A 114,014-nucleotide genomic window follows, 5' to 3' on the forward strand; every position below is an offset into this window, starting at 1 on the left:
TGTCAAGCCCCGGATGTCCGATCGGCTGGCGAAGTCAGTAGAGTGTCGGCGTCGGTCAGGACCTGTTGCACAGCACGGGGTTCGTTGATCAACTCGGCGCCGCTCGCCCGCGCGTCGGTGACGATCCGGTAGCTATCTATGATCGCGGCTTGGCTCGGTGTCCTTCCAGCACCGGCAACACCGGGCTCGGCATGCTCGATCGCGGCGCTTGGCGGCTTGGCGAGCGAGTGCGTCGGCTTCATTGGAGCCTTGATTCTGGCACCTATTCGCCGGAGTAATGGTTCGGTCAATTGGATGACGTTATATTCACCGCAACAGCTCTCTATCCAATTTGAGGTTCACCGTGTTCATCGACCCGACCGCGCCACAGGACAAGCCGGAGACCCAGCAGATGCTGGTGATCCACAAGGTGATGCGCCGCGAGTTCGACGTACTGCCAAAGCTGGTGGCCGCCGTCCCGCCCGGTGACGTACGGCAAGCCAAGCGGGTCGCGGGCCACGCCAACCTGCTGTTGATGTTCCTGCATCACCACCACGACAGCGAGGACCGGATGCTGTGGCCCGCGATGCTGGCCAGGGCGCCGATGGACGCGGCGACCGTGGAAAAAGCGGAGAAGCAGCACGAGGTCGTGGCCGGACTGATCGAGACCGTCCAGGCGACCGTGAATCGCTGGCAGACCGGGGCAAGCGAGAGCGTCCGTGACCACCTGGTCGGCGAGTTGCGCCAGTTGTACGACGCCCTGATCGAGCACCTCGACGACGAGGAAGCCGACATCCTGCCACTGGTCCACGAGCACGTGACGGTCGCCGAATGGGACGCGACCACACGTGACGCGGCCGAGGGCATGCCGAAGAACCCCAAGATCGGCCTGCTGATGGCCGGGATGGTCCTCGAAGACGCCACCCCAGCCGAGCGCGTCTGGTTCTTGGGCGAACTGCCGCCGCCCGTCCGGCTGGTCTGGCGAGCGGTCGGCGAGCGTATGTATAACCGCTACGTGCACAGCGTGCGGCAGGACCGATGACCCGTAGTTACCACTCGCCTCGCCGGGAACTGGCCGCGTCGGCCACCAGAAACGCGATCCTCGACGCGGCCGAGGCCCTGTTCGCCGAACTGGGCTACCCGCGGACAACGATCGCGAAGATCGCCGCGGCCGCCCAGGTCTCGTCAAACACCGTCTACCAGAGCATCGGCGGGAAACCACAGCTGGTCAGCGCGATCGCGGACCGGTCTGCTGACGACCCGCTGATCCATCACAGCCTCAAGACGATCGAAGAGGCGACCACCGGCCACGCGGTGATCAACGAACTGGGCTTGTCCGGTGGCCGCCTCGTACGCACCCAACTGCGTGCCATCTCGGTGGTCTGGGACAACGCGGTCGTCGATCCCCTGGTCGCAGCCGTGGCCGAGCGCACGAAGGAACTGTTCATGGTCCGGCTGCACCAAATCGTCGCGCGCCTGCGGTCACTGGACGCGCTGCGCGAGGGCATCGACGACGATCAGGCGGCGCAAATCCTGTACTTCCACTTCACCCCAGACGCATGGCGCAGACTCCGTGACTTCGGCTGGACATGGGAGCACGCCACGGATTGGCTTGTGGCACAAGCGGAAAAGGCATTGCTCGCCGACTAAACCTCGTGAGTGGTTAGACGCGTTAGAGCGCGTCTAACCACTCACGAGGTGCTAGCAGGGGTTTTGGTGCGGCAGCTCTGGCACGAACTGGGCCCATTCCTCCTCGGTGAAAGTCCGCGCGATCGTGTCGCAGATGCCGCTGGCGACACGTTCAGGATCGGTCTCCCACATGATGATCGTGCCGTCAGCGCCCGCGGTCGCCAGGGTTTTGCCGTCTGGGCTGAACGTGACCGCTCGCACCCCGGCCAAATGCCCGGTCAATCGGGCCGACACCGCACCACGTTCGACGTCCCACAGCAGCACAGTGTTGTCCGCGCTGGTGTACGCGATCGTCTTGCCGTCCGGGCTGAACGCCAGCCCGTGGAAGTACGCCTCCTTGTGCCCGGTCAACCGGTTGATCTGCTTTCCCGTGGCGACATCCCACAGGATCACGGTCTGGTCCGCGCTCGTCGAGGCGAGAATCTGCCCGTCTGGACTGAACGCGACACTCCGTGCCCAGCCGCTGTGACCGCTCAGTTGCGCCTTGCGGGACCGCGTCGCCACGTCCCACACAGTGATGAAGTTGTCGTGATCGGCAATGGCAACCAGCCGTCCGTCCGGGCTGAAGGCGATTCCGGTCGCCACCGCGCCAACGTCCAGAGTGGCCAGTTTGCGGCGATTCGGGACGTCCCACAGGATCGCGGTCTCGTCTTTGCTCATCGACGCGGCCGTCCGCCCGTCGGGACTCAGTGCCACATCCATGATCCCGCCGGTGTGGCCGGCCAAGCTCGTCGGTGGTTCGGATGTTGTGGGGTCCCATATCTCCAGGTCGTTGCCGGGTTGCCCGATCGGTATCCGTGGATCCTCCAGCCCGGTCACGATTGTGCGGCCGTCCGGGCTGATCGCCACGCCGTTCACCATCACACCGCTGGGGTTCAGGATCTTCTGGGGCGTGCGACTCTTGACGTCCCAGAGCGTGCGGTGGCCGTCGCCGACACTGACCAGGGTGCGGCCGTCCGGGGTGAACTCGAGGTCGTGCACCAGTCTGCCCGGCGGGCTGGTCAACGCGGCTGCCCGCGGGTCCCAGACGATGATCTTGCCTTCTTCGCCCGCGGACGCGAGCTTGATTCCGTCCGGGCTGAAGGCCAGTGTGTAGACGTTGGCCTGGTGACCGGCGAGCACGGCCCTTGGCACGCGATTGGGAAGGTCCCACAGGCGCACGACGAGGTCGTTTCCGGCACTGGCGATCGTTCTGCCGTCCGGGCTGAACTTCAGGGAGATCACCGCTTCGCCGGAGTGCCCGGTGAAGGTCGCGATCTCGGTGCGGGTTCGCACATCCCATACGTGTACTTCCGCGCCCCTGCCAGCGGACGCGAGCATCGTGCCGTCCGGGCTGAAGTCCAAGGTCCTGACTTCGCCCATGTGCCCAGCGAGGGTCGCCAGCCGTGTCCGGCTCGGAATGTCCCACAGGACAAGGGTTTTGGCTTCGTCGCCGGTGGCGAGTGTCTTGCCGTCCGGGCTGATCGCGAGGCCGCCGATCGCGGCCGTGAAGTCGGTGAACGTGGCTACGTTCGCGCGTTGTGCCACGTCCCAGAGGCGCACTGTCTTGTCACTGCTCGTCGACACGACCATCCGGCCGTCCGGGGTGAAATCGACTTCCCTGATGATGTCCGTGTGCCCAGTCAACGAGCCGATGGACTCACGCTTCTCCAAGTCCCACAGCATGATCCGGTTGTCGTCGCCGCCGGTCGCCGCGAGCTTGCCGTCCTGGCTGACTCCGATCGCCTTGATCCACTCGTTGTGCCCGGTCATCGCCGCGATGCGGGTGCGGCGCACCGGATCCCACCGCGCGAGGGTCCGGTCCTTGCCTGCGCTGAGGAGCGTTCCGTTCGGCAGAAACGCGAGTTCGGACACGGGACCCTCGTGTCCTTGGATCTCGGTGCGGTACTCGCGGTGCCCGGACATGCTCATCAGGGCACTGCGCGCTTCGAGTGTCGGCGCGGTGCGGTACGCGTGCAGGCTGAGCAGTTTCGCCCGGCCTGGATCGGATTCCGCGATCGTCAACGCCTGTGTGGCCAGTTGCCGGGAGACCGCGACCCGTTGTGCTTGTTCGGCGTCGTCCCGCTCACGTATCGCGATCACCGAGATCGCGGTGACGACGATCAATAACACAGCCAGACCGGCCGCGAGATAACGCAATTGCCGCGCTCTGCGCCGGTCCTTCGCGGTTTCCCGTTCCTCTTGATCAACACTCGCGGTCAGAAATGCGCGCTCGACCGGATTGAGTGAGGCGTTCTCCTTGCCTGCCCATTCTTTGGCGACGACGAGCCGGGAGCCACGATAAAGCGCGCCCGGATCCTGTTTGAGCGTGGACCATTCCTGCGCGGCCTCGGTCAGATGCCGATGTGTCCGCAGTCCTTCCCGGTCGACCGCCAGCCATTGCCGCAACCGTGGCCACGCGCGGATCAACGCTTCGTGCGCGATTTCCACGGCATTGTCGGCAATCGTGATCAGACGTGCCTCGGCGAGGACATCGACGACGTCGGCCATGTCGTCGTCCACTTCGGATCCGGTGATCCTACGTTTGGTGTCCTCTGTGCCTTCGCCGAGCGCGGTCAGACGCAGGAAAAGGTCTCGTACCAGCAGTTTCCGCTCATCACTCAGGCCTGAGTAGACAGTCTCGGCGGTGTGTGCGAGCGCACCGTCGATACCTCCGGCTGCTTGGAAACCGGCGAGGGTGAGCGTGTTTCCCTTACGCCGAAGCCACGTCTCTCGTAGTGCATGCGACAACAGTGGCAGCACACCGGCATTCCCTGAGGCCTGTGCGACAAGTTCGGCCAACAACGCGCCTTCGACCGCGCAGCCAGCCCGGACCGCGGGCTGAACAATGGCGCGCCGCAACTCATCCGTGGTCATCGGGCCGACCGCGACCTGTGCGTCCGCCATGGCGGCAACGAGATGCGGGTGCTGCGTGCAGTGGCCGTAGAAGTCGGCACGCACGCCGAGAACCACGCGCGCACGGCTGTTCGGGCTGTTCACGGCGGTGAGCAACAGATCGATGAACCTGGTGCGCTCGGCCTCGTCACGGCAGAGCGTGAACGCCTCCTCGAACTGGTCGACGACGATCAGCAGGTCCTCGTCCACCGCCATCCGCACGGCTCGGTGGAGATTTGCGCGTCTGCCATGAGATCGGTGTACAGCTGACCGGGAGCGGTACCAGCCAGACGCGCGATGTGGACTGCCGTCTCCTCAACCGGGTGCGGGCCAGGAGTGAACAACACCACCGGTCCCGGCCACCGGGGAACCAAACCGGCGCGCATCAGCGACGACTTGCCCGCGCCCGACGCGCCGAAGACAGCCACGAACCGCTGGCGCGTCATGCGTTCGGCGAGTTCGTCGACGAGTCGCTCGCGGCCGTGGAACCACTCCGCGTCCTCCGGCTGGAACGCCGCGAGGCCGACGTACGGCGACTGAGTGTCCGATTCGCCTGGTACCGCTTCAAGTTCGGCGATCGCCGTCTCGGCCGCGACCTCGTGCCACCGCTGCTCCCACTCGGCCTCGTCCCCGCCACACACCCGCACGTAGGCCAGGGCCACGTTCAGACTCGGCAGTTGACGGCCGTTGGCGGCACTGGACAGCGTCGTCACCGAGAAATGCGCCTGTCTGGCGAGCTCCCGGTACGTCGGATTGCCGGCTTTCTGTCGCAACAACCGCAGGTCGGCGGCGAATCGCAACAGTGCCGAATCGCCCGTTGCCAGCGGACGCTCAGCTCTCGGCATGGTGTTCCTCCAGCAAGCGATACCGGCGCGCGTTGTTCCCGGTTTGTTTGTTCGGTGCGCGACGGTCGATACGGAACAACCTATCCACGATTAGATCAAGCAACGGCAGTCGGGGTCACCCGGTAACCGTGAGAGATCGAAGAGTGGCACAAGGAGAGGCGCGAATGCACCGCAAGCACGACGATCGGGAGTGGCACCACCGCGAGGTGGCGCCGCAGACGGTCTGATCGACGTCAGCCGAACGCACCCGAGGGCATCTGGGGGTTCTCGGGTGCGGCTCATCGTCGCGTCGAAGTTTTCACAGCCATTCGAAAGGCAAATGGTCAACGGGCTTGGGAACGCCGGTCTTGGCGAACGACAGCCAGGAAGCGCGGATCTGCTGGCCGAGCCGGTCCACCTCGTCCCACGGGACGTCGCCGAGCATTGGCGAACCGGCCCACGCTGCGGCCGATCCGAGCAGTAGCGGCAGCTCCACGCAGTGTGTCGACCCGAACGGGGAACCGGCTGGCCGCCAGGAGAGGTGGTACGGGAAGACCTGGGCGCCGCGTTCTTTCAGCGAGGCCGCGAAGCTCAGTTCGGGATCGGCGAAGAACCCGCTGTCGAGGGGTCCGCCGAACGCGGCAAGCTCGTCGGAATTCCACCCGTATATGACGTCGATCCCGGTCAAATCCCGTGCTTCCCACCCGGTCGAAACCGGCCGGAATGGTAGTGGGATATTCGCGCCCTTGGTTGCCGGATTCTCCGAATTAACCCGGTGCAACCCGTTCAGGATTTCATCTGGCGACGCTGAAATCGGGTCGCCTTCGAGATAGCCGAGGAATGTCTTGCTGACTTCGGTGGCGTCTTGGAAAGAGAGCGGATTCACGATTCGTGGGTCACTCTGGATGATGGCTCGGCGGAACAGTCGCTCGGGATGGTCCAGCAACCAACGAATGGACATCGCGCCCGCGGATTGCCCGAAAACTGTCACCTGTGACGGGTCGCCGCCATAGTGGGAAATGTTCTCCATTACCCATTGAGGTGATCTCAGCGACTTTCACGCGATCTTGCCGTGTTCGAAATGCGTGAGGACAAGGGCGGCTTTGATGATGTCGCCGATCTTGCTGGGGTTGGCGGTGAGATGCCGCAGGCTGCGCCAGCGTTCGGTGAGTAGGGCGAAACCACGTTCGCCCAGACACCGTAGGCCACGCAGCAGAGCGTTGCGTGTGCGGGTGTCCACGTCGAGGACCTGGCCATCGGCAGGCTGTTTGACCGGGGTGTGCACGCCGATGCCGGCACCGTCGTAGCCGCCATCGGCCAGCGTCGGCAGATCAAGGTGCGAGGCGGCCCAGTACAGCGCACCCAGCACATGCTCGCGCGCCACGGTCAAGTCATGGAGTGAACCGGGCTCGACATCCGAGACCCACCACGGAAAACCGTCCGGCGCGCACAGCGCTTGGATGTTGCCGCCGTGCTCGCGGGCTTTGCCGGAGTACCACAGGTCGATCGGCTCGCCTTTCACGCTCAACGTTTTCTCGCTACAGCGATCGGCGGAGAAGACCTTTCCATCGAGGATCACGTAGGCCGTGCCCTCATCCTTGGCCCGCTGCAGGGCCTCATGCAGGTCCGGCGCCTGCTCGGCGAGCACGATGACGACCTCATCCAAGTAGCGGTAGCCGGTGGCGCGGGAGATGCCGTGATCGCGAGCCAGGGCGGGGACGTCGGTGTTCTGCCGGAACCAGCGCAGGCCCAGCACCGCGTGGCGAAAGCAGGTCAACGCCCTGCTGTTCTTGCGGGTGCCGCGTCGGCGGCGTTCGGCGTGCAGCAGCCGGCTGAGGTAGAGGGCCAGTTCACGCGGGACATCGAGCATGGCACGATACGCAATCACGGGGAGCCTTCTGGTCCGGACTTGATCTTCGCAAATCCAGTTCTACCAAGGGCTCCCCGCCCATCTTTCCCCGGGTCTCACCACTCCCCAGCACATCGACCAGCGCTCGTCCGAGCAGCTTCGCGGCTCAACAAACGAACCAGAATCTTGGTGAGATTACCTCATTGCAGGGCTGCCACTTGGTCGTGCAGGCCGAGGTTGCCTGGGCTGACTCCGTCGGCGAAGAGGTAGCCGAAGACACCGAGCCGGTAGTTGATGCTGACGACCACGACGTTGCCCTCGGCGGACAACGTGGAGCCGTCGTACCAGTCGAACAGCCCGCCGCCGCCCAAGAATCCGCCGCCGTGCAGGAACACCATCACCGGACGCTGCCCGGCGTCCAAGGCAGGAGTGGTGATCGACAGGTTCAGGCAGTCTTCGCCCTGTGGGTGGGCGTCGTGTGGCGGGCCCATGACGTGTTCGAGGCGTGACCGTGCCTGCGGGCAGATCTGGCCGCTTGACTGACTGGAGTCCACCCGTTCTGGCAAACCGAAGCGTTTCGCCTCGGCATACCGGATCGGACCGGTGCGGACAACCACGATCCACTCCACTCGGGACTATTGTCGTGCCATGAAAACGCCACGCCTGCTGGACGGACGCTTGAAACTGCGGCACCTCGTGCTGTTGGACGCGTTGCTGCGCCAGGGAAGCGTGGTCGGCGCCGCGGTGCAACTGCATGTCACCCAACCGGTGGCAACGCGCGGCCTGCACGAGCTCGAAGAGATCCTTGGCGTTACGCTGTTCGACCGCGGCCCTCGCGGCATCACCCCGACGGTCTACGGCGCCGCGTTCGCCGAACATGCCAGGGCCGTCCTCGCGCAGTTGACCGAAGCTGGCAGGCACATCGTCGAACTGGCCGACGCGGTCAGGGGGACCGTGGTGGTCGGCATTCACCTCGCGGGCTCGAACATGTTGCTGCCAAGGGCAATCACCAAGATCAAGGCTGACCATCCATATCTGACAGTCGTCGTCCGGGAGGCCGCGCCCGAGCCGCTGCTGGTCGAGCTGGTCGCTGGACGGGTCGACATGATCGTCGGGCGGCTCACCGCGCCGTCGGACGAGCAGATCGAGCGCCGCAAGCTTTACGACGAGTTCGTCGACCTGATCGTCCGGCCGACGCATCCGCTGGCCGGACGGACCGGGATCGCGCCTGCCGAGCTCGGCGAGTACCCGTGGATCCTGCCTGGCCAGGAGACCGTGCTGCGCCGCGAGCTGGAGGAGTTCTTCGCTCGCAACGGGATTCCGTTGCCCGCCAACCGGGTCGAGGCGACGTCGTTCCTGACTGTCCGGGAACTGTTGCTGGCCAACGACGTCATCGCCGCCCTGCCAAGTCTGATCGCGCGCGGCGAGCCGAAATTCGCCCGGCTGGACGTCTCGCTCGACCAGATCGGCCACAGTGTCGGGTTGACGCTGCCCACCATCACGCTGTCCGCGCCGACGGTGTCGACCAGAAGGCGCAGCGCGCGTTCGTCGAACACCACCGAGTCCACTGCGAACCGTCCAATGTAGTGCGACGGCGGGAACTCGGACGTGCCGATCACGTCGTGCCGGTGGTGCCAGGCGTTCTCGAACCGGCCGAGCCAGAACGCGAACGACCCGCCGCCGTGCGCGAAGCAGATCTTCAGCCGGTCGTCGATCCGGTCGAACACGCCACCGAGGATCAACGCCAGGATCGACAGGTGCGTCTCGGCGGGCATGCCCGTCAACCACTGCGCCATCCACCGGTCCGACCGCGGCGAGCTCACCATGTCCCACGGGTGCACGAACACCGGCACGTCCAGCGAAGCACAGTGCTGCAGGAACGTGACAACGCCTTCGCTGTCCAAGTCCAGATCGCCGATGTGGTTGCCGATCTCCACGCCACGGTGTCCATTCGCGACACAGCGGTCCAGCTCGCGGCACGCGGCATCGGTGTCCTGCAAGGGAACCTGACAGAACGGCAGGAGGCGGCCGGTTGCCGGTAACACGATCTCCAGCGCGCGGTCGTTGAAGATCCGGGAGATCTTCGTGGCTTCCTCGGCCGAGCGGCCGTAGTTGAAGAACGCGGGAGTGGGGGAGACCACCTGGATGTCCACGCCGTCCGCGTCCATATCGGCCAGCCGCAGATCCGCGTCCCAGCAGTTGGCCTGGATCCGGCGGAACTCCTTGGACCCCAGCATGATCATGGCGTCCGATTCGGACTCCATTCTCAGCCACGGTGAATCGGGACCGAGGTCGAGCGCCTGCCAGCCGTTGGGCACGTAGTGTGTGTGGATGTCGATCATGTCAGCCCTTGCCTGGGTGTAGTGCGCCGCACTTCGGGCAGGTCCGCGCCGCCTCGGACTTGTAGAACTGTTCGAACACCGGCGGCAGGTCGGCGACGATGTCACGCACCTGCAGTTCGACCTCGTGGATCATCGCGTCGCAGTCCATGCAGTACCACTGGAACCGTTCGCGCTTGCCTTCCTCGCGGACCCGTTCGATGACAAGGCCGACGGAGTTCGGATCGGGGCGCTGCGGGGAATGCGGGGTGTTGCCTGGCAGCAGCCAGGTTTCGCCTTCGCGGATGTGCACGGTCCGTGGGCCGTCATCGGTCATCACGTCGACGTGCATGTCGCCCTTGATCTGGAAGAACCACTCCTCGTACGGCTCGTGGTGGAAGTCCGTGCGCTTGTTCGGGCCGCCGACGATCTGCACGATGAAGTCGTCACCCAATGCCATGGTCTTGTTGTTCACGGGCGGTTTGAGCAGGTGCCCGTGCTCGTCGATCCAGCCGTGGAAGTTGATCACTGGCGGGAGTTCTGCCATGGTGATTCACCTCGTTTTCCGTGCGATAGCCTGTATCTCGATCAACAGATGCGGATGCGGCAGCTGATGGACCGCCACTGTCGTGCGCGCTGGTCCGTTCTCGTCGAAGTACTCGGCGTACACTTCGTTGTAGCCACCGAAGTCGTTCATCGACACCAGAAACGTCGTGATCTGAACGACGTCGGCGAGACTGGCGTCCACTTCGGACAGGATCCGGCCGATGTTCTCGATAACGGCACGGGTCTGCGTCCGGATGTCCAAATTGGTCGTACCGAGTTCGTCGACTTCCACGCCCGCGAACGAGTTGTCCGGCAGCCGCGAGCTCGTCCCCGATACGAAGATCATGTCGCCGGACACCTTGACGTGCGGGAACCGGCCGCGTGGCTTGGCTAGGCCCTGGATCGTCCGTGCGTCGGTCATGATTCTCCAATGAACGAAACCGCGCCAAGGCCATCGATCCGGCACTCGACCGGGCCAGGAGTCAACGGGATCGCCGCGGTCGCGGCACCAGCCAGGATGACGTACCCGGCCCGCAGTTCGATTCCCCTGCGCTTGGCGACCTCCTCCAACGCGGTCAGTGCCCGGGCGGGGTCGCCGAGGATCGCACTGGTCGAGCCCGTGACCTCGGCCGAGCCAACCTCCAGGCGGACGGACCGGTTGTTCACGTCACCGAACTCCTGCCAAGGCCCGATCACATATCCGGCCGCCGAGGTGTTGTCCGCGACGACATCGGTGTAGGTGAACCGGAAGTCCCGGTAGCGCGAGTCGATGATCTCGACCGCGGCCGCTACGGCGTCCACACAGGACTCGATGGGCACGCTGCCGTCGACGTCGCGTGCCAGCCGGTAGGCGATCTCCGGCTCGACCTTCGGATGAATGTACCGGCTGATGTCGATCAGGCTGTCCTGAACGTGCGCCATCCCGTCGGTGATCCGGCCGACGATCACCTCGGACACGCCCATCTGGGCCATCTTGGCCTCGCTGGTGAATCCGAGTTTGACCCCGGTCAGCGTCTCTCCCCGGGCCAGCCGCCGGTCGACCACGGCCTGCTGGATCTCGTACGCTTGGTCGATGTCGATCTCGTGGGTGTCGGCAAGGCTCGGGGTGTCTTCGGCGTTCAGCTGTGCGCCGTCAAGGCGCTCGGCGAGTTCCTCGATCATGCTGCTCACAATGCCACGCATATGTTCGTCGGCTCGGTGTAGAACTCCATCGCGGACATTCCTCCCTCACGCCCGATACCGGACATCCCCATCCCGCCGAAGGGAGACCGCAGGTCACGCAGGAACCAGGTGTTCACCCACGACATGCCCACGTTCATCGCCTGCGCGACCCGGTGCCCGCGCCGCAGGTCGTTCGTCCACACCGAGGCGGCAAGGCCATAGTCGGTGTCGTTGGCCAGATCGATGGCTTGTTCCTCGCTGTCGAACGGGATCAGTGCGGCCACCGGCCCGAAGATCTCCTCACGCAGCGTCCGGTCCGAATTGGACAGACCCGTCCACAGCGTCGGCTCGATCCAGGAGCCACCGTCCAGATCCGCGCCCAGCTCAGGCACGCCGCCGCCGGTCAGCACCTTCGCGCCTTCCTGCTCGGCGAGCGCGAGGTAACTGCGGACCTTGTCCCGGTGCTGCTGGGAGATCAGCGGCCCGGTCGTGGTGCTCTCGTCGGTCGGGTTGCCGAGTTTGAGGGCTTTGGCTCGTTCGACCAGTCCGGCGGCGATGTCCTCGAAGATCGGGCGCTGGACGTACACCCGTTCGGTGCACAGACAGACCTGCCCGGTGTTGGTGAAGATCGCCCGGCTCAGGCCGGTCACTGCCTCGTCCAAGTCGACGTCGTCGAACACCACGGCGGCGTTCTTGCCGCCGAGTTCGAACGACACCGGCCGCACACGCGGCGCGACCGTCTGCATGACACGCGTTCCGGTAGCCGTGGACCCGGTGAACGTCACGCCATCGATCCCGCGATGTCCGGCCAGCGCGGCGCCCGTGGCACCAAAGCCGTGCACGACGTTGTACGCGCCTGCGGGCAACCCGGCGTCAGCCAGGACCTCGGCGAGCAGCGTCGCGGTCGACGGGGTGAACTCGCTCGGCTTGACCACCACGGTGTTGCCGCACGCCAGCGCCGCTGAGACCTTCCAGGTCAGCAGGAGCAACGGGAGATCCCACGGCACGATCACCGCGACCACGCCCAACGGTTTCCGCACCGCGTAGTTCAATGCCTGCTTGCCGCCGGGAAGGTCCGTGAGAAACGATTCTTGCCCGGCCGCGGAAACGACATCGGCGTATGTCCGGAAATTTGCCGACGCCCTGGCGACATCCAGTTCTCTGGCCAGAACGACCGGTTTTCCGGTATCCGCGACCTCGGCCGCGACGAACTCGTCGAAGCGGGCTTCGATCCCGTCGGCGGCTCGGCGCAGCACCGCGGCCCGCTCACGGACCGGGGTCCGGCCCCATCCGGCGGCCGCGGCCCGTGCCGCGGCGACCGCCTGGTCGACGACATCGGCGTCGGCCTCGTGCACGGTCGCGAAGATTTGGCCGGTCGCGGGGTTGGTCTTGTCGAAGGAGTGGCCGGGTTCCGGATCGATGAACCGCCCGCCGACGAAGGTGCGGATCGCTGTCATAGTTCCACTCTTGCGCGCCTGGTCATGCCCCACAAATGCGTATCCAGGCTGGCGGTATACCCACATGGCTATGGCTCGATATACCATGCGGGCATGGCTACGCCGGTGTTGGGTATTTGTGCGGGAATGTCATCCGGGTCACGCTCTTCGCCATTACCGCAAATCGACCCGGGTAGGCGACTATGGGCGAATTAGCCACCGCATCGCGACGAAAGGTCGCACTGGCGACTCTGACCGGCGCGACATTGGAATGGTACGACTTCTTCCTTTACGGCACCGCGTCGGCACTGATCTTCAACCGGGCCTTCTTCCCATCGTTGTCGCCCGCCGCTGGCACACTGGCCGCCTTCTCCACGTTCGCCGTCGGGTTCATCGCCCGGCCGCTCGGTGGGCTGGTCTTCGGCCACTTCGGTGACCGGATCGGCCGCAAGATGACCCTGGTGGTGTCCCTGATGCTGATGGGCATCGGGTCGACGCTGATCGGCGTGCTGCCCGGCTTCGCGACGATCGGGGTGTGGGCGCCGATCCTCTTGGTGGCGCTGCGGGTGGTGCAGGGCGTCGGCCTCGGTGGCGAGAACGCGGGCGCGAACCTGATAGCCCTCGAGCACGCGCCGGACGACAAACGCAACCGGTACGCGGGTTTCCCGCAGATGGGCACGCCAGCAGGTCTCGTCTTGGCCAACACGGTCTTCCTGATCACCAGCGCGACGATGTCCCCCGCGGCCTTCACCTCGTGGGGCTGGCGGATCCCGTTCCTGCTCAGTGGCGCGCTCGTGATCGTCGGCCTGATCATCCGGCTGCGCGTGACCGAGACCCCGTCGTTCGCCAAGGCCGTTGCGGACAAGGCGATCGTACGTTTCCCGTTGAAGGAAGCGCTGTCCGTCGGCGTCGGCAGGCTCGTACTGACGTTGCTGCTGCTGATCGCCAGCTCCGCGGTCGCCTACCTGTTCATGGTGTTCAGCCTGTCCTACGGCACCACCCAGCTCGGCCTGAACCGGCAGTTCCTGGTTTTGACCGTGACCGGGGCGTCGGTGTTGTGGTTCCTCACCATTCCACTGTGGACATGGCTGGCCGACCGCAACGGCAGGCGCGGCCTGTTCCTGTGGGGCTCGCTGGTGACCGTGGTGTGGGCGGCGGCGTACTTCCCGATGATCAACACTGGCAACACCGCGGTCGTGGTCACCGCGATGCTCGGCATGGGAATCATCATCTCGATCACGCACTGTTTGCAGGGCGCGATCGTGGCCGATACGTTCCCCGCCCACGTCCGCTACTCGGGTTCGTCGCTGTTGCTGCAGCTTGCCGCGTTGCTCGGCGGCGGCCTGGCGCCGGTGATCTCGACCGCGATCCTGACCTCGACCGGCGGCACAGCCGGTGTGAGCGTGTACATCGCGGGCGTGTGCACGGTGAGCCTGCTCGCGGCCATCGCCGTTTTCCGCCTCAACCCCTTGCCCGCCAAGGCAGTCGTGAGCCCGGCAGTCGCATAGAGCTCCCGGTGGGGTTGGCGCCGCCAACCCCACCGATGCCATCAGGCGTCCAGCGCGAGACCGCGTGCACCGAACTCGGCTTCGAGAATCCGGTCGAAGACGGGAAAGCCGGAATAATCATTGGCGATATGGGCAGCCACGGTGTGTTTGCGGTCCGGGGTGCCCATCACGAAGGTGTTGGTTCCCATGCTCGCACCGGAAACGTCACGCAGCACCTGCCCGTCGGCCAGCGTCAGATCGTAGAGCCCCAGCCCGTAACGGGTGTTGGCCAGCCAATTCGAGCCCGCGGTCGACACGGTGTTCCACATGTCCTCATGCTGGGCCTGGGGAGCAGGGTGCCGGTGGTGATCGCGGTGAAGAACTGGATCAACTCGTCCAGCGGTGCCACGGCATTGGCCGCACCCCAGCCCCACGACGTGTTCACTTCGGTGGTGTCCAACGGTTCCAGCGCCGGGTCCTCCATCATGGACGGCCAGTTCTCCGGCGTGACATCCTCAGGGCGCACGCCTTCGGCGAGGAACACCTTGGAGAACAGCCTCGGGTGCCTGCCGCGGTATCCGGTTTGCTCGCGGTGCCGCATGAAAGTGTTGGTCAGGCCGAGCGGTTCGGTCACCGCCCGGTCCACTTCGGACTCGAAGGCGTTGCCGGTGACCTTCTCCACGATCGCCGCGGCGAACGCGAAACCGCCGTTCGAGTAGCGGAACTTCTCGCCGGGAGCGCCGATCGGAGGTTGTGAGGTGGCGAGTTCGAGCACATCCGAGGGCTGCCACACGTCAAACCGGTGCTTGGCGAAGGCGGACCTGATCGTGTACCGGCGCTGCACCTCGAGTGCGATCCCGGTGGCGAACAGGCCACTGGTGTTGGACAGCAGCTGCCGAATGGTGACCTTGCTGCCGTCGTAACCGTTGTCCGTCATCGCGCCGGGGAGCCATTGTTCGACGGTGTCGTCGATGTCCGACCGGCCTTCCGCCGCCAGCTTCGGCACGGTCGCGGCGGTGTAGGCCTTAGAGGGCATCTGATCTTGGTTGGGGCGATATGTCTGTGTCGGGTGACGGCTGATACCTTGATCAACTTGTGGGGTCCCGGCGTGCGTACCGCAGCGACTTGTCCGATGCTCGCTGGGCGTTGATCGAGCCAACGCTGACGGCGTGGCGTGCTGCCCGGCGTGGGCCGGGAACCGTGATGCGCGTGCATGACTTGCGGGAGATCGTGAACGCGATCCTGTACGTGTGCCGGACCGGGATCGCCTGGGAGTATCTGCCGCACGACTTCCCGCCCTGCAAGACGGTTTATGACTACTACGCCAAGTGGGAAGCCGATGGCACAACGGAAACGCTGCATGACCTGTTGCGTGACCAAGTCCGCGTCGCGAAAGGCCGCGCTGCTGCCCCGACGGCGGCGATCATCGACTCGCAGAGCGTGAAAACCTCCTGCAATGTCAGCGAATCCAGTCAGGGTATCGACGCGGGCAAGAAGATCAAGGGCCGCAAACGGCACATCGCCACCGATGTGCTCGGCCTGCTGCTGGCGGTAATCGTGACCGCGGCGTCGGTGCAGGATTCCGCTGGCGGGCAACAGGTTCTCGATCATCTCGCCGCTGCGCATCCGACCGTGTCGGCGGCATGGGTGGACGGCGGCTACAACAACACAGTCATCCGTCATGGAGCCCAGCGGGGTATCCGGGTTGAGGTCGTCAAACGCCCTTCTGCCAAGGGATTCCACGTGTTGCCCCGGCGGTGGGTAGTGGAGCGCAGTCTGGGCTGGCTGATGCAACACCGCCGACTCGCGCGCGACTACGAAGCCCTGCCCCAGCGGTCGCGCACGATGGTCCACTGGGCGATGACTAACATAATGAGCCGCACCCTGACCGGGGAATCCACCCAAACCTGGCGAAACGATCCACCCAAAGCAGACATTCTTGCCTAACTAAGATCAGATGCCCTCTTAGAGGCGCTACCGGTGTGCAACTGCTCGCCTGGTACCCGTGTCGCGCCGGTCGTCGGGTCGGCGTGGCCCGCGGGATCCGAACCATGTGCCGTTCTCGTCCTTGATCTGCACGGCGACGCTCGGCGCACCGGCCTCGGTCACTGCCCAGTCAAGAACCTCGCGTACTTTTTCGTAGCTCGTCATGGCGTCCATCGTGCTGAGCGGCGATGACAGGCCTCTGACAGCGCGCTTACAGCCGCTCGTCAGACATGACTCTCGTCACTCTTGCAGACGATAATTCCGGCGCGGCATCGTGATCCGATTTCAGGAGTCCACAAGGGACATTCATGTTGATGTGATCTCGGCCGCGTGATGTGCGAATGTGTACGGTATGAGAGCCGTGATCCGGTCCTGGCCGCTGAGTGTCCCGCTGTTCGCGTTGGTCGTTCTCGCACTGACATGGGGCGTTTTCCTGCCCGTCATCCTGGTGATCATCGTGGCTGCGGCGCTCGCGGGAGCCGTGTCCACGGCGGTGCATCACGCGGAGGTGGTCGCGCACAGGATCGGGGAGCCGTTCGGCTCCCTCGTGCTCGCGGTGGCGGTGACTGTCATCGAGGTCGCTTTGATCGTCACCTTGATGGTCTCGGGTGGTCCGGCGACCGCATCGTTGGCCAGGGATACGGTCTTCGCGGCCGTCATGATCACGTGCAACGGGATCGTCGGTATCGCTTTGCTGATCGGTGCGACGCGGCATCGCGTGATGGTCTTCAATGCCGAAGGGGCAGGCGCCGCACTGGCGACTGTCGTGACGCTGGCGACGCTGAGTTTGGTGCTGCCGACGTTCACGACGAGCAAACCGGGACCGGAGTTCTCAACAGGTCAGCTCGTGTTCGCGGCAGCCGCGTCGCTGGCTTTGTACATCCTGTTCGTGTTCACGCAGACCAAGGAGCACCGCGACTTCTTCCTGCCGGTCGGTGTGTCCGCTGAGGAGGACCACGCGCCGCCGCCGACCGCCAAAGCCGCGTGGATCAGTCTTGGGATGCTGCTGCTGTCGCTGGTCGCGGTCGTCGGGCTGGCCAAGGTGGAGTCGCCCGCGATCGAGGCCGGGGTGGCGGCGGCCGGGTTCCCGCAGTCCTTCGTGGGTGTGGTGATCGCGTTGCTGGTCTTGCTGCCGGAGACGTTCGCTGCGGTTCGCGCCGCCAGGCGGGACCGGATGCAGACGAGCCTCAACCTGTCGTTCGGATCGGCGATGGCGAGCATCGGGTTGACGATCCCCGCCATCGCCGTCGCGACGATCTGGCTGGACGGCCCGTTGGTGCTTGGGCTCGGACCGACTCAGATGGTGTTGCTGGCGTTGACTTTCGTCGTCGCGATCCTGACCGTCGTGCCAGGCCGGGCAACACGGTTGCAGGGCGGGGTGCACCTCGCCCTGCTCGCCGCGTTCCTGTTCCTGGCAATAAACCCCTGATAGACCCTCGTGAGTGGTTAGACGTGTTCTAACCCTGCTAACCACTCACGAGGGATTTTCAGCCCCAGGTGCTGTTGTTCAGGCCCGTGCCGAGGTAGACCTGGTCGTACGTGTTGCCGTCGGCGTCATCGGTGTAGGTCATGAAGATCTGGCCCCACGCGTTGACGCCGACTGCGGGTTCTTCCTGGCGGAGGGCCAGGTTGGTGTTCGCGGTGATCCGGGGCTGGCGGCCGGCCGTCGAGCCGTCCGGGTTGAGGCCTTGGACGAAGATGTCCTGGCCTGCCGTCCAGTTCACCACGGCTGCCCGCTGGTCGTCGATGCCCACCTGCGGGTCGGTACCGGGCACGTAAGTGTCCTCTGTGGATGATGCCGCACCGGTCGCGGAGAACGAGCGGACACCGATCTGCCCGGTGCCGGTGTGGTTGGTCTCCCAGCCGACCACATAGTCACCGTTGAAGTTGGCAGCGATCGACGGGCGCCGCTGCTGGCCATCAGTCGTCGCGTTGACCACCGCCTGTGCCAGTTTGACTGTGCCAGTCGGTGTGAAAGCCTTGCGTGCCACGTTGAATGCGCCGTCAGCGTCCGTGTCCTCATCCCACGCCACGATCGCGTTCTGGGCCGCGCCCATCGCCACGTCCGGACGCTGATGCGTACCGCCAGTCGCGTTCACCGGGACCTCGTAGCCCTTGGCTGTGATCGAGTTGAAGCCGGACAATCGGACAGTCGGTGCCGCTGTGCCCTGCTTGTCCTCGAACGCGACCGCGAATCCGGGGCCGTCTGGGTCGGCAGCCACCGATGGGTTGATCTGCTGCCCGTCGGAGACGGCGTTCGCCACCGCCGAACCCGTGACCGTGCCCGCGGTGTTCAACGTGCGCACGGCGATCTGGTAATACCCGTTGCCATCCTTGTCATCAGCCCACACCACGACCGCCGTGCCGTCATCGTGCAGCGAGACATCGGGATGTACGTGGCTCCAGTTGCCTTCGCCGCTGTCGGACAGCTTCTTCTCGTACAGCGAGGCGCCATCCCGGTACACGCGGACCCAAACATCGCTGTGTACAGGGTTTTCCGGCGCCGAGGTGTCGCGGTCGTCCTCCCAGACCACTGCGACGTAACCGTTTCGCACGGCCGAGATCGCCGAGTTGTCCTGGTCGCCGGTGGAGGCGCTGTTGGCCGCCGCCCACGTGATCGTGCCGTCAGCGAAGGCCGTGCCGGTCAACCCGAGCATGGCGATCGCGGTGATTGTCAGTACGCGCTTCATGTTCATCCCCATCACGGCGCCTGCAGACCGGGGTTTCCGGCCTCGATCACGTAGCTCTGCACGGTCTTGATCGGCATGTCCCGGACCGTGATCTTGTCGACGCACCGGAAGTCCACGTTCATCTGGGTCGGGCTCACCCTTGTCCGGACGTACCCGCGCAGGTTCTTGAAGAACTTCACATGCGGGTTCGTCGGGGTCACACCGGTCTGCGACGCGTCGCCGTCACCGTCGGAGGAGACGGAAGTGGTGACCAGCTCGGTACCGATGATCTTGTCCTGAGTGGAGTAATTGTTCATCAGGTTCGACGCCCACGAGCGGTGCACGTCACCAGTCAGCACGACAGTGCTCGTGTTGCCACGCGCCTGCCAGCCGTCCTGGATCCGCTTGCGGTTGGCCGTGTAGCCATCCCACGCGTCCATGCTGCGCTTGCCGTCCGCAGCCAGCTTCTGCGCGAAGAACACCTGCTGGCCGATGATGTCCCACGTGCCAAGCTTCTGGCCCATACCGTCAAGCAGCCACTGTTCCTGTGCGTTGCCGGTCAGCGAACGGTTCGGCGCGTCGGCGTCCGGGCAGATCTGCGAGCCGTCACCGCACGCCTGGTCGCTGCGGTACTGACGCGTGTCGAGCATGTGGAAGGTCGCCAGGCCACCCCAGTTCACCCGGCGGAACAGCTGCATGTTCTCGCGCACCGGCGCCTGCGCGGCACGCAGCGGCATGTGCTCGTAATACGCGCGATACGCAGCCTCACGGCGTGCACGGAAGTCACCCGCTGGTCCTTGACCCTCTTGGCGCACAAGGTTTGCGTAGTTGTTCTCGACCTCATGGTCGTCCCACACCACAACCCATGGCGCGGCCGCGTGCGCCGCCTGTAGGTCGACGTCCATCTTGTACAGGGCGTGCCGGACGCGGTAGTCGGCCAGGTCGGTGATCTCGGTGGACGGGTTGTGTGCACGCACGCGGTCAGCCGTGGCGCCGCTTTCGTAGATGTAGTCGCCCAAGTGCAGGATCAGATCGGGGCGCTCTTCGGCCATCCGGCGGTAGGCCGTGTAGTAGCCCATCTCGTAGTGCGCGCAGGACGCGAAGAGCATCGTCAGCGCGGAACCCGAGCCTGCCGCGGGCGCCGTGCGGGCGCGTCCGACCTGCGAGATGTGGCCGTCGGCGCGGAATCGGTACCAGTACTCACGATCCGGCTGCAGACCGGCTGCCTCGACGTGCACGGTGTGCGCGGAGGCCTGCGTGGTCGTGACCGATCCGGAGGCAGCGAGCTGGCTGAAGGCCTGGTCGAGGCCAACCTGCCACTCCACGGTGACCGGGGTGTTCGGCATGCCGCCGAGGCCGTCGGCGTTCAACGGTCTTGGCGCAAGACGTGTCCATAAAACGAAGCCGTTCGCGGTGGGCTCGCCGGACGCAACCCCGAGGGTGAAGGGGTAGGCCAACGCGCTCGCGGGGCTCGCGCCGATCAGCGGAGCACCCGCGGCGGCAAGGCCACCGACGAGGAACGTCCTTCGATGCAGTCGGGTCATGGGGCTCTTATTACCGGCGCTCAACCAGCGGTGGAAGCGTCGATGTGACTATTTGCAGGAGGTTGTTCTCACGTCTGGCCGCTCGTCCCGGAGTGGCCATATAGCGATATTCGTACACGTTGACAGCCTTCACGGTACGTAGGCGGCGTTAGCCCTGTCAGGTCACACCGGGTGACCGGAGTCGGTGATATCCGGTGTGGACACTCGGAAATCGCAGGCCACAGGCGTTACCGTGCCGGATATGAGCCACCAGCCCCACGTCCACACCGGTGAAGACCGCGCGATGGGTCATGCCAGGGTCGAATTCGCCGAGATGCTGTTCGCGGAAGCTTCGGATGTCGGTGCGGCGCCGCAACCGGCCACGGAGCTGACCGCGCAGGTCCAGGCGTCGGCGATGCTGGCCGTCTACTACGAGATGCGGCATGGCAACGACCTACGCGCCGCGCACATCCGTGCATTGGAGCAGCACAGGCTTGCCTTGGAGGAATACGCCGACAGGGTGTCCGAGGGGCCCGCGTTGCTCACGTCGGTCTCCGGCGGAGAGCCGGGATTGCCGCCCGCTCGTGAACCGATGGACTGAGCCTGTCTACCGCTTCCGCGATCGTTTCTTCACTGGCTTGAACGGCAAGGCTTCGACGAGTTCGTCCGGCGCGGTCAACCGCCACGCCTCGTAGACCAATTCGGACAGCTCGTCGGCCTCGATGCGGTCCAGGTACACCACGACCCAGCCGAAGCCGCCGGAGGTGAACTGCTCCTCGAACACGTCTGGCCGTTCCGCGACCAACGCCAGTTGTTCGGACACGGTCTGCTTCAACCCGACGGTCTGCGTGCGCGGCCAGAAGTATCCGAACTTCTTGCCGTGCACGCTGAAAGACGTCCACTTGCTCGCCTCGGACCGTTCGACATCGGTCAGCCCGTCGACGATCCGGTGGAACTCATCACTGTGCACTGCCACGCCCAACCCCCAAAGTCCGCCGGGAGGAGTTTAGGCGGGGACCCCTCCCGGCTTCTCGTGGGTACGGTCGCGGGGCGACAGGGGAGTGGGTGATCGGGTGACCAGGCGGCCGCGGTGCTCAGGCGCGGCCGCTGTCGCGTGGCTTAGTGCGGCGTCACCAACGGCTTCGAGGCGTCGATGCAGTACGTGGACAGCATCATCGTCTGCACGGTGCCCACGTTCCGGGCGTTGTGGACGACTCCAGTCGGGATCAGGAACGGGTCGCCGGACTTCAGCCGCAACACAGGGCGGTCTTCGAACTCCATCAGCACGTCGCCTTGGATGATGTAGCCGACCTCCTTTCCGCCGTCGTGGGAATGCCTGCCGGACTGCTGGCCGACCGGGATCTCGAATCGGGTCTGGATGATCTCGAAACCGGCGAACGGTGCCTCGGTGCGTTGCAGTTCCACTCGGATCACGCCGGTGGCGGCGGCTGCGGATGTGGTGGTTGGCGCCGGATTCCGTGCTCCGGCGGGTGATGAACAGGCACACGTGGCAATGCCGAACGCGCCAAGCGCGACAGTGCCGCCGGTGCGCAGCAACGAGCGACGGTCAATCATGAACCTAGTGTGGCGCTAGCGTGTGAATGATTTGTTCACGCGTTGTTGCCGGGCCATCCGTCGATCAGCGTGCCGAGCGCCTCGGCTGGGGCGTCGGGGATGTTCGCGGCCTGGGTGGCCGTCGCGCGCAGTTTCGACCGTTCGGCGAGGAGCCATGTTCGTGCGGCCGCGGCTGAGGTGAATGTCAGTCCGCCTGTTTCCGTTGAATTCTCGCGAGTTGTGGCTCGCTGCAAGGCATTGCGTGCTGTGGCGGCGTAGAACTTCACGACCCTGGTCAACACTTCGTGGCACGCGCGCTGGCCGTCGATGGCGTGCGCGCGGCTGCGAGCGAAGTCTCTGATCGGTGTGAGCAGGCGATAGTGGTCGCCGGGGCCGGAGTCGACAAAGTGACTGTCCGCCAATGCTTCCAGCAGGTCCTCGGTTTCGTCGACGGGGAGGTCGAGCGCTGCCGCCGCTGCCGCCAACGAGATGTCCGGGCCGACCGGGATCGCGAGCAGTCGCAAAGCGCGTGCTTGTTTGGTTGGTAGGTCGTGCAAGGCGGATTCGTAGGCCTCCATGCCGATGTCGACCGTACGAAGCCGTTTCAGTGCGGTCCGCAGACTCCATTCCGGACGCGCGGCGACGCGCGCGGCGACTGTGTGGATGAGGTGCGGCAGTCCAGCGGTTCGGCGCGCGAGCAGCCTGGCTTCTTCTGGCTCGGTTCGTGTCCGCTCTTCGCCGACGATGTGGCTGAACAGCGTGAGGGAGTCCTCTTCGGACAGTTCAGTCAACTTGTGCCATGCCGCGCAGGTCAGACCGTCCAGCCTGGACCTGCTGGTGATGACCACGGCAGGCCCGTTGCTGCCGGGGAGCAACGAATAGACCTGTTCGATGTCCGTGGCGTTGTCCAGAATCAGCAGGATTCTGCGTCCGGTCGTCATCGAACGCCACAGTGCGACACGCTCCGCACGAGAGTCTGGGACGGTCGCCAATGAGCTACGAAGCAGCACAGCCAACGGATCGTCGGTCGACTGCAGGTTCACAAAGTACTGTCCATCCGGGAAACACCCGGCAACTTTGTGTCCGATGTGGATGGCGGTGGTGGTCTTGCCGACTCCGGCGAGTCCCGTGAGGCCGACGATCGGAATGGTCGCGCTCGTGTTGGTCAGGGTGGTCGCCAACTGATGGACCATGCGGTCGCGTCCGGTGAATGTGTGCATGCCTGGCGGGAGCTGGGCTGGACGGCGGACCGGCTCGGACACCGTCAGGTCCGGATCGGACTGCAGGATCCGCTGGTGCATCCGCTGCAGCTCCGGGCCGGGATCGATGCCGAGTTCCTCGGCGAAGAGGCGCTGTGACTCCTGGTAGAGCGCGAGCGCCTCGGCCTGCCTGCCGGACCGGTACAGGGCAAGCATGAGCAGCTCACGCGGGCGTTCCCTGAGCGGGTGTTCCTTGATCAACGGCATCAGGCCGGCCATCGTCTCGGCGTGCTTGCCCAGTTTGAGGTCGGCTTCGGCGAGGTCTTCGGTCACCGCGAGCTTGATCTGGGCTAACCGGACGCGTTCGGCTTCGACGTACTCGCCATGGATCCCGGTGAGGGGAGTGCCCTGCCACAGCGAAAGCGCGGTCCGCAGTTCCAGCGACTGCACCTCGATGTCCCCGCTTCGCTTGGCCTCCCTGGCGACGTTGATCCGCCGTTGAAACGCGGCGAGGTCGAGGTTGTCCGGGTCGGATGACAGCACGTAACCGCCGCCGACGGTCTTGAGGGTCGTCGCTGGACGGCCGTCACCAAAGGCGCGCCTCAGCCGTGAAACGTACGAGCGCACCATCCCGGAGACGCCGGGTGGCGCCGCGTTGCCCCAAATGGCCGCGACGAGGTCGTCCTGCGTGGCCACGGCACCGTCACGCAACAAGAGCAAGCCGAGGACCGCACGCTGCCGTGGCGTTCCGAGGTCTACCTCGGTTTTGTCCATCCACGCCCGCAGCGGTCCAAGCACCTCGAACCGCAGTTCACCCCGCACCGCGCGTCGCCCTCCCGTAACCTTTTGTCTCCCTGAACGCGAGACTAGGCGGGCGTTCAACGAAGTGCCCAGGTCGAGCCTTACGGTTGCCTGACGAGTTGACCAAGTCTCGCCACGACTCTCACCGAACCGACCGACGTCTGATACGCAGAGTAACCGTTTGACCGTGCTCGCTAATGTCCATGGCTGATGGAAGAGCTGCTCGCTGGCGGGAACATGAACGCCGGCGTTGTGAAGATCGGTGACACCGTGCGCCGCCCAGCAGGCCCCTGGACACCGTCGGTGCACGCTTTGCTGGAGCACCTGCAGTCGGTCGGCTACCCGGCGCCGAAGCCGCTGGGTTTGGACTCGCTGGGCCGCGAAGTGCTGGAGTTCGTGCCCGGCGCAGTCCGCGACGCAATGGAACCCGACCACGCGCTGGTGCGAGTCGCATGGTTGATCAGGGACTTCCACGACGCGGTCGCCAGCTTCGTACCGCCCGCGGACGCGACGTGGCAGGTGTTGATCCCCGCTGACGGTGCCGAGATCATCGCCCACCACGACCTGGCGCCCTGGAATCTGGTGGTCGGCGAACAGCGATGGGCCTTCATCGACTGGGACGTCGCGGCACCCGGGACGCGCCTATGGGACCTCGCTTTGTCTGCACAGTCGTTCGCGCCGCTCGCTGACCACGTGCCTACCGCGACGTCAGCGCGTCGGTTGCGCTTGTTCGTCAACGCCTATGGCCTGGACGAGGCAGAGCGTCACGCGCTTCTCGGCCTGCTCGCGCCACGTTGCTGGGCGATGCATGACTTCCTCGCCGCGCAGGCCGCTCTCGGCACGCAGCCTTGGACGCGGCTATGGCACGAGGGGCACGGCGTGAGCTGGCGTGGCTTTGCCGAGCACATCACACGCCACGAGTCGGTATGGGCACGGGCGTTGCTCGACTGACGCCGTGACAGGATGCGGCTATGTCTCGTCGTACGTCGATTTTCCTGACGGCCTTCGGTGTGTGGTCGTGGGTCATCTGGATCACTTTCGCCAAGAACCTCTGGGACTCCGACCGGGCATGGGCGGCTGACGGATCGCCGACGGGATATTTCATCGTGCACGCGGTGCTGACCGTGGTTTCGTTCGTGCTCGGCACGGTCATCGGCGTCATTGGTTGGCGCGGGCTGCGGACGCGCCGTCGGGAATCCGCGTGACGGCTGGTTGATGGTGGGCCATCATGTAGCGCTGTGGAGTCCACCCGAGTGGATCGCTGGTTGTGGGCGGTCCGGCTGACGAAAACCCGAACGGATGCCGCGGCCGCGTGCCGTGGCGGACACGTGCGCGTCAACGGTCGGCCCGCGAAAGCCGCCACCAGCGTCACCCCAGGTGACGAGGTCCGCGCCCGCGTCGGCGCCACCACGCGAGTCGTCGAGGTCGTCCGGGTCATCCAGAAACGCGTCGGCGCACCCGACGCCGTGACCTGCTACATCGACCGCACACCCAAGCCGCCACCGACCGCGAGCGCACCCGTGGCCATCCGAGACCGCGGCGCGGGCAGGCCAACCAAACGCGATCGCCGCGTCCTTGACAAGTTCAGATCTGGATTTTGATGCTTCACCGAGAAATACGCGCGCTTTATACGGACACGACAATCACGGTCTACCAGGCCTACCGGCCATCTATCGGCCTGCGAGCGGCCCGGGACGGCCGCTTCCCAGCTGAGTGGAAACGCGACCGGATGACGTGGATAAAGCCATCGTTCCTATGGATGATGTACCGCTGCGGCTGGGCGGAGAAAGAAGGCCAGGAAACGGTACTGGCGATCGAGATCACCCGTACCGGCTTCGAATGGGCGCTGCGCAACGCATGCCTCTCGCACTACGTCCCGGACAAGCACGCGGACGAGAAGACATGGAAACGCCAACTGGCGACGGCACCGACCAGGGTGCAGTGGGACCCTGAGCGCAACCTGCGTTTGAACCCGTTGTCGTATCGCTCCCTCCAGTTGGGCTTGGCAGGCGAAGCCGCGCACAAATTTGCCGACTCGTGGATCGTGTCCATCGCGGACAGGACTGCGCTCGCGCGGGAGATTCACGAATTGGTTCGGGCTGGGGATCTCGATGCTGCTGAGGACCTTTTGCCTCGCGAGCAGCCGTATCCGATCGAGGACGAGGTCGTGGCCCACCTCCGCTGAGGTTTTGCGCTTGCAGGAACCTTGCACCAGCTTGATTGAAGATGGCTTCGATTCGTTGGAAGGCAATGGCTGGTGAAGCCCTCGGCCTGCCCGAGGGGTTCACCGTGCTGAGCTGGGGCGCCAAGCCGGGGCGTGGCAGGGCTGGCTGGGCATGCCAACCAAGTCGGGCAGGGCCTGGGCGGGCTGGGCATGTGGAATCAGGTGCCATGCCGGGTCAGGCGCCATGCGAGGTGGGCTGTGACTGGGTTGTGGCAGGGCACGCCGGGTCAGGCGCCGTGCTGGGTTGGGTTGCCGTGCAGAGGTGGGCTGTGGCGTGCCGTGGCGGGTTGAGCTATGACTGGGCTTTGACGTGGCATGGCGGGCTAGGTGCCGGGCCGAATTCGCGTAGTGGTTCTGGTGGGCGGCTTGGCAGGGCGGGCGTGACGAGCATGGTTGTTCGTCGCGCCCGCCTTGGATTGCGTGCCAATGCCAGGAACTTAAGGTTCGGGGTTCGGTCGAGACTGTGGACGGGTGCGGGCTGTTGACCTGCGGTGATCTGTGGCTGGCGCGGGTGGGACTGGCCGCCCGGGCGAGGAGTGCGGGCATGACGTGACGTTCAGGGGTGCGAAGGCCGAGTCTGGTGCGTTGAGTGCAGTCAAGGTGGCCTTCACTGCGTTGCGTTCCGTGGTAGGTGGGGCTGGTGTGGCATGTGTGGCTGACGAGGCGATTTTTTGTCCTTAGTGGACCTTGAGGTGCTCGGAAGCGGCCAGCCCGCGGACTTGGTTAAGTTCCTGGCATTGGGATTGCGCGCGGAGTTGGTGGGCGCGCAGGTCTGACCGATCGCGGAGGGTTCCGGGATGGGCTTAGTCGGTGCGTCCGCGGTTGTCGAGGAGTAGTGGCGCGCGGCCGTTGATGCTGTATCGGACGTGCATGACATCCCGCGTGCTCACGACCCGGGTTGTTGTCAGCTCAATTCCTTCCTTTTCGCCGAGTTCCAGCTCGGCATCTAGTAGCCGCATGCCCGTTCCGAGGATGACGGGTGCGATGTGCAGGTCGAGTTCGTCGAGCAGTCCTGCGGCCAGTACCTGCCGGACCAGGGTGCCGCCGCCGGCAACAGCCACGTTCTTTCCATCGGCGACGGCTTTGGCCTGTTCAATGGCGCTGGCGACGCCCTCGGTGACGTACGTGAAGCTTGTTCCTCCCTTGCGTTGCAGGACTGGTCGTGGGCGGTGGGTTACGACGAACACCGGGGCGCGGAACGGTGGCTCCTCGCCCCAGGGGACCTCGCCGCCGTCTGCCATGCGGCGTCCCATTACGTATGCGCCGGCGGCCTCGAAGTTCTCGGCGATGATGTCCGAACTGACGTCCGACTCACCGCCTGCGAAGCCCTGCCGTTCCCGCCACGCCATCGCATTGGTCGCCCAGCGCGTGATGCGGTAGAACCCCGCGCACTCGGCGGACTGCATCCAGTCGTCACCGTCGTAGCGCGGACCGGCGTAGAAGCCGTCCAGTGACACCGACATCTGCGCGGTTACCTTGGTCATCGCGCTGCCTGCCTTCCTTCCGGCGATGCCCAGCGGGCATCACTCGGTAGGGAGTCGGAGCTGATCGGCCGGCTTCTACATCGCCGTGAAGAATTTGTGTAAGACCGGTCCGAGCACCGATGGGTCGGCGACGTGTGTCTGGTTGGCGATGACCTGACGTTCGGCGACCGGTAATGCGGCGGCCAACACCTCAGCGGCCGCATCGAAGAAGCCGGGTTGCAGACCGCCCATGTGGGGATCCGGAACACCGCCCGTGGCAACAAGGACGGGTTGCGTGACCGACGCCAACCGCGACGCGGGGACGGGCCCGTCTCCAATACAGGCAGCGTCGTACGCGAGCGTGGGAGCGAGGGCCTCCAAACCGGGCCAGAACGGTGATTCACGCGCGCCAGCGATGTCTTCGGGTGACGAACCGGCCAAACCCATGAAGAGTTCGACAGCTTCGCCACGTCTGCCCGCGGACAAGGCCGCGATGAGTTGATCAACGTAGTGTGACCAGACGTTCACCATGTTTTCGTCCGCCATGTAAGGAACTTCATACACCGCAAGGCTGGCTATGGGCAGGCCGGACGCGGCCGCTTCCAGTGCGAGCGCTCCGCCGGAGGACGCGCCGAACACATGCGCCGGGCCGTCGACGACTGACATCACCGCGGCGAGGTCTTCTACCTCGCGCGACAGGAAATAGGGGAGTGTGTCGCCGCTGTCACCGCGCCCTCTTCGGGCGTAGTTGAGCACCGTGAACCATTGCGCCAGGGCTTCTGCCAGTGGCGCGTTTTCCGTGCCGTCGTCGAGACCGCCGCCGACGAGCACCACCGCTGGGCCTGAGCCGCGCGTGGTGTACGCGATCTGGGTGCTGTCTTGGGACTTCAGGTAGTTCATGGGTGACTCCTCTCTGTGTTTCTTCACGCTAGCCGAGGGGTCTGACAATCCGGCGAGAAGACGCCGATGGCCCGTCAGCCCGGCAATCGTTAGCTAGGCTCACAGTGCGCACTCGCAGGCGCCTCAGGAGTCCGTTGTGGACATTGTGAACCTGGGATATACGAGGAGATTCTCCATGACTGACGGTTCGAACATTCCTCGGCGCAGCCTGATCGCCGGCGGAATGGCCGCTGTGGCCGGTACCGGCCTCGCCGCGCAGGCAGAGGCGACCACGCTGCCACCGAACGAACTGAAGGGGTACAGCCTTCCCTTGAGTGCCAAGGGTGAGGCCAACATCGTCGGCGCGCCGCCGTGGAACTACGTCGGCGATCTGGTCGGTGTGGAGTTCTGGACGACCCCAGAGGCCGCACAGGCCGCGCTGCCAGCGGGATTGACGCCGGACCCGGTCACGAACGGGCACGGCTACGCCCTTTTCATCGACTGGCAGTTCACCACGGGTGACCGGCAGGACTACTTGGACCCGGTGCGCAGCCAGTACTCGGAGTTCCTTGTCCTGCTTGACGCCCGGTTCCAGACCACGAACGTGGCATGGTGCCCGTTCATCTGGGTGGACAACGACGCATCCCTTGCCAGGGGCTGGTTCCAGGGCTTCCCGAAGAAGATCGGCCAGGTCCACCAGACCCGCGCCTACTCGGTGCCAAGCAAGGCCGCCCCGGTCCTCGGCCCTGGCGGAACGTTCGCTGGCACCCTGTCGGCAGCCGGGCGCCGCCTGGCGGAAGGCCAGGTCACGCTGCAGAACACGATCCCGAACCTGCCTGCGCTGTCCCGGTCGATCGTCAACCTCCGGCACTTCCCGCAGCTGCGGGCCGGGCAGTACAACAACCCGGCGGTGCACGAGCTGACTCTGTCCATTTTGGATGGTGTGCAGCTCGGGACGACCTGGGCGGGTTCCGGCAAGCTCCAGTTCTTCCCCGCCCCGGGTGAGGAACTCGCGGACCTGCGAATTGTCCGGACCGGACAAGGTTTCCGCAGCACGCTGGCCTACTCGGTGTCCGATTTGCGGATTCTGACCGGGCCGAACGCGGGCTGACCAAGAAGGTGGGGACTCGCCGGTCCCCGCCTTTCTCTTGACCCAGTCAGTCCAAATAAGCAACTATGCAGGTAGACGACATGGAGGGCGGTACGGCGGTGCGAACGGCGACGACCGTCGAGGCCTCGAGCGGCTGGCGGGAGGTGTCGGACTTCGTCGTCGAGGCCGAGAAACTGGGCCTCGACGTGTGCTTCGTGGCCGAGGCGTGGGGCTCGGACGGCCCATCAGCGTTGGGGTACTACGCCGCCCGTACCGAACGAATCCTGCTGGGCTCGGGCATCATCCAAGTTGGCACACGCACCCCCGTCGCGATCGCCCAGACTGCCATCACGTTGTCGAACCTCTCGGAAGGCCGGTTCCTGCTTGGACTTGGCGCCTCTGGACCGCAAGTGATCGAAGGCCTGCACGGCGTACCGTTCGCCCGGCCACTGGCCCGCACCCGCGAAACCGTCGAGATCATCCAGCGAGTGCTGGACGGCGGCAAAATCCAGTACCAAGGCGACATCTTCCAGATTCCGCTGCCCGGCGGGGAAGCCAAGCCGATGCGCCTTTCCGCGCGGCCACAGCATGAAATCCCGATATACCTCGCCACGCTGTCGCCCGCGATGCTGCGGCTGACCGGAGAGATCGCGAACGGCTGGCTCGGCACCAGTTTCGTGCCGGAAGGCGCCGCTGACGCGTACTTCAAACACCTGGACGACGGACTGGCCAAAGCCGGACGCACCCGCGAAGACCTGGATATCTGCCAGGGCGCGGAAGTGGCGTTCGCACAAGACGAAGACGCGCTGAAAGTCATGATCGCCGGGCGGAAGAAAGAGTTGGCGTTCAGCATCGGTGGAATGGGCTCGGCGAGCACGAACTACTACAACCAGGCCTACAGCAGGCAAGGCTGGGCGGACGTCGCCGCCGAAATCCGGGAACGCTGGCAGGCAGGCGACCGCGACGGCGCCGCCGCGTTGGTGACCGACGAAATGGTGCTGGGAACCACTTTGATCGGCACGGAACCCATGGTTCGCGAGCGGCTGCGGGTATGGCGTGACGCGGGAGTGGACACAGTCAGGCTGTATCCGGCGGGTGAGACGTTGGACGACAGGCTTGCCACGTTGGCCAGAGCGATCGAGATCGCCGAGGAGATCGAGTGAAGCGGAGTTCGCTGGCGCGATGGCCGTGCTCGATCGCTCGAACCATGGATCTGTTGGGCGACTGGTGGACGCCATTGGTTTTGCGCGAGGCGTTCTACGGTATCCGCAGGTTCGACGATTTCCAGCGTACGCTTGGGATCGCGCGCAACACGTTGACCGAAAGGCTGAGCCGCCTGGTCACCGAAGGATTGCTGGAAAAGCAGGCGTACCAGGAAAAACCCGTCAGATACGACTACGTGCTCACCGAAAAGGGACGGGACTTCTTCGGCGTCCTGCTGGCGATGACCCGATGGGGTGACCGGTGGCTGTCCGGTGTGGACGGACCACCGGTTGCCATGCGGCACGACGCGTGCGGACATGAAGCGCACGCCGAGGTCGTGTGTTCCGCGTGTGGCGAACACCTTTCATCGGATGACGTGACGATGCGATTCGGGCCTGGCTATCCCGAACGACTGAAGAAACTGCCGGAGGTCCGGCGGCGGTTCGCAGGACAGTGACATTGATGGGAGGCAGATCGACAATGGAGTGGACCGGCGCGCGGTACGCGGACAAGCCAACCGTCGAGGTGTCGACGTGGATCCAGGCATCGGCCGATCGGGTGTGGTCGATCGTGTCCGACATCGGGCGGATGCCTGAGATGAGCACCGAACTGCAATCGGTTGAGTGGCTTGACGGCGCGACCGGGCCGCGGCTCGGCGGCAAGTTCGTCGGCAGGAGCAGGCACGAGTCCCTCGGCGAGTGGTCGACCACCTCCCAGGTGGTGGAATTCGAGCCGCAGCGGGTCTTCGCTTGGGCGGTCGGCGACGTCACGCATCCATCGGCGATCTGGCGATTCCGCTTGAGCCCCAAGGATGGCGGCACCGAGCTGGCCGAGTGGATGCAGATGGGACCCGGCCGCTCCGGGCTGTCGGAGGCGATCGACCGGATGCCGGACAAGGAACAGAAGATCGTGTTCGTCCGGCTGCGTGAGTTCGAGCGCAACATCGCCCAAACGCTGGCACAGATCAAGAAAATGGCCGAGGCCTGAGCCCCCGATCAGGCGAACGTACGCCGGTCGGCGAAACGGAAAATCCCAGGACACGAAGATCACGTGTGGACAGTTCACTTACGGGCGGTCCACTGTGAACCACCCGAACGTGCGCCGCGGGCCCCCAGGTGGCCGATACTCGTCCCGCCAAACGGCTGCAAGGCTCGATCCTGTCGAGCCCCACGACTGAGCCTTGCAGAGGAGTCACCCGGATGGCCACTGTCCAGTCCAAGCCCGGACCGGTCCTGCGTAGCGACTACCAGCGATCCATTGCCGCTTACTGGAACAAGGAGAAGGACCCGGTCAACATCAGGCTCGGCGAGGTCGATGGTCTGTACCACCACCACTACGGCATCGGTGACTACGACGAATCCGTGCTCGGCGCGGGGGACCAGGCGATCATCGAGGAGATGCACCGGCTGGAGACGGCACAGGCGGACGTGCTGCTCGACCACCTCGGTGACATCGCGCCGTCGGAACGGTTGATGGACGCCGGTTCCGGCCGCGGCGGGACGAGTTTCATGGCGAATCAACGGTTCGGCTGCCAGGTCGACGGCGTGAGCATCTCCGAGCAGCAGGTCGATTTCGCCAATGATCAAGCGCGCCAGCGCAATGTCGCCGACCAGGTGCGCTTCCACTTCCGCAACATGCTCGACACCGGGTTCGAAACCGGTGCGATGAGCGGGATCTGGACCAACGAGACGACCATGTACGTCGATCTGCAAGAGCTGTTCGGTGAGTTCTCCCGCCTCTTGCGGTACGGCGGCAGGTACGTTTGCATCACAGGGTGCTACAACGACGTGACCGGCGGCCGTTCGCGTGCCGTGAGCCAGATCGACCAGCACTACATCTGCAACATCCACCCGCGCAGTGCGTACTTCAAAGCCTTGGCGGACAACGGGTTCGTCCCGATCAACGTGGTCGACCTGACCGCGGCGACCATTCCGTACTGGGAACTGCGGGCGCGGTCCTCGGTCGCGACCGGCATCGAGGACCCGTTCCTGACCGCGTACAAGGAGGGCAGCTTCCACTACCTGCTGATCGCGGCAGACCGAATCTGACCACTGGGGACACCAGATGACGGACATCCTGTTCGGACCGTCGGGGCTTGGGACGTCGGCAGCGCGCGTGACCTCCCAGCTCACCCATGATCCGGCATACGTGGAGCGCGAATGGGGCGACGGAACCGCCCCGCCGCTCTACACACCGGTGGTGGAACGAAACAACGAGGTGCTCGCGAAGGAGGTGAACCGGCGGCTGGTGGTCTGGGCGGGGGAGTGCGGTTTCGAGGGTGAGAACCTCGAACTGATGGGCAAAGCAGGGTTCGGCAAACTGGCGATGCTGACCCATCCCGACTCCGACGACCCAGACCACCTGCTGATCGCCGCTCAGATGAACGCGGCATGGTGGGCCGCGGACGACTTGTACGCCGACGACAGCGAAATGGGCGCGACGCCGACAGCGTTGCCGCCTCGCCTGGCGTTGGTGATGGCGGCTATGGATCCGGTGGCACCGGCAGGCGAATTCACTGCGCCCTTGGAGGAAGCGCTCCGGTCCGACCCGATCCTGGTGGCGTTGCGTTCCGGCATGGAACACATCTCCCAGTACGGATCGGCGGCGCAGCTGCAACGGGTCAACTACTCGACGTTCGCGATGTTCGTGAGCTGGAACGCTTATGCCGCTTGGCGATACACCGGTGAGTACCCACCGGCGTGGGAATATCTGGCGGCACGTCAACACGACAGTTTCTATACGTCGATGACGTTGATCGATGTTGTAGGCGGGTACGAGTTGCCAGCCGCGATCTTCTACGACCCGAAGGTGCGTCAGGCGGCGTTCCAGGCCGGAACGGCAACGGTGCTGGTGAACGACCTGTACTCAGTGGAGAAGGACGCGGCCGACGAGAAACCCGTGTGCAACATGGTTTTGCAGATAGCGGCTGACCGGGACTGCTCGATTCAGGAGGCGACCGAGGCGACGGTTGAGTTGCACAACACTGTCGTGCGTGAATTCGAAGCGGGCCACCGTAACCTCCAGGCGGTGCCTTCGTTGGAACTACAACGGTTCCTACGAGGTCTGCGGTCGTGGATGGGCGGCGGCTTCGAATGGCATGCGACGAATCCGCGCTATCGGAGCAGGCCAGCTGAGGAACGGCCCGCGGCGGCGGACTGACCGACGTGGTGCCATGGCGTGCAGGGGACGGCGTGGCACCAACGTCAACCGTGTCGCTGTGAGAAACCCTGACAGCGGATGACAGGGTTTGCCGGGATAGTGGTGACTGACCCACCGACCGGCAAGGAAGTTGATGCGCGAAACACCAGAAGAACTCGCCTCGCTCCAGGACCTACTGGACGCTTCGCTGTCCCGCTCGACGTCGCACCTGCGTTCGATCATCAATACCGAACGGACCTTGACGGCCGTGCAGGCCACACAGGTCCTGACCGGTATGTGCACCGTCGCGCTGTCCACCGTGACGGCAAAGGGCGAACCAAGGATCAGCGGTGTCGACGGCCATTTCCTGCATGGGACGTGGGTGTTCGGCACCGCTCGCGATGCCGCCAAGGCCCGCCATCTCGCTGCCCGGCCCGCGGCCAGTGTCGCGTACATCCGGGGTGAGGAGGTTGGCGTGTTCACGCATGGGACGGCAGAGCTTCTCAACCCCGTGGATTCCGAGGCACCCGCGGAATGGCCGGAGGTGCTGGCGTACCTCAAGGATTTCTATGGGGATAACGGGTTCGATTGGGTGAATGACGTCGTGTACTTCCGGCTGCGACCGCACTGGATGGCGGCATACGCGCCGGACGTCGAGAAGCTGATGAGCTCGCAGTGAGCTGAGGATGATGAGCCTGAGCTGATCAGCTCTGGGTGAGCTGTTTGTGACTGAACCTCAAGCCGATCAGCGTCATGCTGATCGGCTTGAGGCGGATCACCTTGACCGGTACGGATCGATCGTCTCTGGTGCGAATACTTACCACGTGGTAGAAATTTGTGAGAGCGCTTCCACGAGCAAGAGCACCAGGGGGTCGGCGTGACCAACGTTTCCGTGCAGCTGTACTCCGTCCGTGACCACTTCACCGAGAATCCCGACGAGGTCCTCGCCAAGCTGGCCGCCATCGGGTTCACCCAGGTCGAGCCCTATGGCCTCGGTGAACACGCGGCCAAGCTGGTCGACGGCCTGACGCGGAACGGCCTGACCGCGCCGACCGCGCACGCCCGCCTGATCGACCAGGACCAGCGGGACATCTTCGCCAAGGCCGCCGAGTGCGGTGTCGGCGTGGTGGTCGATCCCTTCGTTCCGGCCGAGAAGTGGCAGAACAAGGCCGATATCGCGGCCACCGCTGATGCCTTGAACGCCGCCGCGCGCATCGCGCCGGAGTTCGGGGTCCGGGTCGGCTACCACAACCACTGGTGGGAGCTGGAGTCCCGGATCGACGGCCGTAGCGCGTTCGAGGGCTTCGCTGAGCTGCTCGATCCCGAGATCGTCCTGGAAGTCGACACCTACTGGGCGGCCGCCGGTGGCGAGAATCCCACAGAGCTCCTCCAGCGCCTCGGCGAGCGGGTCTACGCCATCCACGTGAAGGACGGCGGCCTGGCGACCGACGCATCCGGGCAGGTTCCGGCAGGTCAGGGCAGCATTGCGGTGACGGACGTGCTCAGCGCCGCGCCCAAAGCCCTGAGGGTGGTCGAGTTCGACAAGTACGACGGCGACATCTACGAAGGCATCTCGGCGAGTTTCGCCTACTTGAAGGGTGTCGAGGGATGAGCATTGGCGTCGGCGTCATCGGTGCGGGTGTCATCAGCGACACCTATCTGACCAATCTCACCAGCTTCCCCGACGTCAAAGTCGTGCACGTGGCCGACATCGATGTGGCACGAGCCCAGGCGCAGGCCGAGAAACACGGCGTGCCCAGGGCGAGCACGGTCGCCGATCTCCTCGACGACCCCGAGGTCGAGCTGGTCATCAACCTGACGATCCCGGCCGCGCACGTCGAGATCGGCCTGGCCGCACTGGACGCGGGCAAGCACGTCTGGTCAGAAAAGCCACTCGCCATGGACCGGGAGACCGGCCGCAAACTGCTCGACCGGGCCAAGGAGAAGGGGTTACGAGTCGCGTGCGCGCCGGACACCCTGCTTGGCGCCGGTTTGCAGACCGCGCGACGCGCCATTGACGAGGGCCGGATCGGCAATCCGATGATGGCGCTCGCGTTGTTCCAGGCACCGGGCCCGGAGAGCTGGCATCCAGCGCCGGAGTTCCTGTTCCAGGCTGGCGGCGGCCCGCTGCTGGACATGGGCCCGTACTACCTGACGTCCCTTGTCTCCCTGTTCGGCCCGATCCGCAAGGTCACGGGCACTGGCGCGCAGGCACGGGCGACGCGGGTGATCGGGAGCGGGCCACGGGCGGGAACGGAGTTCGCGGTCACCGTGCCGACCACGGTCACCGCGTTGATCGAGTTTTCGAGGGGAGGATCGGCGCAGATCGTGATGAGTTTCGATTCTGGTCTGCGCCGGTCCGGGTTCCTCGAGGTGACCGGGACCGGCGGTACCGCCGTGCTGCCGGACCCGAACCGCTTCGACGGCACGACCTTGCTGCACATCGCGGGCAAGGAGGAGCCGGAAGAGCTGGAGCCGCAAGGCCATTCGGCGTCACGGGGGACCGGCGCGCTCGAGCTCGCCCGCGCCATCCACGCGGGCGTGCCGGAACGGGCGCCGGGGGAGTTGGCGTATCACGTCCTTGACGCCATGCTGGCAATCGAGGAATCCATAGCGGCGGGCCGGTCGGTCGACGTCGAGAGCACGACAGGGATCCCGCAGGCATTGCCTGGGGACTGGGATCCGTACGCCAGCACCTTCTAGCCGAGTGGGACGGTCAGCAGGTTTTGCAGGAAGAAACGCAGAGACCCGACGAGATCGACCTTGTCGGGTTCGGTCAGCCATTGCACCTGCAGGCCGTCCTCCATCGCGATGAACGCGACCGCCGCGGCCTCCGGGTCGATGCCCGGCCGCAGCTCACCGGTCTTCGCGAGCGCCCGGAACGTGGACAGGGCGGACTCACGAGCGATCCGGTAGTGCCGGATGAAGTAGTCGTGCGCGGGATGGTCGGGCGCGACTGCCTCGGCCGCGAGCCGGGCGTAGACCTCGACGATGCCCCGATGCGCGACGTTGAACTCGGCCAGCGCGATCAAGTGCCGCAACAGTTCCATGCCGGGCTCGATGTCGAGCTTCTCGCGTTCGGCGTCCTCGGCGTCCCGGCGTTCGAGGACCGCGGCGAGCAGCGCTTCCTTCGTGGGGAAGTAGTAGAGGAGACCGGCATGCGTGATCCCGGCTCGTTTGGCTACCTCACGAAGGGACGACCCGTGGTAGCCGAACTCGCGGTAGACCTCGATCGCGGCCGAGATGATGTCCTCACGGCGCAACCGGCCCTTCTGGTATCCCCCGGCGGCGGCGGTCACGGCGTCACGGCAGACAAGGCGGCGGCTGGCACGGCGAACATCATGCCGCAAGCTGCCATGATCATGGCTATGAGGAGTGCCAGCTGATGACTCAGCCGAGCAAGCGCACCCGCGCTGCCCGCGTCGCGACCTGGATCTATTTCACTCTCAACGGGTTCGGCGTCGGCCTGTGGGTCGTGCATATCCCAAACGTCGAACGGGCGACCGGGATCACTCACAGCACGCTTGGCCTGCTGTTGTTGTTGCTTGGCGTGGCGGCGTTCACCGGCATGCAAGTCGGCGGCGCCCTCGCCGACCGGCTTGGCCAGCGCAAACTCGTGCCCGCGGCAGGCGTGCTGATGGGATGCGCGATGTTCGGGCCCGGCCTGGCCGACTCCTGGTGGACGCTCGGACTGGCGCTGATGGTGTTGGGCTTCTCCAACGGCCTGATCGACGTCGGGATGAACGCCCAGGCTGTGGTGGTCGAGCGGGGGTATCCGAGGCCGATCATGGCCGCGTTCCACGCGATGTGGTCGATCGGTGGCGCGCTGGCCGCGTTGATCGGGGCCGGATTGCTTGGCGCGGGCGTGGCGACCGAAGTGTCTCTCGGCACGGCCGGAGTGCTGATCGTGATCATCTCGCTGGGTACGGCGCGGTTCCTGCTTGAGCCGGACCACCACGCGGCTCCGGTCGACGACGGCCCGAAACCGAAGGTCAAAGCAGGCAAGCTGGTGTGGTTCCTTGGCGCGCTGGCGTTCGCGATGATGCTGGCTGAGGGCGTCGCCGCGGACTGGGCCGCGCTGCACTTCAAGGACATCCTCAACACGTCAGCCAGCACGGCGGCCTTCGCCTATGGCACGTTCTCCGTGGCCATGACGATCGGCCGATTCGCCACCGACCGGGTGGCCGCGATCGTCGGCCCGAAGGCGATCCTGCGCTGGGGCGCCGCGCTGGCCGCGGCCGGATTGACGATCGCAGCCGCTTCGCCGTGGGTTGCGTTGGCTCTCGTCGGCTGGATGCTGTGTGGCCTTGGCCTCTCCGGCGGCGTGCCGCAGCTGTTCACCGCCGCGGGCAACCTGGACACCAGGTCGGCTGGCACGTTGATGGCCAGGGTCGTCGGGCTCGGTTACGTCGGTATTCTTGCTGGTCCCGCCCTGGTTGGCGGCCTGACGCACTGGATGCCGCTGAACGTGGCGTTCGCCCTGCCGGTCGTGCTGTGCGCGCTGGCCGCGGTCTTCGCGTACGTCATGCCCCAGCCAGGAACAAAACCGGCGGGCGATTCGCTTGAATTGAGCGAGAGCGGACGAGAGGAGCGTTGACGTGACCGAGGTTGCGGTGCTTGCGGGTGGCTGCTTCTGGGGGATGCAGGATCTGATCCGGCGCCAGCCAGGCGTGGTCTCGACGCGAGTCGGCTACACAGGTGGTGACGTGCCCAACGCCACCTACATGAACCACCACGGCCACGCCGAGGCGATCGAGATCTCCTACGACCCAGCGGTGACGTCCTACCGGCAGATCCTGGAGTTCTTCTTCCAGATCCACGACCCGACAACGAAAAACCGGCAGGGCAACGACGTTGGCACCAGCTACCGGTCGGCGATCTTCTATGCCAACGAGGATCAGAAGCAGGTCGCCGAGCAGACCATCGCCGATGTGGACGCGTCCGGCCAGTGGCCGGCCAAGGTCGTGACCGAGGTCAGCCAGTTGGGTGACTTCTGGGAGGCCGAGCCGGAGCACCAGGACTACCTTGAGCGGTTCCCGAACGGGTACACCTGCCACTACATCCGGCCGAACTGGAAGTTGTCGGCCAGCAAGTGATCGATGTGGACATCGTCGCGTTGCACGCCTCGCGCGTGCACGCGTACGAGGGCCGTCCAGCAGATGGACCTCGGCCAGACCCCGCGCCGGTGGCGCAGGACAAGGTCGAGGTTCGTGCCGGTAAAGGCATTGTGGGGGACAGGTACTACAACCATCCGGCGCACCAGAAAGCCGCGGTGACATTCTTCGCCGCAGAATCCCTTGACGCTTTGGGCATCACCGCGTCGCCACTGCTGACCCGGCGCAACGTGATTCTGCGCGGGTTCCCGATCGACGATCTCGCGGCCCGGCGCGGCACACCAGGTTCGGTGTTCAGCATCGACGGCGTCCGGTTCCAGGCCTATCGGCCCGCGAATCCCTGTGCGTGGATGGATGTGGTGTTCGGCGAAGGCGCGTTCCGCGGTCTTCGCGGCCATGGCGGCGTACGGTGCGTTCCGCTCGATGACGGAGTGTTGCAGGTCGGTCCCGCTCAGCTAGAAATCTGGACGCCGACCTTGCTTTGATTACGTTTCAACCGAAATTCGAGCACTGTCCGGTTGCACCGGTTAATGTGGACAGTCCGGTTTCGACGTTCCCTGCATGATCAGTCGACTCGTTGCCGTGGCACTGCTCAGTGTCACGTTGCTTACGCCCGGTGGCGTCGCGACGGCCGATCCGGACTCGCCGTCCTGTGTCCAAGCAGATGTTCCGGTGCACACGTTGACCGTGAGCGGAGCCATGCACGGCACGCTCTGCCAGCCGGCCGGCCCCGCATCCGACACCGTGATGGTGTTGGTGCCTGGCGCCACGTACAACTCGGTGTACTGGGACTTCCCGTACCAGCTGAACACGTACTCGTTCACCAAGGCGATGACCGCGGGAGGTTACGCCACCTTCGCCCTCGACCGGCTCGGCACGGGACAAAGCACCCGGCCGCTCAGCGTCCAGCTGACGACGCTGACCCAAGCTGACGCCGTGCACGACGTGATCCAGGCGTTGCGCGCGGGCGCGGTCGGCGGAACCGCCTTCAGCAAGGTGATTCTCGGCGGCCATTCCTTGGGTTCTGTGATCGCCGCGGTGGAGGCGGCGACCTTCCATGACGTGGACGCGGTGCTGATCACCGGCGCCTCGCATCAGCCCAACGCGATCAACGCGGCCGCGTTGCTGACGGTCCACACGGCTTCGGTGGCGCTGCTTCCCGGCTTCCCGAACCACGACGCCGGGTATTTCACCACCGTACCGGGACACCGCAAACCGGCCTTCCACGATCCGGATTTCGTGGATCCTGCCGCGCTCGCCCTGGATGAGGCGACGAAGGACGTGGTGTCCTACACCGAGGCGCCCGATGGGTTCGCGCTCGGTGTGTTCACGCCGTACTCGGCGTTGATCAATGTGCCGGTGCTGGTGGCCAACGGTCAGCGGGATTCACAGTTCTGCGGCGCGCTCGCGCAGTGCAACGGGCTGTGGCAGCTGCAGGAGAGCTTGTACTACTTGGGCTCGCCCGCGTTGAGCTTCTACCTCCTGCCGACCGCGGGTCACTCGATCAACTACAACCCGGACGCGCCACTGCTGCACGCGGCCGTCCTGAACTGGGCAAACTCCCTATAAAAGACCCTCGTGAGTGGTTATCCATGTTCTAACACGGATAACCACTCACGAGGGTGGATCAGTTGCCGCCGCCGGGTGTGCAGGCCTTGGTGAGTGCCGAGACCTGGTCGGCTTTGGTTTTCACCCAGTTCGCCGGGCCGTTCACCAGATCGGTGACCGTGGTCTCTTTCATCGTGGTGGACAGCTCGGTCAGCGCCTGGTTCACCGTGGTGTCGGTCGCCTTGCCTGCCAGGTCCTGCAGTTTCTGGCCGGCGTCCTGTGCGCCCTGCGCAGCGGCTTCCGGGTTGGCGGTGTCGGGGTTGAACGCGGCGATCTTGAGCGCCTCGACACACACCTGTGCCGTTGAGGCCGCGTTGCTGACGTTGTCGGCAGTGTTCTTCGCATCCTGGATGGCTTCGCATCCGGTCAGCGCGACGATCAACGCACCGCCGCCGAGTACTCCGGCCAGCAGCCGCTTGGTAGAACGCATTCGAATCCCTTCCGGTTCTTTTCACGAACCGAAGGTCTCCCCAACCACAACCGCTGTGGCGCCGAGACCGGGTCGCCACTGGGGACGCCGTACTGACGAATCTCGGCCGGGTGGGTACTCCCCTCCGTAAAGTTCACATTACCAAAGCTAACCAGCTGTGCTCTCCCTGACCTCAAGCGTGAACGGGATCTGCACGTCCTGAACAGGACTGGGATCCCCGTTCGCTCGTTCGTGCAGGAGCTGCACGGCGGCTTTCGCCAACGCGGCCTTGTCCGGCGCGATGGTGGTCAACGACGGCAAGCTATACGCGCTGTGCTCGGTGTTGTCGAACCCGGCAACCGCGATGTCTTGTGGCACATGGTAACCGCGCTCGGCGGCAGCGCGAACGGCGCCGTGGGCAAGCATGTCGTTGAAGCAGAACACCGCATCGGGCGGTTCGGGCAACGTGAGCAGACGTGCCATCGCTTCGGCTCCGTCACGGTGGTGGTAGCGCGTCGCCGGTGCGATGTAATCCGAAGGAGAGGGCAAGCCCGCGTCGGTCAACGCAGAGTGATATCCGGCGAGTCGCTGTGCGGCCGTGCCACGGGTCGGGTTCTGGCCGATGACCGCGATTCGCTTGCGTCCTATCGAGATCAGGTGATGCACGGCGATCCGCGCGGCCTGCACGTTGTCGATCCCGACGTGGTCGATCGGCGCATCGAGCACATGCTCGCCGAGCAGGACCATCGGCACGTCGGTCGGATTCTGGGTGTAGTCCTCCGTGTGCAGTGCTTCCGGGCTGATGATCGCGCCGTCGACCATGTGCGGCCCGAGCGACGCGAGCGTCGAGACCTCGGGATCGCGCAAGCCCTGGGTCTGCTCGATCAGCACGCTCCAGTCGTGTGCGTGCGCCGCGGTGATCACGCCGCCCGCGAGCTCGCCGAAGTACGGGATGCTCAGCTCGGGGACCATCAGCGCGATGAAGCCGGTCCGGCCGCGCCGCAGATTGCGGGCGCCGACGTTCGGCTTGTAGCCGGTCGCGGCCAACGCCTCACGGACTTTGCGCTCGTTTTCCGGTTTCACAAAGGAATAACCGTTCACGACGTTGGACACCGTCTTGACCGAGACTCCGGCGAGTTCGGCCACGTCCTTCAGCGTTGCCACCGGGTGAGGGTATCAAGAACCCGCATATTTACAACGTTGTACCAACGATGTAACGTGCTCGCCGAGCGTGTTCACCCTGTCTCAATGAGGAGTCAGCACATGACCGCCGCCAGTTTTTCCCGTCCCGTCCACTTAGGTCGTGGAGCTTCGTTCCGCGGCCTGCGCCGGATCGTTGGTGCGAGCCTCTGCGGTGTTGCGCTGCTTCTGGCCGGATGTGCCAAATCCGAGGAATCCGCCGCGCCGCCGACGCAGGCAACCGGGGGCGCGCAGGCACCCCTCGCGCCCGCATCGGACGGCCCGACCTGCACACTTGCCCAATACGGTGGCTCGAAGGTCGACCTGAAGGACGCCATCGTCGGTTTCTCCCAGTCCGAGAAGGAAGCCAACCCGTTCCGGATCGCCGAGACACAGTCGATCAAGGACGAAGCCGCGAAGATCGGCGTCAAGCAGCTGCTGACGACGAACGCCAATTCGCAGCTGAGCAAACAGATCTCGGACATCCAAGACATGATCAACAAGGGTGCGCATGCGTTGATCGTCGCGCCGCTGAACTCCGACGGCCTCGAACCGGCGCTGTCAGCCGCACGGGCCAAGAACATTCCGGTACTGACTGTCGACCGGAAGGTGAACTCCGTGGGCTGCAAGGATTACGTGGCCTTCCTCGGCTCGAACTTCGTCGAGCAGGGCAAGCGAGCGGCGCAGCAGATGGCCAAAGCCCTTGGCAACAAGGGCACAGTGGCGGTCCTGCTCGGCATGTCCGGTAACAACGTCACCACGGATCGGACCAACGGGTTCGTCGACGAGATCAAGGCATCCTCGCCGGACATCCACGTGGTCGCCCAGCAAACCGGCGAATTCGCCAGGGAGAAGGGCCAGCAGGTGATGGAGCAGATCATCCAGGCCCAGCCAGACATCAACGGCGTCTACGCCGAAAACGACGAGATGGCTCTCGGCGCGTTGGTCGCCTTGCGCAGCGCCGGAAAGAAAGCAGGCACGGACATCCACGTCGTGTCGATCGACGGCACCCGCAACGCGGTCCAGAAGGTCACGGACGGCGAGCTGTACGCGGTCGTCGAGTCCAACCCACGGTTCGGGCCACTGGCATTCCAGACGCTGCAGACATTCATGGACGGCCAGCCGGTCCAGCAAAACGTTGTGGTCAGCGACAAGCTGTACAGCAAGGACAACGCCGCAGCCGAACTGGGCAACGCGTACTGATGAGCGTCGTACTGGACGCTCGCGCGGTCGGCAAGCGGTTCCCCGGCGTGGTCGCTTTGTCCTCAGTGGACCTGACGCTCGTTGCTGGCGAAGCGCACGCCTTGGTCGGCGAGAACGGCGCGGGCAAGTCGACGCTGATCAAGGTGCTGACCGGGGTGTACCCGCCGGACAGCGGCTCGTTGTTCTACCAGGGTTCGCCGGTGCGGTTCGGCCGACCGCTCGACGCGCAGCGAGCCGGGATCAGCACGGTGTACCAGGAGATCAACCTGGTTTCGCTGATGACTGTTGCCGGCAACCTGTTTCTTGGCCGTGAGCCGCGTAACCGGTTCGGGCTGTTGGACTTCAAGGCGATGAACACGGCCGCGGCAAAGCTGCTTTCGGACTATGGCGTGGATATCGATGTCACGTTGCCGTTGCGGACGTTGGGGGCAGGTGTCCGGCAGATGGTGGCCGTTGCTCGGGCGGCGGCCACCAACGCCCGAGTGGTGATTTTGGACGAGCCGACTTCTTCTTTGGAACCAAGGGAAGTCGATACGTTGTTCGAGATCATCAACCGGGTGCGGGCTTCCGGTGCGGCGGTGCTGTACGTCAGTCACCGGCTCGACGAGCTGTACCGGATCTGCGACTCGGTGACGGTTCTGCGTGATGGCCGGAAGGTCCACAATGGTCCGTTGGCTGCACTGTCCAGGTTGGAACTGGTCGCGTTGATGCTCGGCCGTGACCTCGAGCAGATTGAACGGGAGGGCACGACCAAGTTCGACTCTCCGCCTCCCGAGGCTCTGGAGACTCCTGTCCTCGCGGCTCGGGGCTTGACGAGCCAGCATCGGTTGCATGGTGTCGATGTGACCGTCAGGCCCGGGGAGATCGTGGGTTTGGGCGGTCTGCTTGGGGCTGGACGTAGTGAGACGGTCCGGGCGATGGCGGGTTCGTTGGCTGTTGACTCGGGGACTGTCACGGTTGCTGGGAAGAAGGTGCGTACGGGATCGGTCGCTGCGGCAATGCGCTCGGGCGTGGTGATGTTGCCGGAGGACCGTAAGTCGGACGGCGTTCTGCCGGACCTTTCGGTGCGGGAGAACATTGTGCTGGCGGCCTTGCCCCGGCTTTCGGCCGGTGGCTCGGTTTCCCGTCGACGGCAAGACGCAATTGTGGACACCTTCATGAAACGGCTGCGCATCAAGGCTTCGAGTCCCGATCAGAAGGTGGGCGAGCTGTCCGGCGGCAACCAACAGAAGGTGCTACTGGCCAGGTTGCTGTGCCGTGAGCCGAAGGTGCTGCTGCTGGACGAGCCGACGCGCGGGATAGATGTTGGCGCGAAGGCGGAAGTTCAGGCCCTGGTGGGGGAATTGGCCGCGGAAGGTCTCGGGGTTGTGCTGATTTCCTCGGACTTCGAAGAGGTCGTCGAGGGCTCGGACTCGATCGTGGTGCTCAGGGAAGGCCGGGTGGTGTCTGAACTGAGAGGCGCGGACGTAACGGAACAGAAGTTGATTGCTGCGTTGGCGGAGGGAGCCGGTGATGGCTGAAACTACCGTCACATCCATCTCCACAACTCAACCACCTGCTGCTCGCAGACTCCGCGACTATGGCGTTTACGCCGCCCTGGGCATTCTGATCCTCTACAACCTCATCTTCACCGAGAACTTCGCCACCCTGGCCAACCTCAACACCCAACTGGTCCAAGTCACCCCGATCCTCATCGCGGCCCTGGGCATGGCGTTGGTCATCGGGACTGAAGGCGTCGACCTCTCGGTCGGCTCGGTGATGGCCCTCGCGGCCGCACTCCTTCCGCTCTACCTCGGCTACGGACTGATGCCCGCCATCGCCGTGGCCCTGATCGGTGGAGCCCTCTGCGGCCTCTTCAGTGGAACCCTCGTCGCGGTCGTCGGAATCCAGCCGATCGTGGCCACCCTTGCCCTTCTGGTCGGCGGACGAGGCCTAGGGCCTGTTTCACAAGTTGATCAAGGTTTGAGATGATCTTGATTCGTGGGGCGTGGTGATCTGACCAACGAGCAGTGGGCGAAGCTGGAACCCTTGCTGCCCAGGGGCAAGAAGCCTGGCAGGCCGCCGAAGCATGCGAAGCGGAAGCTTATTGACGGGATCCGGTTTCGGGTTCGAACCGGTGTGCCGTGGCGGGATCTGCCGGAGCGTTACGGCCCGTGGGAGACGGTGTATGGCTTGTTCCGGCGGTGGCAACGGGATGGCACGTGGAAGAGGATTCTGGTCGCGTTGCAGGCGGACGCGGACGCTGCGGGCCTGATCACCTGGGATGTCAGCGTGGACTCCACGGTGGCTCGTGCGCACCAGCACGCGGCTGGTGCGCGTCAAAAGGGGATCTCCAGAAGGAGTCTCCGGGCGGGGTCGAGGTCGAACCGGCCGATCACGGGCTGGGGCGCTCCCGAGGCGGGTTGACGACCAAGACTCACCTGGCGGTCGAGCAGGGACAAAAGCCCTTATCAATCGTGATCACCGCTGGCCAGCGAGGTGACTCGCCCCAGTTTCAGGTGGTGCTCGACCGTATCCGGGTACCCCGGCGGGATCGCGGTCGGCCGCGCTGCCGCCCGAATCGGGTGCTCGGCGACAAAGCCTACGGGTCCCGCGCCAACCGCGCCTACCTGCGCAGGCGCGGTATCCGCTGCACCATCCCGGACAAGGCCGACCAGGTCCGCAACCGCAAGAACAAGGGCTCACACGGAGGACGACCACCCGCATTCGACAAGGAGATCTACAAGCAACGGCACGCTGTCGAGTGCGGGATCAACCGTCTCAAACGAAACCGAGCCGTCGCCACCAGATACGACAAGCTCGCCGTTCGCTACGAAACCACGGTCACCATCGCAGCGATCAACGAGTGGCTCCCATGACTTTCGAAACAGACCCTAGCACTCGTCCTGGCCGACGGGAGGCTCAAAGACATCCGCAACCCTGTCCTGCTGGACATGGGCTCTGGGGAGGTGCTTGGGATTCCGATCGTGGTGCTGATCGCCGCCTGTCTCACGTTGGTGGTCGGTTTCCTGGTCCGGTACACCACGTTCGGGCGGCAGTTGGTCGCCGTCGGCGGCAACCGGTCGGCCAGTGTGCTTGCCGGTCTGCCGGTCCGGCGGATCCTCATCACCACCTACGTCATCAGCGGCGTTCTTGCGGCGATCGCCGGGATTGTCGCGACAGCAAGGCTTACGGCATCCGACCCGTCGGCCATTGGGCAACTGGCAGAGCTGTCCGCGATCACGGCTGTCGTTGTCGGTGGGACGCCGTTGAACGGCGGGCGGGTCAGGATTCTTGGCACGGTCGCTGGCGCGTTGCTGATGCAGTTGATCTCGGCGACTTTGATCAAGAACAACCTGCCGACCTCGGTCGGGCTCATTGTGCAGGCGGCGATCATCGTGGTCGCGGTGTTGTTGCAGCGGCCGCGGGGAGGTGCGGGGTGACTACCGTGACTGAACAAGCGGCCGTGCAAGGAAAAGAAAAGGTGCTGACCAAGCGGCGGTGGATCGCGGGACTCGTGCAGCGGCGGGGATCGTTGGTCGTGCTTGCGTTGATCGTGCTGGTGTCGACGTTCGCGTTCGATTCGTTCGCGACCGTCGACAATGCCAGGAACGTCGCGACGCAGAGCTCCTTCCTCGCCATCGTCGCGCTCGGGATGACGTTCGTGATCATCTCTGGCGGGATCGACCTGTCGGTCGGCTCGGTGTACGCGCTGGGCGGAGTGCTGGCCGCACTGGGGATCCAGTGGGGGAGTCTCGCCGGAATCCTGCTGCCGTTGGTGGTTTGCGGCGGGATTGGGCTTTTGAACGGCGTTTTGGTCGCGTATGGACGGTTGGCGCCGTTTATCGTTACGCTGGCGACACTTCTTGGTGCACGTGGGCTCTTGCTGGCGATCACCGATGAAGGAGCCAACACCCGCCTCATGCCGAGGGACGCTTTTCTGACCCACCTTGGGCAAGGGACGTTTCTGGGTTTCGGGTATCCGGTGTGGATCGTGATCCTCCTCTTTGGAGCAGGGGTACTGGTGTTGCAGCGCACCAGGTTCGGCCACTCCGTGCTGGCGATCGGCGGGAGTGTCGAAGCCGCGCGGTTGATGGGCTTGCCTGTCGCCCGGCGCACGATGTGGCTCTACACCGGAAGCGGCCTGCTGGCCGGACTGTCCGGTGCGTTGGCAGCGGCTTATTCGGCGTCCGGGGTGACCATTGTGGGCGTTGGGTTCGAGCTCGATGCCATTGCTGCCGTGGTGATCGGTGGAACGCTGCTCACCGGTGGCGCTGGGACTGTCGGTGGAACGCTCGCGGGAGTGTTGCTGCTGATGGTCATTCAGAACGTGATCAATCAGATCGGTACGTTGTCGTCGCATTACCAGTCGGTGGTCAGCGGGGCGTTCCTGGCCATCGTCGTCGCCATCCAAGCGTACCTGAGCCGTGCCCATCTCGGCCGGGAGCGAAATACGTGAGATAAAAGGAGGTTTGCCGCCAGTGTTGAGAACCTCGATCCTGCTCACCGCTTTGGTCCTTAGTGCCACGACGGTGCCCGCGTCGGCCGAGCCGACGTGGCAACCGGGAAAACCGCCACTGACCACACCGTGGACCAGTCAAGTCGGTCCCAAGAACGCACTACCTGAGTATCCACGTCCACAGTTGACCAGGGAGCGTTGGCGAAACCTCAACGGTGTCTGGGAATTCGCCGGTGCGAAAGAGGGAGACGCACCGCCGATCGGGAAACCCTTGGCCGAACGGGTACTTGTGCCTTACCCGATCGAGTCCGCCCTGTCCGGGATTCAGCGTCGCGAGGACCGGATGTGGTACCGGCGCACGTTCGACGTACCGCAGAACTGGCGTGGCGACCGCGTCAAGCTGAACTTCGGCGCCGTCGACTACGACAGCACGATCTGGGTGAACGGCCGCAAGGTCGGCACGCACCGAGGCGGCTACGACTCGTTCAGTCTCGACATCACCGATGCCCTGACCGCACGTGGCCCGCAGGAAGTCGTGGTCGGCGTGACCGACCTGACCGACGCGACCTGGCAACCCGTTGGCAAGCAGCGAAACGTGCCCGACCGAGGCATCTTCTACACGTCCAGTTCCGGGATCTGGCAAACGGTCTGGCTGGAACCCGTGGCAGCCAGCAACATCACGCAACTCGACCAGACACCGAACCTCAGCGACTCCACACTCCGGGTCACCCCGCGGATCGACGGTGACACCCGAGGCATGATGGTGGAAGCCGTCGCGTACGACCAGAACAGGCCGGTCGGGCGAACGGTTGGTACTCCCGGCGAGGAGCTGAAGCTGCCCGTGCCTGACGCGAAGCTGTGGTCCCCGGACTCACCATTCCTCTACGACCTCAAAGTCAGACTGGTCAAGGGGTATGGTGCGGTCGACGAGGTCCGGTCATACTTCGGGATGCGCCAGATCGGTATGGCGCCGGGCGCCGACGGCAAAATGCGGATGATCCTCAACGGCAAGATCCTGTTCCAGATGTCCACACTGGACCAGGGATTCTGGCCGGACGGCATCCACACCGCGCCGACGGACGCGGCACTGCGATTCGACCTGGAACAGCACAAGGTTCTCGGGTTCAACACGGTCCGCAAGCACATCAAGGTCGAGCCGGACCGGTGGTTCTACCACGCCGACAAGCTCGGATTGCTGGTGTGGCAGGACATGCCGTCGATGAAGACGTCGAACCAGCTGCCACCGGTGGACGCGCAGCAGCAGTTCGAACGCGAGATGCACACAATGATCGACAAGCACAAGAGCTTCACGTCGGTCGTGGCGTGGGTGCCGTTCAACGAAGGCTGGGGCGAGTGGGACCGTACAGCGACCGGACGGATCGCCGATGACGTCAAGAAGCAGGACCCAAGCAGGCTGGTGAACGCGCACAGCGGCGTGAACTGCTGTGCGTCCAAAGGCGACTCGGGCCGAGGTGACATCCTCGACCATCATGCCTACGTCGGCCCGGCAACGCCTTCGCCAAGCGCGACGAGGGTTGCCGCCGACGGTGAACACGGTGGATTCGGCCTGGAAGTCGAAGGCCACATGTGGTTCGGCGGGGGTCACGCGTATGAAATGACGCCTGACTCAGCGACCTTGACCCGTCGCTACGTCGAGAACCAGCGGGACGTCCTGGCAGCGGCGCAGAAGTGCGGGATCAGCGCGGCGATCTACACCCAGATCACCGATGTCGAGCACGAGGTGAACGGATTCTTCACCTACGACCGGCAAGTCCGAAAGATGGACTTCGGCCAGGTGAAGGCGATCAACGACGAGATCATCAAGAAAGCCGACGGCACCGGAAGCGGCCCGAACCCAGGCCCAGGAACACCTGGCCTTGACGGCATCACCTACTATCCCTTCAACGAAGGAACAGGCACAACGACCGCGGACGAGGTCGGCACGAAGGACGCCACCCTCAACAACGCGACGTGGACCGTGGGCCATCCAGGCCAGGCTGTCCAGTTCAACGGTAGCAACTCCACAGTGGACATCGGTGCCAGCATCCTTGACACCACTGGCAACTACAGCGCGGCGGCGTGGGTCAAACTGGACAGTCTCGGTGGGTTCGCCACGGCGGTCAGCCAAGACGGGCCGACCAACAGCGCCTTCTTCCTGCAATACTCGGGCGCGGACAACCGGTTCGCGTTCAGTTTCGCGGGCGTGCGGGCTCTTGCTCCGGTCGCGCCGGAGCCTGGGCGTTGGTACCACATCGTCGGTGTCCGTGACGTCAGAGCAGGCTCGCTGACCCTCTATGTCGACGGCCAGCCAGCCGGGACGGCGTACTCCTGCGACGGCGGACCGGGCGCGGGCAACACAGTGATCGGGCGCGCGAAGTTCAACGGTGGTCCGGTGGACTACTGGCGCGGGCCGATCGATCAGGTGCACCTCTACGACCGGGCGCTGCCCGCCGCCGAGGTCGCGCGGCTCTACGCGTCAGGCCGGTAGGAGATCCTGACCGTTCCAGGTGAAGCGGGCGGTGGTGACGGCTTCGTCGCCGTCACCACCGCCTGTCACCAGTTGGTGGATGCCGACACCGGCAAGTTCGCTGTAGGTGCACCACTCGTGGTCGGATGTGAGCATCAGGTCCAAGTCGAGTTCGGACAACAAGCCGAAGACCTGGCCACGGTTGGTGGTGTCCACGCCGACGAACACCTCGTCGAGCAGGATGATCCTTGGAGCCTCGGCGACCGCCTGGTAGTGCGCGGCCACGGCAGCGAACAAGGGAAGGTGCAACGCGATGGCCTTTTCCCCGCCGGACAGCGCACCGTGCAGCTTCTTGGTCAGCAGCTGCCAGCCTTGGCCGTTCGCCCGGTCCACTTTGACCACGAACCGGTGCCACGCGGTGTAGTCGAAGACTTGGGCCAGTTGTTGTTCCCAGCTGGTGGCGGTGTCGTCTGCCTTCGCCTGCTCAATCCGGTCACGGAAGAACCGGTGCAACGAGTCACGGTCGTCGTCGGTGAGCCTGGCGGGATCCTTCAACAACAGGTCACGGGCGGTCTTGGTCCCTGGCGGGAGCTCAGGAGCGACCTGCCACACGAGTCGCACGGCCACTTTGGACGCGGTGCGCACCCGTTCAAGCCGGGCGTTCATCCCGTCGACGAGTTCGTTGGCCTGCCGGATCCGGGCGGCGAGGTGCCTGCGGGTATCGCCGGTCAGCGTCTGGTCGAACAGCTCCCGCTCGTGCTCGGTGATCTCCGACTGCGCCTGATCGGCTTCCGCACGAAGGATGTGGAGCAGTTCCGCCGCACCGACTCGCAATCCGTCCACCACCGCGGTGAAGACCTGCACGTCCTCGTCGATGGTCAGATCGAGGTCCGCACGGGAACTCAGCCCGGTGCGGCTGGTGTGCACCGACTCCAGCAACCGGCCAAGCGCGTCGCTGAGGTTTCCGGCCGTGTGGGGGATGTTCGGCCACGCGTGCGCGACGAACCGTGCCGCGTCCAGTGCCGCCCGAATGCCTTCCGAGCCTGCGAGGATCTCGGTGAACCGCGACAGGTCAGGCAGTTCGCTGTCGGCGGGGAACACGCTCGCGGCCAGGTGCCGGAACCGGTGTGCGGCGGCGTCTCGCTTGGCGCTGGCCTCGTCACGCACGTTCGCGTCAGTTTGGCGCTGCGCGTCGAGCGAACCCAACTGCTGGGCCAACGCCGTGACTTGGGTTCTTGTCATGGTCTGTTCGGAGTTCAACGTGCGTACGGCCACGCCCAGCCGTTCGATTTCCTGCAGAATCTCGCGGTAGTCCACGTCGAGCGTGCTGTCGATGGCGTCAAGCTTCGCGGCAAGCGCGGCATGGTGGCGTTCGGCCCGCGTCGCCTCGTCTTCGCGCTCGCGCGCGGTCGCGTCGGAGCGCTGGGCTTGTCCGGCAAGGGTTTCGGCCGTCCGCTGGAGAGATATCAGCGTGTTGCGTTCATACAGCCATGTTTCGGCTAGGTCGGCGAATGCGCTGATCTCGGTTTCCAGTGCGGTCAACGCTGCTCGGTCGGTAGGGACGTTGTTCTCGGCAGCTGTGCCGGTGAGCCGGTGCAACGCTTGGCTGGCGTCCCGTTCGCGGGCGGACACGATGCCGACTCGATGGCGCACCACCGACTCAGCCGCACCGACATCCGCTTGTGCCGCGGTCAGTTCTTGGCTGGCAGCGATCAGTGGGGCATGCGATGGCCTCGCATCTCGTTCCTGGCTGATGAGAGAACGCCTTGTGTTCAAAGTGGAGAGTTGGTCGCGCAGATCGATGATCGCCGTGTCGAGGTCCGCGATCTGGGAGCGCAGCACTTCGATCCGGCGTTCCCTGGCGCGCTGGCGCGTCCTCGCGCCGATGTGACCGGCGTGATCTTTGTGCCACGCGCCTGTCAGCGCGCCCATCCGCCACGTGCCGTCGGCACTGATGGCCGCGGGTCCGGCCGGAAGACGATCGTCGAAAGCCACCGCCGCCAGCACCTGCTGGATGATCGCGCGATCGATCTCGGAATCGGGCTCGGCGACAAGGACGTCCGCCAGCGATCGGCCGATGGCCGGGGACAGCGATGAGACGTCGGTGAACGTGTCGAGTCCCTGGATCTCGCCGCTCGGCCTGATCCAGGCGTCCAGCAGGCCGGATGCTTCGAGCGCGGCCTCGATGCCGGCATATGCCTTCTCGGGCACCGAAGCGGCGAAGTCCACCAATCGCCACAGCGGCGCACCGGACATGCGAGCGCGGTCGGCAGTCCGGAACGGTGGTGGCAACGGCGGAATGTCCTCGTGTGCGGCCAGCCGTCGCACCTCGTCGGACACAAGTGCTCGTTCGTGTTCCACGTCAGCGAGTCGAGGTTCGGTGATCGCCTCCTGCCGGGTGATCTTGCCAAGCGCGTCCTCCGCTGCCGAGTTGATCACCGCGAGGACGGCGGGCTCGGAGTCGATGCCGGCCATGAGAACTTCGCCATCTGTGATGCGAAGTTCCCTGCATGCGGCCATCCAGGCGATGAACTGGCTGGTCAGCTCGCTCAGTTCGGCTTCACGGTGCTGAGCCGTTGCCTCAAGGTGCCGGGTGGCGGTGGTGAGGCCGGACCTTGCTGTGTCGAGGTCCTCCTCGGCATGCAGGCGACGCTCGATCGCGCGCTCATGCTTGTCGACTGCCTCGCGGACAGTGCGGATCTGACCCTGCCTGCTCTGCACCGCGGCACGAAGGAACCGCCGATCCGGGTTGCCGGCGAGTTCGGTGTGGACACTGGAAAGTCCAGCTCTGGCGGCAGAGTGCCGGATTTCCGTCTCCACCACTGCGAGGATTGCCACTTGCCCGGCTGCCGCGTCAGCGGCCTGGTCCGCGTGTGCCCGATCCGCGTCGGCTTCGACTCGCCGGGTCGTCGCGCTGGCGCGCAGTCTGGCCGCCTGTTCAGCGGCCGCTGTTGTTTGTTCACGCAACCGGGCCAGTTCAAGGCCCTGCTTGTACGCTTCGCTCTCGGTCAGCCCGGTCTTGCGGGCTTCGGCCTCGATGATCCGCTCGTCGAGTTCCGCCACCCGCGTCTCGGCCGATTCCTTCTGTGCGGCGACCTGCTCGTACTGCTCGGCTGAACGGCGGGCAGCCCGCGTGAGATTGTCCAATTCGGTCGTCGCGGAGATCACGGTCGCCGAACCCGCTCGCAGTACCCGCTGGGCGTAAGTCTTCTGACGTCCGGCCAACGCACGAGTCGCTGTGACCTCCTCCTGGAGGGTTGCCAGCCGTTCCCGTTGCGCATCCAACCGCTCGAACCCCTCGGCGAGATCCGAGATCTCCTGCTGACCCAACGGCGGAAGGGCGCGGGACAGCAAAGTGGACAACAGCGCCGGATCCAGCCGCTGGGACAGTTTCGGTGTCCGCAGCTGCAACAGAGCCGTGATCAGCGCGTCGTACCGCTGCTCGCTCAAGCCAGGAAACAGCACGGCCCGGACTTCCGTGCGATAGTCGCTCGCATTGGCATGCACGACACCGTCGTCGCCGAGCCGCTCAGCCAAGGCGTTCTTGGTCAGCGGCTGGTTGGCTTCGTTGACCAGCGTGATGCCGTCCGGTGTACCGATTCGCAGGCTCGTCGTGAAGTAGTCCGGGTGGACTGTGGTGGTGTGCGTGCTGGCTTGCAGCCGCGCACCGCAACAGAACCACTCGCCCTGCCGCTGGAACTCCAGCCACACGTAGCCGACACGAGTGGTCCCGCTGGCACCTTCCCCCATCAGGTTCCAGTGCATGGTCCGTTCGCTGGTGCCGAACGTGGACAGCCGGTTGGCCCGCAGGCTCGCGTCGAACAAGAACGGCAACAGCAGTTCGAGGGCCTTGGATTTGCCGCTGCCGTTCGGGCCGCGCAGCAGCAGGCGTCCACTGTGGAACTCGAACACCTCGTCGTAGTACCGCCAGACGTTGAGAATGCCGGCACGAGAAGGAGTCCACCGTTCGGTCATGAGTCCGTCACCCGCGCGGCTGTGACCGAATACCGCGCTGCGGCTGGCAGCGGCCGGATGAGCGTCGCGGTGATCTCGACCAGCCCGAACCCGGTCAACACAGCCAGCGCGTCGGACACGAGTTGTACCGCACCATCCTCACCGCGATAGCTCTTGGCCCACTTGGGAAACTTGTCCAGCAGGTCGATCGCGGTGCGCCGCAACTGCTCGACCGTGACCGGACCGTCGACAAAATCCAGCAGCAGCAAGGCAGCGACCTTGGCGGTGCCCGCGTCGTCAGGAAACCGAGTATCCGTGGCGACTGCGTCGACGTCCACGAACATCATGCCCTCGGCACGTTCCTCCAACACGAAACCGCCCTGCTCGGCTGCTTGGCGAACGAGCCGTTTGCCGGTTGGCGAGCTGATGTACGCGTGCTCGTCAGCGGACAGATCGGCGAAGTACAGCACCGGATCGTCCACCAGCCGTCGAAAGACCGAATGCCGCAGCCACAGGTTGCGCTGCACGTCGGTGGACTCGACGGAACCGTAACGCCGCTCGCGGGAGACATCGGCAAGCACCTGCTCGAAGCGCAGCGGGACTTCGTCGAGCGGAATGTCCGACTGCGACGGACCAACCGGCGCGGCGAGCAGTCTGAGCAGGAGCGTGGAGTCCACTCGATACAGCACCTTGGCCGAAGCGGAATCGACAAACGTCTCGGTGGTGCCGTCGACGACTTCGAGCACGCCGAACGACTCCAGCAATCGCAGCACGTCGACGAACGCCATGCGCTCGGTGCGGCTGGCGGTCTCGAACGTGACCAGCGCCTCGTCGGCATTCGTCGCACTGGTCACCCGGTCGGCGAGCAGGCCGATCGTCGTCACCGGCACTGTGAGCAACTCGGCCGCGGTCACACAAAGCAGGACGTATCGCCGTCGGTCGAAGGACGCGCGACCTGAACGCAACCGGCGGGCGGGGCGGCTGGGGTCGATCGCCGCCCGCACTTTCATCAACCTCGCGTACCCCAGGCGTGGTTCGACAGTCAGTGACCAGCCGCAGTAGTAGTCGAACCACTGTTTGATCGGCTCGCGGCGCCTGCGGACCAGGTCGAACGCCTCGGGCGTCGCGTGTTCCGAGAGCAACGGCGTGGCCAGCAGTTGCCTGATGCCGAGCGCGACTTCCTCACGCTCGGCGATGACCAGTTGGTTGGCCAGCTGACTCATCTGGTTTTGATCTCGATCTCGTAGTCGGGTCCGTGGAACACACCACGCGGCGTGACCAGGGATGTGGTGGCTCCGTTCGGTGGCTGCCGCAGGAGGATCTCGACCCGGCCGTCCGATGTGGTGCCGTGGCAAAGCCCGTCGTCGCCGACGGCGTTGCCCAGCGCCCGGCCAAGCAGATCGAGCAGCCGCTCGAACACCGAGTGGTCGAGCCGGCCGAATGACGACAGCCGAACGACACCACCTGTGTCGAGCATGCTCCACGCGGCTTCGAGCTCAGCCCTTTCGGCAAGTGCCCGCTGCGCGCGTGCCGCTTTGATCACCGCGACATCTCGTACGCGCCCGGTACGGGTGAACCGTTCCGTGCGACCGGCAGATCGCAATAGGGGAGACACTTCGACCGTGGGAGCGGTACGCCATGACGTGCCCGAGGGAACGAGTTCGGGATCCTGGTGTGCGAGGTGGGCGTGCCGGGCCGAGCTCATCCCGAACATCGTCGACCACAATCGGTGCAGGTCGTCCTGTCCGGGCACGACCGCGAACCACCGTGCCAGCGTACGGAAGTCCGCCACCGCGCTGCTGGCTCGCCGCCGGGACTCGGTGATCCTGTCGAGCACCTGCAACAGGGTGATGATGGCCCGCCGGGCAACGGCGTGTAGCTGTTCCACGCGTGGAACTGACCCGTCCAGTGGCAGGAACCACGCTCGCAGCCCGTCCCATCTGGCGGTGCGGTGCTCAAGCCAGGCTGGCGCTGGATCCGCTTCGGACAGCTGAGGCAGTTCCGCGCCACGCAGCGCCCGGTGATGCATGGCTTCGACACCAAGCTGCTCGACTGCCTTGATCCGGGTGGCGATCGTGTGCGAGCGCAGGTCGAGATTGGTGACGAACTCCTGCAGGTAGGCCACTGTGGACGCTTTGACTTCGTGGAACGTCGCCATGGTCGCGCCATCGGCCCGCAGCAGCCGCTGCAGTTCGCCGTTGAACTGCTTGGTGTTGCCGCGCAACGCTTCCAGGTGCGTCTCCAGCTCGCTCAGCGTGGTGAACACCCTGCGGTCGGAACCGCTTTCGAGCTCGGTGACGAGGTCGCGGAGCCGGTCGGCGATGGCGTCGAGAACGGCGGTCTGCAACGCGCCTGCCGATGCCAGCACGTCCAATGCGCGCACGACACCGGCGAACGCGGCCTCGCCTTGCCTGGTCAGCGAGTACTGCAGGTTGCGCCGCTCGTACTCGGCCGCGGTGCGGTAGTTCTCGGAGTGGTTCTGAATGACGTCAAGCAGGTTCCAGGCCCGCAGTTGATCAAGCGCGGCGGCCAGGTCCTCGTCATCGATCGCGTCCAGCCAGCCGACCGATCGCAGCCGGGCCCGGATGTCGTCGAGACTCAGCGCGGTTTCCAGCCGTTCGTTCGCCTCGGCGAAGGCGTGCAGGAGCGACACGTACAGTCCGGCCCGGTCGCCGGTGGTGAAGCGGAACATCTCTGGCGGTACACGGATCGGGTCCATCGCCGGTCAGTATCCCAGCTCGTCCAGCAACTTGGGGGCCACCCGTTCCTCGGCGAGTGTCCGGCCGTGACGAACCAGGTGGCCGGCCAGATCCGGGTCCCACGGCACCGGCGTGACCCGGCCGACCGGCGGCCCGTCGGACACTCCGGCCAGATAGTCGGCGCTGGTCATCCGCCACGGCAGCGCGCCGGTTCTCGCCACGACGTACGCGGCGATTCGCAGCCCGTCCCCGTCAAAGTCCCCGTGGTAGTGCAGACGCGCGGTCAATCGCCGCAACAGCGCCATCGCCGCCGCGCTCGGCCAGCCGGACGTGCACACCATGGGTGGGCACCGATTGGTGAACCTGGCCAAAGCCATCGCGAGCACGCTGGGATTCTCGACCACCCACACGTCCGGTCCTGGATCACTCACACCCGCCCTGACCTGCTGGAGTGTCAAGACCGCCGCGTGCCCGGCCCTCGCGGTCACCCTGAGGATCTGGTCGGCTGGAGTGTCGCCAGCCGATCGGAACCCCGCGATCAGGACAGTCGAAGACAGTTGGTCGTCGGCTACACCAACTCGTTCCCACAGCGCGCGGCGATCTTCGATGCCGTACATCGCTGCCAGGGCTTTCATTACGAGGTGCCCGCAGCGCGTGCCCTCGTCCAACGCGTGTGTGTCGCCGAGTACCGCATCGGCGTACACCGGCAGGGGAACGCCGTCGGCAGGCAGTCGCGCGAGCACGGCCAACGTCTTGTCGAGTTCGTCGCGACTGGCACGGATCGTGCGCGCCCATTGCGCCAGCGCGGGTTCAGCCTGTACCACAGGATGGTTCACCAGCCAGTCGCGCAGCGCGGCTCGCTGCTGGGTGGCACGCTGCCGGTCAGCAGCCCGGTCGCCGATCGGCCCGACAAGCTCGGCCACGATCTCGCGGGTCGACTTGCCGATCGCCTCGGTCAATGCCTCGTCCAGCCTGGCCAGCGATACGGTCACGGATGTGCCTGGCAGCCGGGCGGAACCGAGCAGGTCCGCGATGGCGGACTGTTGCTCGTCGTCGAGTCCGTCGAGTTTGATCCGGCTGACTGGCAGGCCTGTCGACAGCCGTGCGTGGACAGCTCTCCACACCGGTGCCAATGCGGGCGACAGTCGTTCCATGCACTGGGTATAACAGGCGAGTGAACGCGGTCCGAACGGTCCTTGGCGACATCCCGCCAGAAGAGCTGGGCATTTGCGACGCCCACGACCACCTCTTCCTGCGCACGCCCGCACTGCCAGGTCAGGAGCTCGACGACGCGGCGGCCGCGTTGGTCGAGGTCCAGCGGTTCGCCGCGCTCGGTGGCCAGTCGATCGTGCAGTGGACGCCACACGGCATGGGACGCCAGTGGGACCGGCTGGTCGAGATCTCCCGCGCGACGGGCGTGCACATCGTCGCGGCGACCGGGTTGCACCAGGCCAGGCACTACGGCTCGCTCGACGACATCTGGGACCGGCTGGCCGAGGTGTTCATCGCGGAACTGTCCTGGGCTGGCATGATCAAAGTCTCCGGGGACTTCCACGGCCTCGACGACCACGCCCGGCACACCATGACCGCGGCGGCGCAGGCACATCGCGTGACCGGAGCCCCGATCGGTGTGCACCTCGAAGGCGGCACCGGTGGCCTCGCGGTGCTGGACCTGCTGTGTGGGCGGTTGGAGGTGCCGCCGCACCGCGTCATTCTTGGTCACCTGAACCGGTCGCCGGATCTAGGCATGCATCGTGACCTGGCGCGATCCGGTGCGTTCCTGGCGTTCGACGGACCGTCCCAGGCCAACCACGGCACGGACTGGCGGCTGTTCGACTGCCTGGCTGGTTTGATCGAGGCCGGGCATGTGGAGCAGTTGCTGATTGGTGGGGATACGACTACCGCGGCTGCTCGGTCGCGGCCCGGCATGTCGTATCTGGTGCGGGAGCTGCAGCCTAGTACGACAGCCGCACAGTGTGATCTTGGTGTGGGGTCGTGATCATGGGTGCGGCCACCGCGTGATCAACTTCGAGGTGTGATTGGACTCGAGGAAGACGCGGTGGCCGCGTCGGAGACTGTAGTAGACGAGGGTTTCGCCCGCTGGCGGGCCGGGTTTGATGACATGTTCGCGCTGGTAGCTGGCCGGTTCGCGCAGGCCGATTCGCGTGCCCGTGCTCAGAAGTACCTACTCGGGCTGCTGTCTGGTGTGGAGCGCAAGAACTCCTGGTCGTTGGCGGAGCTCGCCGGGGACAGCAGCCCGGACGGCATGCAGCGCCTGCTGAACTTCTACCGCTGGGACGCCGAGGCGGTGCGCGACGATGTGCGTGGCTACGTGCTGGCGCATCTGGATGACCCGAGTGGGGTGTTCGTCGGCGACGAGACCGGATTCATCAAGAAGGGCACCAAATCCGCGGGTGTGCAACGCCAGTACACCGGCACCTCGGGCAAGATCGACAACTGTCAGGTCGGCGTGTTTCTGACCTATGTCTCCCGGCATGGCCGGGCGTTGATCGACCGGGAGCTCTACCTGCCGCAGAAGTCCTGGTGTGCCGACCGGGATCGCTGTCGCGAGGCCGGGATCGGCGACGAGGTCGAGTTCGCGACCAAACCCGAGCTGGCCCGCCGGATGCTCGCCCGGCTGCTGGAGGCCGGGGTCACGGTGGGCTGGTTCACCGCGGACGAGCTCTACGGCGACAACCCGGCCCTGCGCGACTGGCTGGCCGAGCAGGCGGTGAACTACGTGCTGGCGGTGTCCTGCGATTACCAGGTGACCACGCCGACCGGGCCGGCGCGCGCGGACGTGCTGGCCGGCCGGGCACCGGCGCGGGGCTGGCAGCGGCTCTCGGCCGGGCGGGGCAGCAAGGGCCACCGCTTGTATGACTGGCTGCTGATCGATCCCGGTCCCGGCGAGCGGCATCAGCTGCTGGTGCGTCGCTCGATCAGCGATCCGACCGATCTGGCCTACTACGTCTGCCACACCGCCGGTCCGGTGCCACTCGCGGAACTGGTGCGCGTGGCCGGATCCCGTTGGGCGGTGGAGGAAACGTTCCAGTTCGCCAAGAACGAGACCGGGCTGGACCATTATCAAGTCCGCAAGTACATCGCGTGGTACCGGCACATCACCCTGGCCATGCTCGCCGCGGCGTTCCTGGCCGTGACCGCCCATACTGAACGCATCCGCACCCCACCACCGCCCCATCCGGCGCCGGAAAAGGGGGCGCCAGAACCGATCCTGATCGGCTGATCCCGTTATCCTGCAACGAAATCCGACGACTCTGGGCCACCCTCACCCGTCCAGTACATCCCCGAGCACACATCCAGCACTGGTCTACCTGGCGCCGACGCCACCAGACCCGCGCCCGTCACAGCCACTACCAGCGACAACACCGCAAATATCAACAGGCATAACACTGTGCTGCTGTCGTACTAGGGTGGAGCGGGAGTTTGGGCTTTCGGCGCAGATTTTCATTGGCAATCCGGCTATGGCTTTCACTACGGATTGGCTTGTCGATGCGAGGCGTTCACCGTAGTGGTTGGGGATAGGTTTCGTTGTGACTTTCAGCGTGCTCGGCTTTTCGTTCCAGAGTGGTTGCTGCGGTTCGCTTTTCGTTCCAGTGTGGTTGTTGTGGCTTTGTTCCTGTTCCAGCGTTTGGGTGGTCGCCGCGGCTCGATTTGATGTGATGAAGGAGCGGGGCCTCGCTCCTGGTGGGTTCCGAGCGGACACTCGGGTTTGCCTTAAATCTCACGCAAGGGAGGCCCCTGGTGTCTGAGTATGACGGACAACAGTACGTCGGGATCGATTTACATCGGCATCGGTCGGTGATCGTGCGGTTGAACGCCGCTGGTGAGCGACTGGACGCGGTGCGGATCGACAACGACCCAATGACGTTGATGGCCGAGATCGGCAAGGCCGGACGGTGCCCGGAGGTGGTGCTGGAGGCCACGTATGGCTGGTATTGGGCCGCGGACGCGCTGGCCGAGGCGGGTGCGCGGGTGCATTTGGCGCATCCGCTGGGGATCAAGGGCTGGACCACGCGGCGGGTGAAGACCGATTGGCGCGACGCGGCGGATCTGGCCGAGGTGTTGTGGCGGGGCCGGTTGGCTGAGGGCTGGATCGCGCCACCGCGGGTGCGTGGCCTGCGGGAGCTGGTGCGTCACCGCGCGAAACTGGTCAACCTGCGGACCGGGGTGAAAGCCGGGGTGCACGCGGTGCTGGCCAAGCAGGGCGTCCGGCTGCCGGTCAGTGATGTGTTCGGGGTCCGGGGCCGGGCCCTGCTGGCCGAAGCGCCGTTGGATCCGCCGTTCCGGGCGAGGGTGAACAGTCAGTGCCGGTTGATCGAGGCGTTGGGTTTCGAGATCGCCGTGGTCACCAGTCTGATCACCCGCCACGTCGCGGCTGATCCGGGATACCTGGTGCTGCAACAGATCCCCGGTGTCGGCCCGATCCTGGCCGCGGTCCTGATCGCCGAGATCGGTGACATCACCCGGTTTCGCTCGCCGCGGCAGTTGTGTTCCTGGGCCGGGCTGACCCCGAAACACCACGAATCGGACCGGAGCGTGCGCCGGGGCCGGATCACCAAACAGGGCTCTCGGCTGGTGCGCTGGGCGGTGGTCGAAGCCGCCCAGAAAGTCCCCGCCGGCACAGGCTGGCTGGTGGCCACCCGGGAGGGGATCCAGGAGCGGCGGGGCCGCAACATCGCGACCGTCGCGGTCGCCCGCCGCCTGCTCACGCTGGTGTTTTATGGCCTGCGGGACGGACACATCCGCGCCCTGCACCCGCGGCAGGCCGGATGAGGACTGGTCGTGACCAGGCGCGGATCGGCCCGTGTCTGACCCCCACCCCCGGGGTGGCGTGGTCGTCGATTTGATTGATCCCGCCTGGCCACGGTCGCACCTCACCATGCACACACCCAGCGGATAGATGACCGACAACCAGCCCCCGAGGGTTGGTCTTTGTCACCCGGACTATTTCCGGGCACCGGCGAACGCGACCACACACCTCACACGAACCCACCACGAAAAAAGGGGACCACACCACACAATTTTCCTGGCTTGAATAGCGTGACATCTCCGACGGTATCGGCGTCAAGACCACGCCCCTTCCTGCGGAAGGGGTGGCCCTCCGGGCCAGTCATTGACCCCCACACCGCGGACCTCCCTGCCCGCGATCGCCAGAAAAACCCAGAAAAACAATCCCCCGGACTTGACCGGCCCCGCTCCTTCATAGATGACATGGGAACCCCGCGCGGCAATGCCACTGACTTGAGAGAGTCCTCGCACTTCAGAGGTGGTCTGCATGTGTGGGGCGCGAGGTTGATCTTTAGAGGTGCGAAACGCGAGTGGCCCGGCCCGCGAGCAAGGCGTACCCGTGCCACCGATGGACGAGACTGTCCACAGTGGCCCTCATTCAGGCCCGCCATGGTCCGTGAGGGGAACTTGTGGTGCGTTGGATGCCGCGAAGGTGGCCTTCACGGCACCAGCCGGGGTAACAGGAGTAACGCGCGGGGTAAGTGAGACTAATGTGACGATCAATCGTCCATTATGGACATCAACGCCACCGCCAATCGACCCTGCGCCGCTTGCCGCCAGCCAGAATGCTTAAGTCAGTGGCATTGCCGCGCGGGGTTCCCATGTCAAATCGAGCCGCGGTGACCATCGAAACGCTGGAATAGGAACAAAGCCACAACAACCACGCTGGAACAGGAACACAGCAAAGCAACCACACTGGAAAGAAAAGCGAACCTCAGCAACCAGGCTGGAACGAAAAGCCGAGTCGAAAGCACAACTGAAACCAATTCGCTGAATGAACACCCGGCGATATCACCGCAAGCCCGCAACTAGTGTCGTGTGATTCTGTTTGCTTTACATTGGTGTGACTGGTGATGGTGTTGGCTGTCGGCATGGAGTTGACAGCCGACGAGCGGGCCGAGTTGCGGGCGCTGGTGAACAGTCCGGACGTAGCGGCGACGGTCGCGACGCGGGCGCGGATCTTGATGTGGTCGGCGGAAGGGCGGGCGAAGAAGGAAATCGCGGAGCTGGCTGGTGTGTCGAGGCCGACGGTGGATCTGTGGCTGTCACGCTACGCGGCAGACGGTGTGGGCGGGTTGCTGGACCGGCCGCGCGGGGCCGGGCGGGAGCAGGTTCCGGTGCGGGTGCGGGCGCGGATCCTGGCGGCCAGCCGCACAAGCCCACCCATCGAGACCGGGTTGTCGCACTGGTCGAGCCGGGAGATGGCCGCGTGGATCACCCGCGTCGAAGGGGTGTCGGTCTCGCATCACTATGTGGCGAAGCTGTGGCGCGACAACGGGTTGCGGCCGCATCGACAGGGCACGTTCAAGCTCAGCAAGGACCCGGAGTTCGCCGACAAGGTAGCCGACATCGTTGGTCTGTACCTGGACCCGCCGGGCGGCGCGGTCGTTCTCAGCGTCGATGAGAAGACCCAGATCCAGGCGCTGGACCGGACCCAGCCGCTGCTGCCGATCACCTTCGACGCCAGCGAGCAACGCACCCATGACTACCGCCGGCACGGCATCACGAACCTGTTCGCCGCACTCGACGTGGCCACCGGCGAGGTCTACGGCGAATGCCACCCGGTCCGCGACGGCGCGAACTTCCTGGCCTTCCTCAAGAAAGCCGTGAAACCGCACGCGGGCAAGAACGTCCATGTGGTGCTGGACAACTTGTCCATCCACGGCACGCCCGAGGTGATGGCCTGGCTGGAGGCCAACCCGCATGTGCGGTTCCACCACACCCCGAAAGGCTCGTCGTGGATCAACCAGATCGAGATCTGGTTCGGCATCATCACCCGCCAGGCCATCCGCCGCGGCACCTTCACGTCGGTCAAAGTCCTCATCGGACAGATCCGTGACTACATCAACCACTGGAACGCCAAGGCCAAGCCCTTCATCTGGACCGCCACCGCCGAGGAGATCCTGGCCAAGGTCCGCGTCGTCCAAGCCAGTGTCAAGAAGCTGCTCAACAACAACGCGAAGTAAAGCCAACAGAATTACAAGACACTAGCTGCCCGAGAAAGCGGCCAGCTTCTCCCGAAGATCGTCGGCACGCGGATCGGCGAGGTCGGTCATGATGCCGACGGCCCTTTCCCAGATACCCCGCGCAAGCCCAGGGTGGCCTGAAGCGTCGAGAGTCGTGCCCAGATCAATCAGCACCTGCGCCATGTGCCGCCCATTGCCGGTGTGCCGGAACAGGTCAACGGCCTGTCGGTACGCACGAATGGCGCGCGGGTACTCCTTGAGGCTGGCGTACGCGTCGCCAAGGTGGGTGAGCAGCCACGCCTCGTTGTCCGAATGCCCTGATCCGTGGTTGAGCGCCACAGCCTTCTGGAAGCACTCGACCGCAGTCCAGTACTCGCCTTTGTTCGCGTACGCGCTGCCGAGGTTGTCGAGGTTGCGGCAGACGCCTCGGTTGTCACCCAGCCGTTCGTACAGTTCGAGCGCCTGGCTCGTATATTCGACCGCTTCGTCGGTTTCCGCGAGCTCCACGTGCGCCAGGCCGAGGTTTCCGGTGGTCATGGCCGTTCCGCGGAGGTTGGACAGGGCCTGGAACTTGGTACGTGAGGCTTGGAACCGGGGGATGGCCGCCCGCTGCTTGCCCATGTCGAGTAGCACGCACCCGAGTGAGTTGAGCGTGTACGCCTCGCCGAGGTCCTCCCCAGCAGCCTTGGCAGCCTTGTGCGCGGCTTGGTAGTACTCCACGCCGTCATCCCATGGGATGGCGTAGTCGAAGAAGGTCGTCATGTTCAACGCGATGCGCCACGCGTACTCGGGATATCCGTGTGCGGCTGCCCATGCGGTGACCGAACGCAGGCTGTCGTATTCCTGAGTGAACCACGCTTTGGCGTCGTGTACGGACGTGAAGTCCTTGGCTGGCACGGTCGTCGGCGGTGCCCCCACCAGGAATTCCCGGTGCCGCCCGGGGTCCATGAAGTGGTCCGCGTTGGTGGTGGTGTGCAGGTACCACCCGAGCAATCGGCGCGCGGCCTCGTTTTGCTCCCGTACCGTGTCCTGACCCGCTGTTTCGGCTGCGTACAAGCGGACCAGGTCGTGCAGTTCGTAGCGTCCGGGTTGACGCTCTTCCACCAGGTGCGCGGCGACGAGTTGATCGAGCGCGAACTGTGCCTGTGGCATGTCGGCAAGGGCGCTGGCCGTCTGGAGGCTGATGTCGTTGCCCGGGTACATGCCGAGTTTGCGGAACATCGCGGCGGCCTGTGCGCTCAAGGCCTGATACGACCAGGTCAGGGCCGCTCGCAGGCTCGTGTACGGGTTGTCGTCGCGGGTGTCGAGGTTGTCCAGCCGGGCTTGTTCGTCTTCCAGCGCGTTGACTACCTCCCGCAACGAGGCGGCGCGCAGTGCGCGTTCAGCGACGATCGCGATGGCGAGCGGCAGGTTGTCACACAGTTCGACGAGTTTGCCCGCGGAGGAGATGTCTTTGGCGACATGGGGTTGACCGATGGCCGCGCCAAGCAGTTCCAGCGACTGCTCGCGGGCAAGGCGGTGCAGGGTGAGCCGGTATGCTCCGTCTCGAATGGACAGTGCGCGGAGTTGGTTGCGGCTGGTGACGATCACCAATGCTGTCGTACTCGGTAACAGTGGCCGGACTTGTTCGGCGTCACGGGCGTTGTCAAGGAACAGCAAGGTTCTTCGGCCCGACAATGTGCTACGCAGCAATGCGGACCGTTCGTCCAAACCGGACGGAATCACCTCGTTGGGCACACCGAGCGACCGCAGCAGAGTCTCCGCGGCCGCCGCCGGTGTGACTGGGCCTTCGGGCGCGTACCCGCGAAGGTTCAGGTACAGCTGGACATCCGGGTACATGTGCACGATCCGGTGCGCCCACCGGATAGCGATGGTCGTCTTGCCGACGCCGGGCGCGCCATCGATGGAGATGATCACCAGGCCGTCGTTGCCCCGGTTGTCCCATAGTTCGTCGAGGGCGTCCAGTTCTTCGGCACGTCCGCTGAATCGCGCGATGTCGTGGGGCAGTTGCCGTGGAGACGTGCTCGCGGGCGTGTCGTCGGTCTCCATCAGGATCCGCCGCTGGAGCTCGACCAGACGTTGACTCGGCTCGATCCCGAGCTCGTCGCGCAGGATGTCGCGGACCTGCCGGTACGCGGTCAGTGCTTCAGCACGCCTGCCCGCGCGGTGCAACGCGGTGATCAGCTGCAACCACAACGACTCGCGCGCCGGGTATTGCGCGGTGAGCTCGTACAGCTCGGGAATCAGTTGCTCGGAGGCGCCCGCGCTGAGTTGCAGGTCGATCCGGCGGCCGGTCGCGGCGAACCACTCCTCGGTCAGCCGGGGGATCACGTCGCGGTCGAGCCAGGTTGAGTACATGTCCTCGAACGGCGTGCCACGCCAGAGTTCCAACGCCGCACTGAGCAGGACGAGTTCCTCGGTCTCGGTTTTCGCGGTGCGTGCCTGGTCGAGCAGATCGCGGAACCGGTGCACATCGATGGCGTCGGTTGGGATCGTCAGCTGATATGTCCCGCCGGGGCCTGTTTGAATGAGCTCTGAACCGAGCAGTTTCCGGAGTCGCCGGACATAAGTGTGCAATGAGCCACGGGTGCTGGCCGGGCCGCGTTCCGGCCACAGTTGTTCGGCCAGCCGGTCCACTCGGACGGGCTTGTTGGCCGACAGCAGCAGGGAAGTGAACAACACACGCAGCTGGCCGGCGGGGATGTCGACCGCTACGCCGTCGACATGGACATGCCACGTACCGAGGACTCGCACGTCGTGTCGCATTGGCACCCCCCTGTCGAGTGTCGCGAAAGAGCATACCGACAAAAAGGATTGGCCCGAGCGGCGATTGTCGTGAATCCCCAGCTCCGTCAGACCGTGCTCAAACTGAGATACGGACATGGCAACAAAGAGAGGCGATTGGACGGAGGTCAATAACTCTGCCGGTGAATCCGGGTCGTATGCCCGTGAAGACCTTCATGGCATCCAACACCGGCAGCTCGCCCCCTCACGGCGAGTGTTGATCATGGTCCGCGTACCGTAACAGCGTTCCGAGTCAGCATGAAGGCTTCTCTTGTTTGCTTGCTCGGTGTGTCGAGTGGTAAAGATAGTGAACCGGTAAGAAATTTGAACCGACTCAGGAGTGCACGTGCCTGACGCAGTCGTTCCAGCAACCGCGCCCCCCGGTGACTTCCAGCAGATGCACCGCGCCGCGCGAGCCTGTGCCGACCTGGCCAAGAGCTTGGCCGTCGACATCGAGACCATGCGCGCCTTGCCGCCCGCGCTGGTCGAGCAGTTGACCAAGGGCCAGTTACTGCGCTCCGGCGTGCCCATCAGCCTCGGCGGCCCCGAGGCGCCACCCGCGGTGAGCCTGGAGACGGCCGAGGCGGTCGCTCGTGGCGACGCGTCCGCCGGATGGTGCGTGTCGATCGCGGTCACCAGCAGCCTGCTGTCCGCCTACCTGCCCCAGCAGGGCGCCGAGGAGATCTTCACGGACCCCGCGACCGCCGCAGCAGGGGTCTGGGCCCCGCGTGGCAAGGGCGTTCAGGTCGACGGCGGCGTCGTCCTGTCCGGGCAGTGGCCTTTCTGTAGTGGAATCCCGCATGCGGACTGGTTGTTTGCCGGGTTCGTGCTCGGTGACCAACTCAGGGTCGCCGCGATCCCGAAGACGGACCTGACCGTGCTGGATACGTGGAACACCAACGGCCTGCGCGGCACCGGCAGCCACGACTGCGTGGCCAAGGATGTGTTCGTGCCGGATCACCGTGTCTTCTCGGTGGTCAACGGCCCGCCGTCGGGCGCCACCCCGCTGCACCGGTTCCCGCTCTTCGGCTACTTCGCCCTGTCGATCGCGGCTGCCGCGCTCGGCAATGCCCGTGGCGCGATCGACGATCTGCTCGAACTGGCCACCACGAAGAAATCCCTCGGCTCGTCACGTACGCTCGCCGAACGGCCGCAAACCCAGGCCACGGTCGCCGCATCGGAAGCGGCACTGCGCGCCGCGCGGGTGCTGATGTATCAGTCCATTGAGGACGCCTGGCAGGCCGCGCAATCCGAGCAACCGGTATCCGAGTCGCTGCGCCTTGGCCTGCGCCTAGCGGCGACCCATGTCGTGCGCACGGCAGCCGAAGTCACCACCGCGATGTACGAACTCGGTGGTGGAGCCGCGATCTACAAGTCGTCGCCGCTCGAGCGACGGTTCCGTGACGCACACACCGCGACGGCGCATTTCCAGGTCAACCAGGCCAGCTACGAACTGCCCGGCAAGCTGCTACTCGGTGTGCCTGCGAGAACCGAGCAGATGTGAGCGAGCTCGGTGCGGTGATCCCGTTCTGGCTGTACCGGCCGGATCTGGAGGCGCTGGACGTGGCCGAGACCGCTGACCGGCTCGGCTACCGGACACTGTGGATCGGCGAGATGGTCACGTTCGACGCCTTCGCCCTTGCGACCGCGATCGGCATGCGGACCAAGCAGATCGGCCTGCGCATCGGCCCGCTGGCGGTTGGCGTGCGCAGCCCGGTCAGCATCGCGCTTGGACTGTCCTCAGTGGCCAGACTGATCGGCCGCCCGGTGGACGTGGCTTTGGGCGCGTCCAGCCCGACGATCGTCACCAACTGGCACAACCGTCCATTCGGGAAATCTGCGGCACGGATGCGTGAGACGGTCTGGGCGCTGCGCGGAATCCTCGAAGACGGCCGCTCCGACTTCCATGGCGAGCAGGTCCAGACCAAGGGATTCCGGCTGCGGCACGCACTGCCTTCCCGCAACGTCACGATCGCCGCGTTCGGCCCGATGATGACCAAGATCGCCGCCGAGGAGGCGGACGAGGTCGTCCTGAACATCGTCACGCCAGGGATCGTTGCCAGAGTTCGGGAAGCGATCGACGCTCACGCCCGGGAAGCGGGCGTCAAACCTCCGCGCCTGGCCGTGTGGGTGTCCGCGGCGATCAACCCGGGCGCGGCGAGTTACCAGCAACTGGCCGCACAGCTGGTGGTGTACCTCAAACCGCCTGGTTACGGCGAGATGTTCACCGAACTCGGCTACGGCGAGCTGGTCGAACGTGCCAGGGCAGGGGAGTCGTACGCCAAGCTCGCGCAAGACCTGCCAGCCGAACTGCTGGCCAGAGTCTGTGCGATCGGGACCGCCGAGCAGATCGCGGACCGGATCGCCAAATATCATCAAGCAGGCGCCGATCACGTCGCCATTGTCCCGAGCACCGCGGAAGATCCCGCGGGAAGTGCCGTTCTCACCGCGTTGAAGGAGTACACGCTGAATGACCGCTAACGCGCAGTACCGTCTTGCGGCCCGTCCGGTCGGCCTGCCCAAACCGACGGACTGGCAGTACACCGAGGAGCCCGTCGGCGAGCCCGGCGACGGCCAGTTCCTGGTGGAAAACCAGTACGTGTCGTTGGACCCGGCGATGCGCGGCTGGATGAACGCGGGCAAGTCGTACCTGCCGCCGGTGGGCATCGGCGAGGTCATGCGGGCCGCCGCGGTCGGCACGGTTGTCTCGTCGAAGCACCCGGACTTCGCCGAGGGCGACATCGTGCACGGCGTGTTCGGAGTGCAGAAGTACGCGATCTCCGACGGCAAGGGCGTGTCCAAAGTCGACACGTCGCTCGCGCCCGCGCCGATGCACCTCGGGACCCTTGGCAACACCGGCTTCACTGCCTACTTTGGACTTCTGGATGTCGGCAAACCTGAGGCGGGTCAGACGGTTGTGGTTTCCGCCGCGGCTGGCGCGGTCGGCAGCATCGCCGGGCAGATCGCGAAGATCAAGGGCTGCCGGACGATCGGTATCGCTGGCGGGCCGGAGAAGTGCAAGCTGCTTGTCGAGGAGTTCGGTTTCGACGCGGCGATCGACTACAAGGCCGGTGACATTCGCGGCCAGCTCAAGGAACACGCCCCGAACGGTGTCGATGTGTACTTCGACAACGTCGGGGGCGAGATCCTCGAAGCCGTGCTCGCGCGGCTCACCCGCGGCGCCCGCGTGGTCATCTCCGGCGCGGTGTCCCAGTACAACTCGGAGACGCCGCCGAGCGGCCCGGCCAACTACATGCAGCTGCTCGTCGCGCGCGCGTCGATGACCGGTTTCCTGGTTTTCGACTACGCAGCCCGGTATCCCGAAGCCACCGCGGATCTCGCGAAGTGGCTTCAGGAAGGCCGGATCACGTCCCGTGAGACCATTGTGGACGGCGGGATCGCCGCGTTCCCCGAGACGCTCAACGGGCTTTTCGCCGGTAAGAACACCGGCAAACTGATTCTGGCGGTGTGACATGACGTACTCCCCGGAAGACCTCAAGCACCGGTTCGAATCGGACACCGTCGGCCGCGCGATGGCGCTGGTCGGTGAGCGATGGAGCCTGCTCATCCTGCGCGAGTGTCTTTTCGGGGTCCGCCGGTATGGCGAGTTCGCCCGTAACCTGTCGATACCGAGGCCGACACTGTCGGCACGGTTGAAGACGCTTGTCGAAGCCGGACTGCTTGACCGGGTGCTCTACGCGATCGATCCCGAGCGGCACGAATACCGGCTGACGCAAATGGGCCGCGAGTTGTTCCCGGCGATCGTGACGCTGATGAAGTGGGGCGACAAGTACCTGTCCGATCCGGAAGGTCCGCCCATTCTGTTCCGGCACAAGGAATGCGGCCAGATATCCGAGACGTACGTCGCGTGCCGCAACTGCGGTGGTGACATCGAATATCACACTGTCACGCCAGAACCCGGCCCGTCGGGGGTCAAACGGTGATGGCGATCTTACCTTTGGCCTTTCCGGCCTGTGCGTAGGCGACAGCCTCAGGGACCTCGCTGAGCGGATGCACCCGGTCGATGGCCGGCGTGAACTTCCCGGCTTCGGCGAGGTCCCTCAGCAGTTCGAGATCCTTCTTGTTCGCCAACGAGATCACACCGCGAACCCGGTGCTTCGTGAACAGCGACAGCAATGGGGCCTTGAACATCCACTGGGTGCCACCCATGATCTTGCCGCCGTCCTCACCACCGACGACAACCAGAGTTCCCCTTGCGGACAAGGCTTTGCGGACGTAGTTCATCGGCCGGTTGCCCGCGATGTCGAGAATGAGGTCGAACTCGTCGCGGGTGAAATCGTCCTTTGTGTAATCGAGAACCTCGTCCGCGCCGAGACTTTGTACGAAGTCCACTTTGGCCGTACTGCACAGCCCGGTGACATCGGCGCCGAACATCTTGGCGAGCTGCACGGCGTATGATCCGACTCCGCCGCCCGCACCGATGATCAGAACCCGTTGGCCCGCTTGCACTTCACCCTTGTCCCGCAAGGCGTTGAGCGCGGTCGTGGCGGATGTGGGGATGGCAGCGGCCTGTTCGTAGGTGAGGTTCTTCGGCTTCGCGGTGATCTTGGCGGGCTTCGTCGTCGCGTATTCGGCGAACGCGCTGCCACAGATGCCGAACACATCGTCGCCCGGCGCGAACTCGGTGACGTTGGCGCCGACGGCTTCGACGGTCCCGGCCATGTCCATGCCCAAGATCGGCTTTCGGGGTCTGCGTAAGCCAGTGGCCAGTCTGACCAGGTACGGCAGCCCAGTCATCAGGTGCCACACTCCCGCGTCGACGGCCGACGCGCGCACCTGGACGAGCACCTCGTCCGGCTTGGGCGTGGGAGCCGGGACAACGCGGAACTGAAGGACATCGGCGTTGCCGTAGGTGTCCTGAACGATGGCTTTCATTCTTCGTCTCCTGGGTATTGGAAAACATCGTCGAGTGCTGCCTTGAAAACCCGCGCGATCTGAAACGCCATCTCCAACGAAGGGGAGTAGCGCCCCTGCTCGATCGCGATGATCGTCTGCCGCGTGACGCCGACCCGTTCGGCCAGCTCGGCCTGCGTCATCTCGCCGTTGGCGAACCGTAGCGCCCTAATCTGGTTGGTGACCTTCGTGGGCTTCACTGTTGGAACCCGACCCGGTAAGCGGCGATCTTGGCGATCGACGCGAGCACGGACATGAGCACGAACGCGAGGTAGATGGTGTTGGCGATCCAGAAGTGGTTCGCCTCGGTCATCGCGAGAACCATCGCCCCAATCCCGCCGACCACCAGGAACGACTGGCCGATCCGGTCACCGAAATACCCGATCTCGGTATCCCGCTGGTCCTTGCGTCTGTCGTCTTTCGGGGTCGTCGCGGCGATCCCGATCTCGAAAACGATGGAGACGACGATGGCCACCACAATCGTCCAGATCATCGTTGCGACGTAAGGAGTTTCGGTCAGCGCGCCATCACCGTTCAGCACGATGATGGCGTAGATCGTGTAGGTCACGACCGTGACAAGGCCCATGATCCACGCGCGCTTCTCTTCGTACGCCACGCCCGCTCCTCGATGTAAAACAACTTTGACACGACCCAATGTAAAACACCCTCAACATAATGTCAAAGGTTCTTTACGTCAACCCGCGTGTCCACCGGCTCCGTCATGGTGAGTTGAACCCGCGAGCGGCGAACAGCGGCAAAAAGCCACAGCGAAAGCGAGCCGAGCAGTTTGACTCACCGTGACGGAGCCGGTGGACACGCGCGAGGACGGTGCAATGAGAGATGCCCTGAGGTGCAAGCCCCGAAGCGAAAAGCGCGACGCTGGAAAGCAGGACAAACCAGCAAGCAGTGGCGAACACGGTGGCAAGCAGTGGTCAACACGGTGTGACGCAAAGGTGGACACACCATTCAGCAAAGGTGGACACGGCCGCAAGGAACGGTCAACACGGTGTGCAGGAACGGTGGACACGGTCGCAACGAACGGTGGACACGGTGTGGGGTGGCTGTGGTGGCGGATCCGGCTAGGCTACGATCATGAGTGCACTTTTTTCCGTTGCCGGTAAGACTGTGCTGGTCACGGGTGGTTCGCGGGGTATTGGCGAGATGATCGCTCGTGGCATGGTCGAGGCCGGGGCTCGCGTGCTTGTCTGCGCGCGTAAGCCGGGCGCGGCCGCGAAGATCGCCGAGGAACTGTCCAAAACGGGCGAATGCCACGCGCTGCAAGCCGACCTGACATCCACTGAGGACATCGGCAGGATCGTGGACGCGGTCGGCGAGCACTTCGACGGACGGCTGGACGTGCTGATCAACAACGCCGGGACGGCATGGGGCGCACCGCTGGAGGAGTTCCCAGCGAAAGGCTGGGAAAAGGTCCTCTCCACCAACGTCACAGCCCTGTTCGAGCTGACGATCGCCCTGCTGCCTGCCCTGCGGGCGAGCGAACAACGCCCCGCCCGCGTGATCAACATCGGTTCGATCGACGGGCTGCGCGTGCCGCCGTACGAGAACTACTCGTACTCCGCGAGCAAGGCCGCCGTACACATGCTCACTCGGCATCTCGCGAAGCGCTTGGTGGGCGAGGACATCACGGTCAATGTCATCGCGCCCGGCTTCTTCCCGACCGAGATGACGAAGTGGATGCTGGACGCGCCCGATGCCCGGGAGAACGTCCTTGCAGCGATCCCGATGGGACGCGTCGGCAAGCCGGAGGACATCGCGGGCACGGCGATCTTCCTGTCCTCACCCGCGGGCGCCTACCTGACGGGCGCGGTGATCCCGGTCGACGGCGGGATCACCGGCACCGGGTGATCACTCCGCGGGCAGCAGCCGAAGCACCGGATTGACCGGCGCGGTCCCGTCGAATTCCTTGATCAGGCAGGTATTCGCCATCTCAATGAAGTGGTCGTACGAACACACGATGTCTGCGGCATGAGGCTCGACCACGGGCGGGACCGTCGGCCCGGCGAACCAATCAGCCATCGCCGCCGGGATCGGGTAATGCGCGGTACGGTCCTTGTACAGCACCGCCCGTGCGTCAGCCTGGAACGAGATCTCACGCAATTCGCGCAGCGCCAACCGAAGCCGGATCCAGCGGTAACGGTCGGTGCGGGTGTAGCCGTCGGCTTCGTCACTGTGTTGCGAGGTGAAGCGGAGGCGCAGGGTGTTCCCAGCGGCGAGGCCACGCAGGGCAAGGCGTTCGATGATTTCCGGTGACATGAACAGGTTCGTGCCGCCTTCGCCCGGACCCTGTGGGATCGTTGCGATCCGGCCACGGAATCCGGGCAGCGCCGACTGCATGGTGTCACGCCAGTCCATGAACGTGTTCAGGATCCGGCCGACGAAAGCCAGTGCCGTACCGCCCATTTCGGTGTACGGCTCGCGAGGCTTCGAGGAGTCCTGGTCCGGTAGGTAGATTTCGCCGTCCTCGATCTCGCGCTCGACCGATTCCAGGTTCAGGCCGAAGGTTGGCCAGCGCGGCAGCAAGGAGTCGAAGAAGTGGATCGGGAAATTGCTGGTGATCCCGCCGTCGGAGAACCAGTGCGGCCTGCGGTCGCGGTACAGCACGATCGGGCAGATCAACCCGGGCAGCGGCAAACTCATCCGGGCGGCGAGAATCACCGGCACATCACAGGGTTGCGGCAGCCAGTGCAGCGAGACGTTCTCGTGCTCCGGGCACGTCACACCATCCACAGTGGACGTGGACATCTGGGTGATGACGCGATCCGGGATCAAGTCGCGCAGGCATTCCGCGCAGAACTGCCAACGTTCGTCAGCCGGGAAAGGCAGCTCGTGCGGGCGGCTCGCCGACAGGTCCGTGGTCATCAGCGCCAGGTTGATCACGCGCTCACCCGGCGGCGGGCAGTACGCCGGATCGGATTCCCGTGGCTTGTCCGGGCCACGCCAGAGGTCGCCGAAGGTCAGTGCCCGCGTGTGGTCGATGCCTGCGAGGTCGTCGATCCGGTCGGCCAGCCAGGACACGAGCGGCGACACCCGAGCCGAGGGGATGCCACAGACGCGGTCGAGGAAGCTGGGCTTGTACTTGGCCGAGCCCGGAACCAGGCCGAAGCGGTGCGACTTGTAGCGCGCCAGCAGCGGCCAGGACGCGACGGTGTAGATGACCGCGAACGCGCCCGCCACCGCGAACGTCAGCACGAGCCACACCAAAACCTGGATCGCGCCCGCCACAAACCAACCGACCGCGTCGACGTCATACAGCGGGATCCCGGTCAGCCCGAGGATCAACGGGATCAGGAAGAACAACGTTATCTTGCCGAATCTGGCCGCCGTCACCTTGTACGCCCACCAGGCCGCGAGCAAAGCCACTGCCAGGAGCGGAAGAGCGACCGCCCACAGTGAACCGTTCCATGTGGACGGCGGAATGAGCCAACGCAGTGAGTACGGGCCGACCAGCCACAGCGCGAACAACACGAGCAACGCCAACGTGCCCAACGGTTTGACGGCGAACAACATCGCAGTGAACACCGAGGTGAATCGCCTGCGGCCGGTGGTCTTCGGGCTCTGCATCAACGCCGTCGCCAGGCGGTATGCCTTGTGCAGGTTGCCATTGGGCTGGAAAAGCGCTGGCAGGCGCCAGCGTTCCGTGCCCTCTCCGGAGATCAGCCACTTGATCAGCCCGGCCATCCCGGCGAATCCTGGGTGGACTGCCTCGCCGGTGACGGGCGCCGCGGGTTGCCGATAACGGCCGTATTCGGCGGCCGCTGTGGTCGCGGCGCCGATCGCTCCGGCAGACGCGCCACCGACGTTACGGAACGTGTAGTGCTCGGCAAGGGCGCAGACCGCCAGGGGATAGATCACCCCGCTGGTCGTGCCGCCGCGCATCGTGAGATCGCAGGAGTGTTTGACGTACTCGAGATAGCCGCCGGGATCCTGCTTTGCCCGTTTGTCCGCTTCGACAGGCGAGATCCGCATCAAGTTCGCGTCGGCCGCGATGTGATAACGATCCGGTCGCTCGTACTCGTCGATGGCGCCCATCTGTCCTCCCCGAGCCGTGCCTGATTCCTATATCGGCCGGAGTGGACACTAGGTTATGGGCTGCCGGGCATCCGGTATTTCGGGGCGGGTCGCCGGACACCGGCGACCCGCCCCTTTGATCAGAAGGCGAACGCCTGCAGTTCGGCGATCCGGACGGTCTGTGCGACCGTCGGGTTGCCGGTGGTGCAGTCGCTTGTGGAGCGTGGGTCGTTGTGCTGCGACCCGGCGTATGCCTTCGCGCCCGTGCACTGGTTGGTCAGGACACGAACCATCAGGTGCGTTGCGATGGTCGGGTGGATGTCGAACGACCTCGCCGACAGGTCCGGCGCGGTCGGCCGTGGCGCGTCAGCCGGGAACGCGTTGCCCGGGCTGGTGAACACCTCGCGGTAGTTCGCCGGATCCGCGCAGTCGTTCCCGAACGCCGCGTTGCACGACAGGATCTCGAACTGCCGCAACGCCGTGAACCGGTTCTGCAGGTCAGGATCCGCGTCGCCGAGGACCTGCGGCCTCAGCTGCGCGCTGACCTGCACGCGAGTGACCAGCTGCGGCCGGTCGCCGGCCAGGTCGATCCGGACGCCCTTGCCCGCGACCGGCGAGCCAACGGACGCCCAGTTCGTCGCCTCGGTGTCGTCGATCAGCTTGTCCGCGTTCACGCCGTCACCGGTGGCCGTCGCGCCGTTGCTGCGGGACGCCACGTTGGGCAGCAACAACGGAACAATGACCTCGCGCTCGCCAGCCTTGACAGTCCGGCGGACCTTCGTGCTGCCGAATCCGTCCGCGGCCACAACGAAGTTGTACGTACCCGGCGTGATCTCCACAGTGTCGGGAAGGGGAGTGGCCGGGTCGGTGTCGGCGACCGGAACCGAACGGGCTTCGTAGTCACCGACGTACAACCGTCCGGGCTTGTTCATCGTGAGCTTCACCGTGCCGTTGCGACCGTGTGGTGAGGCGAAACTCGGCTTCGGGTCGGCGTCGTTGCCGCCGTTGCTCGCCGCGTCACGGCCCAAACCGTGTTGTGCGAAGGCATTCCACAGGTCCGGCAAGTCCACGCCGCCGAAGCGGATCTGGTTCGCCGCCAGTGTCGCGTCCCGCATGTCGACGTAGCTCACCGCACCGGACGCGTTGAGCAGCAACGCGTCGAACGCCAGCTGCACCCAGCGCCGGTTGCCAGGGCACTTCTCGACCGGCACCTTGCCGTCGGCGCAGTCCCGCTGCAGCGCGGGCGTGCCGAGACCGTACTTGTCGACCAGGGCCTGCCGGACGTCGAAGCTCGTCGAGCTCCAGATCTCGCCGTCAGCGTGCACCTGCAGGCCGACGAGGTCGTAGGCGATGTTGCTGTAGTTGAGCTCGCTCTTGCTCATGTCGTAGTTACGGATACCCGTACGCAGGTCGCCAGTGGCGTAGCTACCGGTGACGTACGGGGTGTCGCCACGCGGCTTGAACCCGTACTCGTACAAGTACTCCATCGCGAACAAGTCCGAGTGGGACTCGTTCATCGCGCCACCCTGCGCGCCCGACCAACCGCTGTTCGGACCCGCGATCAGACGGCCGCTGATGGCGTGACCATACTCGTGCCCGATGACGGACATGTCGTAGTCGCCATCAACGCACGGCGCGTAGAACCCGCCGGGCGTCGGCTGCCACAGGTACATGTTCGTGGTCGGCGGAACGCCGTCCGGAGGGCTCGACTGGTTGGCGTTGTTACGTGACAGGAAGCCAGGAGGCGCGCCACCCGCACGACCACCGGCCTGCGCGTTGCCGCGCTCGGCGTCACCACCGAGACCACCGCGGTCACCGTTGCTGGCCTGCATGTTCCAGGTCTCCTCGGTGAAGCCGAGGTGATACGACCAGTCATGCATCCGGTTGTGCGACGCGAACAGGTTGGCCAGCGCGGCGTCGATGTCGTTCTGCTGCGGGCTGGCGAAGACCGACGGGTTGCACTTCTCCTTGTACCACTGGTTAGTCCACGGATACGTGTACTCGCGCGTCGGGCTCTGCGCCGAGGTACGAGTGCCGACCGTGCTACTGGCGAGGTCGTCCCACTTCTCCGTGCCCTTCGCGGAGTTACCAGCGCTCGTCTGCGTCGGCGCGCCCGTCACCGGGTCCGCGTCCCACGCGACGCCACGGTCCGCCGTGCTGACCGCACGCTCGCAACCCGGAGCCTTCACCAAGCACCACCGCACGCGGTTGTCACGCGACGAGTAGTCAGCAGGCGGGTTGGCCGGGAAGACGTCCCACTCCGGGTTGTCGGAATCGTGGTCGATGATGTTCTCACGCACGAGCACCTGCCCGGTCCGTGCGTCGACATATGTGGTGAAGCCAGTCGGGTGCTCGTCGTCCTTGCTCATCAGAACGACCTGATACGCCGCGCGCGGCGCGCCCTCAGGCATCGGCACCGCGCCGAGCAGCACGCGCGTTGTCCCCAGTGCGTCGGCCGTCAGGTCCGCGTCGGCGGACGCCGAGGCAAGGGCCTGATCAGGCGAAATCGTTGCAGGCTCAGGGCTCGGCCGGTTCGGGCTGAGCGTCGAGCTGAGGTAGGTGACGGCGCCGTTGTTGATGCCGAACACCGCGAGCCCGTCGAGCATGGACGGCAGGTCCCCGAACCGCTGCCGCAGCATGACGTACGAACCCTGCCCCATCGGCCGGTTGACCAGCACCTCCATCGTCTCGACGGAGTTGCCGCTCAGACCGAACGCGGCCTGGTTGTCCGCGAGATAGGCCTTGGCGACAGCCACCGGATCAGCCAACGCGGCCGACCGGCGCTGAGCCCCAGGCTTCGGCACGAGCGTGGCAGGCGTGCCGTACTTGTTCCACCGGACAGTCGAGCTGCCCTGAGCCGCGAGCTGTCTCTGCTGGGTGGAAGGCTGCGCCGCGCCGGGGCGGTTGTCGACGTCACCATGGTCGTGCGTGTCACCCTGGACATGGGAGTCCTTGGGTTGCTGAGGGGCCGCCACCGCCGTCTCTGTCCACAGCAGACTCGCGGATAACGCCCCGACCGCGACGAGCACACCGGCCCGCCGAAGAGGTTGTCTTCGCATCCCCACAGCTTTGTATACATGCGCGGAGGGCGATACGTCCGTTCGTCGGCCTCATGGCGCCTTTACGCCATTGATCAGGCATCCCTTCTCGTACCGGCCGTACAGTACCGAACCGTCGGCGAAATCGACCTGGAAGATCTTCGGGAACGGAAAGGCCCGCCCGACCAGGGGCGTTGACACGCCGCTGACCTGCTCGGCACCGGTCTGCCAGACCGCGACCTGCTTGCCCGTGAACGGATCCCAGTAGTTCGGGTACGCCTTCGGTCCGGTCACGGTCGCGAGCACCTTGCCGAGCAAGCTCTTCTTCCCGGTGTCGGGGGCGCGCCGGGGGAAGGACGCGAACAGGTACTCGGCGGTGGTCACGGCAACCCGTTGCGTGGTCAGCATGAACGCGCCTTCACCACCGCATGAGGCCAGCGCGTCAGCCATCCATACGGCGGTATGGCTGGGATCGCGCGCCTCGACCCACCAGCCGATCGAGTCGTCGCCGGGCCAGTCGTCGATCGGGAACCGGCCCGCGACGCTGGCGTCGAGCGGGCGATGCGGGAGCCGGTCCAGCCGCACCAGCCCGGACGTGTCGGCGGGGTGCGGCACCTGGACGCGGTTGCCGATCAGCGACCCGACATGGCGAATCAACGGGCCGGACGCGGTCAGCAGCCGTTCGCCGTCCCGCATCTCGAACACTGGATAGGCCGTCATGATCCCCCAAGTGTGAGTGCCAAAAGCTGGTCGTAGTGCGCGCGGGGATGGCGGAGGCCGAAGAAGAACTCGAACCCGGAGCCGTCGGTCAGTTCCATCCGCAGGAAATGCCTTTTCCTGATGGCACCGTCACTGTCCACGGAAAACCTGGCGATGTGCGCACGAGGAATGTCGGCACACGGCTTCAGCGGGTACAGCCGCTGCTTGCGTTGCGACTGGACCGGTTGTTCGGTGGCCTTGGGGTTGGTGTCGAGCCAGCTCTTTGGCCGAGAGTCGGGTGGTCCGTCAGGAAACTCGTCGACCGGCTCGGGTGGCTGAAGCCGCTGAGCCACATGCAGCCGCTGCGGAGTCAGGACCCACAGTGTGTCCCGGTAAGGAATTGCCTCGTAATAGTCGAGCGCCAACCTTGTGCTGGGGTAATAGAAGGCAGTGACTTCGTCAGGTGGGGGACCTGAGTCCCTGCCGCCCTCGTCCGCTGTCATTTCCTCGAAGACGACGACCGCCGCTTTGCCAGGAGCAGCGAGAACTTTCTTGCTGGCAGCGCCGAATCCACGTTGCTCGGAGCCTGAGGTCTTGGCAAAGGCGGCCCAGAGCGCGGGTTCCCCGACTGGCAGCAGTTCGCGGGCGTGCACCGCCGCGCCCGCGAACTCGGAAGCGGGATGTTCGTAGTGCTTCAGCCGTCCAGTCCTTCGACATAGTCAAGTTTGTGCCGGAGGGTGTACAGAGTGGATCCGTCGATGAAATCCACCTGGATGATTTCGGCGAACGGAAAACTCCGGCCGGTGAGAAACCGGCTCCAGCCGCGAACTCGCTGCGCGTCCGTCTCCCACAAGGAAACCAGCTTCTCCCATGCTGACCAGTTCTTCGAGGAGAACGCCCACTGGTTCGCGGCCGACAACGCCTGGCCGACGATGCTCTTCTCCTTTCTTGCCGCTTTGCGGACCTCGTGGCCGGAGACCAGCAGACGCTCTGGGAAGATCGCTGCTACTCTGCGGTCGGACAGCGCGAGGCCCGACTGAGCGTTGCATCCGGCCATCGCGTCGGCGATCAGTGCAGCGTCTTGACGTGGATCGTGAGCCTCGACCCACCAGCCGATTGACTCGTCATCGGTCCAGCCGAGCCCGTCAAACCGGCCCGCTGCGGCGAAGTCGCTGGCCGATGGCGGCTGCAGGTCGAGATCGACCGCCATCGGCGTGTCGCCGGGCATCGGATGCGGCACCTGAACCCGTCCCGCGATCCGCGAGCCCACCACGCGCATTCGGGTGCCCAGCGCGAGGCGGATCCGTTCACCGGGTCGCGCCCATTCCCGCTCAAGGTCTTTCCTGACCGGCTGCGGATACTTCACGCTGGCCCTCCGTGGGTCAGGGCGAGCAGACGCTCGTACTGTTCGCGTTCCTTCACCACACCGCAGAAGAATTCGAAGCCGGACCGGTCGACCAGTTCCATCCGCAGGTAGTGCACCTTGCGCACGGTGCCGTCGCTCTCGACCGAGAACTCGGCGATCTGCTCACGTGGGATGGACACCCGCGGATATATCGGGTGCACGGCCACCTTCTTGCGGGCGGGCTTGGTATCGGTCGACACCGCGGCGGCGACGTCCTTACCGGTCTGGACCATATCGTCCACGAAACTCGCGAACTTGCCTTTCTTCTTACCCGATGGCTCAGGCTTGGGTTGCGGTGCGGGCTGGTCGAGCACGACCCCAGGATGGACCCCGATCTGGGCGAGGTACATCCTGGCGGTCGTCAGCGCGAACAGTCCGTGTGACAAGCCGGACATGCGCCGTCCGTGCTGGTAAGCGAGGTCGCTCTCGGACCGGTAGAACGCAATGACGTCGGGCACAGGCGTGGGGTCCGCGTCACCGGCGTCGGTGAGCGCAGCGAGGAAGTCGTCCAGGTTCTTCTTTCCAAACTTTGCCAGCTTTCCGCCCACCGCGCCGATTCCACGTTTGTCGAGCGTCGTCACCTTGCTGAAGGTCGCCCACAGCAGTCGTTCGTCGGGGCGAAGCAGCGACTGTGCGTGGACGGCAGGGCCGGCCGTCTCGGACGGCATTCTGTTGATGCTCACTGGGTCCTCGGCGGATTCGTGTCGTCGGTCGAGAAGCCGCGCTGCTGTGCCGCTTTGCGTTCCTCGTCAGTCGATCGGTCTTCGGCGTAGTCGTACGCCTGTTTCGCACCCCACTCGACTGCAGCACCGGGCAAGTTGTCCAGGGTTCCCTGATAGATCGCCCGGCTTCCGGCAGTGTTGCCGGTAGGACCCAGGTAGCCGAGGCTGGTCTTGATGACGTGCTGCGCGAGCGCCTCTTCCCCAGTGGCGTCCTTGCGGTATCTGGTGTTGGACGAAATGGTCGTTTTGGAGTCCGCGTTGTAGACCTTTTCCCGCGCTTTGTCGACGGTCTTGTACGCGTCCTCGATCTTGTCCGGGTCTCCCGACTTGCGTGCCGCGGCCAGCGTGTCCCGTGCGTTGTCGATCGCTTTGTGGGCATCACGGGTGTTCTGGTAGGCGGAGGAGAGGCCGGTTACCGGGTTGCCCGTGATCTGTCGGCCAATGCCGAAGGTTCCGCGCTTCTCGGCCAGTTTCTCCAGCACACCACCGATCTTGCTCTTCCGCAGTGCGACGAGGATCTTCTCGAGCGCGGTGATGAGCGGCTTGAGCTTGTTGAACAGGTCAGCGATCTTCGAACCGAGCCGGGTCAGGGTGATGGCGGTCTGTGCCGCGGTGAGTCCACCGACCGCCGCCGCGGCGGCGCCGAAGGTGATCCAGGAGGCCGCCAGTGCGGCGAGCCATTCGATGATCAGGCCGAGGACCAGTTCCTGGATGATGTCGATGCAGATCATCACGAACGTGTCGAAGATGTCCGCCGCGGTCTCCAGGATGCCTTTGATGTCGTTGACATCTCCGGCCATCGCACGAGCGCCGTCGCCGAACTCCTTCATCTGGGACCGGAACTGCTCGGCCGACTCGCCTTCCCAGATGGCCGAGGTGGCCTGGCTGCGCTTGTCCTCGGCGTCGGCGACGTTCTTCAGCCATTCGGCGACGTTTTCCCAGCCCTTGGCGGTGCTGCGCATCTGCTCCGGGTCGCCGATGGCCGGTTCGAGCAGCTCGACGAGCGGGCTGATCACGATGCCGATCAGCCAGCCAAGCCCGTTGTCGATGAACGACTCACCAGGGCTGGTGACCGCCTTGATCTGTTCCATCCGCGCGTTGAACGCGGCGAAGGCGGCCTCCGGCGGACTGCCCGGGTCTTTCAGCTGCGCCGTGACGTCCTGGGTGGCCTTCGACCAGGAACTGCCGTAGGCGCTGGCCTGCTGGTACATGTTCTTGCGGGTGCTGTCACCCGCGCTGTTGAGGTCGCCGAGGGTTCCGACACCCTTATCGACGTCCGCGAGGCCGCTCGTGTTGTTGGCTTCGGTCGCGCCGTAGGCCTTCGCCGTCTGCTGGACCGTCGCGGAGATCTCGGTCAGGTACGTGGCCGCCTGTTTGGCCATTGCCTGGCATTCCATCAAGGACTCGGCGTACTTGTCCTTGAAGTAGAAGAACAATGGGCCGAAACAGTCGTCGCTGACCCTGGCCTGTTCGAGCAGTTTCTCCAGACCGGCGAAGTTATCCGACTGTTTGACCGAGCCTTCACCGTGCGCCAACAGCTGGGCGCCGTCGACCGCGAACCCGGTCATCGCTTGATCCCTTGGAAGCCGTCGTAGTCGTCATCGTCGTGGCTCGGCCGTGGGCGCGGTTGCATGGCGGGTGGTGCTCCTGGGATCGGCAGGCTCGATGCCGGAGGTGGCTCGGATGGGCCGATCGGGTTCACTGCCGGGGCGTGTGCTCGGAAAGCTTCCTGGAACCGTTCGAATCCCTCGTCGCCGATCGCCGGGCGGACGATCTCCTCGGTCATCGCGGCGGCTTGCTGGGTTGCCTGCCGGATCGTGCTCAGGATTTCCTGGGTGAGCTGGGTGTGGGTGCGGGTCATCGCCGCGGGTGATAACTGCAGTCCGAGAATCGCGCCGGAAGGCGCGACCGTCACTGTGACCGATCCGTCCGAATTGCGGGCGCTGCCTTTCAGCTCCCCCAATCGGTCCTTCAGTTGGGCCGCACGGGCCGCTTGTTCCTTGAACTGACGCATCTTCTGCTGGAACGCCGCGTTATTCGGCACAGCGTCGTCGATCGCCACGAATCCCCCCTTCAGGATGGTGCTGGGGGATCGTAACCAAAACAATGGCCCGCCCGGGTCGAAACCGGGCGGGCCATTGTCACAGCGTTAACAATCAGGCAGGCAGTTGCCAGACCTGGTTCGCGCTGGCGGCACAGTCCCAGATCTGCAGACGGGTGCCGTCCGCGGAGCTGTTACCGGTGGCGTCGAGGCAACGCCCCGATGCCGCGTTGCGCAGCGTGCCGTCGCCGTTGGCCTGCCACGACTGTGCGCCAGTGCCGTTGCAGTCCCACAGCTGGATTACCGTGCCGTTCGCGGTGCCCGCGCCCGCCACGTCCATGCACTTGCCGAGCGCCCGGAGCGTGTTGTCGGTACCGACAGTCCACGTCTGCGCGCCCGTGCCGTTGCAGGAGTAGATCTGAACCGCGGTTCCGTTGGCGGAGTTGGCCCCCGCAACGTCGACGCACTTGCCAGCGATACCGGTGATCGGACCGGACCTACCGCCACCGGGTGGCGGGGTGGTGCCGCCGGCCGCGTCGAAGATCGCGCTCAGCAACGATGTCGCGCCGCTCGTGTCCTGGGACAGCTCCCAGTTCATGATGCCGCCCGCGTTGGCAACCGCCCACTGGGTCTTGCGCCTGATCGTGGGGATGCCGTTGTAGCACTGCGTGCCGCCGCTGATGTTCGCGCAGTCACGGTTCGCGTTGGCCGGGTCGGCCGCGACGATCTGCGAGTACGGAACGTAAACCGGACGGCTGTAGAAAGGCACACCCAGCACGGTCTTGCTGGCTGGCAGACCGCGGCCCTTCCAGAAGTTCGCCGACTGGATCGACCAGTCGTAGTTGGCGTGCGGGCTGCCGCCGTCGTACGCCATGATGTTGAGCCAGTCGACGATCCCGAAGACAGCGGGCTCCACACCGTTGGCGGTGCCACCGCCGGAAACCACGGCCGCGGTGAGCAGCTTGCCCCGGCTGTGCAGCGCGTCACCGAGCTGGCGCATCATCGCGGTGTAGTTCGCCGCCGACTGACCTGGATCCGGGTATTCCCAGTCCATGTCGATGCCGTCGAGGTTGTATTCGTTGACCACGCCGATCAACGCGCTCACGAACGTGGTGCGGCTACCCGCGTTGCCGGCCAACTGCTCGAAAGCCGAGTCGTTGCCGTCATTCCAGCCACCCACGGCCAGCGACACCCGGACACCGTTGTTGTGTCCCAAGGAAACCAGCGACCGAAGCTTGTTCGGGTCAGGAATTCCCTGCAGTGTGCCGTTGGAGTTCGGCAGCACGAAGGAGTAGTTGATGTGGGTGAGCTTGCTGTACTGAATGCTGTTGACGTTGCCGGACCACGACGGCATGTAGCCGACGCTCTTGAAGCCAGGTGGCAACGCCGCCACGGCAGCGGATGGCGCGACAGCGGGTGCCGCGTTGGCCGTTGTCGTGACTGCGACCGTGACTCCTGTCGCGACAGTGGCAAAGGCAATGCCTGCGGCGCTCAGGCGTTTGCCCAGTTTTGTCCATTGCATGAACGGTTCCCTTTCACATGGGGTCCCGTTGCGTCGCAAAAACAGTCGGTGCCGGAAGGCAGGGGGCCGACATCGACGCAAAGGAGACGAAACCCGTTGATATCTGCAGGGGTTTGGGTTTCGGCGAAGGGGAGAGCGAACTATCTCGCGGAGCGCGCTCTTGTCACACGCCGCGGATGGCTTTCTCTGCTCAGTGTCTTCATCGACACGTCCCTTCACTCAAGTGGCGGCGTGCCTTCAAGGTACTGCATGGCTAAAACTAAGTCACGACAAGGGAAGTAAAGGTGTTCGTTCGGTTGTCGAACGAACTGTTCGCGCAGGTCTATACCGGTCTAAACCACCTGGTGCGTCCGAAGAGGATGATCAGGATGGACGGTAGCGGGTTCCAGCATCACGCAGCCCTCGGCAGTCCGATAGGGACCGTGCGGCATTCCTGGCCTGCGTGAAGCGAAGTCGCCCGCCTGGAATGTACGGTCCAATGTGTGATCATGCAGTGAACCGCAGAGGATGTACACCTCTTCGACATAGTCGTGGGTGATCACTCCGGCAGCCGTCGTGTCGAGGCCAGGTTCCCAGCGCGCCAGCCTGGTCAGGATCCGCGGGTCGTCATCGTTGCGGGACAACACCCGCTCGGCGACTCCGTCTTGGTCGCTGTCCTGTCAGGGGATGTCACCGGCAGGGAAGAACTCGCGTTCGGTTTTCACGTCTGCATCTTGACGGGCGCCCGTACCGGACGCCCGTCAAGTGTTATGCGGTCAGTGCTTTGTCGTGCTGATCGAGAAGTCCGAGAAGTACGCGTGTACTTCCTTCTTTGGTCCCCAACTGGTGTCGTGTCCACCGAAGAACGTCGAGAAGAAGACGCCCTTGAAGGGGATCGACGCGATGTTCGGTGCCTCGCGCACCGAGAGCACCTGCCGGTTGTCGTACCAGACAGTGATCTGGCCGGTTGACCGGTTCACCATCTGCTCGATCGTGTGGGTCTGGTTGTCAGCGGCGAAACTCCACGAACCGAGACCGACGTCCCGGCCGTATCCGCTGCCACCAGGGGTGTAGACGTAGACCTCGCCCTTGCTGCCGTTACGGAACATGAAGCGGGTGGACCATGCGTTCCCATGGTTGCCACCGCTTGCCTGTCCCGGATCCCCGCCATAGAGGCCGGGGAGCTTCCCGCCTAGACCCCAGTCGAAACCACTGGGGAACCGGACCCGGTAACGGAAGTACAGGGTTGACGAGTTGCGCAGATCGGACCGGCCGATCTTGCCGAGGTCCTGATAGAACTGACCTCCTCCGCTTGTCGGGCAGTTCGTGCACGAGGGTGCGGAGGAACCCTTGCCGTACTTGACATCCAGCGTGGCGCCGGATGCCGACATGTTGCCGAACCCGAACTCGCCTCGGCCGTCGATTCCCCAGCTTCCCCGCCACGAGGACGAGTTGAAGCCGGAGAACGTTCCGGACCAGGGCGCGGGTGCGGCCTGTGCGGCCGGGGCACTCATGGAAATGAGGCCGGCCAAGGCAGCGCAGGCGACAATCGCCTTACGCAGCCGGGAACCGTGCAGGGACATGCGATTCCTTCCAACGCGCGGGCAGGGACCCGTTGGCGGCGGCGCATAGGTCAGAACGGTAAGGCCAAGTTCCCTATTTGTTCAAGCATTTGACGTTTGTTCATGTATATGAATGGCGATCGGGCGTACGATGACGCCCGTGGACAACGACATCGAAGACAACGCCGACACCGGAATCCTCGATCCTGAGGACACATTGGACGACCGGAATGCCTACGACGAGGGCTACTCGCCGCCGGAGAAGGCGCCCGTGCTCGACGAGGGCGTGAGCTTCGAAGACCGGCTCGCCCGCGAGGAACCGGATGTGTCCTATGACGACGAAGACGACGATCTCGGCGACGCGCGGGACACCGACGGCGAACTGATCGACGACGAGGTCGGCGACTTCCGTGCCGGTCGCCTCGTCGCACAGGACGAAGGCTTCGGATCCGACACCGACGACGAGCTCTACGCCTCGGACGTGGGCATCGACGGCGGCGCGGCCTCGGCCGAGGAGGCGGCCGTGCACCTGGTCGACCCACGCGAATACTGAGCCGTTCACGATGATCCGTGAGCCGCGTTGCTCTGGCGGTAGGCCCCGGTGATAACCACAATGCACCCATGAGCATCGTGACCCGGGGCTTCCGGAGCAGACGGGACTCGGCACCCGATCTGCCGCCAGGCCAGTACCTCACGCACGATTTCCCGGTCCTGTCCGCGGGGCCGACGCCCCGGATCAAGGCAGACGACTGGCAGTTCACGATCACGACCGAAGCCAGTGCCAAACACACCTGGACGTGGCGTGACCTGCAGGCATTGCCCAGCGAGAGGCCGACGGTCGACATCCACTGTGTGACGAAGTGGTCGAAGCTGCACACCAGCTGGCAGGGCGTCTCGCTGGACGTGTTGTTCGACGCGGTCGACACAGGCGCTGATTACGCCGTTGTCCACTCATACGGCGGCTACACCACGAACCTGCCGGTAGAAGACCTGCTCGACGGCAAGGCCTGGCTCGTACACCGCTTCGAAGGCGAAGATCTGCCGCCCGAGCACGGCGGTCCGGTCCGGCTGCTCGTGCCGCACCTGTACTTCTGGAAGTCCGCGAAATGGGTCAAAGGCCTTACGCTCGGCGACCACGACGAGCCCGGATTCTGGGAGACGCTCGGGTACCACAACTACGGTGACCCGTGGCGCGAGCAGAGGTACACGGGCGACTGATGGTCCTGCACTGGTTGCCCGGGACCGTCGCGGACATCCGGGTGGAAACACCGACATCCCGCACGATCCTGTTCGACGTACCCGACTGGCCAGGACACCTGGCCGGGCAGCACATCGACATCCGGCTCACCGCCGAGGACGGCTACAGCACGCAGCGCAGTTACTCGCTGGCCGCGCCGACGGACGACGAGCGGATCGAGATCATGGTCCAGGAGGTGCCCGATGGCGAGGTGTCGCCATTCTTGGTCCAGGACCTGCTGCCGGATGACGTGATCGAACTGCGCGGGCCGATCGGCGGCTGGTTCACTTGGGAGCCGTCGCTGGACGTACCGGTGTCGCTGGTCGCGGGCGGTTCAGGGATCGTGCCGCTGATGGCGATGATCCGGGCCCGCGCGCAGGCGGGCAGCAACGCCGATTTCAAGCTGCTGTACTCGGTCCGCGGCCCGCAGGACGAGTACTACGCGGACGAACTGGCCAAGCATTCCATAGAGGTGACCAGGATCTACACCCGTGCCACGTCGCCATCGGGACGGCCCGCTGGCCGCGTCGACCCGTCGGACCTGGCGATGTTGTGGCCCCCTGACGCGGGCGCCCGGACGTATGTCTGCGGTCCGACCGGTTTCGTCGAAGCGGTGGCGAAACTACTGGTGGATGACGGACACGACCCGCGCGCGATCCGTACCGAACGATTCGGCCCATCCGGAGGATGACAATGCACGTCGATGGCAACGCGGTCGCGGCAGCTCTCGGCTTCGACGTCTCGGTGCTCAAACTGACCTGTGGTTCGTGCGCGCGGGTCGGCCCGTTCGCCGAACACCTCGTCTACGACTCAGGCCCAGGGATCGTGGTCCGGTGCGCGGGCTGTGGCGAGATCACGGCTCGCATGGTCCGGACGGATACCGAGATCTGGCTGGATCTCAGAGGATCGCAGTCAGTTCGCGTTCCGTTGCCCGCTGAGGCGTGACCAGAAGGACAAGCCCGGCGATCAAGAGTGGAGCAACGCCGAACCCGATCGCGATGGCGCCGCCGAGCTGTTGGGACGCGGCGAAATCGGGAGTCCACGGCAGTTTCAGCGACAGGTAGAACCGCTCGCCGATCACGTTGTCCATCAGCAGCAACACTCCGGCGAACACGGTCTGCGTGGCCAACGCGGCGAAAACCATGCGCCGTCTGTCTTTGACCGGAACCTCGGCCGCGAACGCGGTCATGAAGAAGGCGAGTCCGACGACCAGGAACCACAGGTGGATGCCTGTGCGGACAACCGGCTGATCAAGGGACCACTCGAACACGCCGGTGAAGTAGACGAGATAGCAGGAACTGCTGAACAGCAGGGTGGCCAGGATCGGGTGCAGCAGTACCCGGTATTTCCTGGGGACGCCCCGGGCAAGCAGGATCGGGGCGCCGACCGCGAGGATCATCGCGCTGAGGACGTGAATGCTGAAGACCGCGGGTGCGTAGCGCCCGATTCCGGACGATGTCGCGATCAGGATCGCCGCGCATCCCGCGATCCATATGGCTTTCCGGTGGATGACGGCGAAGATGATGGCCGCGGTGCCGAGCAGAAGGTCGAAACGCCAGTCGGTGAGGAGTTTCGCGAGGTCTGGTGGTCCACTGAGGACGTAACCGAGTTTGAGCTCCATCGTCGGCACGATGTCGTTGTGGTCCGGGGGAGGGGTGCGGGCGAGGGCGGCGGCGAGCCCGATCGTCATGAGCATCAACAGAACTTCTATGGAACCCAGTTTCATCAGGGCCCGCGCGGTCCCCTTGTCCTGTACTTCTTTCACGCCCTTCTGGCGCTGGAAGTAGCCGAACAGGCCCAGGAGCAGGAGAGCTCCGGCTTTCGCGATGACGAGCAGGCCGTAGTTGGTGGTGAAGAGGTTCGGCAGCTTGACTCGGACCAGCGCGTTGATGGCTCCTGAGGCTGCCAACGCGATCCAGCACCATAAGGCCAGCGTGGAAAACCTTGTGACCGCGGTTTTGAGGTGCTCGCCTTTTCGGTACGCCACAAGACTAATGAGCCCGCCGACCCAGAGTGCCGCGGCTACGAGGTGGGTCAGGAGGCTTGCCGTGGCCCAGTCGTGGTCGCCGCCGCTGGACGAATGTCCGCTTGAGGCAACAGGAACAAGCCCGAACAGGGCTAGGCCAAGCAGCAGCCTTGTCGCTGACTGGCTCGTGATCCTTCTGGTGGCGATGGCGATCACGATGGCGATGAGGGCAGTGAGCATCCATGCTCTTGTCGGCTCTACGGCGAAGGCGATTTCGACAAGGCGGTCGAAGTCCATGAAGTAGCTGAGCGGCCTCGCGTAGACGTCGGCAAGGGTGAACGGAATCGACAGGATCGCGGCTATTGCCCAGAGGACCGCTGCCCATCCTGCTGTCGTGACCGAGCGGGGTTGTGGCTCGGGCAGGAGGAACCCGGAGAGCAGGAGGCCGCCGACGCAGACGACCGCGCCAAGCTCTGCGAGGACTCTGACGATCGGAAGGCCGTAGCTCGCGTAGAGGTCCGTGCCGCGCAAGCCTGCGACGGTGAAGTCGTTTCCGGTGACTGACAGCAGACCGACCGCCACAAGGCAGGCGACGACCGCCCCCATCCCAAGCAGGGCACCAGTCTTCGGAGATACGCGCACGCGCGGATCCTAGATGCCCAGATGGAGGCGGCAATCCGGTATGCACCCGCCGAGTATGGGACTGTAGCTGGGACTACGGACATGGTTAATTATTAAGTGACGAAAAAACATCGAGCTTCGGACAAGGCGGACATGCGGGAATTCGCGGGACAGCACCTAATCGGGGTCTCGGCAGTGATCGGGACCTGTGGCAGCACCCTGCCCTCGCGGTGTGTCCACCGTTCCTGAAGGCCGTGTCCACCGTTGCGGCACAGCGTGTTGACCGTTGCTTGCGGGCTTGTCTTGTTCAGGCGCAGGCAGTTCGGTTGCGGATCGCGGAGCACTGGGAAATCGCGAGGTTGTACGTTGCCGCGCGGAATCTATTGTGGACAAAACCATGCGACCTTCGCCTGGCTTTGCAGGCGGTCATCGATCGGCTGGAGGGGTGGAGATAAGTGCCTGCACCGACCGTGCAGTGGCGCAAGACGTATCCTGAAGGCCCTGACCAGTGACGCAAGGAGCGGCGTGATCACGATCGACCCGGGTTCGTCCGTGGCGCCCTTCGAGCAGGTCCGGTCCCAGTTCGCCCAGCAGATCACCGATCGCACGCTGCCTGTCGGTGCCAAGCTGCCGACCGTCCGCGCGCTGGCCGCGGAGCTGAAACTGGCGGCCAACACCGTGGCCAAGGCGTATCGGGAGCTCGAGGAAGCCGGTCTGATCGAGACCCGTGGCCGGGCGGGGACGTTCGTCAGCGCGGCCGGTCAGCAGAGCCGCATCGTGATCCAACGGGCCGCGCGGGACTACGCCTCGCAGGCTCGCGCGCTCGGGCTGGATCCCGAGGAGGCGTTGAGCATCGTCAGGGCCGCGTTGCACGCATAACGCGGCGGTCGATCATTCTCCGCAGCACAGGTGCCATGAGCGGGCCAAGGGCGGCCAGTAGCGCGCTCGAACGATCGGGGTAGACGGCGTATTGCTTGCGGTCGATGGCTCGCACGATGGCCAAAGCGACCGTTTCGGCCGTGATCGGGCGGACGCTTCCGCTGATGGCCGCTGTTTCGGCGGGTTTGAAGCGGTTCTCTTCGGCAAGCTGGGGTGTGTCGACGTCGGGTGGATAGACGCAGGCGACGTGCACGTCGTGCGGGCGCAGTTCGTCGCGCAGTGACTCCATCAGGCCACGGACGGCGAATTTGGCTGGTGAGTAGGCGGTGTAGCCGAAGATGCCGAGGACGGCGGTGGCCGATGAGATCGCCACGATCGATCCGCTTCGGCGTTCGATCATCGCGGGCGTGACCGCGCGGATGGCGTGCAGCGTGCCGAAGTAGTCGACTTCCATCATGCGGCGGAACACTTCGTCGTCGAGTTCGTGGAAGTATCCGGGGCGGGCCTGGCCTGCCGCGCTGACCAGGATGTCGCAGTGGCCAGCCTCGGTGGTGAGCTTCGCGATGGCTTCGGTGACCGCTTGTTGGTCGGCGACGTCCACAGCGGCCACACGGACGTCGATTCCCTGTAATCGTAAGGAGTCCGCGGCTTTGGCGAGCCGGTCCGGGTCTCGCGCGATCAGCGAGACGATGTCGCCGCGTTCGCCGAGAGCGGTGGCAACTGCGAGCCCGATCCCACTGGACCCACCCGTGATCACCGCGTGCACGACGCCCCACCGCCCGCCAAACGTGAGAACTATTCAGGATCGGCTGGGAACACTAGCGCAGCCTGCGGCTCGAACTCCAGATCTGCGAGCGCCTCGGTTCGCAGCGAGCTGACGTCGCCGCCGAAATCCATCGCCGCTTCCAGCAGAACGGCCAACGACGACCCGAACACCGGGATGTCCGCCAGATCGTCGACAACGTGCTGGTCATCGACGCGGCACGCCACCCACCGGACACTCTCCTCGTCCCAGCCGGTGTAGCCGACGTGACGCCCGTCAGCCAGGTCGAAGACGATTCTGATCGTGGGTCCGTCTTCGAGATCGGCCCACAGACGGTCGTGCTCCGGGCGCAACCGCCATGCGCCATCGAACAGAACGGCCGACGCGACGCGCCGATCAAGCACGATGAGCTCGTGCGGGCCCGTCAAGTCCTCGCCCAGCGCATCCGTGGTCGTGACGTTGTGCTCGTTGATCATGCGGTCGGCCACGTCGTCCATCGCCGCGGTGGCGGGCGCGAGGTGCCAGCCCGCGATGGGACACAGCGCGCCATCGTCGTCCTGCGCGATCCCGACCAGGCCCGCGTGCAGTGCGACTGCGTGGTTGTCCTGGTCCTGGATATGAATGGTCGCTGTGGACAGCGTGGACGGGACGCTGCTGCTGACAATGCCCTTCGCCCTGGACGTGTCGTTCTTCGGCTCGTCCAACGGCAGGTCCAGCATCGGATTGGGCTGGTCTTAGGCGCCATTGCCGCTCTGAGGTACGGGTACAGCCGGGGGATCCACCCGTTGATGACCTGGCCGCCATAGGCATCGGCCGGGTTGTAGATCCGCTTCCAGAACGCGAGGTCCACGGTGCCGGACGCGGCCCGCACGAACTGGTCGGTGATCGGCCGCAGCGACCGGCACCACTTCCGAAGCCCGAACTTCTCCAGGTGATCCACCCGATCGCGGATCTTGCGCCAGTCCTCGACGGTGCCGGTAAGGGTGATCGACGGGATGTCGCAGATGGAGATCAGACACAGCGAGAAGTACGGCGAGTAGGCTTCGAGCAGCACGACCCGGCCAGCGGTCTGCTCGACCTGAGTGCTCGTGGAGAAGTCGCACTCGAAGAGTTCGGCATCGGCGATCTCACCGGCGACCAGCTTGCTGAACTGGTCGACGAGCAGCTGCCAGCTCCCGGCATCCTCAGGCATCAGACCGGGTGCACGACCGCGATTCGCTTGCGGCCAGCGTGATCGACCAGCAGCGGATGCACGCCGTCAGGCACGACAACCGCCCGCGCGGGGTCGCCGCCGATGGCCAGCGCGTCGGCGTACAGCTCGCTCAACGGCTGCGTGGGCAGCGGCTCGGCGGCGGGCGTGACCACGGCGCGACGCTAGCGCCGGATGTCCTTATTCCACAGTGAATTCGCCCAGCGCCGACCAATCGTCCTGCGGGACCTTGAAGTTCACGATCCGCGGCGTCTCGGCGAGATACTGCGGGAAGTTCTGCTGCGCGGCCTTGAAGTGATCCGAGGTCACGTGGGCAACACCGGCGTCATCGTCTTCGAACGCCTCGACGATCACGTACTCGTTGGGGTTGTCGACGCTGCGGGACCAGTCGAACCACTTGCACCCAGGTTCGGCACGGGTGGCCTCGGTGAAGTCCTTGCTCAGCTCCGGCCACTGGTCGGCGTATTCCGGCTTGATCAGGAACTTGGCGGTAATGAAGATCATTAACGCATCGTATCGAAGTCCAGCCGCCCCGGCTGTCGCACAATGAGACACCTTGGCGCGCCCCGGGCAGCTCCTGTGTGGACAAGGACATACTCCGTGCGCGCTGGACGGCTATCCTGTCCCTGCCGGAGGGGAGGGTCGATGGCCGCGGTCTTCATCAGTTATCGCAGCACCGATCACGCCGAAGCCGAGCGGCTCGCCCTTGACCTGCGCTTGTACGGTCACGATGTCTGGCTGGACACGTGGGAACTGCACATCGGCGATTCCGTTGTGCAGAAGATGAACGACGGGCTGTCCGAGGCGGCCTATCTCGTATTGTGCTATTCGCCCAATTCCTCTGCCAGTCCTTGGCAGGAACGGGAATGGATGTCCGCGCTGCATAGGCAAGTCAGCGGCAAACCGGTGAAGCTATTGCCAGTACGTCTGACCGGCGGCGATGCGCCCGCGATCCTCGCTGACATCAAGCATGTGGACCTCACGGCGGACTGGGATGAGGGCGTACGGGCTCTCGTAGCCGCCATGAAATGACCATGACACGCCAATCGGTTTACGTGGTCTGCGCCCAGGGCGAGGAGGACCTCGCCGAGAAACTGGCTGAGCCACTGCGCGACACCGGATACGAAGTCACCCACGACGGCACGGTCCTGGTCGGTGAATCCCGCATCGGCAACGCGATGAAGGCGATGGCAGCCGGGGTGCCGATCGTTTTGTGCGCAACGGCCAGATCGGTCGGCAGCGCGTGGGCACACAAGATCGTGAATGCCGGTTACGCGGGCGCCAACCGCGTATTCGTTGTTCAGATGGACGAACAGGCTTACGTCGAGCAGCTCGCCGTCAAAACGAAAGTCGCCAGGTATGACGCCGATCCGGCTACCGGCATACGGGAACTGGTCGACGCGCTCACCGCGCAATTCCCGCCCGTGCCAACGCCCGCCGCCCCAAGGAGCAAAGGCAACGGCCTGCAGTATCTCGACGAGCCGACCGCGGTGACGATGGTCGACGCCGACGCGTTGACCAGCTTCCGGGCTCAGATGCGCACCGAGGTGAGTGGTCGGTACCCGGAGGGGCTGACGTCATCGCAGTTCCTCGAGCAGATCGAAGTCTGGGCTGACGGCGGGTTGACACGCACGGGTGTGCTGTTGTTCGGCCGCAGTCCGACGCTCGCGTGCCCGGCTGCGATGGTCAAATGCGTGCGCTACTACGGCCTCGACCGCTCGGAACGTCGTGACGGCGAGACCTACGAAGGTCCAGTGACCGATCAGATCGTCAACGCGCGCGAGTTCGTGGCCAAGCATGTCCGCAAGGGCGAGCGCCCGAGCGAGAACCACGCGCAGGCCGTCCCGGTTTACACCTACCCGATGATCGCCATCCGGGAGATCATCGCCAATGCGTTGGTGCACCGCGATTACGCGCAGGGCAGCTCCTGCGTGCACGTCCGTGTGTTCGACGACCGGGTCGAGATCAGCAGTCCTGGTGACTGGCTCGGCCACGACATCCCGATCGGCGAACCGCACGAGCTGACCGAGTTCGATGGGCAGTCCAAGAAGCGCAACTACCGGCTGGCACACGTTTTGTCGTGGGTGCGGCTCGTGGAGGGGGAAGGCAGCGGCATTCCCTCGGCTCTGCGTGACTGTCGGACGACGGGTAGTCCGATTCCGACGGTGCTGCGGGAACAGGACTTCATCACGGTCACGGTCTGGCCGTGTCCAGACGAAGGCGCCCGGTCGGTCAAGCCTCGGACGTTGCCCAGGGGCGTCAAAACCTTTGTTGGCAGGCAAGCCGAGCTCGGGTGGTTGGAAAACTCGGCCGATGCTGGGGTTTGCTTGATCACGGGCGCGCCAGGTACGGGCAAGACGACGCTCGCGGTCAACTTCGCGCACCAGGCCGCGGATCGTTATCCCGATGGCCAGTTGTACGTGGATCTGCGTGGGTTCAGCCCGTCCGGGCGTCCGGTCCAGCCCGCTGAGGCGCTGCTGGTTTTCCTTGAGGCGCTGGGGGTTTCACGGCAGGCCATGCCGGTGGAGCTGGAGGTTCGCGTCGCCCTGTATCGCAGCATTCTCGCGGGTCGCCGGATGCTTGTGTTGCTGGACAACGCGCGTTCCACTGAGCAGGTTCTGCCGTTGCTGCCGGGTTCGGCGCAGAGCCGTGTGCTGGTTACCAGTCGTGCTGGGCTTGCGGATCTCGTGGCCACGAATGACGCTGTTCAGGTCGTGTTGAACGTGTTCGATCGTGGCGCCGGGCTGACGTTATTGGCGCGGTGCTTGGGGGATTCGCGGGTTGCCGCGGAGCCTGAGGCGGCCGCGCAACTGGTCGAGTATTGCGGTGGGCTGCCGTTGGCGTTGCGTATTGTGGCTGCTCGCGCGGCCGCACATCCGGAGTTCCCGCTGCAGGTTTTGGCCAGCGAGCTGAACGACGCCAACAGCAGGCTGGCCGCGCTCGCCGGGGACGACTCGGCGAGTATCCGGGCCGCGTTTTCGTGGACGTATCAGGCGCTCAGTCCGGAGTCGGCAAGGGTGTTCCGGTTGCTGGGGCTGCATCCTGGGCCCGACATCGGGCTTGCCGCCGTTGCCGCGATCACGGATATGACCGAATCCCAGGCACAGCAGGTGCTGCGCGAAGCCTGCGTCGCGCATTTGATCCATCACTACACGCCTGGGCGATATCGGTTCCATGACCTGCTGCGCCTCTATGCCCACGAGCAGGCGATCGCCAATGACCGCGACTGGGAACGTGATGACGCGATCCGGAGGGTGCTCGATCACTACATCGAGCACAGCCGTCATGGTGACCGGCATTGGTTTGCCAACGAGCGACTGGTTTTGCTCGCCGCGATCGACTTGGCGGCGCAGCAGGGGCTTGAGGAACGCGCGTGGCGGCTGACGTCCGCGATCACGCCTTTCCTTGACCAGCAAGGACTGTGGCACGATTTGGCGACCGTGCAGCAGACCGCGCTCGGTGCCGCGGACCAGGCGGGGGACCGGCGTGCGCAGGCCGAGATTCATCGAAACCTTGGGGGAGTGCACGGGCAGTTCGGGCGGATTGCCGAGGCTGTCAAGCATTACGAGCTTTCGCTTCGGTTGTGCCGTGAACTGCGTGACGAAGTGGGCGAGGCGCATTCGGAGCTCGCGTTGAGCAAGGTTTACGGGCGGCGTAACCAAACTGACGAAGCCGTGTTTCACGCCCGGGTGGCGCTCGATCTGTTTCGCCGCAACGCAGACCGCCTCGGTGAAGCTGAGGCACTGGTGACTTCGGCCGACTGCGCTGTGCAGATCGGGGCGCTTCAGCAGGCGCTGGATGAGTACAAGGCTGCGCGTTCGTGGTACCGGGATCTGGATCATCGCAGTGGTGAAAGCCTTGCGTTGGAAGGACTTGGCCAGGTTCATCATCTGCTTGGCCAGTTTTCTGATGCGGTCGAGCGTTATGAGGCCGCGCTTCGGTTGTCGCGGGAGGCTGGCAACCGGTATGGCGAGGCCGTGACCCTGAGTCGGCTTGGGGATACTTACCAGGCGCTAGGCGATCGGGGTAGGGCGCGATCGGTGTGGCAGCAGGCTGTGGAGTTGTTGAACGAGTTCGGGGATCCGGATGCGGACACCATGCTGGCCAAACTTGATCGGCAGGGCACTGGGAACCTTCAGCAACCGGCGATTGTGGTTGTCGACGTTGAGCGGGCTCCTTCGGATTCCTTGGAGGATGGGCCGATCCGGGTGCTGCGGTCGGCTTTCCGGCGTACCGACATCGATTGGGATGCCTGCCGTTTCGAGGACCGCGGCGACGGCGTGATGGTCATGGTCCCGGCGACGGTCGCCAAGGCTGTGTTCGTGGAGGCTTTGCCTCGGGCGCTGGTCGCCGCGGTGGTTGAGCAGGGTCAGCAGTTCAAGCTCCGGGTCGCGCTGCATTCGGGCGAGGTGTCCGTTGACGATCTCGGCCCGGTCGGCGCGTCGGTGAATTTCGCGTTCCGGTTGGTCGATGCGATCCCGCTACGCCGGGCACTGGAGGAGTCGGGCAGCCGGGTGGCGTTCATCGTGTCCGCCACGTTCTACGACAACGTGATCCGGCCACACCCGAACGCGGACCTGAGTGCGTATCGGCAGGTCAGCGTGGCGATCAAGGAGACCGACGCGACCGCGTGGATTCACGTGCCGTAAGCCGCTGTGTTCATAGTACGGGGGACTATCTCCAGGACTACGAACACTATAGAAAACATCTGTGACAAAAGGCAGAAAAGCTCAAGAACAACAACGGTAGTGGTGTGTCTCGTAAGGTTGCCGCGTTTATTCGGCGGAGCCGGTCTCCGCTAGTCAGGATCAATCTGAGGTGGTCCGAGTGACCCCGAATGAGGCATTTCCCCGGTGGGGAGGGCCGCCTCCTGCGTCGTCCGGGGCTGGTCACGCCCGAGACTGTTCATGAGGGACGAGTGAGGGGCGTCCAACGCTGATCCGAAAATCGATGGTGAGTGGGCAGGCCGAAGGCACCCGGCGTAGCGCAGCGGAGCCGGGTTGGTAGTTGGGTTGTCAGGCCGCGGGTTCGAGGGTGACGCGATAGCCCAGAGCGGCCAGTTGGCTGATGTGGTTGCGGACCTTGCGTTGAGTGTTGGTGTGCTGGACGAAGTAGTCGGCGCCGAGGTCACGGAACCGGGCGTTGGGGTCGGATAACAGGTGCCACATGATCACGAGAATGGAACGGCCGACCGCGACGATGGCCTTCTTGGCGCCACTGCGGCGAGCGATGCGCCGGTAGCGTTCGCCGAGAAAAGTGTTGGTCCTGCTGGCGGACACTGCGGCCTCGCCCAGGATTCGGGCCAGGTAAGGGTTGCCGTGCCCGGTGGCAGCTTTGCCTTTCTTCTTGCCGGCCGACTCCGACACCCCGGGAGCGAACTTGGCCCAGGAACACAGGTGGCCCGGAGTTGGGAAGCGTGCCATGTCCAGCCCGATCTCGGCGATGGCTACCTGGGCGGCGGTGCGCCCGACGCCGGTGATCTCATCAAGCTGGTCGACCGCTGTGGCGAAAGGGGCGATCAACTCCTCGATCGCGGCATCCACTCGGGCGACGTCAGCGATCCCGGCATCCACCCGGGCCAGCATGGTCGACAACAGGAACGCGTGATGATCGGTGAAAAACCCGGTGAACGCCTCTTCCAGCCTGCCGATCTTGCGCCGCATCGAGGTGCGGGCCAGCTGCGCGAGTACCTTCGGGTCCCGCTGCCCGGCGACCAGCGCGGCCAGCATGGCCCGGCCGGACACCCCGAAGATGTCCGAGACCACCACCGAGAGCTTGATCTGGGCATCTTCCAGGAGCTTTTCCACCCGCTGCTTCTCCGCGGTGCAGACCTCGACCAGGTCACGCCGATACCGGGTCAGATCCCGTAGCCGGCGGATCGGTGACGGCGGGACAAAACTGGGCCGGATCATCTGCCGTTCGGCGACCTTGCACAACCACACCGCGTCCAATCGATCCGTCTTCGGCCGGCCGGGCAGATGCTTGACATCGCGGGCGTTGACCAGCCAGGTCTCGAACCCGTGCGCCTCCAACAGGTAGAACACCGGCTTCCAATAGTCCGATGTGGACTCCATGACCACCCGGGTCACGCCCAGCCCGGCCAGCCGATCAGCCAGCACCAGCAACGACCGGGTCATCGTCGAGTACGGCCGGACCTCCTGCAGCCGCTTACCCGGACGCGCCTCATCGGGCACCCGGACACAACACATCACCTCGGCCTTACCGATATCCAACGCGGCCACCCGCGCGATGATCTCCTCGTTGTCCTGTGTCTGCTCCAACATCGGCCTCTCCCCGAGCGTCCGGCGGGGCGGCTACCCGCGGGAGCCCAGGCAACAACGAATCTGATCCGCGTGCTCGAAGCAACAATCAAGGGCCCACCAAGGGCTCCCAGCGTCCGACTAACGCACGGCCTTCACAGACCATAGAGACAACGACGTCAGCGGGCAGCCAACACCGATTTTCACCCCTCAACGGGCGTCTTCACCAGAGGACAGACTAATGCCAGGAGTTTCAGGCGTGTTGATCGGGCGTTGCTGGACCGGTGTTCAGGTCGGTGACCTGCACGTTTCCCGGTGACACAGCGCGGAGACCGCCAGGGGCGCGGTCACGCTGGCGTGCCGCGGCGCCGTGCGGGCGGCAGGCCGTTGCGAGGGGAAGATTCGGTGCGTTCAACGCCGTCAAGGTGACCTTCACGGCATCAACTTCGGTAACAGGTGTGGTACGTGTGACAGGTGTGACTTGGGTGACGATTAATCGTCCATTATGGACAGACTGGAAGCCTGGTTACATGGTCAACGATTTGACTAGAAGCAAAAGCAAGAGGCAAGGGGTATTTGGAACAGGGCGCGACAGGGCAAAGCGGGACAGCAGAGGACAGGACAAGTCGGAGAAGGCCGGGGCAGAGAAGGATAGGGCGGGGGAGGGCAAAGCTGAGTCGGGCAAGGCAGAGCTTGGCAGGCAGAGCTGGTCAGCTGGCAGGTGAATGCAAGCGGCTGACAGGAAAGGCCGTGTCCACCGTTGCTGAATAGTGTGTCGACCTTTCCGTCATGGTGTGTCGACCGTTGCTGCATGGTGTGTCCACCATTGGCCGAGGGCTTTGGAATGGGGGGAGGGCTGAGCAGCGGCCGCGTGGCAAGGTTGAGCCATGCGTAGGGGATGGATTGGTGCCGTGGCTCTAGCCGCGGCGGTGGTGGTCGCGGTACTCGTACTGCGCGACCCACCGCCGCCGCGCGCACCCGAAACACCCGTGCCCCAAGTAGAGCAGGCGAACAGGGTCCCGCTGACCGGCCTGCCCTGGCGTCAAGTGCCTTTACCGTCAGGCATCGAGCATCCACACCACTCAGCCGTAGACGCCGAGCAGTCCGTGTTCCCGCAGGCAGCGTCAGACGGCACGCACCTCTTGGTGAACCATAACGGTGTAACAATCGCCCGAGGCGAAGAAAGCCTCACGGCCACGCTGGAAGGCGCCCGTGTAGTCGTGCACGAGACCAACACCGGCAACCTGTCCACAGTAGACCTCGCAACGGGCTATCAGACCGGGGAGTTCACCGGCCCCAACACCGCGCTGGTAGCCCACGCCGTAGGAGCCGTCGTGGTACAGGAAAACGACCAATGCCTGACCATCCTCGACGCCTCGACTCTCAAGACAGTCACGCGCCACTGCGCGCCCGACGGCTGGGCGATCTCCCTGCTGACAGCCGAAATGGACGGCGTCCAGTGGCGAGAAGCCAGGCCGCAGGAACACTGCGCCCGCTGGTTCCAGCTAACCCCACCCTTCACCCCGCAACCCTTGATCACGGGAGAACGGGCCTGCCGCGCCGCGGTCCTCGTACGCACCGCGGACTGGGAACTGACCGCGGATTTCCCGCCGTACGAAGTGGGCGTGCTGAACACCGGCCCGTTGGTGGCACGGCGGGAAACCCGCGAGATCACATTGGACACCACAGCTTTGGACGTCCACGCCTGCGGAGGCCGGATCTATTGGCTGAGCAAACCGACCGGCGCTGACCAGAAGGGCGAGTTGGTTCGCTGGACCCCAGGCGACAACAAGGTCCAGGTGCTCAAGGTCGGCACCGGCAGCGCCTCATCGCCACGCTGCGTCAACGGCGTCCTGAACGTGGTCACCTACGGCGAGGGCCAGCCGCAGCTGTGGGCCCTCAACGAGCCATAACCTCTTCCCACGTCCGCTTGGTCACGCTCGGACCGTCGTCCGGGCCGCGGTTGGCGAGGCCGTTCTTGCCCAGGTAGTAGTCGCCGGACTGGTGCCACGCGGCGGGGGACTGGTGTGGATCCGAGACCGCCATCGCGTGGATGTGGTACGGCCAGTTGCCCTGTGATGGCGTACGCAGCCAGGCCGCGAAGCCGACCTCACGCAGTTTGCGGACGACATCCGTGCGGGTGGCGTTGTCCATGCCGTTGACCGAGATGTCCAGTGCGCCACCGCCGTCATGGGTGCCGGCCGAATCCGGGTCGCCGCCGACGTTGTACGAGCCCTGGGTGATTGTCAGGGTCCGGCCCAGGCGGGTTTCGGCCTCGTCGAGCATGGCTTTGGTGCGGGTGTTGATGGTTTTGCCCTGGTGGGTGATTCGGCTGCCGGCGCTGACGATGGCGGTGACCGTGAAGCGGCCTTCCCCCAACCTCTTCAGCGATGTCTCGCCGGGGATGCCGTTGGTGTCCAGTCCGGTCCACCCGAAGGACTTCTGCAGGTTCGTGTACGCCGTGGTCGTCGTGGTGCCGAAGTGCCCGTCGACGTACTGTGCGGCGAGGAATCCCTTGGCCTGCAGTGCCTGTTCGACGGCAAGGACGTGGTCCTTGGCGCCGGGGGTGAGCGCGGAGTCTGGGCGGCGCGGGTCGATCTGCGCCGCGAGGAGCACTTTCTCCATGTTCACGACGGGCAGCGCCTGGGCAGGCACCGCCGCCATGACGGAAACGGTGATCGTGACGGCACTGGTCGCGGCCGCCCACTTGATCCGCATTGTTGGTCCTCCTCCTGGTCTTTGCGCCATTGAGCCTGGCGAGGAGGAATACAAGACAGCTACAAAAGCCGTGGTACCGGCGCTCCGGAGACGAAAGCTCTAATGTTCTCCACCGCTTCCCGGAAATAGGTGTGGTAGTTGCCGTCGGTCACGTAGCCGAGGTGCGGGGTGGCCAGTACGTTGGGCAGCGTGCGCAGGACATCGTGGGCAGGCACCGGTTCCTGCTCGAACACGTCCAGCCCAGCGCCGGCGATCTTGTTGTGACGCAAGGCATCCACCAGCGCGTCCGGCGAGACGATCGCGGCACGGGAGGTGTTGATCAACAAAGCGGACGGTTTCATCAGCGCCAGGTCCGAAGCCCCGATCAGGCCACGCGTGCGGGAGCTGAGCACGAGATGCACCGACACCACGTCGCTCGACGAGAGCAGCTCTTGCTTCGAAACCAGCGAGACGCCCTCAGGCGCGGTCCGAGAGGCGTCCAGGTTGCTGCTCCACGCGACGACGTTCATCCCGAAAGCGCGGCCGACACGGGCGACTTGGACGCCGATCTTGCCGAATCCGACCAGCCCTAGCGTCTTTCCCGCCAGGCCCATGCCGACGGTCGACTGCCACGGGCCGTTGTGCCGGAAGGCGTTGTTCTCGGTGACGATGTGCCGCGCGAGGCCGAGGATCAACGCCCAGGTCAGTTCGGCCGGTGGGGTAGAGGTGCTTGCGGTTCCGCAGACGGTCACGCCGTGTTCAGCCGCGGCCGCGAGGTCGATGGACGCGTTGCGCATGCCGCTGGTGACCAGCAGTTTCAACGAGGGCAGCCGCTTGAACAGCGCGGCGGGAAACGGCGTGCGTTCGCGCATGATCACGACGACCTGCTTGTCCGCGAGCGCCTCGACGAGGCGGTCCTGGGAGTCGAAATACTCCTGGTAGACCGTGACGTCGAGCCCTGACCAGTCCGCCATGGTCAGCGCGACGTTCTGGTAGTCGTCAAGCACCGCGCATCGCATGATCGACACGCTACCTTCCTGGCCTGGCCCAGCCGCGGCGTTCGCCTTCGCCGATGATTTCGCGGCTGGCGTCCCACAGGGCTTTCGACGCGTCGCCGATGACGGCTTTGCGGGCGCGGACGTCATCGGCGGTGATGCCGGGGCTCAGCCAGGTGCCGCCGCGGGCCATCCAGTTGAGCAGCTGTGGTTCCAGGCGGTCCATGGCTTTGGCGAAGCGTGCTTCGGGGGTTTCGCGTGCTTCGAATTCGTCCCACAGCGCGCGGATCTCGGTCGCTTGGTCCGCAGGCAGCAGGCCGAAGAGCTGTTCGGCGGCTTTGACCTCGCGTTCGGCTTGGTCGGCGCCCATTGTGGGGTGGTAGATGGGGGTGTCGCCCGCGTAGATCTCGATCAGGTCGTGGATGAGCACGAGTTTGAGGGTGTGGCCGATGTCGATCGGTTCGTCGGCGTATTCGGCCAGGATGACGACCATCAGTGCCAGGTGCCATGAGTGTTCGGCGTCGTTCTCGCGGCGCTGCACGGCGGCCAAGGGCGATTGGCGCAGGATGGTTTTGAGCTTGTCGACTTCGATCACGAACGCCAGCTGCTGGCGCAGCCTGGCCGGGATCGTGTCGGGCAAGGGTGTTTCGTCCGCCAGCGTCTGGAACGTGGGATCATCCATGCCCGAACTCTGGCAGATCGCACCAGCGAGCAGCGCCCCGGCGCCGTCGCCGGGGTGCTGTGGCCGACAAGGCGGGCTAGATCATCAGGCCTGGTACTCCGGCCCTTGGGCGTTTACGGCGTAGCAGGACTTTGCGGGTGCCGTCCGAGTACAGCCGCACTCGTGACAACTCCCACCCGGCGAATTCCGCCTGGATTGACAGCTGGACCGCTGCGCTGAGCCGGGATACACCCGGCGGCAGCTTCAGCGGCCGGTACTCCCAATCCCCTTCAACCACCCCATCGTTCACGGCTGCATCACCTGAACTCCTCCACCGGTCGCGGACGCGACGAAGACACGCCCGCTGTCCGGGTCGACGGTCACCGAATTCGGTTGCACGACAGTGGCGAACCGGTGCGTTTCACGGGGTTCACCACCGGCGACGTTGTAGCCGACCACCTCGTTTCGTTCGGTCAGGGTGACCCACGCGAGGTCACGCTTGCTGTCATATGCGATGCCATAGGGCGTTCCCGGTACGGGGTAACGCTGTTTGAGCATGACCGGGTTGGTGGTGAAGGCCAGGAGCGCGCCGCCGCGCGTATCGGTGACGAGCACCCGGCCGTACCGGTCGGTGGTGGCGTTGCCCGCGCCTTGTCCTGCTCGTTGTCCCGCGCCTACTTTGCCGTCCGCGAGGTCGATATCGAACAACGCGGTGCGCAGCCGGTCAAGCACGACCACGTTCTGGCCGGTCAGCAGGACCTGGTCGGCGCTGAACATGCTGCCGGAGATCTTCTTTTCCACCACGCCGCCGCGCAGGACGTCGACGGCCTTGCCGTCGGTCAGCGGCACGATGGTGCGATCGCCGGACACGGCGGCGCTTCCGGGCGCGTTCGCGACCTGCAGCGTGGTGCTGGTCGCGCCGGGTAGCGGGACGGTGAGGACCTGTTTGGTCGAAGCGATCGACGCGAGTACCCCGTCGGGCAGTGCGCTGATCGAGGTCACCGGTCCGGGCATGGGCACGGATCGCGCGGGCGCGTTGGGGTCGTCGAGGTTGAGCAGCAGCAGCGCCGGGTTGGCCGTGGCGACCGCGATGGTGCGGGCCTGTGGCACGGCGACGATGCTGGTGATCTTGTCCGCCAGCGGGATCACGGTGCCTGTTGGCGCGGAACTCGCTGGTGAGGTGGCTGGGACAGCGACTGCCAGATTGTCGGTGACCTGGAGGTCATCGTGGGGTTCGGCTGTCTGTGAGCACCCCGCCAGCAGCGTCACACCCGACACCACGGCTACCAGCCGACGCAACAGCGACCTCCATCAGTAACGTCCAGTTCACCCAGCATCCCCGATTCCGCACGCCAGGTCACGTGTTGGGGACAAGCTTCACCCGAGTCGTTGCTCCGGGTAGCCGAGTTCGATCCCGCTGACGTCGTCCAGTGCGGCCCGGATGGCGGCAGGCAGGGTGAGCTCCTCGGTGGCGAGCGACATCGTGAGCTGGCTGGCGTCCCGTGCGCCGACGATCGGGGCCACGACGCCGGGACGGTCCCTTACCCAGGCCAACGCTACGGCGAGCGGGGACGTTCCCAGGCCGTCGGCGGCGGTGGACACGGCCTGGACGATGCGGGCGGCGCGTTCGGTGCGGTGGTGTTCGACGTACGAGGCGTAGTGCGGGGACGCGCCGCGTGAGTCGGCGGGGGTGGCGGCGCGGTATTTGCCGGTCAGCACGCCGCGGCCGAGCGGTGCCCAGCACAGGATGCCGATGCCGTGGTGTTCGGCGGCGGGCACGACTTCGCGTTCGATGCCGCGTTCGGCCAGGGAGTATTCGACCTGGTTGGCCACGATGGGGGAGGCACCGCCGGACATCAGTTGCATGGTGGCCGCGGTGGACAGCTGCCAGCCGGAGTAGTTGGAGACGCCGGTGTAGCGGACTTTGCCGGTGCGCACGGCGGTGTCCAGGGCGGCGAGGGTTTCGTCGAGCGGGACCGCGGAGTCCCATGCGTGCAGTTGCCACAGGTCGATGTGGTCGACGCCGAGCCTGCGCAGGGATCCGTCCAGCGCGTGCAGCAGGGCGCCGCGGGAGGCGCCGCCGCCGAAGGGGCCTTCGGTGCGGCGGGCGACGGCTTTCGTGGCGATGATCACGTGGTCGCGGGGGACCGCGTCGTCCAGCATGGCGCCGAGCATGCGCTCGCACTCGCCTTCGGCGTAGACGTCGGCGGTGTCCACGAGGGTGCCGCCCGCGTCGGTGAACGCGACGAGCTGCTTGGCGGCTTCGTCGGCGTCGGTGTCCCGTCCCCAGGTCATCGTGCCGAGGGCCAGCCGGGACACCCGCAGTCCGCTGCGGCCGAGGTGTCGATACTCCACGGAGCGTGAGCCTAAGGGCTGGCGATCACCGGGGCCGGGCAAGGGCCATGGTCGGCCGCGATCGGGCGTAGGCCAAGATTCTTTCTGCGATACGCGAGACCGGGTTGGGAGAGGCGTTTTGGACTGGCTTCAGGCGATTGTTCTCGGTCTGGTCCAGGGGTTGACGGAGTTTCTGCCGATTTCGTCGTCCGCGCACCTGAGGGTGGTGTCCACGCTGGGGTGGGGGACCGACGCGGGTGCGTCGTTCACCGCGGTGACCCAGTTGGGGACCGAGGCGGCGGTGTTGATCTTCTACGCGAAGACGATCGGGTCGCTGGTCGGCGCGTGGTTCAAGGGGTTCACCAGCGCGGCGGCGCGGCGTACGGACGAGTACCGGATGGCGTGGTACGTGATCATCGGCTCGGCGCCGATCGCGGTGCTCGGCGTGATCTTCAAGGACGAGATCCGCACGACCTTCCGCAATCTGTGGATCACCGCGACGGTGATGATCGTGTTCGCGGTGGTGCTGGCGGTGGCCGACGAACTGGGCAAGCAGCGGCGGACCGCGTTGACCATGCGCGACAGCTGGACGATGGGTTTCGCGCAGGCGATGGCGCTGGTCCCGGGCGTGTCGCGCTCGGGAGGCACGTTGACCGCGGGCCTGTTTCTCGGGCTGGAGCGTAAGGCGGCGACGGATTATTCGTTCCTGCTGGCGTTGCCCGCGGTGTTCGGTGCCGGGATTTTCAGCATTCCGGACGTGATGGACAAGACGGGGCCGGGGCCGCACGCCTCGACGGCGCAGATGATCGTGGCGACGGTGATCGCGTTCGTGGTCGGGTATGCGACGATCGCGTGGCTGCTGCGGTACGTGTCGAAGCACACGTACTCGGTTTTCGTGTGGTACCGGATTGTGCTTGGTGTCGCGTTGATGGTGTTGCTGGCGACTAACACGATTCCGGCCACGTAAGGTCGCGTTCATGGCCACGGTGATCCTCTTACGGCACGCGCGCTCGACAGCGAATGGTTCGGGCGTGCTGGCTGGGCGTACCCCGAAGGTGTCGTTGGACGACTCGGGGACCAAGCAGGCCGCGAAGCTGGTAGAGCGCCTGGCTGACGTGCCGGTGGCCGCGATCGTGGCGTCGCCGCTGTTGCGGTGCAAGCAGACCGTCGGGCCGTTGGCTGCGGCGAAGGGCCTGCAGGTGGTCACCGACGCGCGGTTGTCCGAGGTGGATTACGGCGAATGGACCGGTCGCAAGCTCAGTGCGCTGGGTAAGGAACCGTTGTGGCGTGTGGTGCAGCAGCACCCGTCGGCGGCGGTGTTCCCGGGCGGTGAGGGGTTGGCGTCCGTGCAGGCGCGGGCGGTGGCGGCTATTCGTGCGCATGACGCGCGGATCACTGAGGAGCATGGCGCGCACGCGGTGTGGATCGCGTGTAGCCATGGGGACGTGATCAAGTCCGTGTTGGCGGACGCGTTGGGGCAGCATTTGGATTCGTTCCAGCGGATCGTGGTGGATCCGGCGTCGTTGTCGGTGGTGCGGTACACCGACACGCGGCCGTTTGTGCTGCGTACCAACGACAACGGCGGGGATCTGGCGAGCATCGTGCCGCCGAAGCCCAAGAAGGGCGCGGCGAAGAAGGGTGCGTCGGACGCTGTGGTGGGCGGCTCGACCGGCAAGTAGCGTGAAAGCGTGCGTGCGGTAGTCGTCGGTGCGGGCATGGTGGGCTTGTCGACCGCGTGGTTCCTGCAGGAGCGCGGCGTCGAGGTGACTGTGGTCGACCGAACTGGGGTCGCTGCTGGTGCTTCGTGGGGCAACGCGGGCTGGGTCACGCCGTCGTTCGCGGTGCCGTTGCCGGAGCCCGCGATGCTGCGTACAGGTCTGCGGAGCCTGTTGTCGCCTGCGTCGCCGTTGTACATCCCGCCGCGTGCGGACCCGCGGTTGGTTCAGTTTCTGCTGACGCTGGCGCGTAACTGCACGCACCGGCGGTGGCAGGTGGCGATGAGCGCGCTCGCGCCGCTGAATCACCGCGCGTTGGCGGCGTTCGACGCGTTGGGCGAGGGTGGGGTGCGCGAGCCGACCACGCGGTCGGACCAGTTCATCCTCGCTGCCGAAAGCCGCGCGCAATTGCAGGGCGTGGTGGCGGAATTGGAGCAGGTGCGGGCCGCGGGGCAGAAGGTGGACTACCGGTTCGTCGACGGGCCGGAGGTTCAGGAGCTTGAGCCCGCGTTGAGCTCCCGGATCGGCTCGGCCGTGGTCTTGGGGTCGCAGCGCTACATCAATCCTGGCGATTTCGTGGTGTCGCTGGCGGATTCTGTGCGTGTGCGTGGCGGGAAGATTCTTGAGGGCGTGCTGGTGCGCGCGGTACACGATGACGGTTCGGGCGTACGTGTGGAGACGACCGCCGGGTCGCTCGCGGGGGACGTGACGGTGCTGGCGGCAGGGGCGTGGCTGGGACGGCTGGCGCGTGGGTTCGGTGTGCGTATGCCCGTGCAGGCGGGGCGTGGCTACAGCTTCACCGTGACCGGTGGGGTGTTGCCGAGCGGGCCGACGTATTTCCCGGGTCGACGCGCGGTGTGCACGCCGCTGGGGGAGGGGCGGGTGCGGATTTCTGGGATGATGGAGTTCGCCGCGCCGGACCAGCCCTTGGATGCACGCCGGATCGCGGCGATCATCGCGCAGGCGTCGCCGATGCTGCGGGACATCGACTGGGATGGGCGCACTGACGAATGGGTCGGGCCCCGGCCGTGTACGACCGATGGGCTGCCGCTGATCGGGCCGACGCGCTCGCCGCGGGTATTCGTCAACGGCGGCCACTCAATGTGGGGCGTCACGCTAGGCCCCATCAGCGGTCAACTGCTGGCCGAAGCGGTGACTGGGCGCGCACCAGCAGAACTACCCGCCCTGCACCCCCTCCGCTGAACCACAGATCGCCAGCTCAACCCTCGTGAGTGTTTGTGCCGGTTCTAACCGGCCTGGTGTTTTAACGTTGTGAGGGCATGGTGGGCAGGGCCGTCGCGGAGCGGCGGCCCTGCTTTCGTTGCTGGGTTTAGGTTTTTGTCACTGGACGGACGATGCGATGCCGCGTCGCGGGGATGGATGTACGCCCTGTCGGGCGGCCCGGACCGGGCCGTGAAGGTTTTCGCGGTTTCGCCGGAGATCCCAGGCGCGGATGAAGCCCACGAAACCCGCGTTTGACCCGTAGCGGGCTGAGCGGTCCCCGGCGTCGTTCCCAGGACAGTCGCTGATCGGCGATGAGCCCACGCGCCAGGACCAGGTGAACATAAGCCACAGCCACCAGCCAACTCCACCGCTCGGCTTGCTCGGGGCCACGCACTCGAGGGCGGGTCCAAGCCAGGTATTGCTTGAGGAACCGGAAGAGGTGCTCGATGCCGTAACGGCGCAGATACGCCCGCCACACCCGGTCAAGATCGAACGAGCCCTCAGGCCCGGTCCAGAACAACCACATCGGCGGGTACGCCGGGTCGGCCGAACACACCCAGACCACACTGCCCCGGGTCACCGGGCGGGAGTACCCGGGCCGGTAGCCAGGTTCCCGCAGTGCCGCCGATTCCGAGGCACGCGGGTGCATCCCATGCCACACCGACACACTCACCGCGGCCCGCCCAGGCTCGGCGGGCACCGCGAGGTATTCGTCCGGGTCACGCCAGCTACGGCGATCGGACAGTTTCATCTTTGGCCCGTGCACTCGCGGCCGCCCGATCGTGCCTGGTTCCCGCGGCGGCGGATCGGCCATCACCACCGCGTCCTTACGCAACCGGACCACGATCTGCACCCGCTCGCCGGTCAACCGGCCACCCAGATACACCGGGCTGTAGTCCCCGTCAGCACACACAATCGGAACCAGACCACCACCATCATCACCACCGTCCGGGTCCCGGTCGGCAGCCACCTGCTTCAGCAACGCCTCGATCTGCCCGACAGCAACCACATTGTGGTTCTCACCCACCGCGATACGCGCCACCGCCACCGGCGACGCCCACGACGAACCGCTCGTCCCGGTCGCGGCCAGCCACTGAAACCACCAGCCCGGAGTCACCACCCCGCTGCCACCGCCAACATCCTTGCCCGCGTCGTAGTTCAACGTCCGGTCCGGGCTGGTCGGCGCATCCGGACGCGGCCACTGCGAACAATCCAACGCGAACACCAGCCCCGAGGACCGATCCACCACACCCGCCAACACACCCGCCAACACCGCGGCGTCGATCCGGCCCCGATCCAACGCGGCATACACACTGCCATGCCCACGCCGCAACACCGGCTCCAAGCTTAGATACGGCAACGACTCCAACCGGCCCGGATGACACAACAACGCGTCCACCATCTCGAACAACACATCCGGCCACCTCGTGAACGACTCATACACCGCCCGGCGGAACCGCCGCAGCCGCCGGAGTTGGCCTACAAGGGATCCATCAGGCACACTGCCAGACACGGCCACCGCTTTCGTGATCAAAGTTCTGTGGAACGAACCAAGATCATCGAGCGGTGGCCGCCTCCATGTCAAAGATCAACCACCCGGAACGTTAAAACACCAGACCGGCACAAACACTCACGAGGGTTTACTGCCGCTGGACGGTAGGACTCCGTCTGATACTACGAAACTAGTTTAATACTCAAGTGACGAAACTAGTCGCACATTTCCAGGGAATTGTTTCGGTACCAGCGAATTACTTCAAAACCCGCAAAGAGGCGGGTAGTTTTCCCAGTTTTCACACCTACTCCGGTAGGCCGTTTGGCGGCTGACCGAATGTCAACGGGTCGGTACCTTCGGTGAACTGCCCGGGCCTTTCCTCCTGTTCGGGCATTCCCTGCTGCGATCCGGAGGTTGTTTCATGCTGCGGTCACGACGCGGCTTGCTGGTGGGTTCGGTTTTCGCCACCGCGCTGATGGCCACGGGTGTCATCAACGCGGTCGGCTCCGACACACCGCAGGACGCCCAGCTCATCTACCTGGCGAATCGGACGTTCGATCCGACCAGGACCAGTGCGCTCGCCGCCAGCGCCGAGTCCGGCAACGGCGCCTATCTCGTGCAGTTCCGTGGTGTATTGACCGACGCCCAACGTGCGCAATTACGGGCACTTGGCGCTCGAATCGGTACCTACATTCCTGATTTCGCTTACGTCGTGCGGATGGGTGCAACGACAAAGAAATCAGTGTCCGAGTTGAATTTCGTCCGCTGGCTTGGCGACTATCAACCGGCTGACAAGGTCGAGCTGACGGCGTCGAGGGCCGCCGCGTCCGGCCAGTACCTGGTTACCCTGGTCGAGCCGGACGTGGCCGACCAGCGCAGGGTCGCCGAGAACATCAGGCGAGCAGGCGGACAGGTGGACATGATCTCTGAAAGCCGCCAGCACCTGTCCGCATTGCTCGGCGCAGACCAGCTCGCCGCGGTGTCCAAGCTGCCAGAGGTGTTGGCCGTCGGCGCGGTCTCGGCACCGGAAACGGACATGAACAACGCGCGGGAAGCCAGTGGTGCCAACGCGATCGAGACCGCGGGCGGCTACCGCGGCCAAGGTGTGCGTGGTGAGGTGATGGACGGCGGCCTGCGTACCACCCACCAGGAGTTCCAGGCCCGCCCGACGGTCATGCACGGCGGCAACTCGACTGACACCAGCCACGGCACGTCCACCTACGGCCAGATCTTCGCCCAGGGTGCCAGTGCCACCCGGCGCGGGATGCTGCCCGAAGGCCAGGGCATCTTCGCCACGTACAACAAGCCCGACCGCTACGCGCACACCCGTGAGCTGGTCGCGCCGACCGGCAACTACCGCGCGGTGTTCCAGAGCAACAGCTGGGGCAGCACGCTGACCACGTCGTACACGACGGTGTCGGCGGCGATGGACAAGATCGTGTTCGATCACGACCTGCTGATCTGCCAGTCCCAGTCCAACGCGGGCACGCGCAGTTCACGCCCGGAGGCGTGGGCCAAGAACGTGTTGTCGGTGGGCGGGCAGTATCACCGCAACACGATCGCGCGTACGGACGACGCGTGGAACCGCGGCGCGAGCATCGGCCCGGCGGCGGACGGCAGGCTCAAGCCGGACCTGTCGAACTACTACGACGCGATCGACACGACCTCGTCGACCAACGACACCTCGTACACCACGTCGTTCGGCGGAACCAGTGGCGCCACACCGATCACGTGCGGCAACGCGGGCCTGTTGTTCCAGATGTGGGCGGACGGCGTGTTCGACGGTGGTCCGGGCAAGGGCCGTGACGTGTTCAACACGCGGCCGCACGCCGCGACGGCGAAGGCGTTGCTGGTCAACACGGCCAACCAGTATCCGTTCAGTGGCACGGCGCATGACTTGACCCGTACCCACCAGGGGTGGGGTACGGCGAGTGTCGGTAACGCGTACAACGTGGCGCGTGCCAACGGGTGGAAGTTCCCGGTGTTGGTCAACGAGACGGATTTGGTGACCCAAGGCCAGACCCGGAGTTACTCGGTGAACGTGACGGCGGCGCGGCCGTTGAAGGCGACATTGGTGTACACGGACCCGGCCGGTAGCCCGACCGCGTCGGTGGCGCGGGTGAACGACCTGACGTTGCGGGTCACGGCGCCGAACGGCACGGTGTACTACGGCAACAACGGTTTGTCGGCGGGTACACAGTCCACTTCGGGCGGTTCACCGAACACTGTGGACACCGTGGAGAACGTGTTCCTGGATTCGGCGGCGACTGGGACCTGGAAGGTCGACGTGATCGCCAGCCAGATCAACGCCGACGGTCACGTGGAAACGACGGCGACTGACGCGGACTACGCACTGGTCGTGCAGTAACTGTTGTTGTCGGCCCCGCCCTTTGTTGTGCAGGGCGGGGCCGACGCATGTCAGCGCAGGAGTTTGATGACCTCGGCGAAGACGGTCATATGCGGTTCGATGACGCTGATGTAGTTCACGCCGAACTCTTCGCGGTAGCGCTGCAGCCGATCGGCGATCTGTTGCGGCGAGCCGAGCAGCACGCCGGGCAGCTGGACGAGTTGATCGTCGGTCATTCCGCTGATCTGGCGGAGGACAGTCAGGTCGACGGTGTCCACAGTGGCGCCGACCGCCGCGATGAACAGGTTCAGCTCGACATCCCGGCCATCCGAGGCCTGGCGAAGCAGTTCGACCCGGCGCGCGAACGCGTCGTGCGGTGCGAGGGTTTCGGAAAACCCGGCCTGGATGGAGAAGCTGAAGATGTCGGCTTCGCGACCGGCGAGCTGCAGCATCCGGTCGCCGAAGCCAGACAGCATGATCGGCGGATTGGGGTGGTCGGGTTCCTTGGCCAGCAGCGCGTGCAGTTCGGTGAGGGTCTTGTCCAGTTTGCGCAGTCGTTGTGCTGGCGTGCCGAAGGGCAGACCGGCGGCTTCGAAGTCGGCAGGCACGCCTCCGGCGCCGAGTCCCAGTTCGAGGCGGCCTTCGGTGAGCCGGTAGACGTCGGCCACGTCGCGGGCGAGATATGCGGGACTGACGAGGCCGACGTTGAGGACGTAGGTGCCGAGTCGGATGCTGGTCGCATCGGCCGCGGCGACCAGCGCGGGTAGCGGTGCGAGCATGCCTGCGTGGTCGGGGACCTGGAGTACGTCGTATCCGAGGTCCTCTGCTTGGCGAACGCGGTCGCGCCACGAGGCAAGGGAGCCGACGTTCAGTAGGGAGGTACCGAAGCGGAACGGGCGGGGCATGGTGCCCATGATGCTGTGCGTGCGGTTTTGTCGCCGCTCCAAACGGGACAGTCGT

108 protein-coding genes and 2 pseudogenes are annotated in these 114,014 nt (G+C 65.1%); 52 read left to right on the forward strand and 58 right to left on the reverse strand.

Going from position 1 to position 114,014, the window contains the following annotated elements; genetic code table 11:
• Positions 1-2: 2 nt before the first annotated feature.
• The gene (locus LWC34_RS13645; RefSeq protein ID WP_233725421.1) at positions 3-242 is read right to left on the reverse strand and encodes a hypothetical protein; all 240 of its coding nucleotides are present in this window, start codon (positions 240-242) and stop codon (positions 3-5) included.
• Positions 243-343: 101 nt separating this feature from the next.
• Here LWC34_RS13645 and LWC34_RS13650 point away from each other — a divergent pair, with 101 nt between their 5' ends.
• Entirely contained in the window at positions 344-1,021 is a 678-nt protein-coding gene (locus LWC34_RS13650) for a hemerythrin domain-containing protein (RefSeq protein ID WP_233725422.1), read from the forward strand.
• Positions 1,018-1,629 (forward strand): TetR/AcrR family transcriptional regulator, encoded by a 612-nt coding sequence (locus tag LWC34_RS13655; RefSeq protein WP_233725423.1) that lies wholly within the window; start codon positions 1,018-1,020, stop codon positions 1,627-1,629. The genes LWC34_RS13650 and LWC34_RS13655 overlap by 4 nt, the downstream gene beginning before the upstream one ends.
• Before the next feature lie 51 nt (positions 1,630-1,680).
• Here the strand turns inward: LWC34_RS13655 and LWC34_RS13660 are convergent, their stop codons facing one another.
• The 5 genes from LWC34_RS13660 to LWC34_RS13680 form a co-directional block, all read right to left on the reverse strand.
• A complete protein-coding gene (locus LWC34_RS13660) occupies positions 1,681-4,758 on the reverse strand; it encodes a WD40 repeat domain-containing protein (protein ID WP_233725424.1) in 3,078 nt (1,025 codons plus the stop codon).
• Positions 4,734-5,387 (reverse strand): helix-turn-helix domain-containing protein, encoded by a 654-nt coding sequence (locus tag LWC34_RS13665; protein WP_233725425.1) that lies wholly within the window; start codon positions 5,385-5,387, stop codon positions 4,734-4,736. Before LWC34_RS13665 ends, LWC34_RS13660 begins: the two co-directional genes overlap by 25 nt.
• A gap of 298 nt (positions 5,388-5,685) precedes the next feature.
• Positions 5,686-6,396, reverse strand: a complete 711-nt coding sequence (locus LWC34_RS56865; protein ID WP_284051442.1) for a carboxylesterase family protein — start codon at positions 6,394-6,396, stop codon at positions 5,686-5,688.
• A gap of 27 nt (positions 6,397-6,423) precedes the next feature.
• Positions 6,424-7,254: a transposase family protein gene (locus LWC34_RS13675; RefSeq protein ID WP_233722716.1), complete on the reverse strand. Its 831-nt coding sequence runs from the start codon at positions 7,252-7,254 to the stop codon at positions 6,424-6,426.
• A gap of 161 nt (positions 7,255-7,415) precedes the next feature.
• Complete coding sequence (locus LWC34_RS13680) at positions 7,416-7,844, reverse strand: carboxylesterase family protein (protein WP_233725426.1); 429 nt, start codon at positions 7,842-7,844, stop codon at positions 7,416-7,418.
• A gap of 19 nt (positions 7,845-7,863) precedes the next feature.
• On the opposite strand from LWC34_RS13680, the gene LWC34_RS13685 reads away from it, so the two are divergent.
• A complete protein-coding gene (locus tag LWC34_RS13685) occupies positions 7,864-8,802 on the forward strand; it encodes a LysR substrate-binding domain-containing protein (protein ID WP_233725427.1) in 939 nt (312 codons plus the stop codon).
• On the opposite strand, the pseudogene LWC34_RS13690 reads toward LWC34_RS13685, so the two are convergent.
• The 5 genes and pseudogenes from LWC34_RS13690 to LWC34_RS13710 all read right to left on the reverse strand — a co-directional run.
• A pseudogene (locus tag LWC34_RS13690) lies at positions 8,727-9,557 on the reverse strand (amidohydrolase family protein); the annotation flags it as partial. The gene LWC34_RS13685 and the pseudogene LWC34_RS13690 overlap by 76 nt on opposite strands.
• A gap of 1 nt (position 9,558) precedes the next feature.
• A complete protein-coding gene (locus tag LWC34_RS13695; protein WP_233725428.1) occupies positions 9,559-10,080 on the reverse strand; it encodes a 3-hydroxyanthranilate 3,4-dioxygenase in 522 nt (173 codons plus the stop codon).
• A gap of 6 nt (positions 10,081-10,086) precedes the next feature.
• Positions 10,087-10,500 carry a RidA family protein gene (locus LWC34_RS13700; RefSeq protein ID WP_233725429.1) on the reverse strand — a complete coding sequence of 138 codons (414 nt, stop codon included), beginning with the start codon at positions 10,498-10,500 and terminating at the stop codon, positions 10,087-10,089.
• A complete protein-coding gene (locus LWC34_RS13705; protein ID WP_233725430.1) occupies positions 10,497-11,240 on the reverse strand; it encodes a 2-keto-4-pentenoate hydratase in 744 nt (247 codons plus the stop codon). Before LWC34_RS13705 ends, LWC34_RS13700 begins: the two co-directional genes overlap by 4 nt.
• A 5-nt stretch (positions 11,241-11,245) precedes the next feature.
• Positions 11,246-12,697, reverse strand: coding sequence for a 2-hydroxymuconic semialdehyde dehydrogenase (locus tag LWC34_RS13710; protein ID WP_233725431.1), 1,452 nt, complete (start codon positions 12,695-12,697; stop codon positions 11,246-11,248).
• A 182-nt stretch (positions 12,698-12,879) separates the two neighbouring features.
• Here LWC34_RS13710 and LWC34_RS13715 point away from each other — a divergent pair, with 182 nt between their 5' ends.
• Positions 12,880-14,184 (forward strand): MFS transporter, encoded by a 1,305-nt coding sequence (locus tag LWC34_RS13715; RefSeq protein ID WP_233725432.1) that lies wholly within the window; start codon positions 12,880-12,882, stop codon positions 14,182-14,184.
• Positions 14,185-14,225: 41 nt separating this feature from the next.
• On the opposite strand, the gene LWC34_RS13720 is transcribed toward LWC34_RS13715, so the two are convergent.
• On the reverse strand, positions 14,226-14,492 hold the full coding sequence (locus LWC34_RS13720) for a hypothetical protein (protein WP_233725433.1): 267 nt from the start codon (positions 14,490-14,492) through the stop codon (positions 14,226-14,228).
• Positions 14,417-15,199, reverse strand: a complete 783-nt coding sequence (locus tag LWC34_RS13725; RefSeq protein WP_233725434.1) for a serine hydrolase domain-containing protein — start codon at positions 15,197-15,199, stop codon at positions 14,417-14,419. The genes LWC34_RS13720 and LWC34_RS13725 overlap by 76 nt, the downstream gene beginning before the upstream one ends.
• 59 nt (positions 15,200-15,258) lie before the next feature.
• Here LWC34_RS13725 and LWC34_RS13730 point away from each other — a divergent pair, with 59 nt between their 5' ends.
• Positions 15,259-16,110, forward strand: coding sequence for an IS5 family transposase (locus LWC34_RS13730; RefSeq protein WP_233722595.1), 852 nt, complete (start codon positions 15,259-15,261; stop codon positions 16,108-16,110).
• 27 nt (positions 16,111-16,137) lie between these two features.
• Here LWC34_RS13730 and LWC34_RS13735 read toward each other — a convergent pair whose 3' ends face one another.
• Positions 16,138-16,314, reverse strand: coding sequence for a hypothetical protein (locus LWC34_RS13735; protein WP_233725435.1), 177 nt, complete (start codon positions 16,312-16,314; stop codon positions 16,138-16,140).
• Positions 16,315-16,501: 187 nt separating this feature from the next.
• Here LWC34_RS13735 and LWC34_RS13740 point away from each other — a divergent pair, with 187 nt between their 5' ends.
• On the forward strand, positions 16,502-17,578 hold the full coding sequence (locus LWC34_RS13740; RefSeq protein ID WP_233725436.1) for a calcium:cation antiporter: 1,077 nt from the start codon (positions 16,502-16,504) through the stop codon (positions 17,576-17,578).
• 58 nt (positions 17,579-17,636) lie between these two features.
• Here the strand turns inward: LWC34_RS13740 and LWC34_RS13745 are convergent, their stop codons facing one another.
• Together LWC34_RS13745 and LWC34_RS13750 are read right to left on the reverse strand one after the other, a co-directional pair.
• Entirely contained in the window at positions 17,637-18,839 is a 1,203-nt protein-coding gene (locus LWC34_RS13745) for a hypothetical protein (protein WP_233725437.1), read from the reverse strand.
• Positions 18,840-18,850: 11 nt separating this feature from the next.
• The gene (locus tag LWC34_RS13750) at positions 18,851-20,362 is read right to left on the reverse strand and encodes an alkaline phosphatase D family protein (RefSeq protein WP_233725438.1); all 1,512 of its coding nucleotides are present in this window, start codon (positions 20,360-20,362) and stop codon (positions 18,851-18,853) included.
• Between the two features lie 241 nt (positions 20,363-20,603).
• On the opposite strand from LWC34_RS13750, the gene LWC34_RS13755 reads away from it, so the two are divergent.
• Complete coding sequence (locus LWC34_RS13755) at positions 20,604-20,942, forward strand: hypothetical protein (protein ID WP_233725439.1); 339 nt, start codon at positions 20,604-20,606, stop codon at positions 20,940-20,942.
• A 6-nt stretch (positions 20,943-20,948) separates the two neighbouring features.
• Here the strand turns inward: LWC34_RS13755 and LWC34_RS13760 are convergent, their stop codons facing one another.
• From LWC34_RS13760 to LWC34_RS13770, 3 genes are all read right to left on the reverse strand, one after another.
• Positions 20,949-21,317: an MmcQ/YjbR family DNA-binding protein gene (locus LWC34_RS13760; RefSeq protein ID WP_233725440.1), complete on the reverse strand. Its 369-nt coding sequence runs from the start codon at positions 21,315-21,317 to the stop codon at positions 20,949-20,951.
• A gap of 143 nt (positions 21,318-21,460) precedes the next feature.
• Positions 21,461-21,916: a cupin domain-containing protein gene (locus LWC34_RS13765; RefSeq protein WP_233725441.1), complete on the reverse strand. Its 456-nt coding sequence runs from the start codon at positions 21,914-21,916 to the stop codon at positions 21,461-21,463.
• Between the two features lie 35 nt (positions 21,917-21,951).
• Positions 21,952-23,916: an AfsR/SARP family transcriptional regulator gene (locus LWC34_RS13770; protein ID WP_233725442.1), complete on the reverse strand. Its 1,965-nt coding sequence runs from the start codon at positions 23,914-23,916 to the stop codon at positions 21,952-21,954.
• Between the two features lie 189 nt (positions 23,917-24,105).
• On the opposite strand from LWC34_RS13770, the gene LWC34_RS13775 reads away from it, so the two are divergent.
• From LWC34_RS13775 to LWC34_RS13790, 4 genes are read left to right on the forward strand one after another with little or no spacing between them, the layout of a single operon-like run.
• Positions 24,106-24,846, forward strand: coding sequence for a phosphotransferase (locus LWC34_RS13775; protein ID WP_233725443.1), 741 nt, complete (start codon positions 24,106-24,108; stop codon positions 24,844-24,846).
• Between the two features lie 20 nt (positions 24,847-24,866).
• Positions 24,867-25,100, forward strand: a complete 234-nt coding sequence (locus tag LWC34_RS13780; protein WP_233725444.1) for an SCO4848 family membrane protein — start codon at positions 24,867-24,869, stop codon at positions 25,098-25,100.
• Positions 25,101-25,148: 48 nt separating this feature from the next.
• Positions 25,149-25,496: an RNA-binding S4 domain-containing protein gene (locus LWC34_RS13785; protein ID WP_443667747.1), complete on the forward strand. Its 348-nt coding sequence runs from the start codon at positions 25,149-25,151 to the stop codon at positions 25,494-25,496.
• Positions 25,496-26,080, forward strand: a complete 585-nt coding sequence (locus tag LWC34_RS13790; RefSeq protein ID WP_233725446.1) for a DUF4291 domain-containing protein — start codon at positions 25,496-25,498, stop codon at positions 26,078-26,080. The genes LWC34_RS13785 and LWC34_RS13790 overlap by 1 nt, the downstream gene beginning before the upstream one ends.
• A gap of 842 nt (positions 26,081-26,922) precedes the next feature.
• On the opposite strand, the gene LWC34_RS13795 is transcribed toward LWC34_RS13790, so the two are convergent.
• Together LWC34_RS13795 and LWC34_RS13800 are read right to left on the reverse strand one after the other, a co-directional pair.
• Positions 26,923-27,603, reverse strand: a complete 681-nt coding sequence (locus LWC34_RS13795; protein WP_233725447.1) for a dihydrofolate reductase family protein — start codon at positions 27,601-27,603, stop codon at positions 26,923-26,925.
• A 75-nt stretch (positions 27,604-27,678) separates the two neighbouring features.
• Complete coding sequence (locus LWC34_RS13800) at positions 27,679-28,482, reverse strand: alpha/beta fold hydrolase (RefSeq protein ID WP_233725448.1); 804 nt, start codon at positions 28,480-28,482, stop codon at positions 27,679-27,681.
• A 175-nt stretch (positions 28,483-28,657) separates the two neighbouring features.
• Here LWC34_RS13800 and LWC34_RS13805 point away from each other — a divergent pair, with 175 nt between their 5' ends.
• The 9 genes from LWC34_RS13805 to LWC34_RS13845 all read left to right on the forward strand — a co-directional run bounded on the left by LWC34_RS13805 (position 28,658) and on the right by LWC34_RS13845 (position 36,595).
• Positions 28,658-29,572 carry an acetoacetate decarboxylase family protein gene (locus LWC34_RS13805; RefSeq protein ID WP_233725449.1) on the forward strand — a complete coding sequence of 305 codons (915 nt, stop codon included), beginning with the start codon at positions 28,658-28,660 and terminating at the stop codon, positions 29,570-29,572.
• 98 nt (positions 29,573-29,670) lie between these two features.
• Entirely contained in the window at positions 29,671-30,714 is a 1,044-nt protein-coding gene (locus LWC34_RS13810) for an LLM class flavin-dependent oxidoreductase (RefSeq protein ID WP_233726435.1), read from the forward strand.
• Positions 30,711-31,211, forward strand: a complete 501-nt coding sequence (locus LWC34_RS13815; protein ID WP_233725450.1) for a winged helix-turn-helix transcriptional regulator — start codon at positions 30,711-30,713, stop codon at positions 31,209-31,211. Before LWC34_RS13810 ends, LWC34_RS13815 begins: the two co-directional genes overlap by 4 nt.
• Before the next feature lie 23 nt (positions 31,212-31,234).
• Positions 31,235-31,741 carry an SRPBCC family protein gene (locus LWC34_RS13820; protein ID WP_233726436.1) on the forward strand — a complete coding sequence of 169 codons (507 nt, stop codon included), beginning with the start codon at positions 31,235-31,237 and terminating at the stop codon, positions 31,739-31,741.
• Positions 31,742-31,953: 212 nt separating this feature from the next.
• On the forward strand, positions 31,954-32,802 hold the full coding sequence (locus tag LWC34_RS13825; protein WP_233725451.1) for a geranyl diphosphate 2-C-methyltransferase: 849 nt from the start codon (positions 31,954-31,956) through the stop codon (positions 32,800-32,802).
• Positions 32,803-32,818: 16 nt separating this feature from the next.
• Positions 32,819-33,913, forward strand: a complete 1,095-nt coding sequence (locus LWC34_RS13830) for a family 2 encapsulin nanocompartment cargo protein terpene cyclase (protein WP_233725452.1) — start codon at positions 32,819-32,821, stop codon at positions 33,911-33,913.
• A 133-nt stretch (positions 33,914-34,046) separates the two neighbouring features.
• A complete protein-coding gene (locus tag LWC34_RS13835) occupies positions 34,047-34,571 on the forward strand; it encodes a pyridoxamine 5'-phosphate oxidase family protein (RefSeq protein ID WP_233725453.1) in 525 nt (174 codons plus the stop codon).
• Positions 34,572-34,769: 198 nt separating this feature from the next.
• Positions 34,770-35,504, forward strand: a complete 735-nt coding sequence (locus LWC34_RS13840; protein ID WP_233725454.1) for a sugar phosphate isomerase/epimerase family protein — start codon at positions 34,770-34,772, stop codon at positions 35,502-35,504.
• Entirely contained in the window at positions 35,501-36,595 is a 1,095-nt protein-coding gene (locus tag LWC34_RS13845; RefSeq protein WP_233725455.1) for a Gfo/Idh/MocA family protein, read from the forward strand. Before LWC34_RS13840 ends, LWC34_RS13845 begins: the two co-directional genes overlap by 4 nt.
• Here LWC34_RS13845 and LWC34_RS13850 read toward each other — a convergent pair.
• Positions 36,592-37,242 carry a TetR/AcrR family transcriptional regulator gene (locus tag LWC34_RS13850; protein ID WP_233725456.1) on the reverse strand — a complete coding sequence of 217 codons (651 nt, stop codon included), beginning with the start codon at positions 37,240-37,242 and terminating at the stop codon, positions 36,592-36,594. The two genes, LWC34_RS13845 and LWC34_RS13850, sit on opposite strands and share 4 nt — an antisense overlap.
• A gap of 35 nt (positions 37,243-37,277) precedes the next feature.
• On the opposite strand from LWC34_RS13850, the gene LWC34_RS13855 reads away from it, so the two are divergent.
• The 4 genes from LWC34_RS13855 to LWC34_RS13870 all read left to right on the forward strand — a co-directional run bounded on the left by LWC34_RS13855 (position 37,278) and on the right by LWC34_RS13870 (position 40,575).
• Positions 37,278-38,489, forward strand: coding sequence for an MFS transporter (locus LWC34_RS13855; RefSeq protein ID WP_233725457.1), 1,212 nt, complete (start codon positions 37,278-37,280; stop codon positions 38,487-38,489).
• A 1-nt stretch (position 38,490) separates the two neighbouring features.
• Positions 38,491-38,988 carry a peptide-methionine (S)-S-oxide reductase MsrA gene (gene msrA / locus LWC34_RS13860; RefSeq protein ID WP_233725458.1) on the forward strand — a complete coding sequence of 166 codons (498 nt, stop codon included), beginning with the start codon at positions 38,491-38,493 and terminating at the stop codon, positions 38,986-38,988.
• Positions 38,985-39,491 carry a molybdenum cofactor biosysynthesis protein gene (locus LWC34_RS13865; protein ID WP_233725459.1) on the forward strand — a complete coding sequence of 169 codons (507 nt, stop codon included), beginning with the start codon at positions 38,985-38,987 and terminating at the stop codon, positions 39,489-39,491. Before msrA ends, LWC34_RS13865 begins: the two co-directional genes overlap by 4 nt.
• Before the next feature lie 76 nt (positions 39,492-39,567).
• A complete protein-coding gene (locus LWC34_RS13870; RefSeq protein WP_233725460.1) occupies positions 39,568-40,575 on the forward strand; it encodes an alpha/beta hydrolase in 1,008 nt (335 codons plus the stop codon).
• A gap of 58 nt (positions 40,576-40,633) precedes the next feature.
• On the opposite strand, the gene LWC34_RS13875 is transcribed toward LWC34_RS13870, so the two are convergent.
• Positions 40,634-41,044, reverse strand: coding sequence for a bacteriophage spanin2 family protein (locus LWC34_RS13875; RefSeq protein WP_233725461.1), 411 nt, complete (start codon positions 41,042-41,044; stop codon positions 40,634-40,636).
• Between the two features lie 147 nt (positions 41,045-41,191).
• Positions 41,192-42,187, reverse strand: coding sequence for a LacI family DNA-binding transcriptional regulator (locus LWC34_RS13880; RefSeq protein ID WP_233725462.1), 996 nt, complete (start codon positions 42,185-42,187; stop codon positions 41,192-41,194).
• Between the two features lie 99 nt (positions 42,188-42,286).
• On the opposite strand from LWC34_RS13880, the gene LWC34_RS13885 reads away from it, so the two are divergent.
• From LWC34_RS13885 to LWC34_RS13915, 7 genes are all read left to right on the forward strand, one after another.
• Positions 42,287-43,405, forward strand: a complete 1,119-nt coding sequence (locus tag LWC34_RS13885) for an ABC transporter substrate-binding protein (RefSeq protein WP_233725463.1) — start codon at positions 42,287-42,289, stop codon at positions 43,403-43,405.
• Positions 43,405-44,925: a sugar ABC transporter ATP-binding protein gene (locus tag LWC34_RS13890; RefSeq protein ID WP_233725464.1), complete on the forward strand. Its 1,521-nt coding sequence runs from the start codon at positions 43,405-43,407 to the stop codon at positions 44,923-44,925. The genes LWC34_RS13885 and LWC34_RS13890 overlap by 1 nt, the downstream gene beginning before the upstream one ends.
• A complete protein-coding gene (locus tag LWC34_RS13895; RefSeq protein WP_233725465.1) occupies positions 44,918-45,376 on the forward strand; it encodes an ABC transporter permease in 459 nt (152 codons plus the stop codon). The genes LWC34_RS13890 and LWC34_RS13895 overlap by 8 nt, the downstream gene beginning before the upstream one ends.
• Positions 45,377-45,385: 9 nt before the next feature.
• Positions 45,386-46,263, forward strand: a protein-coding gene (locus tag LWC34_RS13900; RefSeq protein WP_417448663.1) for an IS5 family transposase whose coding sequence is annotated in 2 segments (ribosomal slippage) — positions 45,386-45,779 and positions 45,779-46,263 — 879 coding nt in all. Because the reading frame shifts where the segments join, the coding sequence is not laid out codon by codon here.
• Between the two features lie 75 nt (positions 46,264-46,338).
• On the forward strand, positions 46,339-46,827 hold the full coding sequence (locus LWC34_RS13905; protein ID WP_233725466.1) for an ABC transporter permease: 489 nt from the start codon (positions 46,339-46,341) through the stop codon (positions 46,825-46,827).
• 5 nt (positions 46,828-46,832) lie between these two features.
• The gene (locus LWC34_RS13910) at positions 46,833-47,843 is read left to right on the forward strand and encodes an ABC transporter permease (RefSeq protein ID WP_233725467.1); all 1,011 of its coding nucleotides are present in this window, start codon (positions 46,833-46,835) and stop codon (positions 47,841-47,843) included.
• A 22-nt stretch (positions 47,844-47,865) separates the two neighbouring features.
• A complete protein-coding gene (locus LWC34_RS13915) occupies positions 47,866-50,331 on the forward strand; it encodes a LamG-like jellyroll fold domain-containing protein (protein WP_233725468.1) in 2,466 nt (821 codons plus the stop codon).
• Here the strand turns inward: LWC34_RS13915 and LWC34_RS13920 are convergent.
• From LWC34_RS13920 to LWC34_RS13935, 4 genes are read right to left on the reverse strand one after another with little or no spacing between them, the layout of a single operon-like run.
• Complete coding sequence (locus tag LWC34_RS13920; protein ID WP_233725469.1) at positions 50,320-54,285, reverse strand: TIGR02680 family protein; 3,966 nt, start codon at positions 54,283-54,285, stop codon at positions 50,320-50,322. The two genes, LWC34_RS13915 and LWC34_RS13920, sit on opposite strands and share 12 nt — an antisense overlap.
• A complete protein-coding gene (locus LWC34_RS13925; protein ID WP_233725470.1) occupies positions 54,282-55,487 on the reverse strand; it encodes a TIGR02678 family protein in 1,206 nt (401 codons plus the stop codon). Before LWC34_RS13925 ends, LWC34_RS13920 begins: the two co-directional genes overlap by 4 nt.
• Positions 55,484-56,983 (reverse strand): TIGR02677 family protein, encoded by a 1,500-nt coding sequence (locus LWC34_RS13930; RefSeq protein ID WP_233725471.1) that lies wholly within the window; start codon positions 56,981-56,983, stop codon positions 55,484-55,486. Before LWC34_RS13930 ends, LWC34_RS13925 begins: the two co-directional genes overlap by 4 nt.
• Before the next feature lie 6 nt (positions 56,984-56,989).
• On the reverse strand, positions 56,990-58,117 hold the full coding sequence (locus LWC34_RS13935) for a TIGR02679 family protein (RefSeq protein WP_233725472.1): 1,128 nt from the start codon (positions 58,115-58,117) through the stop codon (positions 56,990-56,992).
• Between the two features lie 20 nt (positions 58,118-58,137).
• Between LWC34_RS13935 and LWC34_RS13940 the strand changes: the two genes are divergently transcribed.
• The 4 genes from LWC34_RS13940 to LWC34_RS13955 all read left to right on the forward strand — a co-directional run bounded on the left by LWC34_RS13940 (position 58,138) and on the right by LWC34_RS13955 (position 63,958).
• Positions 58,138-58,962 carry a phosphotriesterase family protein gene (locus tag LWC34_RS13940; RefSeq protein WP_233725473.1) on the forward strand — a complete coding sequence of 275 codons (825 nt, stop codon included), beginning with the start codon at positions 58,138-58,140 and terminating at the stop codon, positions 58,960-58,962.
• A 123-nt stretch (positions 58,963-59,085) separates the two neighbouring features.
• On the forward strand, positions 59,086-60,207 hold the full coding sequence (locus LWC34_RS13945) for an IS701 family transposase (protein ID WP_233726437.1): 1,122 nt from the start codon (positions 59,086-59,088) through the stop codon (positions 60,205-60,207).
• A gap of 518 nt (positions 60,208-60,725) precedes the next feature.
• The gene (locus tag LWC34_RS13950) at positions 60,726-61,757 is read left to right on the forward strand and encodes an IS110 family RNA-guided transposase (protein ID WP_233725474.1); all 1,032 of its coding nucleotides are present in this window, start codon (positions 60,726-60,728) and stop codon (positions 61,755-61,757) included.
• A gap of 1,088 nt (positions 61,758-62,845) precedes the next feature.
• On the forward strand, positions 62,846-63,958 hold the full coding sequence (locus LWC34_RS13955; RefSeq protein WP_233726438.1) for an IS630 family transposase: 1,113 nt from the start codon (positions 62,846-62,848) through the stop codon (positions 63,956-63,958).
• 21 nt (positions 63,959-63,979) lie between these two features.
• Here LWC34_RS13955 and LWC34_RS13960 read toward each other — a convergent pair whose 3' ends face one another.
• Positions 63,980-66,724 (reverse strand): AfsR/SARP family transcriptional regulator, encoded by a 2,745-nt coding sequence (locus LWC34_RS13960; RefSeq protein ID WP_233725475.1) that lies wholly within the window; start codon positions 66,722-66,724, stop codon positions 63,980-63,982.
• 364 nt (positions 66,725-67,088) lie between these two features.
• Here LWC34_RS13960 and LWC34_RS13965 point away from each other — a divergent pair, with 364 nt between their 5' ends.
• Genes LWC34_RS13965 through LWC34_RS13980 form a run of 4 tightly spaced genes read left to right on the forward strand, consistent with a single transcriptional unit; the run spans position 67,089 to position 70,686 of the window.
• Positions 67,089-68,246 carry an acyl-CoA dehydrogenase family protein gene (locus LWC34_RS13965; RefSeq protein ID WP_233725476.1) on the forward strand — a complete coding sequence of 386 codons (1,158 nt, stop codon included), beginning with the start codon at positions 67,089-67,091 and terminating at the stop codon, positions 68,244-68,246.
• Complete coding sequence (locus LWC34_RS13970; protein ID WP_233725477.1) at positions 68,243-69,223, forward strand: LLM class F420-dependent oxidoreductase; 981 nt, start codon at positions 68,243-68,245, stop codon at positions 69,221-69,223. Before LWC34_RS13965 ends, LWC34_RS13970 begins: the two co-directional genes overlap by 4 nt.
• Positions 69,213-70,214, forward strand: coding sequence for an NADP-dependent oxidoreductase (locus LWC34_RS13975; RefSeq protein WP_233725478.1), 1,002 nt, complete (start codon positions 69,213-69,215; stop codon positions 70,212-70,214). Before LWC34_RS13970 ends, LWC34_RS13975 begins: the two co-directional genes overlap by 11 nt.
• Before the next feature lies 1 nt (position 70,215).
• A complete protein-coding gene (locus LWC34_RS13980; RefSeq protein WP_233725479.1) occupies positions 70,216-70,686 on the forward strand; it encodes a winged helix-turn-helix transcriptional regulator in 471 nt (156 codons plus the stop codon).
• Here the strand turns inward: LWC34_RS13980 and LWC34_RS13985 are convergent.
• Genes LWC34_RS13985 through LWC34_RS13995 form a run of 3 tightly spaced genes read right to left on the reverse strand, consistent with a single transcriptional unit; the run spans position 70,676 to position 72,272 of the window.
• Entirely contained in the window at positions 70,676-71,638 is a 963-nt protein-coding gene (locus tag LWC34_RS13985) for an NAD(P)-dependent alcohol dehydrogenase (protein WP_233725480.1), read from the reverse strand. The genes LWC34_RS13980 and LWC34_RS13985 overlap by 11 nt on opposite strands.
• Positions 71,635-71,856: a helix-turn-helix transcriptional regulator gene (locus LWC34_RS13990; RefSeq protein ID WP_372496489.1), complete on the reverse strand. Its 222-nt coding sequence runs from the start codon at positions 71,854-71,856 to the stop codon at positions 71,635-71,637. The genes LWC34_RS13985 and LWC34_RS13990 overlap by 4 nt, the downstream gene beginning before the upstream one ends.
• Entirely contained in the window at positions 71,853-72,272 is a 420-nt protein-coding gene (locus LWC34_RS13995; protein WP_233725481.1) for a hypothetical protein, read from the reverse strand. The genes LWC34_RS13990 and LWC34_RS13995 overlap by 4 nt, the downstream gene beginning before the upstream one ends.
• A gap of 476 nt (positions 72,273-72,748) precedes the next feature.
• Between LWC34_RS13995 and LWC34_RS14000 the strand changes: the two genes are divergently transcribed.
• Positions 72,749-73,522 (forward strand): glucose 1-dehydrogenase, encoded by a 774-nt coding sequence (locus LWC34_RS14000; RefSeq protein WP_233725482.1) that lies wholly within the window; start codon positions 72,749-72,751, stop codon positions 73,520-73,522.
• Here LWC34_RS14000 and LWC34_RS14005 read toward each other — a convergent pair whose 3' ends face one another.
• From LWC34_RS14005 to LWC34_RS14055, 11 genes are all read right to left on the reverse strand, one after another.
• On the reverse strand, positions 73,523-75,706 hold the full coding sequence (locus LWC34_RS14005) for a patatin-like phospholipase domain-containing protein (protein WP_284051443.1): 2,184 nt from the start codon (positions 75,704-75,706) through the stop codon (positions 73,523-73,525).
• Between the two features lie 119 nt (positions 75,707-75,825).
• Positions 75,826-78,744 (reverse strand): M36 family metallopeptidase, encoded by a 2,919-nt coding sequence (locus LWC34_RS14010; RefSeq protein ID WP_233725483.1) that lies wholly within the window; start codon positions 78,742-78,744, stop codon positions 75,826-75,828.
• Positions 78,745-78,795: 51 nt separating this feature from the next.
• Positions 78,796-79,443, reverse strand: a complete 648-nt coding sequence (locus LWC34_RS14015; protein ID WP_233725484.1) for a hypothetical protein — start codon at positions 79,441-79,443, stop codon at positions 78,796-78,798.
• Positions 79,440-80,075, reverse strand: coding sequence for a hypothetical protein (locus tag LWC34_RS14020; protein WP_233725485.1), 636 nt, complete (start codon positions 80,073-80,075; stop codon positions 79,440-79,442). Before LWC34_RS14020 ends, LWC34_RS14015 begins: the two co-directional genes overlap by 4 nt.
• Positions 80,076-80,116: 41 nt before the next feature.
• Positions 80,117-80,788, reverse strand: coding sequence for a hypothetical protein (locus tag LWC34_RS14025; RefSeq protein ID WP_233725486.1), 672 nt, complete (start codon positions 80,786-80,788; stop codon positions 80,117-80,119).
• Positions 80,785-81,495 carry a hypothetical protein gene (locus tag LWC34_RS14030; protein WP_233725487.1) on the reverse strand — a complete coding sequence of 237 codons (711 nt, stop codon included), beginning with the start codon at positions 81,493-81,495 and terminating at the stop codon, positions 80,785-80,787. The genes LWC34_RS14025 and LWC34_RS14030 overlap by 4 nt, the downstream gene beginning before the upstream one ends.
• An 11-nt stretch (positions 81,496-81,506) precedes the next feature.
• A complete protein-coding gene (locus LWC34_RS14035; protein ID WP_233725488.1) occupies positions 81,507-83,117 on the reverse strand; it encodes a WXG100 family type VII secretion target in 1,611 nt (536 codons plus the stop codon).
• The gene (locus LWC34_RS14040) at positions 83,114-83,611 is read right to left on the reverse strand and encodes a YbaB/EbfC family nucleoid-associated protein (protein ID WP_233725489.1); all 498 of its coding nucleotides are present in this window, start codon (positions 83,609-83,611) and stop codon (positions 83,114-83,116) included. Before LWC34_RS14040 ends, LWC34_RS14035 begins: the two co-directional genes overlap by 4 nt.
• Before the next feature lie 94 nt (positions 83,612-83,705).
• Positions 83,706-85,112, reverse strand: coding sequence for a glycosyl hydrolase family 18 protein (locus LWC34_RS14045; RefSeq protein ID WP_233725490.1), 1,407 nt, complete (start codon positions 85,110-85,112; stop codon positions 83,706-83,708).
• Positions 85,113-85,444: 332 nt separating this feature from the next.
• Positions 85,445-85,738, reverse strand: a complete 294-nt coding sequence (locus LWC34_RS14050) for a cupin domain-containing protein (protein ID WP_233725491.1) — start codon at positions 85,736-85,738, stop codon at positions 85,445-85,447.
• A gap of 129 nt (positions 85,739-85,867) precedes the next feature.
• Positions 85,868-86,674, reverse strand: coding sequence for a polysaccharide lyase (locus LWC34_RS14055; protein WP_233725492.1), 807 nt, complete (start codon positions 86,672-86,674; stop codon positions 85,868-85,870).
• A 139-nt stretch (positions 86,675-86,813) separates the two neighbouring features.
• Between LWC34_RS14055 and LWC34_RS14060 the strand changes: the two genes are divergently transcribed.
• From LWC34_RS14060 to LWC34_RS14075, 4 genes are all read left to right on the forward strand, one after another.
• Entirely contained in the window at positions 86,814-87,206 is a 393-nt protein-coding gene (locus LWC34_RS14060) for a DUF5709 domain-containing protein (protein WP_233725493.1), read from the forward strand.
• 68 nt (positions 87,207-87,274) lie between these two features.
• Positions 87,275-87,871, forward strand: coding sequence for a sulfite oxidase-like oxidoreductase (locus LWC34_RS14065; protein ID WP_233725494.1), 597 nt, complete (start codon positions 87,275-87,277; stop codon positions 87,869-87,871).
• The gene (locus tag LWC34_RS14070) at positions 87,841-88,581 is read left to right on the forward strand and encodes a ferredoxin reductase (protein WP_308200034.1); all 741 of its coding nucleotides are present in this window, start codon (positions 87,841-87,843) and stop codon (positions 88,579-88,581) included. The genes LWC34_RS14065 and LWC34_RS14070 overlap by 31 nt, the downstream gene beginning before the upstream one ends.
• 2 nt (positions 88,582-88,583) lie before the next feature.
• Complete coding sequence (locus LWC34_RS14075; protein WP_233725495.1) at positions 88,584-88,835, forward strand: DUF6510 family protein; 252 nt, start codon at positions 88,584-88,586, stop codon at positions 88,833-88,835.
• On the opposite strand, the gene LWC34_RS14080 is transcribed toward LWC34_RS14075, so the two are convergent.
• The gene (locus LWC34_RS14080; RefSeq protein ID WP_233725496.1) at positions 88,789-90,498 is read right to left on the reverse strand and encodes a bifunctional copper resistance protein CopD/cytochrome c oxidase assembly protein; all 1,710 of its coding nucleotides are present in this window, start codon (positions 90,496-90,498) and stop codon (positions 88,789-88,791) included. The genes LWC34_RS14075 and LWC34_RS14080 overlap by 47 nt on opposite strands.
• A gap of 504 nt (positions 90,499-91,002) precedes the next feature.
• Here LWC34_RS14080 and LWC34_RS14085 point away from each other — a divergent pair.
• Positions 91,003-91,356 carry a GntR family transcriptional regulator gene (locus LWC34_RS14085; protein ID WP_233725497.1) on the forward strand — a complete coding sequence of 118 codons (354 nt, stop codon included), beginning with the start codon at positions 91,003-91,005 and terminating at the stop codon, positions 91,354-91,356.
• On the opposite strand, the gene LWC34_RS14090 is transcribed toward LWC34_RS14085, so the two are convergent.
• The 5 genes and pseudogenes from LWC34_RS14090 to LWC34_RS14110 all read right to left on the reverse strand — a co-directional run bounded on the left by LWC34_RS14090 (position 91,334) and on the right by LWC34_RS14110 (position 93,833).
• Positions 91,334-92,122 (reverse strand): SDR family oxidoreductase, encoded by a 789-nt coding sequence (locus LWC34_RS14090; RefSeq protein ID WP_233725498.1) that lies wholly within the window; start codon positions 92,120-92,122, stop codon positions 91,334-91,336. The two genes, LWC34_RS14085 and LWC34_RS14090, sit on opposite strands and share 23 nt — an antisense overlap.
• A gap of 29 nt (positions 92,123-92,151) precedes the next feature.
• Complete coding sequence (locus LWC34_RS14095; RefSeq protein ID WP_233725499.1) at positions 92,152-92,838, reverse strand: hypothetical protein; 687 nt, start codon at positions 92,836-92,838, stop codon at positions 92,152-92,154.
• Between the two features lie 80 nt (positions 92,839-92,918).
• Positions 92,919-93,311, reverse strand: a pseudogene (locus LWC34_RS58805) (DUF4419 domain-containing protein); the annotation flags it as partial.
• Positions 93,311-93,484 (reverse strand): hypothetical protein, encoded by a 174-nt coding sequence (locus tag LWC34_RS14105; protein ID WP_233725501.1) that lies wholly within the window; start codon positions 93,482-93,484, stop codon positions 93,311-93,313. The pseudogene LWC34_RS58805 and the gene LWC34_RS14105, both read right to left, overlap by 1 nt.
• Positions 93,485-93,509: 25 nt before the next feature.
• Entirely contained in the window at positions 93,510-93,833 is a 324-nt protein-coding gene (locus tag LWC34_RS14110) for a putative quinol monooxygenase (RefSeq protein ID WP_233725502.1), read from the reverse strand.
• A gap of 141 nt (positions 93,834-93,974) precedes the next feature.
• Here LWC34_RS14110 and LWC34_RS14115 point away from each other — a divergent pair, with 141 nt between their 5' ends.
• Together LWC34_RS14115 and LWC34_RS14120 are read left to right on the forward strand one after the other, a co-directional pair.
• A complete protein-coding gene (locus LWC34_RS14115; protein WP_233725503.1) occupies positions 93,975-94,361 on the forward strand; it encodes a toll/interleukin-1 receptor domain-containing protein in 387 nt (128 codons plus the stop codon).
• Positions 94,362-94,363: 2 nt separating this feature from the next.
• Positions 94,364-97,978, forward strand: a complete 3,615-nt coding sequence (locus LWC34_RS14120; protein WP_233725504.1) for a tetratricopeptide repeat protein — start codon at positions 94,364-94,366, stop codon at positions 97,976-97,978.
• A 366-nt stretch (positions 97,979-98,344) separates the two neighbouring features.
• On the opposite strand, the gene LWC34_RS14125 is transcribed toward LWC34_RS14120, so the two are convergent.
• The gene (locus LWC34_RS14125; protein ID WP_233723845.1) at positions 98,345-99,613 is read right to left on the reverse strand and encodes an IS110 family RNA-guided transposase; all 1,269 of its coding nucleotides are present in this window, start codon (positions 99,611-99,613) and stop codon (positions 98,345-98,347) included.
• An 863-nt stretch (positions 99,614-100,476) separates the two neighbouring features.
• Between LWC34_RS14125 and LWC34_RS14130 the strand changes: the two genes are divergently transcribed.
• Positions 100,477-101,502, forward strand: a complete 1,026-nt coding sequence (locus LWC34_RS14130) for a hypothetical protein (protein WP_233725506.1) — start codon at positions 100,477-100,479, stop codon at positions 101,500-101,502.
• Here LWC34_RS14130 and LWC34_RS14135 read toward each other — a convergent pair.
• The 6 genes from LWC34_RS14135 to LWC34_RS14160 form a co-directional block, all read right to left on the reverse strand.
• A complete protein-coding gene (locus tag LWC34_RS14135; protein ID WP_372496491.1) occupies positions 101,489-102,307 on the reverse strand; it encodes a peptidoglycan-binding protein in 819 nt (272 codons plus the stop codon). The genes LWC34_RS14130 and LWC34_RS14135 overlap by 14 nt on opposite strands.
• 59 nt (positions 102,308-102,366) lie before the next feature.
• The gene (locus LWC34_RS14140) at positions 102,367-103,305 is read right to left on the reverse strand and encodes a D-2-hydroxyacid dehydrogenase family protein (protein WP_233725507.1); all 939 of its coding nucleotides are present in this window, start codon (positions 103,303-103,305) and stop codon (positions 102,367-102,369) included.
• Positions 103,306-103,315: 10 nt separating this feature from the next.
• Positions 103,316-103,963: an HD domain-containing protein gene (locus LWC34_RS14145; protein WP_233725508.1), complete on the reverse strand. Its 648-nt coding sequence runs from the start codon at positions 103,961-103,963 to the stop codon at positions 103,316-103,318.
• 76 nt (positions 103,964-104,039) lie between these two features.
• Positions 104,040-104,252, reverse strand: coding sequence for a DUF5703 family protein (locus LWC34_RS14150; RefSeq protein ID WP_233725509.1), 213 nt, complete (start codon positions 104,250-104,252; stop codon positions 104,040-104,042).
• Complete coding sequence (locus LWC34_RS14155; RefSeq protein ID WP_233725510.1) at positions 104,249-105,241, reverse strand: YncE family protein; 993 nt, start codon at positions 105,239-105,241, stop codon at positions 104,249-104,251. The genes LWC34_RS14150 and LWC34_RS14155 overlap by 4 nt, the downstream gene beginning before the upstream one ends.
• A gap of 78 nt (positions 105,242-105,319) precedes the next feature.
• A complete protein-coding gene (locus tag LWC34_RS14160) occupies positions 105,320-106,297 on the reverse strand; it encodes an aldo/keto reductase (RefSeq protein WP_233725511.1) in 978 nt (325 codons plus the stop codon).
• 118 nt (positions 106,298-106,415) lie between these two features.
• Between LWC34_RS14160 and LWC34_RS14165 the strand changes: the two genes are divergently transcribed.
• The 3 genes from LWC34_RS14165 to LWC34_RS14175 are packed head-to-tail and all read left to right on the forward strand — an operon-like array spanning position 106,416 to position 109,194.
• Positions 106,416-107,243 carry an undecaprenyl-diphosphate phosphatase gene (locus tag LWC34_RS14165; protein ID WP_233725512.1) on the forward strand — a complete coding sequence of 276 codons (828 nt, stop codon included), beginning with the start codon at positions 106,416-106,418 and terminating at the stop codon, positions 107,241-107,243.
• Positions 107,244-107,253: 10 nt separating this feature from the next.
• A complete protein-coding gene (locus tag LWC34_RS14170; RefSeq protein WP_233725513.1) occupies positions 107,254-107,955 on the forward strand; it encodes a histidine phosphatase family protein in 702 nt (233 codons plus the stop codon).
• A 9-nt stretch (positions 107,956-107,964) separates the two neighbouring features.
• The gene (locus tag LWC34_RS14175) at positions 107,965-109,194 is read left to right on the forward strand and encodes an NAD(P)/FAD-dependent oxidoreductase (RefSeq protein WP_233725514.1); all 1,230 of its coding nucleotides are present in this window, start codon (positions 107,965-107,967) and stop codon (positions 109,192-109,194) included.
• 127 nt (positions 109,195-109,321) lie between these two features.
• On the opposite strand, the gene LWC34_RS14180 is transcribed toward LWC34_RS14175, so the two are convergent.
• Positions 109,322-110,734, reverse strand: coding sequence for a transposase (locus tag LWC34_RS14180; RefSeq protein ID WP_372496539.1), 1,413 nt, complete (start codon positions 110,732-110,734; stop codon positions 109,322-109,324).
• A gap of 394 nt (positions 110,735-111,128) precedes the next feature.
• On the opposite strand from LWC34_RS14180, the gene LWC34_RS14185 reads away from it, so the two are divergent.
• Complete coding sequence (locus tag LWC34_RS14185) at positions 111,129-113,075, forward strand: DUF8729 domain-containing protein (RefSeq protein ID WP_233725515.1); 1,947 nt, start codon at positions 111,129-111,131, stop codon at positions 113,073-113,075.
• 50 nt (positions 113,076-113,125) lie between these two features.
• On the opposite strand, the gene LWC34_RS14190 is transcribed toward LWC34_RS14185, so the two are convergent.
• Positions 113,126-113,959: a TIGR03621 family F420-dependent LLM class oxidoreductase gene (locus LWC34_RS14190; RefSeq protein WP_233725516.1), complete on the reverse strand. Its 834-nt coding sequence runs from the start codon at positions 113,957-113,959 to the stop codon at positions 113,126-113,128.
• Positions 113,960-114,014 lie beyond the last annotated feature (55 nt).

The sequence above is a fragment of the Kibdelosporangium philippinense genome (genome assembly GCF_021390435.2).
In the GTDB taxonomy this organism is placed as follows: domain Bacteria; phylum Actinomycetota; class Actinomycetes; order Mycobacteriales; family Pseudonocardiaceae; genus Kibdelosporangium; species Kibdelosporangium philippinense.

Coding starts and splice junctions, on each gene's coding strand:
- LWC34_RS14015 (WP_233725484.1), bottom strand. CDS start 79,443: ATGACGGCCTATCCAGTGTTCGAGATGCGGGACGGCGAACGGCTGCTG.
- LWC34_RS13755 (WP_233725439.1), top strand. CDS start 20,604: ATGAGCCACCAGCCCCACGTCCACACCGGTGAAGACCGCGCGATGGGT.
- LWC34_RS13925 (WP_233725470.1), bottom strand. CDS start 55,487: ATGAGTCAGCTGGCCAACCAACTGGTCATCGCCGAGCGTGAGGAAGTC.
- LWC34_RS13870 (WP_233725460.1), top strand. CDS start 39,568: ATGATCAGTCGACTCGTTGCCGTGGCACTGCTCAGTGTCACGTTGCTT.
- LWC34_RS13750 (WP_233725438.1), bottom strand. CDS start 20,362: ATGACCCGACTGCATCGAAGGACGTTCCTCGTCGGTGGCCTTGCCGCC.
- LWC34_RS13960 (WP_233725475.1), bottom strand. CDS start 66,724: ATGCGACACGACGTGCGAGTCCTCGGTACGTGGCATGTCCATGTCGAC.
- LWC34_RS14130 (WP_233725506.1), top strand. CDS start 100,477: ATGCGTAGGGGATGGATTGGTGCCGTGGCTCTAGCCGCGGCGGTGGTG.
- LWC34_RS14185 (WP_233725515.1), top strand. CDS start 111,129: ATGCTGCGGTCACGACGCGGCTTGCTGGTGGGTTCGGTTTTCGCCACC.
- LWC34_RS14115 (WP_233725503.1), top strand. CDS start 93,975: ATGGCCGCGGTCTTCATCAGTTATCGCAGCACCGATCACGCCGAAGCC.
- LWC34_RS13820 (WP_233726436.1), top strand. CDS start 31,235: ATGGAGTGGACCGGCGCGCGGTACGCGGACAAGCCAACCGTCGAGGTG.
- LWC34_RS14110 (WP_233725502.1), bottom strand. CDS start 93,833: ATGATCTTCATTACCGCCAAGTTCCTGATCAAGCCGGAATACGCCGAC.
- LWC34_RS13740 (WP_233725436.1), top strand. CDS start 16,502: ATGAGAGCCGTGATCCGGTCCTGGCCGCTGAGTGTCCCGCTGTTCGCG.
- LWC34_RS14005 (WP_284051443.1), bottom strand. CDS start 75,706: ATGGGCGCCATCGACGAGTACGAGCGACCGGATCGTTATCACATCGCG.
- LWC34_RS13825 (WP_233725451.1), top strand. CDS start 31,954: ATGGCCACTGTCCAGTCCAAGCCCGGACCGGTCCTGCGTAGCGACTAC.
- LWC34_RS14065 (WP_233725494.1), top strand. CDS start 87,275: ATGAGCATCGTGACCCGGGGCTTCCGGAGCAGACGGGACTCGGCACCC.
- LWC34_RS13715 (WP_233725432.1), top strand. CDS start 12,880: ATGGGCGAATTAGCCACCGCATCGCGACGAAAGGTCGCACTGGCGACT.
- LWC34_RS13890 (WP_233725464.1), top strand. CDS start 43,405: ATGAGCGTCGTACTGGACGCTCGCGCGGTCGGCAAGCGGTTCCCCGGC.
- LWC34_RS13700 (WP_233725429.1), bottom strand. CDS start 10,500: ATGACCGACGCACGGACGATCCAGGGCCTAGCCAAGCCACGCGGCCGG.
- LWC34_RS13790 (WP_233725446.1), top strand. CDS start 25,496: ATGCTTCACCGAGAAATACGCGCGCTTTATACGGACACGACAATCACG.
- LWC34_RS14000 (WP_233725482.1), top strand. CDS start 72,749: ATGAGTGCACTTTTTTCCGTTGCCGGTAAGACTGTGCTGGTCACGGGT.
- LWC34_RS13645 (WP_233725421.1), bottom strand. CDS start 242: ATGAAGCCGACGCACTCGCTCGCCAAGCCGCCAAGCGCCGCGATCGAG.
- LWC34_RS13720 (WP_233725433.1), bottom strand. CDS start 14,492: ATGTGGAACACCGTGTCGACCGCGGGCTCGAATTGGCTGGCCAACACC.
- LWC34_RS13800 (WP_233725448.1), bottom strand. CDS start 28,482: ATGAACTACCTGAAGTCCCAAGACAGCACCCAGATCGCGTACACCACG.
- LWC34_RS13795 (WP_233725447.1), bottom strand. CDS start 27,603: ATGACCAAGGTAACCGCGCAGATGTCGGTGTCACTGGACGGCTTCTAC.
- LWC34_RS13955 (WP_233726438.1), top strand. CDS start 62,846: ATGGTGTTGGCTGTCGGCATGGAGTTGACAGCCGACGAGCGGGCCGAG.
- LWC34_RS13685 (WP_233725427.1), top strand. CDS start 7,864: ATGAAAACGCCACGCCTGCTGGACGGACGCTTGAAACTGCGGCACCTC.
- LWC34_RS13655 (WP_233725423.1), top strand. CDS start 1,018: ATGACCCGTAGTTACCACTCGCCTCGCCGGGAACTGGCCGCGTCGGCC.
- LWC34_RS14055 (WP_233725492.1), bottom strand. CDS start 86,674: ATGTCCCTGCACGGTTCCCGGCTGCGTAAGGCGATTGTCGCCTGCGCT.
- LWC34_RS13855 (WP_233725457.1), top strand. CDS start 37,278: ATGACTCAGCCGAGCAAGCGCACCCGCGCTGCCCGCGTCGCGACCTGG.
- LWC34_RS13780 (WP_233725444.1), top strand. CDS start 24,867: ATGTCTCGTCGTACGTCGATTTTCCTGACGGCCTTCGGTGTGTGGTCG.
- LWC34_RS13975 (WP_233725478.1), top strand. CDS start 69,213: ATGACCGCTAACGCGCAGTACCGTCTTGCGGCCCGTCCGGTCGGCCTG.
- LWC34_RS13705 (WP_233725430.1), bottom strand. CDS start 11,240: ATGATCGAGGAACTCGCCGAGCGCCTTGACGGCGCACAGCTGAACGCC.
- LWC34_RS13875 (WP_233725461.1), bottom strand. CDS start 41,044: ATGCGTTCTACCAAGCGGCTGCTGGCCGGAGTACTCGGCGGCGGTGCG.
- LWC34_RS13665 (WP_233725425.1), bottom strand. CDS start 5,387: ATGCCGAGAGCTGAGCGTCCGCTGGCAACGGGCGATTCGGCACTGTTG.
- LWC34_RS13765 (WP_233725441.1), bottom strand. CDS start 21,916: ATGATTGACCGTCGCTCGTTGCTGCGCACCGGCGGCACTGTCGCGCTT.
- LWC34_RS13695 (WP_233725428.1), bottom strand. CDS start 10,080: ATGGCAGAACTCCCGCCAGTGATCAACTTCCACGGCTGGATCGACGAG.
- LWC34_RS13710 (WP_233725431.1), bottom strand. CDS start 12,697: ATGACAGCGATCCGCACCTTCGTCGGCGGGCGGTTCATCGATCCGGAA.
- LWC34_RS13805 (WP_233725449.1), top strand. CDS start 28,658: ATGACTGACGGTTCGAACATTCCTCGGCGCAGCCTGATCGCCGGCGGA.
- LWC34_RS13935 (WP_233725472.1), bottom strand. CDS start 58,117: ATGGAACGACTGTCGCCCGCATTGGCACCGGTGTGGAGAGCTGTCCAC.
- LWC34_RS13980 (WP_233725479.1), top strand. CDS start 70,216: ATGACGTACTCCCCGGAAGACCTCAAGCACCGGTTCGAATCGGACACC.
- LWC34_RS13725 (WP_233725434.1), bottom strand. CDS start 15,199: ATGCCCTCTAAGGCCTACACCGCCGCGACCGTGCCGAAGCTGGCGGCG.
- LWC34_RS14190 (WP_233725516.1), bottom strand. CDS start 113,959: ATGCCCCGCCCGTTCCGCTTCGGTACCTCCCTACTGAACGTCGGCTCC.
- LWC34_RS14120 (WP_233725504.1), top strand. CDS start 94,364: ATGACACGCCAATCGGTTTACGTGGTCTGCGCCCAGGGCGAGGAGGAC.
- LWC34_RS13885 (WP_233725463.1), top strand. CDS start 42,287: ATGACCGCCGCCAGTTTTTCCCGTCCCGTCCACTTAGGTCGTGGAGCT.
- LWC34_RS13835 (WP_233725453.1), top strand. CDS start 34,047: ATGCGCGAAACACCAGAAGAACTCGCCTCGCTCCAGGACCTACTGGAC.
- LWC34_RS14135 (WP_372496491.1), bottom strand. CDS start 102,307: ATGCGGATCAAGTGGGCGGCCGCGACCAGTGCCGTCACGATCACCGTT.
- LWC34_RS13745 (WP_233725437.1), bottom strand. CDS start 18,839: ATGAAGCGCGTACTGACAATCACCGCGATCGCCATGCTCGGGTTGACC.
- LWC34_RS13945 (WP_233726437.1), top strand. CDS start 59,086: ATGTTCGCGCTGGTAGCTGGCCGGTTCGCGCAGGCCGATTCGCGTGCC.
- LWC34_RS14010 (WP_233725483.1), bottom strand. CDS start 78,744: ATGCGAAGACAACCTCTTCGGCGGGCCGGTGTGCTCGTCGCGGTCGGG.
- LWC34_RS13830 (WP_233725452.1), top strand. CDS start 32,819: ATGACGGACATCCTGTTCGGACCGTCGGGGCTTGGGACGTCGGCAGCG.
- LWC34_RS14145 (WP_233725508.1), bottom strand. CDS start 103,963: ATGGATGATCCCACGTTCCAGACGCTGGCGGACGAAACACCCTTGCCC.
- LWC34_RS13660 (WP_233725424.1), bottom strand. CDS start 4,758: ATGGCGGTGGACGAGGACCTGCTGATCGTCGTCGACCAGTTCGAGGAG.
- LWC34_RS13895 (WP_233725465.1), top strand. CDS start 44,918: ATGGCTGAAACTACCGTCACATCCATCTCCACAACTCAACCACCTGCT.
- LWC34_RS14030 (WP_233725487.1), bottom strand. CDS start 81,495: ATGCCGTCCGAGACGGCCGGCCCTGCCGTCCACGCACAGTCGCTGCTT.
- LWC34_RS14095 (WP_233725499.1), bottom strand. CDS start 92,838: ATGCTGGACCTGCCGTTGGACGAGCCGAAGAACGACACGTCCAGGGCG.
- LWC34_RS13735 (WP_233725435.1), bottom strand. CDS start 16,314: ATGACGAGCTACGAAAAAGTACGCGAGGTTCTTGACTGGGCAGTGACC.
- LWC34_RS14170 (WP_233725513.1), top strand. CDS start 107,254: ATGGCCACGGTGATCCTCTTACGGCACGCGCGCTCGACAGCGAATGGT.
- LWC34_RS13845 (WP_233725455.1), top strand. CDS start 35,501: ATGAGCATTGGCGTCGGCGTCATCGGTGCGGGTGTCATCAGCGACACC.
- LWC34_RS56865 (WP_284051442.1), bottom strand. CDS start 6,396: ATGGAGAACATTTCCCACTATGGCGGCGACCCGTCACAGGTGACAGTT.
- LWC34_RS13775 (WP_233725443.1), top strand. CDS start 24,106: ATGGAAGAGCTGCTCGCTGGCGGGAACATGAACGCCGGCGTTGTGAAG.
- LWC34_RS14125 (WP_233723845.1), bottom strand. CDS start 99,613: ATGTTGGAGCAGACACAGGACAACGAGGAGATCATCGCGCGGGTGGCC.
- LWC34_RS13920 (WP_233725469.1), bottom strand. CDS start 54,285: ATGACCGAACGGTGGACTCCTTCTCGTGCCGGCATTCTCAACGTCTGG.
- LWC34_RS14140 (WP_233725507.1), bottom strand. CDS start 103,305: ATGCGATGCGCGGTGCTTGACGACTACCAGAACGTCGCGCTGACCATG.
- LWC34_RS14045 (WP_233725490.1), bottom strand. CDS start 85,112: ATGCAATGGACAAAACTGGGCAAACGCCTGAGCGCCGCAGGCATTGCC.
- LWC34_RS14075 (WP_233725495.1), top strand. CDS start 88,584: ATGCACGTCGATGGCAACGCGGTCGCGGCAGCTCTCGGCTTCGACGTC.
- LWC34_RS13985 (WP_233725480.1), bottom strand. CDS start 71,638: ATGAAAGCCATCGTTCAGGACACCTACGGCAACGCCGATGTCCTTCAG.
- LWC34_RS13905 (WP_233725466.1), top strand. CDS start 46,339: ATGGGCTCTGGGGAGGTGCTTGGGATTCCGATCGTGGTGCTGATCGCC.
- LWC34_RS14035 (WP_233725488.1), bottom strand. CDS start 83,117: ATGACCGGGTTCGCGGTCGACGGCGCCCAGCTGTTGGCGCACGGTGAA.
- LWC34_RS13930 (WP_233725471.1), bottom strand. CDS start 56,983: ATGGACCCGATCCGTGTACCGCCAGAGATGTTCCGCTTCACCACCGGC.